79 protein-coding genes, 2 tRNA genes and 2 pseudogenes are annotated in these 99,762 nt (G+C 60.1%); 36 read left to right on the top strand and 47 right to left on the bottom strand.

The genetic code is table 11. The annotated features are described in order from the left end of the window. The 3 genes from TRM7557_RS20365 to TRM7557_RS06415 all read left to right on the top strand — a co-directional run. On the top strand, positions 1–147 hold a 147-nt coding region (locus tag TRM7557_RS20365; protein WP_207382631.1), incomplete at its 5' end, for a PAAR domain-containing protein. 587 nt (positions 148–734) lie between these two features. Then, entirely contained in the window at positions 735–1,046 is a 312-nt protein-coding gene (locus TRM7557_RS06420) for a hypothetical protein (RefSeq protein ID WP_058289388.1), read from the top strand. 241 nt (positions 1,047–1,287) lie between these two features. Next, complete coding sequence (locus TRM7557_RS06415) at positions 1,288–2,025, top strand: helix-turn-helix transcriptional regulator (RefSeq protein ID WP_165592418.1); 738 nt, start codon at positions 1,288–1,290, stop codon at positions 2,023–2,025. A 560-nt stretch (positions 2,026–2,585) separates the two neighbouring features. Here TRM7557_RS06415 and TRM7557_RS06410 read toward each other — a convergent pair. Beyond that, a complete protein-coding gene (locus TRM7557_RS06410; protein WP_082626530.1) occupies positions 2,586–3,443 on the bottom strand; it encodes a M48 family metalloprotease in 858 nt (285 codons plus the stop codon). A gap of 315 nt (positions 3,444–3,758) precedes the next feature. On the opposite strand from TRM7557_RS06410, the gene TRM7557_RS06405 reads away from it, so the two are divergent. The 3 genes from TRM7557_RS06405 to TRM7557_RS20360 all read left to right on the top strand — a co-directional run bounded on the left by TRM7557_RS06405 (position 3,759) and on the right by TRM7557_RS20360 (position 6,887). Further along, positions 3,759–5,642 (top strand): putative bifunctional diguanylate cyclase/phosphodiesterase, encoded by a 1,884-nt coding sequence (locus TRM7557_RS06405; protein WP_058289386.1) that lies wholly within the window; start codon positions 3,759–3,761, stop codon positions 5,640–5,642. Positions 5,643–5,752: 110 nt separating this feature from the next. After that, positions 5,753–6,628: a TIGR01459 family HAD-type hydrolase gene (locus TRM7557_RS06400; RefSeq protein WP_058289385.1), complete on the top strand. Its 876-nt coding sequence runs from the start codon at positions 5,753–5,755 to the stop codon at positions 6,626–6,628. Between the two features lie 136 nt (positions 6,629–6,764). Next, positions 6,765–6,887 carry a hypothetical protein gene (locus TRM7557_RS20360; RefSeq protein ID WP_268873712.1) on the top strand — a complete coding sequence of 41 codons (123 nt, stop codon included), beginning with the start codon at positions 6,765–6,767 and terminating at the stop codon, positions 6,885–6,887. Between the two features lie 353 nt (positions 6,888–7,240). Here TRM7557_RS20360 and TRM7557_RS06395 read toward each other — a convergent pair whose 3' ends face one another. The 4 genes and pseudogenes from TRM7557_RS06395 to TRM7557_RS06380 all read right to left on the bottom strand — a co-directional run bounded on the left by TRM7557_RS06395 (position 7,241) and on the right by TRM7557_RS06380 (position 9,602). Next, a complete protein-coding gene (locus TRM7557_RS06395) occupies positions 7,241–7,726 on the bottom strand; it encodes a hypothetical protein (RefSeq protein WP_058289384.1) in 486 nt (161 codons plus the stop codon). A 79-nt stretch (positions 7,727–7,805) separates the two neighbouring features. Continuing rightward, positions 7,806–8,468, bottom strand: a pseudogene (locus TRM7557_RS19545) (integrase core domain-containing protein). Positions 8,469–8,532: 64 nt separating this feature from the next. Continuing rightward, a complete protein-coding gene (locus tag TRM7557_RS19995; RefSeq protein WP_165592416.1) occupies positions 8,533–8,694 on the bottom strand; it encodes a hypothetical protein in 162 nt (53 codons plus the stop codon). 11 nt (positions 8,695–8,705) lie between these two features. Then, a complete protein-coding gene (locus TRM7557_RS06380) occupies positions 8,706–9,602 on the bottom strand; it encodes an alpha/beta hydrolase (protein ID WP_058289397.1) in 897 nt (298 codons plus the stop codon). A gap of 201 nt (positions 9,603–9,803) precedes the next feature. Between TRM7557_RS06380 and TRM7557_RS06375 the strand changes: the two genes are divergently transcribed. Then, positions 9,804–10,388 carry a TetR/AcrR family transcriptional regulator gene (locus tag TRM7557_RS06375; RefSeq protein ID WP_058289383.1) on the top strand — a complete coding sequence of 195 codons (585 nt, stop codon included), beginning with the start codon at positions 9,804–9,806 and terminating at the stop codon, positions 10,386–10,388. 46 nt (positions 10,389–10,434) lie between these two features. Here the strand turns inward: TRM7557_RS06375 and proC are convergent, their stop codons facing one another. The 6 genes from proC to TRM7557_RS06345 form a co-directional block, all read right to left on the bottom strand. After that, positions 10,435–11,247 carry a pyrroline-5-carboxylate reductase gene (proC, locus tag TRM7557_RS06370; protein ID WP_058289382.1) on the bottom strand — a complete coding sequence of 271 codons (813 nt, stop codon included), beginning with the start codon at positions 11,245–11,247 and terminating at the stop codon, positions 10,435–10,437. Then, positions 11,244–12,185, bottom strand: a complete 942-nt coding sequence (locus TRM7557_RS06365; protein ID WP_058289381.1) for an aminotransferase class IV — start codon at positions 12,183–12,185, stop codon at positions 11,244–11,246. Before TRM7557_RS06365 ends, proC begins: the two co-directional genes overlap by 4 nt. Before the next feature lies 1 nt (position 12,186). Continuing rightward, on the bottom strand, positions 12,187–12,930 hold the full coding sequence (locus TRM7557_RS06360) for an amino acid ABC transporter ATP-binding protein (protein ID WP_058289380.1): 744 nt from the start codon (positions 12,928–12,930) through the stop codon (positions 12,187–12,189). Between the two features lie 10 nt (positions 12,931–12,940). Next, positions 12,941–14,011, bottom strand: coding sequence for an amino acid ABC transporter permease (locus TRM7557_RS06355; protein ID WP_058289379.1), 1,071 nt, complete (start codon positions 14,009–14,011; stop codon positions 12,941–12,943). A 9-nt stretch (positions 14,012–14,020) separates the two neighbouring features. Next, the gene (locus TRM7557_RS06350) at positions 14,021–15,190 is read right to left on the bottom strand and encodes an amino acid ABC transporter permease (protein ID WP_058289378.1); all 1,170 of its coding nucleotides are present in this window, start codon (positions 15,188–15,190) and stop codon (positions 14,021–14,023) included. A 69-nt stretch (positions 15,191–15,259) separates the two neighbouring features. After that, positions 15,260–16,285 carry a transporter substrate-binding domain-containing protein gene (locus TRM7557_RS06345; RefSeq protein ID WP_058289377.1) on the bottom strand — a complete coding sequence of 342 codons (1,026 nt, stop codon included), beginning with the start codon at positions 16,283–16,285 and terminating at the stop codon, positions 15,260–15,262. Positions 16,286–16,456: 171 nt separating this feature from the next. On the opposite strand from TRM7557_RS06345, the gene TRM7557_RS06340 reads away from it, so the two are divergent. Continuing rightward, positions 16,457–17,182, top strand: coding sequence for a GntR family transcriptional regulator (locus TRM7557_RS06340; RefSeq protein ID WP_207382630.1), 726 nt, complete (start codon positions 16,457–16,459; stop codon positions 17,180–17,182). Positions 17,183–17,228: 46 nt separating this feature from the next. On the opposite strand, the pseudogene TRM7557_RS06335 reads toward TRM7557_RS06340, so the two are convergent. The 3 genes and pseudogenes from TRM7557_RS06335 to TRM7557_RS06325 form a co-directional block, all read right to left on the bottom strand. Further along, a pseudogene (locus TRM7557_RS06335) lies at positions 17,229–17,679 on the bottom strand (hypothetical protein); the annotation flags it as partial. 526 nt (positions 17,680–18,205) lie between these two features. After that, entirely contained in the window at positions 18,206–18,433 is a 228-nt protein-coding gene (locus TRM7557_RS06330) for a hypothetical protein (RefSeq protein WP_058289375.1), read from the bottom strand. Continuing rightward, positions 18,430–18,651 carry a hypothetical protein gene (locus TRM7557_RS06325; RefSeq protein WP_058289374.1) on the bottom strand — a complete coding sequence of 74 codons (222 nt, stop codon included), beginning with the start codon at positions 18,649–18,651 and terminating at the stop codon, positions 18,430–18,432. Before TRM7557_RS06325 ends, TRM7557_RS06330 begins: the two co-directional genes overlap by 4 nt. Before the next feature lie 886 nt (positions 18,652–19,537). Here TRM7557_RS06325 and TRM7557_RS06320 point away from each other — a divergent pair. The 5 genes from TRM7557_RS06320 (at position 19,538) to TRM7557_RS06300 (ending at position 25,664) form a co-directional block, all read left to right on the top strand. Further along, positions 19,538–21,370: a TniQ family protein gene (locus tag TRM7557_RS06320; protein ID WP_074942103.1), complete on the top strand. Its 1,833-nt coding sequence runs from the start codon at positions 19,538–19,540 to the stop codon at positions 21,368–21,370. Positions 21,371–21,708: 338 nt separating this feature from the next. Next, a complete protein-coding gene (locus tag TRM7557_RS06315) occupies positions 21,709–22,152 on the top strand; it encodes a MaoC family dehydratase (RefSeq protein ID WP_058289372.1) in 444 nt (147 codons plus the stop codon). A gap of 401 nt (positions 22,153–22,553) precedes the next feature. After that, entirely contained in the window at positions 22,554–23,486 is a 933-nt protein-coding gene (locus TRM7557_RS06310) for a bifunctional riboflavin kinase/FAD synthetase (protein WP_058289371.1), read from the top strand. A 25-nt stretch (positions 23,487–23,511) separates the two neighbouring features. Next, complete coding sequence (locus tag TRM7557_RS06305) at positions 23,512–23,985, top strand: YcgN family cysteine cluster protein (RefSeq protein WP_058289370.1); 474 nt, start codon at positions 23,512–23,514, stop codon at positions 23,983–23,985. A 653-nt stretch (positions 23,986–24,638) separates the two neighbouring features. Beyond that, positions 24,639–25,664: a ribose-phosphate pyrophosphokinase gene (locus TRM7557_RS06300; protein WP_058289369.1), complete on the top strand. Its 1,026-nt coding sequence runs from the start codon at positions 24,639–24,641 to the stop codon at positions 25,662–25,664. Positions 25,665–25,821: 157 nt separating this feature from the next. Here TRM7557_RS06300 and TRM7557_RS06295 read toward each other — a convergent pair whose 3' ends face one another. From TRM7557_RS06295 to TRM7557_RS06280, 4 genes are all read right to left on the bottom strand, one after another. Continuing rightward, the gene (locus tag TRM7557_RS06295) at positions 25,822–26,304 is read right to left on the bottom strand and encodes a hypothetical protein (protein WP_131727524.1); all 483 of its coding nucleotides are present in this window, start codon (positions 26,302–26,304) and stop codon (positions 25,822–25,824) included. 110 nt (positions 26,305–26,414) lie between these two features. Continuing rightward, positions 26,415–26,789 carry a GFA family protein gene (locus tag TRM7557_RS06290; RefSeq protein ID WP_058289367.1) on the bottom strand — a complete coding sequence of 125 codons (375 nt, stop codon included), beginning with the start codon at positions 26,787–26,789 and terminating at the stop codon, positions 26,415–26,417. An 83-nt stretch (positions 26,790–26,872) separates the two neighbouring features. Next, positions 26,873–27,661 (bottom strand): inositol monophosphatase family protein, encoded by a 789-nt coding sequence (locus TRM7557_RS06285; RefSeq protein WP_074942112.1) that lies wholly within the window; start codon positions 27,659–27,661, stop codon positions 26,873–26,875. Between the two features lie 93 nt (positions 27,662–27,754). Continuing rightward, a complete protein-coding gene (locus TRM7557_RS06280) occupies positions 27,755–28,108 on the bottom strand; it encodes an H-type lectin domain-containing protein (protein WP_110590857.1) in 354 nt (117 codons plus the stop codon). 311 nt (positions 28,109–28,419) lie between these two features. Between TRM7557_RS06280 and TRM7557_RS19825 the strand changes: the two genes are divergently transcribed. Next, entirely contained in the window at positions 28,420–29,412 is a 993-nt protein-coding gene (locus tag TRM7557_RS19825; RefSeq protein ID WP_131727523.1) for a phospholipase D family protein, read from the top strand. Between the two features lie 149 nt (positions 29,413–29,561). Here TRM7557_RS19825 and TRM7557_RS06275 read toward each other — a convergent pair whose 3' ends face one another. The 6 genes from TRM7557_RS06275 to TRM7557_RS06250 form a co-directional block, all read right to left on the bottom strand. Beyond that, the gene (locus TRM7557_RS06275; RefSeq protein ID WP_058289365.1) at positions 29,562–29,975 is read right to left on the bottom strand and encodes a F0F1 ATP synthase subunit epsilon; all 414 of its coding nucleotides are present in this window, start codon (positions 29,973–29,975) and stop codon (positions 29,562–29,564) included. An 11-nt stretch (positions 29,976–29,986) separates the two neighbouring features. Then, positions 29,987–31,411, bottom strand: a complete 1,425-nt coding sequence (gene atpD, locus TRM7557_RS06270) for a F0F1 ATP synthase subunit beta (protein WP_058289364.1) — start codon at positions 31,409–31,411, stop codon at positions 29,987–29,989. A 19-nt stretch (positions 31,412–31,430) separates the two neighbouring features. Beyond that, entirely contained in the window at positions 31,431–32,306 is an 876-nt protein-coding gene (locus tag TRM7557_RS06265) for a F0F1 ATP synthase subunit gamma (protein WP_058289363.1), read from the bottom strand. 14 nt (positions 32,307–32,320) lie between these two features. After that, entirely contained in the window at positions 32,321–33,862 is a 1,542-nt protein-coding gene (gene atpA / locus TRM7557_RS06260) for a F0F1 ATP synthase subunit alpha (RefSeq protein ID WP_058289362.1), read from the bottom strand. Then, positions 33,863–34,423: a F0F1 ATP synthase subunit delta gene (locus TRM7557_RS06255; protein WP_058289361.1), complete on the bottom strand. Its 561-nt coding sequence runs from the start codon at positions 34,421–34,423 to the stop codon at positions 33,863–33,865. It abuts the gene before it with no gap. A 538-nt stretch (positions 34,424–34,961) separates the two neighbouring features. Beyond that, on the bottom strand, positions 34,962–35,708 hold the full coding sequence (locus TRM7557_RS06250; RefSeq protein WP_058289360.1) for a methyltransferase domain-containing protein: 747 nt from the start codon (positions 35,706–35,708) through the stop codon (positions 34,962–34,964). 69 nt (positions 35,709–35,777) lie between these two features. On the opposite strand from TRM7557_RS06250, the gene gloB reads away from it, so the two are divergent. The 3 genes from gloB to TRM7557_RS06235 all read left to right on the top strand — a co-directional run bounded on the left by gloB (position 35,778) and on the right by TRM7557_RS06235 (position 40,156). Continuing rightward, positions 35,778–36,596, top strand: a complete 819-nt coding sequence (gene gloB / locus TRM7557_RS06245; protein WP_058289359.1) for a hydroxyacylglutathione hydrolase — start codon at positions 35,778–35,780, stop codon at positions 36,594–36,596. Positions 36,597–36,839: 243 nt separating this feature from the next. Then, on the top strand, positions 36,840–39,176 hold the full coding sequence (gene clpA / locus TRM7557_RS06240) for an ATP-dependent Clp protease ATP-binding subunit ClpA (RefSeq protein WP_058289358.1): 2,337 nt from the start codon (positions 36,840–36,842) through the stop codon (positions 39,174–39,176). An 80-nt stretch (positions 39,177–39,256) separates the two neighbouring features. After that, positions 39,257–40,156 (top strand): M23 family metallopeptidase, encoded by a 900-nt coding sequence (locus TRM7557_RS06235; RefSeq protein ID WP_207382628.1) that lies wholly within the window; start codon positions 39,257–39,259, stop codon positions 40,154–40,156. A 37-nt stretch (positions 40,157–40,193) separates the two neighbouring features. Here TRM7557_RS06235 and TRM7557_RS06230 read toward each other — a convergent pair whose 3' ends face one another. The 10 genes from TRM7557_RS06230 to TRM7557_RS06185 all read right to left on the bottom strand — a co-directional run bounded on the left by TRM7557_RS06230 (position 40,194) and on the right by TRM7557_RS06185 (position 50,866). Continuing rightward, a complete protein-coding gene (locus tag TRM7557_RS06230; protein ID WP_058289357.1) occupies positions 40,194–42,077 on the bottom strand; it encodes a peptidoglycan -binding protein in 1,884 nt (627 codons plus the stop codon). 3 nt (positions 42,078–42,080) lie between these two features. After that, complete coding sequence (locus tag TRM7557_RS06225) at positions 42,081–43,286, bottom strand: hypothetical protein (protein ID WP_058289356.1); 1,206 nt, start codon at positions 43,284–43,286, stop codon at positions 42,081–42,083. Positions 43,287–43,362: 76 nt separating this feature from the next. Then, positions 43,363–43,890: a gamma-glutamylcyclotransferase gene (locus TRM7557_RS06220; RefSeq protein ID WP_058289355.1), complete on the bottom strand. Its 528-nt coding sequence runs from the start codon at positions 43,888–43,890 to the stop codon at positions 43,363–43,365. A 119-nt stretch (positions 43,891–44,009) separates the two neighbouring features. Continuing rightward, positions 44,010–44,732, bottom strand: a complete 723-nt coding sequence (locus TRM7557_RS06215; RefSeq protein ID WP_082626528.1) for an extensin-like domain-containing protein — start codon at positions 44,730–44,732, stop codon at positions 44,010–44,012. Continuing rightward, complete coding sequence (locus TRM7557_RS06210) at positions 44,729–45,664, bottom strand: prephenate/arogenate dehydrogenase family protein (RefSeq protein ID WP_058289354.1); 936 nt, start codon at positions 45,662–45,664, stop codon at positions 44,729–44,731. Before TRM7557_RS06210 ends, TRM7557_RS06215 begins: the two co-directional genes overlap by 4 nt. Next, positions 45,661–46,749: a histidinol-phosphate transaminase gene (gene hisC, locus TRM7557_RS06205; RefSeq protein ID WP_058289353.1), complete on the bottom strand. Its 1,089-nt coding sequence runs from the start codon at positions 46,747–46,749 to the stop codon at positions 45,661–45,663. Before hisC ends, TRM7557_RS06210 begins: the two co-directional genes overlap by 4 nt. Positions 46,750–46,984: 235 nt before the next feature. Next, on the bottom strand, positions 46,985–47,554 hold the full coding sequence (locus TRM7557_RS06200) for a PA14 domain-containing protein (RefSeq protein WP_058289352.1): 570 nt from the start codon (positions 47,552–47,554) through the stop codon (positions 46,985–46,987). 153 nt (positions 47,555–47,707) lie between these two features. Then, positions 47,708–48,328 (bottom strand): 30S ribosomal protein S4, encoded by a 621-nt coding sequence (gene rpsD, locus TRM7557_RS06195; protein ID WP_058289351.1) that lies wholly within the window; start codon positions 48,326–48,328, stop codon positions 47,708–47,710. A gap of 339 nt (positions 48,329–48,667) precedes the next feature. Further along, on the bottom strand, positions 48,668–49,774 hold the full coding sequence (locus TRM7557_RS06190; protein ID WP_058289350.1) for a Hint domain-containing protein: 1,107 nt from the start codon (positions 49,772–49,774) through the stop codon (positions 48,668–48,670). 108 nt (positions 49,775–49,882) lie between these two features. After that, the gene (locus TRM7557_RS06185) at positions 49,883–50,866 is read right to left on the bottom strand and encodes a lipid A-modifier LpxR family protein (protein ID WP_058289349.1); all 984 of its coding nucleotides are present in this window, start codon (positions 50,864–50,866) and stop codon (positions 49,883–49,885) included. Between the two features lie 198 nt (positions 50,867–51,064). Here TRM7557_RS06185 and TRM7557_RS06180 point away from each other — a divergent pair, with 198 nt between their 5' ends. The 10 genes from TRM7557_RS06180 to cobA all read left to right on the top strand — a co-directional run bounded on the left by TRM7557_RS06180 (position 51,065) and on the right by cobA (position 64,102). Continuing rightward, positions 51,065–51,649: an ANTAR domain-containing response regulator gene (locus TRM7557_RS06180; protein ID WP_058289348.1), complete on the top strand. Its 585-nt coding sequence runs from the start codon at positions 51,065–51,067 to the stop codon at positions 51,647–51,649. Beyond that, entirely contained in the window at positions 51,646–52,821 is a 1,176-nt protein-coding gene (locus TRM7557_RS06175; RefSeq protein WP_058289347.1) for a CmpA/NrtA family ABC transporter substrate-binding protein, read from the top strand. The genes TRM7557_RS06180 and TRM7557_RS06175 overlap by 4 nt, the downstream gene beginning before the upstream one ends. Positions 52,822–53,122: 301 nt before the next feature. Beyond that, positions 53,123–54,487: a CmpA/NrtA family ABC transporter substrate-binding protein gene (locus TRM7557_RS06170; protein WP_058289346.1), complete on the top strand. Its 1,365-nt coding sequence runs from the start codon at positions 53,123–53,125 to the stop codon at positions 54,485–54,487. Positions 54,488–54,606: 119 nt separating this feature from the next. Further along, positions 54,607–55,680 (top strand): ABC transporter permease, encoded by a 1,074-nt coding sequence (locus TRM7557_RS06165; protein ID WP_058289345.1) that lies wholly within the window; start codon positions 54,607–54,609, stop codon positions 55,678–55,680. Positions 55,681–55,686: 6 nt separating this feature from the next. Beyond that, the gene (locus TRM7557_RS06160) at positions 55,687–57,366 is read left to right on the top strand and encodes an ABC transporter ATP-binding protein (RefSeq protein ID WP_058289344.1); all 1,680 of its coding nucleotides are present in this window, start codon (positions 55,687–55,689) and stop codon (positions 57,364–57,366) included. A gap of 5 nt (positions 57,367–57,371) precedes the next feature. Then, the gene (locus TRM7557_RS06155) at positions 57,372–57,791 is read left to right on the top strand and encodes a globin family protein (protein ID WP_058289343.1); all 420 of its coding nucleotides are present in this window, start codon (positions 57,372–57,374) and stop codon (positions 57,789–57,791) included. A 5-nt stretch (positions 57,792–57,796) separates the two neighbouring features. Continuing rightward, the gene (nirB, locus tag TRM7557_RS06150) at positions 57,797–60,238 is read left to right on the top strand and encodes a nitrite reductase large subunit NirB (RefSeq protein WP_058289342.1); all 2,442 of its coding nucleotides are present in this window, start codon (positions 57,797–57,799) and stop codon (positions 60,236–60,238) included. Continuing rightward, entirely contained in the window at positions 60,235–60,567 is a 333-nt protein-coding gene (gene nirD / locus TRM7557_RS06145) for a nitrite reductase small subunit NirD (RefSeq protein ID WP_058289341.1), read from the top strand. Before nirB ends, nirD begins: the two co-directional genes overlap by 4 nt. Further along, complete coding sequence (locus TRM7557_RS06140) at positions 60,564–63,209, top strand: nitrate reductase (RefSeq protein WP_058289340.1); 2,646 nt, start codon at positions 60,564–60,566, stop codon at positions 63,207–63,209. The genes nirD and TRM7557_RS06140 overlap by 4 nt, the downstream gene beginning before the upstream one ends. Then, the gene (cobA, locus tag TRM7557_RS06135) at positions 63,206–64,102 is read left to right on the top strand and encodes a uroporphyrinogen-III C-methyltransferase (protein WP_082626527.1); all 897 of its coding nucleotides are present in this window, start codon (positions 63,206–63,208) and stop codon (positions 64,100–64,102) included. The genes TRM7557_RS06140 and cobA overlap by 4 nt, the downstream gene beginning before the upstream one ends. A gap of 134 nt (positions 64,103–64,236) precedes the next feature. Here cobA and TRM7557_RS06130 read toward each other — a convergent pair whose 3' ends face one another. Next, entirely contained in the window at positions 64,237–65,406 is a 1,170-nt protein-coding gene (locus tag TRM7557_RS06130) for a S1C family serine protease (RefSeq protein ID WP_235811417.1), read from the bottom strand. Between the two features lie 205 nt (positions 65,407–65,611). On the opposite strand from TRM7557_RS06130, the gene TRM7557_RS06125 reads away from it, so the two are divergent. The 3 genes from TRM7557_RS06125 (at position 65,612) to TRM7557_RS06115 (ending at position 70,576) form a co-directional block, all read left to right on the top strand. After that, a complete protein-coding gene (locus TRM7557_RS06125; protein ID WP_058289339.1) occupies positions 65,612–66,283 on the top strand; it encodes a winged helix-turn-helix domain-containing protein in 672 nt (223 codons plus the stop codon). Positions 66,284–66,296: 13 nt separating this feature from the next. Then, positions 66,297–67,676 (top strand): sensor histidine kinase, encoded by a 1,380-nt coding sequence (locus tag TRM7557_RS06120; protein WP_058289338.1) that lies wholly within the window; start codon positions 66,297–66,299, stop codon positions 67,674–67,676. 194 nt (positions 67,677–67,870) lie between these two features. Next, positions 67,871–70,576 carry a M10 family metallopeptidase C-terminal domain-containing protein gene (locus tag TRM7557_RS06115; RefSeq protein ID WP_058289337.1) on the top strand — a complete coding sequence of 902 codons (2,706 nt, stop codon included), beginning with the start codon at positions 67,871–67,873 and terminating at the stop codon, positions 70,574–70,576. A gap of 62 nt (positions 70,577–70,638) precedes the next feature. Here TRM7557_RS06115 and TRM7557_RS06110 read toward each other — a convergent pair. The 5 genes from TRM7557_RS06110 to TRM7557_RS06090 all read right to left on the bottom strand — a co-directional run bounded on the left by TRM7557_RS06110 (position 70,639) and on the right by TRM7557_RS06090 (position 76,203). Further along, positions 70,639–70,713, bottom strand: a tRNA-Gln gene (locus TRM7557_RS06110). Positions 70,714–70,918: 205 nt separating this feature from the next. Further along, positions 70,919–70,993, bottom strand: a tRNA-Gln gene (locus tag TRM7557_RS06105). Between the two features lie 216 nt (positions 70,994–71,209). Beyond that, positions 71,210–72,868, bottom strand: a complete 1,659-nt coding sequence (locus tag TRM7557_RS06100; protein WP_058289336.1) for a tetratricopeptide repeat protein — start codon at positions 72,866–72,868, stop codon at positions 71,210–71,212. 470 nt (positions 72,869–73,338) lie between these two features. Continuing rightward, complete coding sequence (gene cueR, locus TRM7557_RS06095) at positions 73,339–73,734, bottom strand: Cu(I)-responsive transcriptional regulator (protein WP_058289335.1); 396 nt, start codon at positions 73,732–73,734, stop codon at positions 73,339–73,341. Between the two features lie 33 nt (positions 73,735–73,767). After that, on the bottom strand, positions 73,768–76,203 hold the full coding sequence (locus tag TRM7557_RS06090) for a heavy metal translocating P-type ATPase (protein ID WP_058289334.1): 2,436 nt from the start codon (positions 76,201–76,203) through the stop codon (positions 73,768–73,770). Positions 76,204–76,557: 354 nt separating this feature from the next. Between TRM7557_RS06090 and TRM7557_RS06085 the strand changes: the two genes are divergently transcribed. Beyond that, complete coding sequence (locus TRM7557_RS06085; protein WP_058289391.1) at positions 76,558–77,670, top strand: S-(hydroxymethyl)glutathione dehydrogenase/class III alcohol dehydrogenase; 1,113 nt, start codon at positions 76,558–76,560, stop codon at positions 77,668–77,670. Between the two features lie 70 nt (positions 77,671–77,740). On the opposite strand, the gene TRM7557_RS06080 is transcribed toward TRM7557_RS06085, so the two are convergent. The 3 genes from TRM7557_RS06080 to TRM7557_RS06070 are packed head-to-tail and all read right to left on the bottom strand — an operon-like array spanning position 77,741 to position 82,525. Continuing rightward, positions 77,741–79,252 (bottom strand): SpoVR family protein, encoded by a 1,512-nt coding sequence (locus TRM7557_RS06080; RefSeq protein WP_058289333.1) that lies wholly within the window; start codon positions 79,250–79,252, stop codon positions 77,741–77,743. A gap of 3 nt (positions 79,253–79,255) precedes the next feature. After that, positions 79,256–80,572, bottom strand: a complete 1,317-nt coding sequence (locus TRM7557_RS06075) for a YeaH/YhbH family protein (protein WP_058289332.1) — start codon at positions 80,570–80,572, stop codon at positions 79,256–79,258. A gap of 18 nt (positions 80,573–80,590) precedes the next feature. Then, positions 80,591–82,525, bottom strand: coding sequence for a PrkA family serine protein kinase (locus tag TRM7557_RS06070; RefSeq protein WP_058289331.1), 1,935 nt, complete (start codon positions 82,523–82,525; stop codon positions 80,591–80,593). 979 nt (positions 82,526–83,504) lie between these two features. Here TRM7557_RS06070 and TRM7557_RS06065 point away from each other — a divergent pair. From TRM7557_RS06065 to TRM7557_RS06050, 4 genes are all read left to right on the top strand, one after another. Beyond that, entirely contained in the window at positions 83,505–86,705 is a 3,201-nt protein-coding gene (locus TRM7557_RS06065) for an Ig-like domain-containing protein (protein WP_058289330.1), read from the top strand. A gap of 117 nt (positions 86,706–86,822) precedes the next feature. After that, the gene (locus tag TRM7557_RS06060) at positions 86,823–88,118 is read left to right on the top strand and encodes a TolC family protein (RefSeq protein ID WP_058289329.1); all 1,296 of its coding nucleotides are present in this window, start codon (positions 86,823–86,825) and stop codon (positions 88,116–88,118) included. Positions 88,119–88,696: 578 nt separating this feature from the next. Then, complete coding sequence (locus TRM7557_RS06055; protein ID WP_413081153.1) at positions 88,697–91,000, top strand: type I secretion system permease/ATPase; 2,304 nt, start codon at positions 88,697–88,699, stop codon at positions 90,998–91,000. Beyond that, positions 90,997–92,181 carry an HlyD family type I secretion periplasmic adaptor subunit gene (locus tag TRM7557_RS06050; protein WP_058289328.1) on the top strand — a complete coding sequence of 395 codons (1,185 nt, stop codon included), beginning with the start codon at positions 90,997–90,999 and terminating at the stop codon, positions 92,179–92,181. Before TRM7557_RS06055 ends, TRM7557_RS06050 begins: the two co-directional genes overlap by 4 nt. A gap of 108 nt (positions 92,182–92,289) precedes the next feature. Here TRM7557_RS06050 and TRM7557_RS06045 read toward each other — a convergent pair whose 3' ends face one another. The 4 genes from TRM7557_RS06045 to TRM7557_RS06030 all read right to left on the bottom strand — a co-directional run bounded on the left by TRM7557_RS06045 (position 92,290) and on the right by TRM7557_RS06030 (position 99,153). Then, positions 92,290–92,997 (bottom strand): trypsin-like serine peptidase, encoded by a 708-nt coding sequence (locus tag TRM7557_RS06045; protein WP_074942102.1) that lies wholly within the window; start codon positions 92,995–92,997, stop codon positions 92,290–92,292. 458 nt (positions 92,998–93,455) lie between these two features. Further along, positions 93,456–93,848 (bottom strand): response regulator, encoded by a 393-nt coding sequence (locus tag TRM7557_RS06040; RefSeq protein ID WP_058289327.1) that lies wholly within the window; start codon positions 93,846–93,848, stop codon positions 93,456–93,458. 176 nt (positions 93,849–94,024) lie between these two features. Next, positions 94,025–97,945, bottom strand: coding sequence for a DUF4347 domain-containing protein (locus TRM7557_RS06035; protein WP_058289326.1), 3,921 nt, complete (start codon positions 97,943–97,945; stop codon positions 94,025–94,027). Between the two features lie 254 nt (positions 97,946–98,199). Further along, a complete protein-coding gene (locus TRM7557_RS06030; protein ID WP_058289325.1) occupies positions 98,200–99,153 on the bottom strand; it encodes an MYG1 family protein in 954 nt (317 codons plus the stop codon). A 428-nt stretch (positions 99,154–99,581) separates the two neighbouring features. Here TRM7557_RS06030 and TRM7557_RS06020 point away from each other — a divergent pair. After that, positions 99,582–99,762, top strand: a 181-nt coding sequence (locus TRM7557_RS06020; protein ID WP_058289323.1) for a transposase, incomplete at its 3' end; no start/stop codon positions are given.

The following is a 99,762-nucleotide window of genomic DNA, read 5'->3' as shown; positions in this document are numbered from 1 at the left end:
CCCAAACACCCGCCGCATGGTCGGGCTTTGGCCGCAGGATCCAGCAGCGTGTTCATCAATGGTCAACCCGCTGGCCGCGTCGGCGATGCCATCGACTGTGGCGGTTCCATCTCCAATGGGTCTGGAGACGTGTTTATCGGCGGGTAATCCTATTTCCTGTGGTTTACAGATTGGGAGTTGTTTCAACTGACAACACATTGGAAGCCGCCATTGGTACATATGCAGCGAAATGGTGCTTTGTTAAGCTCCCCTTCCGCTCGATGATGGTTGGCGGCTGCATGCGCGGCGAAGGTCGGCTCCTTCCCTTGCCTTGCGGCATGCGACCGACGATTGACTGCCAGATCCGCCGACTTTGCAAATGTCGCTATCTGCGCAAAGCGGACGCACCACGTTACCTAAGCTGCTACCGCAGCGAATGGCGGCAAGGTCCGCAGAACGGCTTCCAAAAGGAGCGGCGATATGCGGCGGCTTCCGATCCTGTCAACGGCATCCCCACTGCGGCCTGTCTGGCAAACTCTTAATCAGCTGAAACTGGGTGTGGGCTGCCCTGCGCCCCCAAACCACCAGCGCCCTTTGTTGGGCGACAAACGGGCGCGCTCTGCCTTCAGGATTGGTATGTTAAAGAACGGCTAAAACTTGCGGCAATGTCCACAATGCTGCCACATCCGTCCAAGATTTAGGACATCTGCGCCACCTAGCTGTGTTTCCACGGAACAACGAAGGAGAGCGCAATTATGTCCCGACCCACATCTGTAGCCATCCCCAAAGCTCTGCGGTTTACGTTGGATCGTCTGGTCGGGTTTGTCCTGCGCAACCTCAATCTCATGGCCTTCAGCATTGGCCTGATGATGATCCTGCTTCTGGATCGCGAGGCATTGGCACCGGCCTATCTGGCGCTTGGCTTTGCGTGGTTGATGACCTGGCTGGTGGCCGGTCAGCACCAGGGCACCCGCCCTGCCCGTCGCCGCGTCCTGCTGACAGAGACACGCACATTGGGGGGCACATTGGGAGGCACACTAGAGGGCAGCGTCACCATGCTGGACTGAGCCGCCCCCGCCTGATCCTGCCCGCCGCGCGCTGATCCTGCCCGTACCCCGTCCGCCCTCTGGCGAATCACCCTGACCGGGGGCTGCGCAACCGCCGCGTGCCCCGAAGTCTGCCAACGCACGGCCCGGAGCAGCAAATCAGCGTCAACTGGCAATATTCATAGGATGTGAATATTCCCATGCGCAATCCAGCCCCCTAAAATCACGACAGTTTTAAATGTTTGTGATTTTAGAGGCACCGATGGCATCTGCAAAAAATGCTTTGATTGATGCGCTCGAACGGTTGGTAAACACCCCAAACCCCGAGGCCCGCTGGAAGGCCGCAACCGATTTGTCTTCGGAACTGGGTCTGGGCAGCATTCTTGTGGCCGAGCTGGCGTTTCAGACGCAGGACATCCACTGGGTGAACACCAATATGTCCGACGCCTGGATGGAAGAATACCTCGCCGAAGACTACCTGTCGGTGGACCCGCTGATCCCTGATCTGGCCGCCGGGCATCACATCAACCGTGTTGCCTTCGGCACCCTGCACAGGATGGATGCAGCCAGCCAGAAAGCCTGGTCGCTGAACCACGGGCTGCAAAGCGAAGGCTTCGGGCATATGATCTGTTCCCGCTATGGCGGCACTGATCTGGGCAAGACGGTCACCCTGGGCTTTACCCCCGACCTGCATGAGCAGGATCTGCCCTTCGACCACCATCTGTTTTCGGCCCTGCTGGCCAGCACCATTGGCGCCCCCGTGACCAGCGCGGCCAATACCCGACTGGGGGCTGCGCCGACCTCTCCGCTTACCCAGCGCCAACGCGAAGTGCTGTCGCTGCTGGCCGAGGGCAACCAGACCGCGCGGATCGCCGAACGGCTGGGGCTGTCAGAACCGGCGGTGTCGCAGCACTTCGCCAATGCCCGCAAGGCGCTCGGGGCGCAGACCCGTGAACATGCGCTGGCCATTGCCCTGCGCGATGGGCTGATCGACTTCTAAGCCTGCCCTCCGCGCAGCCCGGCCACCGGGCACAACAGCGCGGCTTGCAGCCCAAGGCTGTAGCGTCACTGCCTCGCCGCTTTACCACAACCACCACTTACGTAAGCGTAAGTGCAAAAGCATGCGCATCCCCTTTAAACGAATAAATAATTTTCACCTCAGGCGGTGAACCGTATAAATTTGCCATTGCTGGATATGCTAAAACCGGAATGATTGACCTATGGACATCCAGAAGGTTGACCCAAGATGAAACAGCCCAGCCTGCCCTGCAGGCCCCTGTTTTTCCGCACACCGCTGCGCTGCGAATGGGCCTCAGAGAATTTGTCCACTTTCAGGCAGACAGCATCAACCTCCGCGTCAAGGGCGTCGAGATTGACACGCTGTAGATTTCGCCCTGTGAAATGAAAGGCGGCAGGCGGACCGACCACAGCCTTGCCGGCGCTGTGGCTGTGGTGCGCACAGGTCTGCCCCCATCCGCTGCACGGCGCGCCGACAGTCGGTTCCTGTGCCGGGATTACTGGGCCTGGATTACTCGGCCGGGGGGTTACTGGGCCGGGGGGTTACTGGGCCGGCCGCAGCCCTTGCCCCCGGTCGATCTCCGCCTGGGTTGCCAGCACCAGCGCCAGACGCTTTTCATCCGGCGGATGGGTGCTCCAGAAGTTCAGGCCGCCGGACGGGCTTTGTGGTTTGCCGGGGCGGGCAAAGAACCGCGCGCCTTTGGGCGCGTCATAGCCTGCGGCATGGGCAATCCGGGTTCCCAGACTGTCGCTTTCCAGCTCGTAGGTCTGGGAATAAGCAATGCCCCCAACAGCCGCCCCGACGCCCAGACCGCGCGCCAGCGCGTCCTCGTCAAAATCGCCGCTGACGGCCGTGGCAAGCCCCGCCAGCGTGCCCGCGATCAGCGCGCCGGCTGCGACCTGCTGCTGTTTCTTTTCAATATGGCCGCCAATGAGATGGCCGTATTCATGCGCCATGACAAAAGCCGCCTCATCATCATTGCGGGTGACCTGCAACAGCGGCAGCGACATGCGGATCACCGGGCGGCCCTTCTCGTAGGTGAAATAGGCGTTGGCCTCTTTCATCTGGCGGTCAATTTCGATCTGGACCTGACAATCCACCTGTGGGCCGCGCAGCTGTTCGCAGGCGGACCGCCCGGCCGGGCGCACGCGGCGGGCGACGCGATCAAACCGCGCCTGTGCGGCGGCGGCTGAAATCGGTTTGGGCGGCGGCGTGCTGCGGGCTTCGGCAAAGATGCGACTGGCCTGCGCCTCGTAGGTGCCGGTGGTGCTGGGCAGATCATAAGCCGTGCCACAGGCGGTAAGCGCGGTCAAACCAGCAACCGCCAGCCCCAGAGCACGCGGTCGCAACCGGTTGCGGACCAAATCAGACCTGATCGGTGGAAACCAAGAGCGTGTCATAGGCGCCCCTTCCTAAAAACTTCGGATCACATGTGCAGCCTTACAGGGTGTCGGCGGCGACGCCGCTGAGTGTGACAAGACCAGAGAGCGCTGACAAGTCCCGGATTTTACGGCGTTGTTTATGGCGACTTTGCGCAAGGCTTGGAAAAAATTTACGGCTCGGACCTAGCCTGAAGGGGATGATGAGTGCCCTGTTACCCAACGCCCGACCGGCGCCCGCGCGCCTGCCCGTGTAGCTGCGGGCGTCGGTCAGCCACAGCGCCTTTGTTGTCGTACGCCGTTGTTTTTATGTGCCCTCAAAGCGGATGTGTTTTTGTGTTCAGCTCCCTGCCCCCGCTGCTTGTGCTGCCTGTCCTTCTGGCCGGTCTGGTGGCTATGGTGATCATGATCCGGCGCGGGGCGCTGTCGGTGCTGAAACAGATGCGCGACCTGCGCGCGTTCAAGATCGTCGCCGAACATGCCAATGACGGCATGTTGCTGCAAAGGATGGATGGCACCATCCTGTGGTGCAACCCCGCCTATGCGCGCCTGCTGGGGCGCCCCCGGGAATTCTGGATCGGGAAGAAGCCGCAGAAATGGGTCTTTCCACCAGAAATCTGCCCGTCAGACGCGGAAATCGCCGCCTTTCGCTATGATCCCGAGGGGGCTTATTTTCGCGAATTCACCATCTATGAAAACCTGCGCGGCGACGGCAGCCGGTTCCACAGCCAGTTTTCGTTGGCCGCCGTGGATGTCGCAGGCGAGCAGATGGTGGTGCTGTCCTGCCGCGATGTCTCCGAAGAGGTGGCGCAGACAAAAGCGCTCGAACGGGCCTTGTCGCAACTGGAACAGGCGGTCAACTTTGACGCGCTGACCGGATTGGCCAATCGCCGCAAGCTGCTCGACGTGCTGGAAACCGCCCTTGCCCAGACCGAAGCCAGCGGTGCCAAACTGGGGTTGATCCATGTGGATCTGGATAAGTTCAAGGCCATCAATGACACCCATGGCCATGCCGCAGGCGACGCGGTTCTGGTTCAGGCCGCCGCCGCCCTGCGGGCCTGTCTGCGCCCCTCAGATCTGGCGGCGCGGATCGGCGGAGACGAATTTATTGTTGTGCTCCCGCATCTTGGGGCCGTGCCGGACCAGTTGGAAATGATCGCGCGGCGGATCCTCGATCACATGACCACCCCGTTCCAATGGTGCGGGATAGAGCTGTCTTATGGCGCAAGCCTTGGCCTGGCCACCGCAGCCCCCGGCGATGATCCTGAAGAGCTGATCCAGAAAGCTGACTTTGCGCTTTACGAGGTCAAAGCCAGCGGTCGCGGCGATTTCCTGTATTTTGACGCGGCACTGGACGACAAGAAAACCGAACAGAAAGAACTGAGCGATGCGCTGACGCTGGCGATCCGCGACGGGCAGCTGCTGTTTCATTACCAGCCCGTTGTGTCCCTGAAAGACGCCCGCATCGTTGGGGTGGAAACGCTCGTCCGCTGGCACCACCCAGAGCGCGGCCTGGTGACACCGGCCAAATTCCTGCCCCTCGCAGCCGACATTGGTCTGTTGACGCAGCTGGATGAAACCGCGCTGGCCGCCGCGATCACCGCGCGCCAGACGCTGTCGCGGGCCGGGTTTGACCAGATGCACGTCAGCTTCAATGCCTCGCTGCAATCGCTGGCCGACCCGCAGTTGGTGGACCGGATGACCTGGGCTGCGGATGCCGCCGATCTGGATCAGCACCAGCTGATGGTCGAGATTCTGGAAACCGCCTTCCTGCCCACGAAGGGCAGTGAACGCCTGCTGGAAGGCGCGGATGTGCGCCAGCAGATCAGCCGCCTTTGCGCGGCCGGATTTGATGTGCTGCTGGATGATTTTGGCACCGGCTATGCGGGCCTGTCGCATCTGGCGCGACTGGATGTAACAGGCGTCAAGGTGGACCGCAGCCTGGTGGCAGAAATGGGCCACAGCACCAGTGCGGCCCAGGTCCTGTCAGCGGTTGTGGATCTGGCCTGCAAGCTCGAGATGATGGTGATCGCCGAAGGGGTCGAAGACGCAGGTCAGGCCCGCGTGTTGCATCAGGCAGGCTGCCATCTGGCGCAGGGCTATGCGTTCTCGCCGCCTCTGCCGTTGCCGGATCTGCTGGACTGGCTGCCGCAGTACGACCCGCAGGCGTTTTACGACCATCATATCGCCTTGCGAGCGGACAGCAGCCGCCGCGCCTGACGGGGCTGGCGCAAGCCGACGCCCCCACCGGACAGGCCACAGGGCCTAGCCAAACCCCATAGGCTCTGCCATAGCTGCGCGGGAAACCTTGCGGAACTCATGAGGCGCCTATGGCACAGATTATCTCCTCCCTCTCGGAAATCTCGCGCAACTACAAAGCGCTGTTCGTCGACCTTTGGGGCTGCGTGCACAATGGCATCACCGCCTATCCCGCCGCTGTCAAAGCCCTGCAGGACTACCGCGCGCAAGGGGGCATTGTGGTGCTGGTGACCAACTCCCCGAAACCGCGCGCAGGCGTCGCGGCGCAGCTCGGTCAATTTGGCGTGCCGGATGACGCTTATGACACCATCGCCACCTCGGGCGACAGCGCGCGCGCTGCAATGTTCACCGGCGCGGTCGGCAATAAGGTCTATTTCATGGGCGAATGGGAGCGCGACGAGGGCTTTTTTGAACCTTTGAAAGTCATCGACAACCCGACCGAGATCACCCGCGTCCCTCTGGCCGAGGCCGAGGGCATTGTCTGCTGCGGCCCCTTCGACACCATGGCCGATCTGGACGTGAACCGCCCCGACCTGCTGCTCGCGAAAACCAATGGTCTGAAGCTGTTGTGTGCCAACCCCGACATCGTCGTGGACCGCGGCGAAGTGCGCGAATGGTGCGCCGGTGCGATTGCCAAGATGTACACCGATATGGGCGGCGAGAGCCTTTATTTCGGCAAACCGCACCCGCCGATCTATGATCTGGCCCGCCGTCGCCTGGCCGAAATTGGCCATACGTTTGACGACAGCGAGATCCTGGCCATCGGCGACGGCCCGCACACCGACATCGAAGGCGCCATGGGCGAAGGCATCGACAGCCTGTTCATCACCGGCGGCCTAGCCGCAAGCGAGACCAAAACGACCGATCAGCCCGAAGCCGAAGCGCTCGCTGCCTATCTCGACAAAGAACAGCGCGCGCCCACCTATGCGATTGGTTTCCTGCGCTAATCTGCACGAATACATAGGAACGCGAAAAGAGCCGCCTCGGCATGGGGCGGCTTTTTATGTTTGCGCCACCCACAGCTGCAAAGACCAGCACACATCGTGCCGTTGAAGAAAGCGTTGCCGATGCCCTGTCGCGCGCATGATCCAGATGGGAGCTCCGGTTTTTCTGGTCGAAGACAGCGTGCTGTCGCCCCTGTGCCCAGCAGTTCACCCCATCAAGGGCGCGGAAGCTGCCAAAGCGGCAGGATTTGTAACCCATTGATTTTGCGTTCTTCAAACGACGTGGACCTCTGAAAACACACTACGATCAACGGCTTCTGATCTGATGGCATCCCTCTAAGGGACATGCACGAGAGAGTTTAGCCAGACAATTTAAAAGCCTGCGTGTTTGTAGGTTTTTCCAGCATCCCGAAGGCGATATTTTTCCCCTTAAAATCAAAAGCATAGCGGGCACTTGAAAATTACTTCAAACTTAAATCATGCAATAAAACCACAAAGCGTGCTCGTTCAAATTGTTGACGACCCGCCTTTTATTCAATCAATGGCATTTCGCACCGCTTGGCCACAAAAATAGCCCGCGCAAAGCGCGGGCTTTCTTATTGGAGCTATTGTTGATCAGCGACGTATAGTGACTTCAAATGGCCTGTCCTTCCGAATCATTGTCGCATAATCCGAATGCGTAAAAGGTGTTGCGATTGAGTTCATCCCCGTTTTCGTGACCCACACATCCACAAAATGTTCGCGCTTCAATTGATTGGATTTTTGCTTAACGGCTGAGCCCACAGCTTTCATGACCAATTCAAAAACCAGTCCCCAACGAAAGGCGCCGGCAGTCGTCAATCGGTGCAGAAAATCTCCCGAAGTCAAATCATCATCGACAGAAAGGTTCGCTTCTATTGCATAGCTGCCCACGATGCTGTTGACCTCCTCAATATCCACCTCGAGATCAATATCATCCAGGCGCACATGCGCGACTTTGCGAAAGAGCTGTTCAAGCTTGGGGATGCTGTCCGCAAGCTCTGGCACACCAGACAAGATGAGCATCATGGGCCAGTCAGGGCCTTTCACCAGCGTTTTGAAACAGTCGAGAACCTCTAGCAATGCAGCGTCATTCTTGTTCGCAAGGATGTGTTGCGCTTCATCATACCAAACCCCTGAGCTGCCCCCGATGGTCCCTCATTCATAACGAGAGTCTGCGGGTCTGGTTTTCATAATCTTGGGTTTCGGTTTGGGCAAGCGCGCCGGGCGCGGAGCCCTCAAATTGCTCAAGCGCTCGGCGCGCTTGCCGCGGTGTCTGGTTGGCCAAAGACGAGTGCGGGCGGACTGTATTGTAGTCGTAGCGCCAGACGGCCAGCTTCTTGCGCGCGTCATCCAGGCTGTCGAAGATTTCCTCGTTCAGCAGTTCATCCCTGAGGCTGCCGTTGAAGCTTTCGACGAAGGCGTTCTGCTGCGGCTTCCCCGGGTCGATGTAGTGCCACGGCACCTCGGTCTCATCGGCCCATTTCAGGATCGCTCGACTGGTGAACTCTGTGCCGTCGCCATTGTCGCTCGGACCAATGGCGGACAAGGTCTCGCTCCAACATCGTGTCGGCCAGCAGCCGCTTCAGCTTGGCGTTCTCATCCTCCAGCGCTTTCAGCCTGGCAGCCTCGGACACCTCCATCCCGCCATACTTGGCCTTCAGCTTGTAGAACGTGGCCGTACTCAAGCCATGTCTGCGGCAAACCTCGACCGTCGGCAGTCCGGCCTCTTGCTCTTTGATCATCCCCCCTCTCGGCAGATTGCTCCGCAATCGCCTGCCGGGCAGCGGATAATCTGCGCCTCGGTGAAACGGCTCTTTCGCATGTGTCTGCTCCTTCACAGTTGGCGCAGACTCTACATCACGGTGAGGGATTTCGCGGGGGGCAAGTCAGCGGTCGGTGCCGCCTTCGATCAGCCAGCCGCGCAGAGTTGTTCCGTCCTCGGCCTGAAAGGTGACGTTTTCATAGTCCCGCCCGTGGTTCTCTGGTGTGTCAAACAACGGCGACTGACCGGGTTTGACCATCATGTCCGAGATCAGTTTTCCAAACATTGCAACGATCCTCACAAATGCGCGTCATACCAGGCGATCATTTCGCCCGGGTTTTGGCTAAAGAAACGGTAGCCGTCGTAGCGAACGGATGTTCCATTGATCCACAAGAGCTTTTTGTCCGGGTTGGGCAGCTTGCCGTGGATGCCCTGTGCGTCCGATGGTTTTGTAGTCATGTCGTCTTTGACCTGGACCACCATCGTCGGGCATTTGACTTTGTCGGCACGGGCGATCGCATTGCTGTCGCCGTGACGGAAACTGGAGTAATAGCTGTAGCGCGCATCGAAACGTTCTACCGCATTTTCCACCCCGTTGTCCGTCAGCGCGCGTTCAATGAACGGGGCAGCTGACAAGGGCTGAAGCGCAATCATGCACGCAATGTCTTCAAATTCTTCGGGATGTTTTTCCATGGCGAGGAAGGTGGAATTGCAGCCCATGCACTGACTGTGTAGCGCAATTTTGGCACCCGGAAGTTTCGTGCGGGCATAGCGGACAGAGCCGATGACATCGCGCCATTCGATTGCGCCAACGCCGGTAATATTGCCCGCGCCTTCGGCGGAATGACCATGCCCCCGCAGGTCATAGGCGAGCACGTTGTAGCCGGCATCGTGCAGCGCTTTATAGGCCTCAATAAAGTTGACCTCAAACCCACCCTGGCCGGTCCAGGGCTCCAGATGACCGGGGTAGCCATAGCGGTTGGCGCCAATGAAATGGTTCACAATGATCAGTTTGTCGCTGTTGGCGGCAGGGATGAACCACCCTTCTAACATGACACCGTCAAGGGCCGGGAAAAACACGTCTTCATAGGCCAAGCCATAGTCAGAAGGGCGCCGCAGGATCGGGGTGCGGAACGCGTAGCTTACGCTTTTGGCGATTTGATCGATCAGGGCGTCTTCTTGCGATTTGTCCATTGTGTTTCCTTTCTGTGTGTCCGCGCGGGCAACCGTGGCCCAGGGCAGAACGCTGCTGGTGAGAGCTGCGGCTGTGCGGATCAATGCCTGCCGGCGTGAGATGGGCATTGGATGACCTTACAATCATTGTGCGGATGTACAGTTGTATTTTACATTCCTTCCCGACTTGTCAAGTCGTCGAAACAAACTTATTCGAAGGTGATGACCCAGCCTGACGCCAAACCTTTGACTGACACCGAGGAAAAGATCCTCGACGCCGCCATTCCAACCTTTGTCCGCTATGGTGCCCGTAAGACATCGATGAACGACATCGCCGCAGTGGCCGGTGTGTCGCGGCAGACGATCTACGATTCCTTTGGGGGCAAAGACGGTGTGATCCGGGCCTCGATCCGCAAAGTGACGGATGCGAACCTTGCCTGCGTTGAGGCGCGCCTGAAGCAAACATCCGGGCTCTCGGATCAATTGGATGCCTATTTTGCGGAAACCATAGTGAAGAGCTTTGAGCTCATTCAAACTGCGGGGGACGTAGAAGATCTGATTACGGGGCACAATGAAGCGGGCAAAGACGAGATCGCACGATCGCATGCCCGTCACGTGGCGTTGGTGGAACGCCTTCTCAACCCTTTTGCGACGCAGCTTGCAAAGCATGGGCTGTCGCCAAACCAGCAGGCCAGTTACATTGTCACTGTGGCGATGGGATTTAAATCGGGCATCAGCCAACGCGCGGAACTCGACATGATGCTGCATATATTGCGTGTCAACAGCTTGCGGGTCACAGGCCAGTAGGCCGTAAAAAGGAACGCAGCCCGGCGCAGGCCGGGCCACACAGTGCCTATGTGTCAGATAGTGCAACGCTTCGGCGCGCGGCCGCTTTTACGGTCGCCGTGAGCAGATACGTCAGCGCGTCTTTGCGTTGTAGCACGTCTAGCCCGGCAGCCGTGGTTCCTTTGGGAGAGGTGACCTGCTCTCTCAGCGTGGAAGGGCTGTCAGGGGTTTCTTCCAGCATCCGTCCCGCACCAGAAACTGTGGCGCAGGCCAGTTGTGATGCGATGGTTTCTGACAGCCCGGCGGCCACACCCGCTGCGGTCATCGCCTCGGCCAGGGCAAAGACATAGGCCGGGCCCGAACCGGATAGCGCCGTTACAGCATGCATCTGGTCTTCGGTCTCTAGCGTGATGGTCTTGCCAACGCTGGCCATCAGGCCCTCGGCCAGCTGCATCTGGTCGTCGGTGACATTATTGTTTGCAACCAAAGCTGTAATCCCTGCGCCGATCGCCGCTGGCGTATTGGGCATGGCGCGCACCACCGCGACGTTGGCCCCAAACCGGTCTTCGAACAAACGGATGGGCGAACCGGCCGCAATCGACAGCACCAGAGTGGACTGGCTGCCAAAGGGCTCGATAGAGGCAATTGCATCGCTCATGATTTGCGGTTTGGTTGCAAGAACCAGCACATCTGGCAGGGATTTTGGCAGGCAGTTCAACCTCAAGCCCTGTTGCGTCTGCTGCTGAAGCCACGCAGAGGGATAGGGTTCAAGAACGTGCACGTTGCCCGGTTCCAGCCCTTTGTCCAACCATCCTTTGAGGAGCGCGGAGCCCATTTTGCCGCAGCCCACCAGAAGCACGCTCAGGTCGGTCAGTTTCATGGGCGCGTGGCCTTTTGCTTGGCCACATCAGCGGCGACCAGTTCTTTGTAAAGCGCGCGGATACGCATCATCACCGGACGATCTCCGGTGCCAATGGATTTTCCGTCGATCTCCGCAACAGGGGTCTGCGCACCAAAGGTGCCGGACAGGAAGGCCTCATCCGCGCCGTATGCCTCGTAGAGCGAGTAGTTTTTCTCATGTACCGGAATGCCATTGGCGCGGCACAGGTCGATCACCTTCTGGCGCGTGACACCGTTCATGCAATAGTCGCCGGTGGAGGTCCAAACCTCGCCGCGGCGTACGATAAAGAAGTTGCAGGCGTTGGTGGTATTCACAAAGCCATGCGGGTCAAGCATCAGGGCCTCATCCGCACCGGCCTGTTCGGCCTGAAGGCAGGCGATCACACAGTTCAGCTTGGAGTGGCTGTTGTATTTCGCATCCTGGCTCATCGGCAGGCCACGTACCTGCGGGACGGTGGCAAGGCGGATGCCCTGACCTTGCAGGCTTTCTGCTGGTTTGGAATGCTCCATAATCGCCACAACAGTGGGGCCCCATTTGGACAGGCCCGGATGTTGAAACGGTTTGGATTTCTTGCCGCGTGTGATCATCAGACGCACATGGGCGTCGCTTGTCATCCCATTGGCTGCGGCGGTTTTATCCAGAATGTCGCGCACATCCGCAGGCGTCATGCCAAGATCGATGGATACGGTTTTCAACGAATTGAACATCCGGTCCATATGTTCGTCAAAGAAGGCCCATTCGCCGTCATAAAGACGCATGCCTTCCCACATGCCATCCCCCAGCATAAAGCCGGAATCGTAGACCGAGATCTTGGCTTCATCTTTGTGGACGAGGTCGCCGTTGACCCAGATTTTGATATTGTCATTGCGCGCATCGGCCTGCGCGTCATGGGTGGAGTGGCTGTGATTTTCAGACATGTCAGTGGCCCAGAATTTGGCTGAGGAAAGTTTTGGTGCGGTCGGCTTGGGGCGCGTTGAAGAAGGCCTCAGGCGCGGCTTCTTCGACAACTTCGCCATCCGCCATAAAGATCACCCGGTCGGCGACCTGGCGGGCAAACCCCATTTCATGGGTGACGCAGATCATTGTCATGCCTTCGTCGGCAAGGCTGACCATGACATCCAGCACCTCGGAGATCATTTCGGGATCCAACGCGGATGTGGGTTCGTCAAACAGCATGATCTTGGGTTTCATACACAGGGCGCGGGCAATGGCGACGCGCTGCTGCTGGCCTCCGGACAATTGGCCCGGGTATTTGTCGGCCTGTTCGGGAATGCGCACTTTGGTGAGATACTCCATCGCAACCGCTTCGGCCTCGGCCAGCGACTGTTTGCGCACCAGCATGGGTGCCAGCGTGCAGTTTTCCAGGATTGTCATATGCGGGAACAGGTTAAAGTGCTGGAACACCATCCCCGTCTCGCGGCGGATCTCATCAATATTGTCCAGGTTATCATCAAGTTCCGTGCCCAGCACATTGATGGAGCCGGCCTGATAATCTTCCAGCTTGTTCATGCAGCGGATCAGGGTGGATTTGCCAGAGCCCGAAGGGCCACAGATCACCACTTTCTCCCCTGCAGCAACATCGAGGTTGATACCTTTGAGGGCGTGGAAGGTGCCGTAGTATTTGTCCATGTTTTGGATACGGACCGCAAAGTCTTGGGTCATGAGAGGCTCCTTAACGCGCCGCGATGGCCGTGCGGCGTTCGAGGTAGGCGCCGTACCGGGACAGCGCGAAGACAAAGACGAAGTAGATCAGCGCGACAAAGGCATAGACTTCGACATGGGCGAAATTCCATTCCGAGGTCCCAAAGGCCGCGTGACCCGATGCGAGGATTTCGAAGAAACCAATGATCACCACCAGAGAGGTTTCTTTAAACGTGATCACGAACTGGTTGATGGTCGGCGGCAGGGCGTTGCGGAAGGCCTGCGGCAACACGATGTAGGCAATGCGGTGCACATAGGACATGCCAAGCGCCTTGGCGGCCTCTTCCTGACCGGCCGGCAGCGCCTGCATCCCACCGCGGATGATTTCTGCCTGATAGCAGGCAAAAAACAGCGCGTAGCCCACAATCACACGGTAGAGTTTGTCGCCGATCATCCAGCCCGGCAGCACGAAGGGCAGCACAATGGCAAAGGTGAACATGATCGACAGCAGCGGTAGCGACCGGATGGTGTCAATGATGACGCCCATGGTGCGGGCAATCCACGGCAGCTCAGACCGACGCAGCAAGGCAAAGACAATGGCCAGCGGCATGCCAAGCAGGGACACTGCCGCAAAGATAAACAGAGTCAGCGACAACCCGCCCCAGTTCTGTTCGAACACCGGTGTCAGACCAAAGACGCCGCCGCGCATCAGGACGTAGAAAGTCGCAAAGCCTGCCACCCAAAGGATTGAGATCCGGCGCGCGTTCCAGAACCACGGCACACAGGACAGGATCCCAACCAGCACCAGCGCACAGCAGGCAATCGCCGAACGCCATTGTTCCTCAAACGGGTAAAGCCCGAACATGATCAGCCGCCAGCGGGCGTCGATCACAGCCCAACAGGCGCCTTCGCCGCCGTGGCCGCAAAGATCGCGGTTTTCCGCGCTCCAGACCGCGTGGATCAGTCCCCAGTTGGCAAGGTTCCACAGCACCCAGATCACAAAAGCACCAAAGGTCAGCGTCAACGCGGTGTTCAGACGGCTGGAGAAGTAGTCTGCGCGGATCCGGTCCCACAGCGTGGGGGCGCGATAAGTCTTGGTCATGATGCCCTCTCAGCTGCGCAGTTGCGTGCCCTTGAGCTTGATCGCGTCATTCACGCGGTTCAGCACATAGGCGATGGAGTAGTTGATGATCAGGAAGCCGCCCATCAGGATGGCGATCAGCTCAAGCGTCTGACCGGACTGGTTGATCGAGGTCGAGATGATCATAAAGAAGTCGACAAACCCGATGGCGATGCCCACCGTGGTCGATTTGAACAGCCAGACATATTGATTGATCAACGTCGGCATGACGGCTCGGATCGCGAGTGGCAGTCGAATGCGGGTGAAGGTCTGCCACGGGGTCAGACCCAGCGCATGGCCTGCCTCGCCCTGGCCACTGGACACGGAGTTAAAGCCTGCGCGCACAATCTCACCGATATAAGCGGCGCCATAGATTGAGATGCCGATGATACAGGCCAGCAATTCAGGCGATACACGAATGCCTTCGCGGAAATTGAGCCCCTTGAGATAGGGCAGGTTCAACAGCGTGGTCTCGGGAAGCCGTCCCAGCCAGAACAGGGCAACAGTGACCAAAAGCCAGCCCAGCCAGATCAGGCGGTTGAAGGTCCGCTTTTGTGTGGGTTCCGTGTGGCGGAAGCGGCGCGACATGGCGATGAACAGCACTAGGGCAGTTGCCACAAGGAGGGCAAGGACCGACAGAAATACCGACATCCCGCTGACATTCAGCCCCGGCAGGTAAATCCCGCGACCAGAGACAAAGGCGACGCCAAGAATGTCATAGGCCTGTTTCGGTTTGGGCAGCGCTGTCAGCATGGCGTACCAGAAGAACACCTGCAGCAAGAGCGGCACATTGCGGAAAACTTCGACAAAAGTCGTGCCGATCAGCCCGGCCATTTTATTGCCGCTGACCCGCAGGATGCCCACCACAGTGCCAAACACCGTGGCCAGCACCAGCGAGATCGCGCCAAGGAAAAGAGAGTTCAGAATTCCGACCCAGATCACCTTCAGATAACTGTCCGAGGTGGAAAATTCGATCAGGGAAAAGTTGACACCCCAGCCGGTTGCCCGATCGAGAAAACCGAAACCGGATGTCATGCCCTGCGCTTGCAGATTGCTGCGCGCAGTGATTGCAAAGACCACAATCATCAACAGGATGCTGCCGACAAAGCCCACTTGGGCCAGTGTATCGCGCGAGGATTTGTTTTTCAGGAGTGCCTGCATGACTGGACGTCCCTTATTGGAAAAAGGCGGCCCAGATCAAAACTGGGCCGCAGGGGGACATGAGGTGGATCAATCCACCACAAGCGGGTAGAACACACCGCCATCTGTGTAGAGGTTGTTCATTGCACGCGGCAGGCCGTAGGGCTCTGCGATGTTGCGCGCAAAGATCTCGCCGTAGTTGCCGACCTCTTTGATCAGGTTATAGGCCCAGTCATCTGACAGACCCAGACGTTCGCCATAGCCCGGCGTCGCGCCGAGGAATTTGCCAATCTGTGCCGAAGGCGGGTTGGCTTTGAATTCATCCACATTGGCCTGGGTGATGCCGTTGAGTTCCGCAAACCACAGCGACGACAGCATCCAATTTTGAACGTCCAGCCATTTGCTGTCACCTTCAGGCACAATGATGGCCTCGGGCTCCAGCGCCAGAACGTCCGGCAGGATCACATGGGCATCCGGGTTTGCAGAGGTGGCTTTGGTTGCGGCCAGCGGCGGGGCAAACAGGATTAGACCATCGCAGCGGCCGTTGAAATAGGCAGTTTTGACCTCGTCGCCCTTTTCAAACACGATGACTTCCGCGTCGATACCGTTGTTTTCAAGATAAGATGCCAGAATGCGTTCGGTCGAGGTGCCGGCAGACACGCAGATGGACCCACCATCCAGATCCGCAACACTTTCTGCGCCTAGCTCGGCATGGGCCATGACGTGAAAAGCGCCAACGAAATAGGGCAGCGAATAGGCAAGGTTGAGTTCGGTGTCGCGGCTGTGAGTCCAGCCGGACAGTTTGATGACAACATCAATGTCGCCGGACTGAAGCGCTGGCCATCGCTGTGCCCAGGAAATCGGTACAATCTCCAGATTGCCGTCGGACGTGCCGAACATGGATGCGGCAAGGCCTTTGCACAGATCAATGTCCATGCCCTTCCATTCGCCTTTGTCGTCGACTTCGGCAAAGCCCAGGAACGAGCCATTGTGCCCAGAACACAGCAGCTTGCCCCGTTCCAGTGCTGCATCCAAGCGGCTGTCCGCTGCGGCGGCACCGCTTGCGGCAGCTATGGTTAGTCCCAATGCCGTGGTGGCAGTTTTTAGATGTTTCATGACAGACCTCTTCCGTTGGTGCCCCTTTGGTTTTTCTGCGGGGTTATCTTGTCGACGAATTGTCGACTTATGTTTCATTGATTCTTAGTCGACAATCTGTCGACCGGTCAATATTATTTGTTGCAAACGGGCATGAGCCGTTCTTAAGTGCCCGAAAAGATAGGTGAATAAGTGACTAAGCAACGTGCAGAGATCGAAACAAATGCCGCAAAAAAGCGCGGAAGCGGGTCTAAATTTGTCTATGAGACGTTGCGAGACGAGATTCTCGAGCTGACTCTCAAGCCCGGTTCATCTGTTGAAGAAAGCAATCTCGCAGAGCGTTTTGGGATGTCTCGATCCCCCATTCGCGAGGCCTTGGTCAAACTCGCGGCTGATGGGCTGGTTCGTACGCTCGCAAACCGGACGACCATTGTAACCCCCATCGACCTGCAGGAATTTCCGCGCTTTGTCGAAGCGCTGGATCAGGTTCAACGCACGGTGACACGCCTTGCTGCGCGACACCGGACAGATGAGGACCTGCACGCCATGGAACAGGCCGCCGCGCTGTATGATGCGGAATGCTCCGCCGGGCGCCCGTTGGACTTGTCCGAGGCGAATAAGTCCTTCCACATGGCGATCGCGAACGCGGGAAAAAACCCCTATTTTGCTGAGTTCTACTCAAAGATGCTGGATGAGGGGCGGCGGATCTTGCACATGCATTATGCCCATCGCCGTCAAAGCAAGGACCCTTTTCCGCTGAGCCCACAGCATCATGAAATGGTAGAGGCAATCCGCCAGCAAGATGAGCACAGGGCGGACCGGCTGGCTCATGACCATTCCCGCCTGTTCCACGACCGGCTTTTGGAGTTTATGAGTGTCGAATACATAGAAGACTTTGATATCGAAACTGCCGATTAATCCGCCAAGAACCACATCGCTCCTATCGGCATGGGACACGCCCAGTTGAATCCGTGATTGGTGTCCCGAGCACACAGACCTTAGGCCGATTGGAGCACAATGGGACAAGGCGCTCTGATGCCAAACAATTCTCTGATTGTTGCCCGTCGGCCCCCCGGTTTGGATCAGAGCAATTCCGGCGGAACTGTTTGAGTGCGTGACCCTCTGGGCAGATTAATTGATCATTCTCAGCATCCCATTCGAAGTCTGTGCGTGTCCAGGTGCCGTCGGGACGTCCAGCCTTGTCCCCTCCCGGCAGATTTGCTTTGCAAATCGCCTGCCGGGCTATGGATGACCGGGATGTAAGGATTGATCTTGCGATCCACGAGCCAGCCGAGCATCGGGCCGGAGCCGTAGGCGGTGTCGGCGATCATCCAGTCGGGGACCGGATCGAACTTGTCCTTCACCCGTGTCAGCATAGTCTGTGTCGATCCAACCTCAGCTTGCCTAGGTCGACGCATCCCATTCTTCCTTTGGTGTGGAGTTTTGTTTGTTGGCATCCCCGTGACCGACATCCGCAGGATCCAGCAGCACTGTGTCGAGCTGGACGATGAGATGCGCTAGCTGGTGGCCTTGGTCCTTGACCAGATTTCCCTCGAAGAAAAAGAGGGCAGACCAAGCTGACCTTGGTTCGGACGAACGATTTCAGACTGAAATAGAACAAAATCAAGAGCTGCGCGGGGACCGCAAAAGAGCTGCCCCCTCTTTGTTTCTTGGGTGGTCTTCAGCCTAAAGCCAGGTCACCAGTCATGCCTCTGTGCCAACGGCGCCTGCGGAAATCAGCCCCATGATAGAAGACAAATGTATCACCTGATCACCATCTTGCAGATATCGTCCAGATACGTGCTCTTATCTGACAAATGAGGCCACGACGGCCTCATAGGGGTATGTTGCCCCAAAGAGGTGGCCTTCCGTAAAATAGCGCAAGGCGCCGCGTATAATCTGCCGGAGATTAGGGGGAATGAAGATGACCCCTTCTGCGGTTCAGGACATCAGCACCTGCCCGCGCGCAATTTTGTGGTCTTCGATTAGATACTGCATACCGCCTTTGTACAGGAACCGCTTCTCGTCGGCATCAGAGAGCGTATTGAAGACCAGGTCCCGGAAGGTCAGGATCATGTCCCCTGCACGTGTATCTTGGCGGAATTCTCCATTCACGCGGGTCATAAGCCGTTCGTTCGCTACAAAGGCCTGCCAGTCATTCGGGATCACGAAAAGCCCGCCCGAAGGGAAATGGCCGGGGCCACTTTTTGCGTCGCGCGCATCTCGATTTTTAGCCTAATTTTGTTCTCGCTTGAAAAGCTCCCTGCGGAGCGCCCTCTTTTATCGCGCCATCTTTCCAGAAACAGCTTCAATCGGCACTCGACCTCAAGCTGTGTTAGATTCGGGGGCTCTGGAAATCGAATACGGGCAAAGGCGACTTTGGACATGTCATCTTTCCTCCAGCTCGGCACGATGTCATCGCGCTCAGGCGTCGGCTTCGCAACTGGTCGCCACAACAGGGGCTATCACAGACCCGCCGTGTCCTCTTTGCTCATGCGTTGATGTGTTCCGACTTCGGCAGACAAGACTGCACAAGGCACGAGAAGATTGTGTTGCAAACTACCTGCAAAATTGATGAACTTGATACCTGCCCCACCAACTCACTGAGGGGTGTTTCGTACAATGAGCATAGCATGAACAGCGCCAGAAACAAAGCGCCCGGCGGCACATGGTAAAACATAAGTATCTGACATAAATGCGAAAAACGGCTTTCGCAGCACTTCACCCGCAGCAAGAAACCCGAACAGCCCTTTAAATGCAGGCCAAAGGCCTTGAAACGACTGGCACAGTGCAGATCGCTTTGGAGTACGTTTGTGTTTTTCGCAAGCCCTTCGCCCGCCGAAGGGTCGCAAACAGCAGCAAGAACTAGGATTACTCGGCCCAGTTTCCGACGTTGCCCTCGGAGCTCATAAGCACCACAGACACCGCGGCCAAAGCCGAAAAATGGCCCGCTGAATTGCGCCTGAACGACAAAGGCGTACGAAGTGGGGCCCGCCGCAACACCGCCCGGACAAACGCCTGTATTCTCCAGTACGCCCCGAAGGAGTACCACGGCGCACCCGTTGCCTCAGCAACCAAGCCTACACTCGAAAGGACCGGACACAGGCCCGCTGCATCAGGCTCACTTCGCGAATAGGTGCTGAACAGGCATGCGGAATTGGCGCAGTTTGAAAAACCGCTTTCTATGACAGTGCAAAGATCAACACAGCATAAATGAAGATTTGCATTTCGAGTTTGGCGGTATAGGTGCGGAGAAACTGGCAAAGGCCGCAGATGCTCCAACAAACGCTTCCCATAACAGTCCCGCTCTCCCCGCGAGAGACCGCGCCCTCCTTCATGTCGCGCATCGCGCAGGCAAATGGTGTGGACGCCCATACTCTCGGCTTGGAACTTGATCTTCCTTTTAAAAAGGTCATCGACGGACAGCACGCAGAAATTCGGAAACTTGCCCGGTTGGGCGGCGTCGATCCCGCGGAACTGGTTGGCTGGACACCGGCTAAAACCGAAAACGGCACCTACGCGTTCCGTGGGGCCTTCTTTCATGGCCGAACATTGCGAAACCCAACCGTAAAAGGTTGCCCTTGCTGCCTGAAAGAGGATCTCGCAAAGGAGGAGACCATGTTCTTGCGCGGCGAATGGGCGCTCCCACACGTGCAGTCCTGCCCCATCCACGGACATCCGCTGGTGCCCCTCTGGAGAGACAGCAATATTCATCACCGTTTGGAGTCCGCCCCCCGGCTCGACGCGATTGAGGACGCTGTTGTGGCCGGAGAGCTGGAGCGCGACACAAGGGATGTCACGCCTTTTGAACACTGGCTCGACCAGAAACTGGCAGGCCACCCGGGGGGAAACTGGCTAGATGCGCACTCATTTCATGCCGCCGCCACATTTAGTTTCCTGCTGGGATATGCGCTGAGCCGCCACTTCACCTCCGCGCCGTCGCGTATCAAAAAGTCAGATCATTGGCACCTGTACCAAATGGGCTTTGTTGTTGCCTCCTGTGGCGAACCCGCCGTGCGCAGCGCACTGACGAGCCTCGAAGATCTGTCTTCCAGTCCATCAGACGGACCGTTGAAAGTCTTCCCGCGCCTTTATGCGGCGCTGGCCGACGACCACGCAGATGATCCGGATTTTGCTCCCTTCAGGTCCCTTCTCAGAGAGCACATTCTTAAAACATGGCCACTTGGGCCTGGTGATGAGCTGATGGGGGAACCCGTTCTGACGCGCGAGCTGCACTCCCTGCAAACCGCGTCGCGCACGACAGGTGTTGAGGCCCCCCGGCTTCGACGCGTGCTGGAGGCGGCTGGTGTCATTGGGGAAGCGTCCCAAAGCCGCGCGGATGAGTGGACTGTGTTCAGCGCAGCACAGGCTTCGCCTCTGCTGAGAGGACGAACAGAGCTGTTGGCACCTGAACGCTTTTGCAAATCTATGTCCATGGAGCCGGAGCTTTTTCAGGCGCTTGCAAAGTCAGGTATTTTGAAGCCCGCCCATGAGGACAAGACCACAGGAGCCATTTGGGATCCGCAGTCAGGCGCAATATTGCTGGATCGACTGCTATATGGGGCGACACCCCTGCGGCAGGCACAACACAGTTGGTTGCGGCTCACCGCCTCCGCCAAGGCACTTGGCATTTCGTCCTGTGACATCGTCCGTGCCATTCTTGACGGGCGTTTGCGGCGTATTGGCAACCACGCTGATTTCGACGGCTTCACAGCAGTCTATGTTGATCATGATGAGGTCACATATTTGTTCTCTGAAACGGCAGGGCAGACTGGGCCAAAGGTTGTCTCTTTGGATCGTTTTGCCAAATCTCTGGGGCTCAGCAATGCCACCGGACTCCAGCGTTTGGCACGGGCGGGCTTGGTGGCGACCATCGTCAAAACCAACCCCAAAACCCGGAAACCGCAGGTGTATATTCACGAGGCGGATGCCCGCGCTTTCCATGCCACATATTTCACCTTGCGAACCTTAAGTCTGCACTGCGGGATAGGCATGCGCAGTCTTTCCTCCCTTCTAGAGGCACGAGGTATTCAGCCCTTATCGCCAGGCGAACTGGATGTGGGACCCATCTATCTGCGCGCAGACATCCCCAAAGATCTGAGGTGATAGACGCCTAGGGCGCTCAAACCATACATGGTAGCTATTGGGCGTAAGCGCATGCAGTGCAGTCCCAAAAATGTCGCCTGCGAAGACCAGTCGAGGAGCGCTAGGCGCTCCTTTTTTCGTCTTATCAGACACATAAACAGAGAACAGCTCCTTGAACTGCCGCCTTTGCGCAGGCTTTTAGTTTTTATTTGCGCACGCTTTAAGTTTATCTGGCTCTAATTTTACACCTCGGGCACACCATTTCCTCTTGATTTTCTGCACTCGCAAAGTAATAAAGTTGCGTAACTTAATTTCGGCAACTTACAAAGTTGCGCCTGCGATTCCAGCCGGAGGGGACCATGTTGGACAATTTCGAACGCGGCACCATTTGCATCGAAGACATCGAGATGGGCATGGTCCGCTACCTGCGCAAACAGGTGACCGATGAGGACATTGAAATGTTCGCCAAGGTCTCGACCGACCGTAATCCGGTGCATCTGGACGAAGACTATGCCCGCGACACCCTGTTTCAGGGGCGCATTGCCCATGGCATGCTGACCGCCGGGCTGATTTCGGCGGTGATCGGTGAACAGCTGCCCGGTCATGGCACCATCTACATGAGCCAGAACCTGAAGTTCCTCGCGCCCGTGCGCCCCGGCGACATGGTGCTGGCCGAGGTCGAGGTCACCGGCATCGAGATCGACAAACGCCGGGTCAAACTGGATTGCCGCTGCGTGGTCGATGGCAAAAAAGTTCTGGTTGGCGAGGCCATGGTGATGGCGCCCTCGCGCAAATTCGACTGACACACCTCTCTTCTTCCCCGGGTCTTTTCCACGTATGTGGGCCCGCACTTTGGCCGCCCTCTCCCTGCTCGGGATGGGCGGTTTTTTCTGGTTCGAAGCTGTGCGCCCTGTTTGTCTGTAAAGGCGCAGAAAGGAAGGCGGCACCGCCTTTGGTCAGAGGGGGACATGCCTCGCAAGGCCTGTTCGTTCCTGCGGTCGCAAGACGATCCCCGTTTTGGCGGGGCGGTCTCTGAATATGCGCAACCCCGCCCACAGCGGAGGCCTGCGCCCTTCTGGTTGATCGATCCGGGCCAGTATGGCGGGTGGGGTTTGCGATTTCCCCAAGCGGGCGTGCGGTCAATGGGCAACGGAGGCATTGATCCACCTTGCATGCCCCTGCGCACGCGGCTAGGCATGCGATCATGCGCATCATTCGAGATTATCAATACGTGGAACCCGAAGATCGCGGTGCAACCGTGGCGATCGGCAATTTCGACGGGGTTCACCGGGGTCACCTGTCGGTGATCGAACTGGCACGTCAGGCGGCACCAGATGCGCCTTTGGGCGTGATGACCTTTGAGCCGCACCCGCGCGAATTTTTTGCCCCCGATGCGCCGGCCTTCCGGCTGATGTCGGCCGAGGCGCGCGCGCACCGGCTGGAGAAGGTCGGCGTTGAGAAGCTCTATCAGCTGAACTTCAATCAGGCGCTGTCGTCGCTCAGCCCACGTGACTTTGCCCAGCAGGTGATTGCCGATGGGCTGGGGCTGGCCCATGTGGTTGTGGGCGCGGATTTCTGTTTCGGCAAGGGGCGCGCGGGCACGGTTGAGGACCTGAAGGCGTTCGGCGCCGAGATGGGCTTTGGCGTCAGTGTCGCGCCTTTGATGGAGTATTCAGAGGACACTGTGTCTTCGACCGCCATTCGCCGCGCGCTGAGCGAAGGCCGCCCGCGCGATGCCGCCGCAATGCTGGGCCATTGGCACCGCATTGAGGGCGAGGTGATCGGCGGCGAACAACGCGGCCGCACCATGGGCTTTCCCACCGCGAACCAGTCGATTGACGGGCTGCATATGCCCGCCTTTGGCGTCTATGCGGTGCTTGTGGACGTGCTGGATGGCCCCCACACGGGCAGCTATCACGGCGCCGCATCCGTGGGCATCCGGCCCATGTTTGATGGCGACCACCCGAATATTGAAACCTTCCTGTTCGATTTCACCGGCAACCTTTATGGGGCGACCCTGTCGGTTGGGCTGGTGGATTATCTGCGCCCGGAGATGACATTCGACGGGCTCGACGCGCTGATGGCGCAGATGCAGGACGATTGTGACCGCGCGCGCGACATCCTCTCCCAGCTTTGAAAGCCAGGATGAAAGTCAGGACCCTATGACCAATAAAATCGACCGCAGCGGCCTCTCTCCGCGTTTCTGGGAAAAGAAACCTTTGGACAAACTGTCCGATAAGGAATGGGAAGCCCTGTGCGATGGCTGCGGCAAATGCTGCCTCAACAAGCTTGAAGATGAGGACACCGGCGAAGTCGCGCTGACCCGTGTCGCGTGTCGGCTGCTGGATGATCGCACCTGCCAATGCGCCCATTACGAGACGCGCCACAAATTCATTCCCGAATGTATCAGCCTGAAGCCGGAAAATCTGGACACCCATGCCTATTGGATGCCGCAGACCTGCGCCTATCGCCGTCTGTGGAAGGGAGAGCCCCTGCCCGACTGGCATCCGCTGCTGACTGGCGATCCCAACAGTGTGCACGCGGCCGGCGTCTCGGTCCAAGGTTGGACTGTTTCCGAATTCGACACACCCGAAGAAGATTGGGAAGATCATATCATCGAGGAGCCGCTCGGTTAACCATAAGCCATAGGGTTTTGCCGATTTTCCTTAGGTTTTTTCCGATCAACAGACTGTTTCCTGAATGGCGATTGCGAAAATTTTAGCGATCGCTTTACCTAAGGATAGCAGGACGCACTTTCGTATAGGTGACGAGTTGTTTGGTATAGGTCTCGAGGGTGCGGAACGCGCGACACTGCCCGTTGGGCAAAGAGGAGGCAGCCGGTTTTCAGGCTGTTGCCCTTCGGGATCCATATCAAGACAAGGCTATTCGCAGCCCAGAACGGGCTGACGGCAGATTGACTGGGCCAGGCTGGGGTTATGGCCCTGCTGCGCGCAGCCGTGAAAGGTATTGCCTGACACAGCGCACGCAGACCAAGGAATTTTCATGACGATGGGGCCCGCCTTCGGGCGGGTCCATATTTCCCGTTTGACCGGCCAATTGACGGATCGGGCAGAAGGGTCAAATTGTGAGCGCTATCAAAGCCGGACCTGAGGATCGCCCGATCTGGCGGCCCGTCTTCCCCGTGTTTTTCAGGCTGCAATGTCCACCCAAAACCCTTTGGAAATCGATTTTGATTTCCTGCAGCTCAGACCTATGCCTGCGTCAAATGCCATGTTAAGCGGTGCCTACATCACGAATCTGTCACATTGCTGCTCGGGGATTACAGCCAATGCCGACCTTGAACGAACCTAAGCTTATTGCTGGGAACGCAAACCTCCCTCTTGCCAAGACAATTGCCCGTCGCATGAGCCTGCACCGTGGGGTGGATCAGGACCTGGTGAACGCGCGTGTCGAACGTTTCAATGACGGCGAAATCTTCGTCGAAGTCTATGAAAACGTTCGTGGCGAGGACATGTTTATCATTCAGCCGACATCGAACCCGGCCAATGACAACCTGATGGAGCTTCTGATCATCGCCGATGCGCTGCGTCGCTCTTCGGCCCAGCGGATCACCGCCGTGATCCCCTATTTTGGCTACGCCCGCCAGGACCGCCGCACCAAGGCCCGGACGCCGATTTCCGCCAAGCTGGTGGCCAATATGCTGACCGGTGCCGGTGTAGAACGTATTTTGACCCTGGATTTGCACGCAGCGCAGATTCAGGGTTTTTTCGATATTCCGGTCGACAACCTCTATGCTTCGCCGATTTTCGCGCTGGACGTCAAAGACCAGTTCGAAGACCAGATGAGCGACATTATGGTGGTGTCCCCGGACGTCGGCGGCGTGGCGCGCGCCCGCGAGCTGGCCAAGCGCATCAATGCGCCGCTGTCGATCGTCGACAAACGCCGCGAAAAGCCCGGTGAAGTGGCCGAGATGACCGTGATTGGCGACGTCAAAGACAAGATCTGCCTGATCGTCGACGACATGTGCGACACGGCTGGCACCCTGTGCAAGGCGGCGCAAGTGCTGCTGGATAATGGGGCGCGTGAAGTGCACGCCTATATCAGCCACGGTGTTATGTCCGGCCCGGCGGTCGAACGTGTGACCAATTCGGTGATGAAGTCGCTGGTGCTGACCGACTCGATCCAGCCGACCGAGGCGATCCTGAACGCGCCCAACATCCGCATCCTGCCAACCGCGCCGCTGTTCACCCAGGCGATCCTGAACATCTGGCACGGCACCTCGGTTTCGTCTCTGTTTGAAGACAAGACCCTGACGCCGATCTACGAGAGCCTGTATCCGGGCGCTGGCGACTAAACCCGGTCTGGACGGACCAAGATCAAAGCCCTGCGCCCTGTCGCGGGGCTTTTTCTTTGGCGTAGAGGCTGGATCGAGGCTCCCGCCTCGAGCTCCGGGAGTATTTGGGGCCAAAAGAAGAATTGGGGGCGGGCAAAGAAGCGCGGGGCCTGCGCCCTCATTCTGTTATCACACCTGTTGCAAGCAGAATTGTGGAGATCAGCCCGATCGCGCCAAGCCAAGTGGTCCACAAAACGCCTGGAAACAGCAGCCCCCACCACCTGCTGTCCCAAATGTCAGAATAGCCAGAGATCTGGACCAAAAGCCCAGTCGCACACATAGCCCAGCAAAGCCCGGCCCCACGTGAATTGGAATGCACAATCGAGAAGCCCCCCCCGATCGTTTCTGTCTTGAAACCATTCTGGGCTCTGAGCCGGGTTTGAATTCTGGCGCGCTGCGCCGGGAGGAAATAGACGGTCGAAAACAACAAAGTTGGAAAGATCGCAAGAAAGAACGCCGCGTGGTGGGGGCCAATGGCGTAGAGCGCGGCGACGCGCGCCGACAGCCACTCGATGCCGACCACAGCCGCCAGCGCATTGGGGTCAAAAAACCGGAAAATCGCCAGCCCTGCAAACAGGTGGACGATGGGAATTGCGGACATGCGCATGGGAAATCACATCATCAAAAATCATGTGTGCCCCAGATGATGGGGCCGGAAATAAGATCAGACCTTAGGGAAAAGATGCGCAACCACAAGGGCCAACTTGGGCGCTAGGGATCTTTGTTACGGGGATACTGGCGCGCGCCGGGGACCGGGGACAGCCAGGGTTCGCGGCGGATGGTCCAGAGCTCGTATTCGGGGGTGAACTGGCCGGGGTCGTCCAATGCGCCGAGGTGGAGTTCGACCTCTCCGTCCGATCGTGCCAGCACCGAACTGCCGCAGGTGGGGCAGAAGGCGCGGCCTTCGTAGGCGCTGAGTTTGCCTGTGACCTCGACCGCCTCTTCTGGAAAGATGGCAGCGGCAAAAAACGCCGCCCCGTGGTGTTTGCGGCAGTCCAGGCAGTGGCAGATGCCGACCCGGCTGGGCGCGCCCTGCGCGGTGAAGCGCACCGCGCCGCAAAGACAGCCGCCTGTGATCTGTTTCATGTCATCCCCCGTCCCAGTGTTGAATCCCCCAGTGTTGAAGCACCCTGCAGGGCCTCGCGTCACAGGACAAGGGCACAGGCGTGTTACGGGGTCATTGCGCCCGCGATCTCCGTCAGCGCCGCGTCATGCAGCTGCGCCGTCGCGGAGGCCACAATGGCGCCACTGGAGGCCAAGGTCAGCGGCTCCCCCTGCCAGGAGGTCACAACGCCCCCTGCCCCCTCGACCACCGGCACCAGCGCGCAGATGTCATGCGCGTTCAGGTCCGGCCCATTCAGGCACAGGTCGATCTTGCCCGCCGCCAGCGCACCATAGGCCGGAGAGCCGCCATCAAAGGCCGTGGCGCGCAGACGGGCGCGCAGGGCGTCATAGGCGGCATCGGTGCCATCGGTGAAACTGTCGTGATTGGCCAGCATCCCATGGGCCTGCGACAGCTGCTTTGTGGCGCTGACCTGCAGTTTGCGCCCATTGAGCCACGTGCCCTGCCCCGCAATGCCAATGTAACGCACGTCCAGCAGCGGCAGGTCGATCATCCCCAAGATGGGCCGCCCGTGGTGGCAGAGCGCCGCAAGAGAGGCGAAATTTGGCAGCCCAAACCCATAGGGGCGCGTGCCGTCGATCGGATCAATGACCCAAGTGTAGTCCCGCTCGGCCGCGTCAGCGCCGTATTCTTCGCCCAAGAGGCCATGATCGGGAAACGCCGCGCGCAGCCCGTCGCGCAGCAGGCGTTCAACGGCCAGATCCGCCTGGGTCAGCAGGCTGCCGTCGGATTTATAATCCACCTGTTTCGGGCTGAGCCAATGGTCGCGGACAATGGGTCTCGCGGCATCACAGAGCCGCAGAAGCACCTCAGCGGCGGTGTCGATCTGGAACATGTCGGGCACCCCCATCTGGCAAAGTCAGGCGCAGATTGGGTAAGAGACCTGTGCCGGGCAATGCAGTTCTTGCCCTGTTACAGAAACTTCACATCAGTCGATGTTCCAGTCGTCCTCATAGGCCATTTCGCCCATCGCCATCCAAGCGGCGCGCACACGGGCAACGCGGCTGTCGGACCAGGTGCGGAAGACCACATCAAAGCCTGCGCAGGTGATGTCTTCGGCAACCAGTTCGGCGCGATAGGCCCCTTCATTGTGCATATCCATCAAAGAGGGCGACACAAACACGGCAGGCGGCGCGGAATAGGCATTGTCAAAGGTCACGTGAATGCGCCGTTCGCGCCCCCCCGCGCCCGTCCACATTTCGCCCCCTTCTTCAAATTCCGAGAATACCTCTACGTCGCCCTGAGAGATCGCGGTACGCGGGCCGCTCAATCGCATAAACATCTGAGGCTTTTCCTTTTCTTCCATATCTCACATCCTGTCGCGCTCAGATTACCTCTCCCATGGTTAACAAAAGGGAAACACCACCGTCAAAGCCCCTCTCCCGACAGCTGAGATTGTGGAGTGTCGCGAAAGCTTCAGCAGTTGTCCAATAAGAGCTGGGCTGAAACGACAAGAGGAGAAAATACTCTATGAGCGAGGAATGCCCGAGTGTTTCGCGCATATTTTGCCGTAGAGGTGAGATTTCTACAATCCACGGGTGAAAAAGCTAAAACTTCGAGATAGAATCGTTAAACTCAAAGAGGACTATTTAAGTGCCCAAAGCGATAACTGGCAAAGAGATATCAAAAAAAGCCTGCAAAGTCTGCGAGGCAAACGGCGAAATTTTTCTCGCTGTTTCCTATTGGGGGCGTGGTGCGACTGATGCGCTAAAACTTACTTCGCGAGCTGAGCAAGTGCATGTCGTTCTTAACGTTGCGCACGGTGGTACGAATCCTGAAGAACTTGAGGCATTAATGAAGATTCTTCCTGGCCGCGTTCGAGTTCACCCTACGCTCCACTCTAAGATCTACGCATCAGAAAAACGAGCTGTTCTAGGTTCAGCTAATGCGTCCGCTCCTGGCTTGTGCTGGAATGAAACTGGCCATGACGAAGCCGCAGCTATGATGAAAGGCGACGACGCAAGTTCGGCATTTGAATTGGCAAAAAAATTCTATCGTAAAGGCAAGAGTGCGTCCGAAGAGCACCTCCAAATGTGTCGCGAGCGGTTCGGTCGCCGAACGCTCGCTTCTACAGTGACCTGCACGTATAACGCAGATGGTGATGCTGGCAGAGAGAATCCAATAGACACGTTCCTCCGACGTGCCGACGTATTTGGCGCACTACCCGTGATAATTTCCGAAGGGAATGCCGATCCGAAAGTACTGGAGAAGGACTGGCAAGAACAGCGGGCTGAGTCGGAAGAACTACCAGAAAATGCGACCTTTAACGGCTTGGAGTGGAGTTATTTTCAATGGCCACTAGATAAGCGCTACCGAGGAAAAGCTTGCTTGGAAATCCATAAGGAAAGCAATGGTCACTTGTCTCTCCATGTCGTTCAGCCAATTTTTCACGAGGGTAGCGTAGGGACGTTTGCTCGTCGGCTTAGTTGGCCAGACGTCGGCGACTTAGGACAACATTGGCGTGCGAAAGTACGAAATATCGGCAGCGATGGCACACTTAATCGAGTACATAGGGCACTTAGAAAAAAAGCCTATTTAACCGGCTGGGATGTTTATGCGAAATATCGGGCCAAGAGTACGTCGTAAACTTTTCAGTGTTTCTGGTCCTGAATTGATCTTCTAGAGCTCGGGGTTAAACCAAGACAACCGGCAGCAAAAAACGGCCCGCGCGGGATGCGCGGGCCGTTCTCTATTTATCATGCGTTGCCCAGCCTCAAACCGGGCAACTGAGCCAATCAGAGGGCCATATGGGTGCCCAGGGCTTCCATGTCCGCGAGCAGTTTGGCGGCATCTTCCACCAGACCATGCGGGCCGTCGGCCTCTTGCGCGGTTTTGTACATCGCGCGGGCTTCCTCGATGAGCTCGTCCAGATGCGCACGGGTCACTTCGTCCATGGGCAGCGCCTTCTCGGCGAGGACGGAGAGGCCCTCAGCACCGATCTGGGCGAAACCGCCTGTGACGAGGTATTCCGCGTTGCCTTCGGGGCTTTCGACCTTCAGGACACCGGGACGCAGGGTGGTGAGCGCGGGCGCATGAAGCGGCATCGCCGTCATGTCACCCTCGGCACCGGGGATTTGGACCGCGGTGGCCTGGAGCGAAGCAAGGCTCCGCTCGGGGCTCACCAGGTCAAATTGCATCGTATCAGCCATCAGGGCCCTCCTTAGGCCGCGTCAGCAGCCATTTTCTCGGCTTTTTCGAGCACCTCGTCGATGCCGCCAACCATGTAGAAGGCGCCTTCGGGCAGGTGGTCGTATTCGCCAGCCACAACGGCTTTGAACGACGAGATGGTGTCTTCGAGCGCAACCTGAACACCGTCAGAGCCGGTGAAGACTTTTGCAACGTCGAACGGCTGGGAGAGGAAACGCTGGATCTTACGCGCACGCGCAACGGTCAGCTTATCTTCTTCAGACAGTTCGTCCATGCCGAGGATCGCGATGATGTCCTGCAGCGACTTGTAGCGCTGGAGGATCTGCTGAACGTCGGAGGCCACTTGGTAGTGCTCTTCGCCAACGATTGCAGGGTCCATCAGACGCGAGGACGAGTCGAGCGGGTCAACCGCCGGGTAGATGCCCAGCTCGGAGATCGCACGGTTCAGAACGGTGGTTGCGTCAAGGTGGGCAAAGGTGGTTGCCGGTGCAGGGTCGGTAAGGTCATCCGCCGGAACGTATACGGCCTGAATGGACGTAATGGAGCCGTTCTTGGTGGAGGTAATACGTTCCTGCATCGCACCCATGTCGGTTGCCAGTGTCGGCTGGTAGCCCACAGCAGATGGGATACGGCCGAGCAGAGCGGACACCTCGGAACCCGCTTGGGTAAAGCGGAAGATGTTGTCCACGAAGAACAGAACGTCGGTACCGGACTGGTCGCGGAACTGTTCTGCCAGGGTCAGACCGGTCAGCGCAACACGGGCACGCGCACCCGGAGGCTCGTTCATCTGGCCGTAAACCAGAGCCACCTGAGATTCTTCCAGGTTATCGGGTTTGATAACGTTGGATTCGATCATCTCGTGGTAGAGGTCGTTGCCTTCACGGGTCCGCTCACCAACACCGGCGAACACGGAGTAGCCCGAGTGCACTTTTGCGATGTTGTTGATGAGTTCCATGATGAGAACGGTTTTACCAACGCCCGCACCGCCGAACAGACCAATTTTACCACCTTTGGCGTAGGGCGCCAGAAGGTCGATAACTTTGATGCCGGTCACGAGGACTTCGGATTCGGTGGACTGGTCGCTGAATTCCGGCGCTTCCTGGTGGATCGCGCGGGTTTCAGTTGCAACGATGGGTGCACCTTCGTCGACGGGCTCGCCGACAACGTTCAGGATGCGGCCCAGGGTCGCGTTACCAACGGGGATGGTGATCGGGCCACCGGTGTCGGCCACGGCCTGACCGCGCACGAGACCTTCGGTCGCGTCCATCGCGATGGTGCGAACGGTGTTTTCGCCGAGGTGCTGAGCAACTTCCAGAACCAGGGTTTTACCATTGTTGTCGGTGGTGAGGGAGTTCAGGATCGTCGGCAGATCGCCGTCGAACTGGACGTCCACAACGGCGCCGATGATCTGAGTCACCTTGCCTTTTGCATTTGCCATTTGTTCGTCTCCGGTTTCTTTACAGCGCTTCGGCGCCCGAAATGATTTCAATAAGCTCGCTGGTGATCACGGCCTGACGTGAGCGGTTGAACTCGATAGTCAGCTTGTCGATCATGTCGCCCGCGTTGCGGGTCGCATTGTCCATTGCGCTCATCCGGGCACCCTGTTCGGATGCCGCATTTTCCAAGAGGCCCGAGAAGATCTGGGTTGCCACACCACGCGGCAGCAGATCGGCCAGGATTGCCTCTTCGCTCGGCTCGTATTCCACCACGGCAGAAACCGCCTCGGCGTCGTCCTGATCGAACTTGGCCGGGATGATCTGCTGCGCGGTCGGGATCTGGGTCACAACGTTCTGGAACTTCGAATAGAAGAGCGTCGCAACGTCGAATTCCCCAGCGTCAAAACGAGCAAGAACATCACGGGCGACGTCCTGCGCATTGCCATAGGCAAGGCGTTTGACTGCGCTCATGTCCACGTGGCCGATGAAGTGGTCCCCGAAATCGCGCTTCAGCGATTCCCGGCCCTTCTTACCAACCGTCAGGATCTTGACCGTTTTGCCTTCCGCCAGAAGCGCTTCGGCTTTCTGACGGGCGAGCTTGGCGATGTTGGAGTTGAAGCCACCGCACAGGCCGCGCTCGGCGGTGAGAACCACCAAGAGCTGAACCTGATCGCTACCGGTGCCCGCAATGAGCTTTGGTGCGGTTGCGCTGTCGCCGACGGCAGCCGCCAGCCCGGCCATAACGGCATTGAACCGTTCGGCGTAGGGACGGCTGTCTTCAGCAGCTTCCTGGGCGCGGCGAAGTTTCGCCGCGGCCACCATTTGCATGGCTTTTGTGATCTTCCGAGTGTTTTTCACACTCTGGATCCGGTTTTTTAGGTCCTTAAGGGATGGCATCTATGCGCGCTCCCTTAAGCGAAGTCAGCTGCGAATTCGTCGAGCACTGCCTTCATTTTCTCAACCGGTTCACCCTTTTTGAATTTCGGGTCTTCGTCGGTGATCCACTGCAGGAAGTCTGCCTTCTTGCCACGCAGGAAGGACAGCAGCTCAGCCTCGTAGCGGCCAACGTCTTTCAGCTCGATTTTGTCGAGGTAACCGTTGGTGCCTGCGAAGATGATGCAGACGATTTCAGAGTTGGTCAGCGGCGAGTACTGCGGCTGTTTCATCAGCTCGGTCAGGCGCGCGCCACGGGCCAGCAGCTGCTGGGTTGCGGCGTCAAGGTCAGAGCCGAACTGCGCGAACGCAGCCATTTCGCGGTACTGAGCGAGGGACAGCTTAACCGGGCCAGCGACAGAAGACATCGCGTCGGTCTGAGCAGAGGAGCCCACACGGGAAACGGACAGACCGGTGTTCACAGCAGGACGGATGCCTTGGTAGAACAGTTCGGTTTCCAGGAAGATCTGACCGTCGGTGATGGAGATCACGTTGGTCGGAATAAACGCGGAAACGTCGCCACCTTGGGTTTCAATGATCGGCAGAGCGGTCAGAGAGCCAGCACCGAAGTCTTCGTTCAGTTTCGCGGAACGCTCGAGCAGACGGGAGTGCAGGTAGAAAACGTCACCCGGATACGCTTCACGGCCCGGCGGACGGCGCAGCAGCAGGGACATCTGGCGATAGGCAACCGCTTGCTTGGAGAGGTCATCATAGATGATCAGCGCGTGACGGCCGTTGTCGCGGAACGCTTCTGCCATTGCAGTCGCGGCGTAGGGCGCCAGGAACTGCATCGGCGCCGGGTCGGACGCGGTTGCAGCCACAACGATGGAGTATTCCATCGCGCCGTTTTCTTCCAGTTTCTTCACCAGCTGCGCAACGGTGGAGCGCTTTTGGCCAACAGCCACGTAGATGCAGTAGAGCTTCTTGTGCTCGTCGTCGCCTGCGGCTTCGTTGTAGGATTTCTGGTTCAGGATCGCGTCCAGAGCAACGGCAGTTTTACCGGTCTGACGGTCACCAATGATCAGCTCGCGCTGGCCACGGCCGATCGGGATCATCGCGTCAACGGACTTCAGGCCGGTTGCCATCGGTTCGTGAACGGATTTACGCGGGATGATGCCCGGCGCTTTGACGTCTGCGACCTTACGCTCGGTGGTCTCGATCGGACCTTTGCCGTCGAGCGGGTTACCCAGCGCGTCCACAACGCGACCCAGCAGGGCGTCACCGGCAGGAACGTCCACGATGGAGTTCGTGCGCTTAACGGTGTCGCCTTCTTTAATGTCACGGTCAGACCCGAAGATAACAACACCAACGTTGTCGTTTTCGAGGTTCAGCGCCATGCCCATGATGCCGCCGGGGAACTCGACCATTTCGCCCGCTTGGACGTTGTCGAGGCCGTGCACACGGGCGATACCGTCACCAACGGACAGAACGCGGCCGATCTCGGCCACTTCGGCTTCTTGACCAAAATTCTTGATCTGGTCTTTAAGGATCGCGGAAATTTCCGCAGCTTGGATACCCATTTATCCGACCTCTTTCATTGCATTCTGTAGGGAGTTGAGCTTGGAGCGGATCGAGCTATCGATCATCTTCGAGCCCACTTTGACAATCAGACCACCGATGATGCTCTCATCGACGGTTGCATTGATGGAAACTTTCTTACCCACACGCGCGGCCAGAGTTTTGGCCAGCTTTTCGCTTTGGGTCTTGGTCAGCGCCTTGGCAGAGGTGACCTCGGCGGTCACTTCGCCGCGGGCTTCCGCGATACGGGCGCGCAGGGCGTCGATCAGGGCAGGCACGGCGAAGAGGCGGCGTTTGGTCGCCATCAGCGCCAAGGTATTGCGCAGGGTCGCATCAATACCCATCTTGTCTGCGACCGCAGCAATTGCGGCGCCCTGCTCTTCGCGGGAAATCACCGGCGAGGTGATCAGCGCTTGCAGGTCCTCGCTGTCCGCCAGGGCGGCGGCCAGATCGTTCATGCTGGATTCGAGAGAGTCGAGAGAATTACCCTCGGAGGCGATCTCGAAGATCGCAGTGGCATAGCGGTCAGCAATGCCTGCGGAAATCGAAGCTGGTTCGGACACGTCCACCCTTCCGATATTATTTTGGCCCCGGTTTATATGCCTTGCTTGCGGTAGGCATCCGGGGGCGTGAGCATTGCCCAGGTTGCCCCGGACACGGAAATCAGCGTGGATGTAGCAGAGCCTTGCTCACCTAGCAACTACCTCTGTTTTCAGCGCCAAAATCACTTTTCGTGATAATTCAACACCTTAACAAATCTGTGACGCTTTGACGTAGGTCTTTTCGGAAAAAAAAATGAATTTCTGAGCAAGGTTTTTTCGCTGCAGGCTTGGCGGTTACGCTTTGGACGACCTCCACGGTACACAAATGTACACAATGATAGCGTTCCCAGTTGCCCAAAGGAATCACTGACGGAAAACGCCGTTTGGCGTTCTGGACCCGTCATTGGCCTGCCCTTCGCGTCCGCCTCCCGCCCTCGGAACCGGGCCTCTCCTCCTGCACAGCAGGATGCCACAGGCAGCGCCCCTGCCCCTAGCGCGCCGTTGGGGCAGTCGACGTCGCGACGCTGCGTGAGATGTGGGTACATGTGGGTTCTGGCGCTCAGACCGGCTCTGGCAGCGGGTTGGACAGGCCTTCAAGCACCCGGATCGGGCTGCGCACACGGTTTTTGATCATGTGCCCCTTTTGCGGATGGGTCTGTTTTGACACCTCGACCATAAAGACACCGGCGGCCAGCATGGCGGGCAGCTTGTGGCCCATCCGTTCGACCATGGGGCCGGTTTTGGCCCAAAAGCGTTTGTGCGACGGCGGGCGATAGAGCGCCGGGGCGTGATGTTCGATGGTGAACTGATGGCTGCGCAGCTGATCTTCGACCTGAGACAGGGTAAAGGGGCGGCCATAGCCAAAAGGCGTTTTGTCGGACCGCGCCCAGAGACCGGCCCGGTTGGGGACAATAAAGATCGCCCGCCCGCCGGGGCCAAGGCAGCGCCAGCATTCCTCGAGCAGACGTGCGGGGCGTTCCGAGGTCTCGAGCCCATGCAGGACCACCAGACGATCAATATGCCCGGTTTCCACCGGCCAGTTGGTTTCCTCACACAGCACCGAGACATTGGGCAGGCCCGCAGGCCATTGCATCACTCCCTGCGGCCCCGGCATCAGCGCAATGACCCGGCGCGCTTCGCGCAGGTAAGGGCGCATCAGGGGCGCGGCAAAGCCAAAGCCTGCCATCGTCTCCCCCTGTGCCGAGGGCCAGAAGCGCAGCAACTGGCTGCGGATCGACGCCTGCGCGGCGCGGCCCAGCTGGCTGCGGTAATAGAAATTCCTCAGATCCTGCACGTCGAGATGCATTGCGGTCGCCTGCGCCTTGGGTCACTCTTGAGTTGGTGTCTGACCGACACCCTAGCAAAATGGAGCGAGATGACCATGCCCCTTGAGACTGTGCCCCTTGATAAAGATACTCAATCGCTTGAGATCATCACCGTTCCCTGTCTGAGTGACAACTACGCCTATTTGGTCAATGGCCCCGACGGGGTTGCCGTCATCGACGCCCCCGAAGCCGCACCGCTGATCGCCGCGCTTGAGGCGCGCGGCTGGGAGCCCGGCGTGCTGATGATCACCCACCACCACCCGGACCACCATGGCGGCACCGCAGCCCTGCGCGCGCGCTTCCCCAAGATGATGGTGATGGGCCCCAAGGACGAAGCCGACCGCCTGCCCGATCTCGACATGGCGCTGACACCCGGTTTTGAAGGCGGCACGGGCGCGGGGCGCTGCCAGGTGCTGCATGTTCCGGGCCATACGCTGGGCCATATTGCCTATTATTACCCCGATGCCTCAGCCGAAGGTGGTGCGCTGTTTTCCGCCGACAGCCTGATGGTCATGGGCTGTGGCCGCCTGTTTGAAGGCACGCCGGGCCAGATGTGGGCGACGCTGCAACAGCTGATGGCCCTGCCCGACGACACGCTTGTTTACTCGGGCCATGAATACACCCAATCAAACGCGCGCTTTGCCCTGAGTGTGGAGCCCGAAAATGCAGCCCTTGTGGCCCGTGCCGCCGAAATTGACGCCCTGCGCGCTGCAGGCACCCCGACCGTGCCCGCCCAACTGGGGCTGGAAAAGGCCACAAACCCCTTCCTGCGCGCCCATCTGGAGCCGCTAAAAACGGCACTTGATATGGCAGGGGTTGCAGATGCAGAGGTCTTTGCCCATATCCGCGGATTGAAAGACCGCTTCTGATAGCGGTGCCCGGACAACCTGCCCAATACCTAGCCAAAGGTGGTAGAGCGGTCGAAAATGGGGCTGCTCCGCCACAAGATCGCGCACATTCGCGCGAAAAGTGCACAGGAAATAGCAAAAAGCCCTTGAAGCCCGCGCTCTATCAACCAAACTCTAACAGTATGAGGACATGGTTGTCGGAAGGGACAGAATTTGCCCTGCAGGCTTACCCGCCCGCACAACCCAAGACAGAGGAGCACGCCCGTGCCTTCATTCTCGAGCACTTTGGAACAGGCCATTCATGCCGCGCTTGCGCTGGCCAATGAACGGCGCCACGAATTTGCAACGCTTGAACACCTGCTCTTGGCCCTGATCGACGAGCCCGACGCGGCCCGGGTCATGCGCGCTTGCAGCGTTAACCTGGACGAGCTGCGCGCAACCCTACTTGAATTTGTCGACGAGGATCTTGCGAACCTTGTGACCGACATTGACGGCTCTGAAGCGGTGCCAACGGCTGCTTTCCAACGCGTCATCCAGCGCGCCGCCATTCACGTGCAGTCATCGGGCCGCACGGAAGTCACCGGCGCCAATGTTCTGGTTGCGATCTTTGCCGAACGCGAAAGCGATGCCGCGTTCTTCCTGCAAGATCAGGACATGACCCGCTATGACGCGGTGAACTTTATCGCCCATGGTGTGGCGAAAGACCCCGCCTTTGGCGAGGCGCGCCCGGTCTCTGGCGCCGATGAAGGCGAAGAAGACATGACCGCCATGCCCGGCGGTGCCGCCCCTGAAAGCGAACAGAAAGAATCCGCGCTGGCCAAATACACCGTGGATCTGAACGCCAAATCCCGCGAAGGCGACATTGACCCGCTGATCGGCCGCGACCACGAGGTCGAGCGCTGCATTCAAGTGCTGTGCCGCCGCCGCAAGAACAACCCGCTGCTGGTCGGCGATCCCGGTGTTGGCAAAACCGCCATTGCCGAAGGTCTGGCCCGCAAAATCGTTCAGGGCGAAGTCCCCGAGGTTCTGTCGGAAACCACCATCTATTCCCTTGATATGGGCGCGCTTTTGGCGGGCACCCGCTACCGCGGTGATTTCGAGGAACGCCTGAAGGCGGTTGTGACGGAACTGGAAGAACACCCCGACGCGGTGCTGTTCATTGATGAAATCCACACCGTGATTGGTGCGGGCGCGACCTCGGGTGGTGCCATGGATGCGTCGAACCTGCTGAAACCTGCCCTGCAGGGCGGCAAGCTGCGCACCATGGGCTCCACCACCTATAAAGAGTTCCGCCAGCACTTTGAAAAAGACCGCGCCCTGTCGCGTCGTTTCCAGAAGATCGACGTGAACGAGCCGTCGGTGGAAGATTCCATTGCCATCCTCAAGGGTCTGAAACCCTATTTCGAGGAGCACCACGGCATCAAATTCACCTCGGATGCGATCAAAACCGCGGTGGAGCTGTCGGCCCGTTACATCAACGACCGCAAGCTGCCGGACAAAGCCATCGACGTGATCGACGAGGCCGGTGCCGCGCAGCATCTGGTGGTCGAAAGCAAACGTCGCAAAACCATTGGCGTGAAGGAAGTCGAGGCCGTGGTGGCCAAGATTGCCCGCATCCCGCCAAAAAGCGTGTCGAAAGACGATACAACGCTGCTGAAGGATCTGGAAACCACCCTGAAACGCGTGGTCTTTGGTCAGGATCCGGCCATTGAGGCGCTGGCAAGCGCGATCAAACTGGCCCGTGCCGGTCTGCGCGAACCGGAAAAGCCCATCGGCAACTATCTGTTTGCGGGCCCCACCGGCGTCGGCAAAACCGAGGTCGCCAAGCAGCTGGCGGATCAGCTGGGTGTGGAACTGTTGCGGTTTGACATGTCCGAATACATGGAGAAACACGCGGTGTCCCGCCTGATCGGCGCGCCTCCGGGCTATGTTGGGTTTGATCAGGGCGGTCTTCTGACCGATGGCGTCGACCAGCATCCGCATTGTGTGCTGCTGCTCGACGAGATCGAAAAGGCGCACCCGGATGTGTTCAACATCCTGCTGCAGGTGATGGACAATGGTCAGCTGACCGATCACAACGGCCGCACGGTGAACTTCCGCAATGTGGTGCTGATCATGACCTCCAACGCCGGTGCTGCGGATATGGCAAAGGCCGCGATCGGCTTTGGCCGCGACCGCCGCGAAGGCGAGGACACGGCCGCGATCGAACGGACCTTCACGCCGGAATTCCGCAACCGTCTGGATGCGGTGATCTCCTTCGGGCCGCTGCCCAAAGAGGTCATCCTGCAAGTGGTCGAGAAGTTCGTGCTGCAGCTGGAAGCCCAGCTTATGGACCGCAATGTGTCGATCGAACTGACCCGCAAGGCCGCCGAATGGCTGGCCGACAAGGGGTATGACGAAAAGATGGGCGCACGTCCCTTGGGCCGTGTCATCCAAGAGCACATCAAGAAGCCGCTGGCCGAAGAGCTGCTGTTTGGCAAGCTGTCCAAAGGCGGGCTGGTCAAGGTGGGCATCAAGGATGGCAAGCTGGACCTGCGTCTGGAAGGCCCCGGCAAGCCGCGCATCTCTGGCGACAAGCCGCCGCTGCTGCCTGCGGACTGACGCCCGTGCTGCGAGGACTTCCTCTGATTTTATCGCTCGCCACCCCCACGGTGGCGAGCGAACTCGTTTTGGACTGGCCGATGGACTGCACCCTCGGCGAGGACTGCTATATTCAACAATATGTCGACCACGACCCCGGCCCCGGCGCCCATGACTTCACCTGTGGCAGCCTCAGCTATGATGGCCACAGCGGCACTGACATTGCCCTGCCCACCTTGGCCGCGATGGAGGAAGGTGTCCGCGTGCTGGCCGCCGCGGCAGGCACCGTGGTCGGCGTGCGCGACGAGATGCCGGATCAGATCCTGACGGCCGAGAACCGCGCCAGCATCCAAGGGCGCGAGTGCGGCAACCGCGTGGCGATCCGCCATGGCGACGGTTGGATCACCCAGTATTGCCACCTCAAACGCGGCTCTGTGCTGGTGCAGGATGGCACCTATGTGGAGGCCGGGACGCCTTTGGCGCTGGTTGGCCTGTCGGGCGCAACGCAGTTCCCGCATCTGCATATCTCGCTGCGCAAGGGCAAAGAACTCCGCGACCCTTTCACCCCGGATCTGGATCCCAATGCCGCCGACAGTTGCGGCGCGGCGGGTTCTGAAACCCATTGGGCGCACCCGGTGCCCTATGAGGCCGGGGATTTTCTGACCGCAGGCTTTGCCGATCACGTGCCGGACTATGGCGCTGTGACCGCCGGGACCGCCGACCAAAGCCCCCTGCCCGCAGATGCCCCGGCGCTGGTGTTCTGGGCCATGGCCTATGGCGCGCGGGCGGGCGACCGGATGGAACTGTCGATCCTTGGCCCCAAAAGCGCGCCGGTGTTCCACACCGAAGTCCCGCTGGAAAAAACGCAGGCGCGCCTGTTCCGTGCCGGTGGCATTCGCCTGAAAGACCCGTTGAAACCGGGCCAATATTCCGGTCAGGCCCGTTTGATCCGAAAGGGCAAGGTTGTGGGCGAAATCACCCACGATATGACCGTCAACTGACGCAGCTTAACCCGCTGACGGGGCTGACCGGGCGGTATTACCGTTCGGTCAGCTTGAGTTCGATCCGCCGGTTCTGGGCGCGGGCCGCTTCGGTGTCGTCGGGGTTGATCGGCTGGAACTCTCCGAACCCATTGGCGGCCAGACGGTTCGGCGGAATGCCCAGGTTGTCGATCATATAGCGTACAACGGACAGGGCGCGGCCCTGGCTGAGTTCCCAGTTGTCGGCATATTTGCCGGTGCCAAAAAAGGCCTGATTGTCGGTGTGGCCGTCGACCCGAATGATCCAGTTCAGCTCTGCCGGGATTTCGCTGGCGACCGAGGTCAGAATGGCCGCGACCTTGGCGATCTCGGTCTGACCTGCAGGGGACAGTTCTGCGCTGCCCAGACCAAACAGCACCTCGGAGGCAAAGACAAAGCGGTCGCCGACAATACGCACGCCTTCCTGATCGCCCAGAACCTCGCGCAGGCGACCAAAGAAATCAGAGCGGTAGCGCTCCAGATCCTCGGCCTGAGTAGAGAGCTGGTCGCGTTCAGCGCGCAGCCGTTCCTGCTCTTCTTCCAGACGCTTGCGCTCTGCCTCTTCGAGCAGGCGAGCGCGGCGTTCTTCGGCGGCGGCGCGGGCCAATGCAGCGTTCAGATCCTGCCCCAAGGACTGCAACTGCACCGACTGGGCCGCGTCACGTTCCTTGAAATCATCCAGCAAGGCCTGCAGACCGCCCAGTTGTTCCCGCAGCGCCGCAACCTGTTGGTTCAGCAGGGCGGTTTCACGGCGGGCGGCTTCTGAAATCTGTTGTTCTTCGCTGAGCGCTTCGCGCGCCTGTGCCAGCAGATCGCCCCGTTCCGCCGCCTGCCCCTCGGCCTGTTCCTGCGCGCCAAGAGCAGCCAGCAGCCGCGCCTGCAGATCGGCCTGATCCCCGGCGGCGGCGCGCAGTTGTTCGAGTTCCGCAAGCGCGGCGGTCAGGCGTTCCTTGTCGCTGGCGGTGCCTTCCTCCAGCGCGGCGCGGGCGGCGCGGGCTTCTTCGATCGTGGCCAGCGCCTCTGTCAGCTTTTCGTCCAGCTGCGATTGCGCGGCCTCGGCGGCGGCCAGCAGGGTCAGCGTGTCCTCGGCCCGTTGGCGTTCGGCTTCCAGCGACAGGGTCATTGCGGTGAGTTCGGCGTCGGCGTTCTGAAGACGGTCGCGCAGGGCTTCGGCGGCGGCGGCCTCTGTCAGACGGGCGGCTTCTTCATCCGTGAGCTGGGTTTCGAGTTCCGTCAGACGGGTCGCCTGCGCCGCGCCTTTGGCTTCGAGATCCGCCACCAGCGCCTCGAGCGCCTCGCGGCGGGCAGCGGCCAGACGGGCGGCCTCGGCCTGCGCGTCAATTTCGGTTCGGGTCTGGGCCAGCGCGAGGTTCAGCGCCTCGCGTTCATCAATCAGCGCAGCCTCGGAGGCGGCAAGCGCATCACGGGCCGTGGTCAGATCCGCAATCCGCGCCTCTGCCGCGTCGCGCCCGGCAATCAGGGCAGCGACCTGCGCCTCGAACCCGGTGATACGGGTTTGGGCCGCATCCAGTTCTGCCTGCGTCTGGTCCCGTTCCCCGGTCAGCGCGGCAATACGGGCGGCCTGCTGGCTGAGCTGGTTCTGGGCGGTTGCAAGGGCGCTTTGGGTGTCCGAAAGCGTCGCGCCGAGCGTGCCAAGGCGGGTCTCCAGATCTGACGCCTCGCGTTCCTTGACACCAAGCGCACGCGCCAGCGCCGAAACCTCGGCCGAGAGCGCATCCAGTTCACTTTCCTGCCCTGAAATCGTGTCGCGCAGCACGGATTGAACGACCATAAAGATGGTCAGCACAAACATCAGAACCAGCAACAGCCCGGTCATGGCATCCACAAAGCCGGGCCAGATCGAACCCTGGAACCGTTGGCCGGTGCGGCGCGACAGGGCCATGGCTTAGCCCTCCTGTGTGGGCGGCGGTGTCGGTGAGCCGCGCGTGGTGCGCACCAGCCCGCGCGGCGTGGCAAAGGCTTTGACCAGCATGTCGATGTCTTTGCGCAGCTCGGCGAGGCTTTCTTGACGGCCGGCGGAGATTTCTTCGAGAATGCGCAGCATCTGCACGTCAATCGAACGCAGGCGCATCCGGCTTTCGGCGTCGATCCCCACGTCGCCTTGGGCGCGCAGCAGTTCGGTCAGGGTTTCCTGACCGATGGCCACCCGTTCAATCGCGGCCGAGACGGCAGAGGTTTCATCCTGCCGCTGATTCATTTCCTCGATGGTGGTCACAAGGCGCGAGATCTGACCCTCGACCTCGGCGCGGCCCTGCGCGGTTTCCACAAACATCGCCTGTAGCGCGTCCATCTGTTCAACCATCGTGTCGAGCACCTGGCTGACCGCGCTGCCCTCGCCTGTGCCGCTGTCTTCGCCGGACGAGAAGCTGACGCGGGTGAAGGACGACAGCCATTCTTCCAGTTCGCGGTAGAACCGGTTCTGTCCGTGGCCCGCAAACAGTTCCAAAAGACCCACAATCAGCGATCCCGCCAGGCCCAGCAGGGACGACGCAAAGGCAACGCCCATGCCATCCAGCTGCGTCTCAAGCCCGGTCATCAGACGGTTGAAGATGGCGATCCCTGCCTCCCCTTCCTTCGGAGCCAAGGCGCGGATGGTTTCCACAAGCGCGGGCACAGTGGTGGCCAGACCATAGAAGGTGCCCAGCAGGCCCAGAAAGATCAACAGATTGACAATATAGCGGGTGATTTCGCGTTCTTCGTCGATCCGTTCCGCAACCGAGTCCAGGATCGACCGGGTCGAGGCCGAGCCGAGCTGCATCCGCGCCCCGCGCGACCGCAGGAGCGAGGCCAGCGGTGCCAGCATTGACGGCGGGCGATCCTGCGCATTGGCAATACCGCCCGCAAAGCGTTCAATCCAGCGCACCGAATTGATCAGCTGGAAGGCCTGCCAGAAGGTGGCCAGCACGCCGATGCCGAACACAAACAGGATAAACCCATTCAGGTAAGGGTTCGCCAGAAACACCGGCAGCACGCGGGGCAGCGCCACAAAGACACCACCGCCCGCCAGCCCCAGCGCAATCAACATCAGCACCACTTGCCGCACAGGCTGTGAAAACTGTGGTCGGGTTTCCCGCTGGGGTTGCTGCGCCATTCTGCTCGGCTCCTGACACGAAATTTCGTAAGGTTCGAATGGAACCTAGACCGAAAGTGTCTGTTGAGCCAAGGATTTACTGTGAAAGTTCTCTGACGCGGGCAGACAGCCAGTCCAGATCTGCATCGCCCAAGCCGATCTCGCTCAGATGGGAGGCGGTGTTGAACAGATAGTCCCGATTGGGCCCCCGCCCGCCGGTGGCGCGGGCGATAATCTGCGCCTGTTCTTCCAGCGGCAGATCGCAGTATTGCACATGGTCCGGGTCGATCACATAGGCGACGGCTTCGACCACCTCACCGCTGGTGAACTCCACATCCAAGAAGCGTTCGAGATAGGCCGAGGACACCAGTTCGCGCTCGCGCAGGGCGGCCAGCGTCACCTCTTCGTGGCCCGGTTCGACCTGCAGCGCCAGACCGGTGCAATTGCCGTCCATCACCGCGTCCAGGGCCAGCACAAGACCGGGGTTTTCCTCCGTGCCGCGGTGGTGGATCGAGCGCATGCAGAACGAGCGGGAATAACCTTTTAGGGTTGCGACCTCGCGGCGGGCCACCGGGAATTCCGGGTTCCACAGAAGCGATCCATAGCCAAAGACCCACATGCTCATATCGTCACTCATCCTTTTGCCTGTAGCAGGGGATACATGGCGGTGATGGGCGTGCGGGGCAAGAAAAAATGCCGTCGCGCATGGCAGGGTCGCCCAAAACGCTGCGGCTTGCGCCCGGATCAGCGGCAGTAAGACCCGCCCCGGTGGCGCGCGGTGTCAAAGTGGAAATGGTCGCGGTGGTAGCGGTCGGCATTGGGGCCCAGAACGGTGCCAAACGGGCCACAGGCAGCGCGCCACATCTTGCGCAGGGCCTTGCGGGTGCGGCGTTGTTCCCAACCTTTCAGGACGGTGACCAATGTGCCATTGGCCAGACGAAACCCCGAAATATCAATGGCTTTGCCCCGTCCATGTTCCGAAATCTTGGCGCCGGGGCGATTGTTGCGGGTGCGGCAGCTGTAATGCGCCGCAACGCGCAGCTCGACCACCTGCTTGTTGCCGCGCCCAAAGGCTTTGACCACATCGCGGTCGACCCATTTTTGCAGCGCCTGCGCGGTCTCACAAGTCATCAGCGAGGCCTGGCTGAGCTTGACGCCCGCAACCGAGGTCACGCGCACCCCGTTTGTCAGGCCGCAGCCCTTCAGTTTGGGCGGAATATCCGCAGCCGGCGCGCCCTGAATTTCGCGGTCGCCGCAGACATAGCCGCGGTTGCGTTTTCTGTTTTTGCCAAGGCCAAACAGCACCGGCGTGACCTCTGCCGCCTTGGGGATCGGGGTAAAGCTGTCCGGCACAGAAGCCGCCGCCAGTTGAACGGCGGGGATATCCGCAGTCGCCTGCAGGGGCGCTGACGCCAGACAGAGGGCCAGCCCGAAACGGGATGCTATATGTCTGGCGCGCCCGATCATTCCGCAGGCTCGCCCGAGGCCGTCTGGCGGCCAAAGTTCGGCGCGGCGGTGTCCTGACCGGCATCAATAATGCCACGACGGATCGCGCGCGTGCGGGTGAAATAATCATGCAGCTGCTGTCCGTCGCCGGTGCGGATCGCCCGCTGCAGCGCAAAGAGCTCTTCGGTGAAGCGGCCAAGGATTTCCAGCGTTGCGTCCTTATTGGTCAGGAACACATCGCGCCACATGGTCGGATCTGACGCCGCAATGCGGGTAAAATCGCGGAAACCGGCGGCAGAGTATTTGATCACCTCGCTATCCGTCACCCGGCGCAGGTCATCGGCCACACCGACCATCGTATAGGCAATCAGGTGCGGGGTATGGGAGGTCACCGCCAGCACCAGATCATGGTGGTCAGCGTCCATCTCGTCGACATTGGCGCCCATCCCTTCCCACAGGGCACGCAGGCGGGCCGTGGCCTCTGGGTCTGTGCCCTCGACCGGCACAAGCAGGCACCAGCGATTGTCGTAAAGCTCGGCAAAACCGGATTCAGGGCCGGAATGTTCGGTGCCTGCCAGCGGGTGGGCGGGGACAAAATGCACGCCTTCGGGGATATGTGGGGCAACCGCATCGATCACCGCGCGTTTCACAGAGCCCACATCCGACACCGTCGCGCCGGGTTTCAGGAAAGGGGCAATGTCTTCGGCCACCGCGCCCATGGCGCCGACGGGCACACAAAGGACCACCAGATCCGCGCCTTTCACGGCCTCGGCAGCCGTGTCGCAGATGCGATCACACAGGCCGATTTTGCGGGCGGTGTCACGGGTCTCTGCGCTGCGGGCAAAGCCTGTGACCTCGCCTGCGAGGCCTGCGCGCTTCATCGCCCAGAACATCGAGGAGGCAATCAGGCCAAGACCAATGAGGGCCACACGGCCATAGATTTGTTTACTCATGTTGCCGGGCCTTCTTTGAATGCGCGGATGGCGGCGGCAATCGCGCGGGTGCTGTCCTCATCCCCGATGGTGATGCGCAGACCGTTCGGGATGCCATAGCCCGCCACTTTGCGCACGATCAGACCCTGGGATTGCAGATGGGCATCACAGGCCTCGGCCTCGTCTTGATCGGCAAAGCGCGCCAGGATGAAATTGGTGTGACTGGGGTCGCAAGGAATGCCCACGGCGGCCAGTTCCTCGACCAGATAGGCGCGCCATTTGGCGTTCTGTTCGCGGCAGAAGACGACGTAATCCTGATCGCGCACCGCCGCCTCGGCCGTGGCCAGCGCAAGCGTCGACAGGTTAAAGGGCTGGCGCACCCGGTTCAGCACGTCGATGATCGCGCGGGATGCATAGCCCCAGCCGACACGCAGCCCGCCCAGACCATAGATCTTGGAGAACGTGCGGGTCATGATCGCGTTCGGGTGCGCATCCACAACAGCGGCACCACCGTCGAAGCCTTCGTTAAACTCGGCATAGGCCCCATCGACCACCAGCAGCACGTGATCGGGCAGCCCCGCCGCCAGACGCATGACTTCGGCTTCTTCCAGCATGGTGCTGGTGGGGTTGCCGGGGTTGGTCAGGAACACCACCCGGGTGCGGTCGTTCACAGCAGCCAGCAGCGCGTCCACATCGACGCGGCGCGCGGCCTCGGCCACCACCACAGGGGTGGCCCCTGCCATCCGCGCAAGGATCGGATACATGGAAAACCCGTGTTCGGTATAAAGCACCTCATCGCCGGGGCCTGCATAAGCGTGGACAATGAATTGCAGCACCTCGTCGCTGCCGACACCACAGATCAGCCGGTCGGGGTCGAGGCCGTGGACCTCGCCAATGGCGGCGCGCAGGGACGCGTGATCGGTGCTGGGGTATCGATGGAGACCGGGCGCCGCAGCGGTGGCAGCCGCAATCGCCTTGGGGCTGGGCCCAAAGGGGTTTTCATTGGCGCTGAGCTTGATGACCTTTTCCACGCCCGCCACATGGGATTTGCCGCTCTGATAGAGGGCGATGTCCATAATACCGGGCTGCGGTGTGAGTTGCGTCATGATCGGGACTCCTTCGAGATCCCAATCCTAATAACGCCCACAGCTGCAATGGAAAAGCCGCATCTGCGCCCGATGCCAAGGATGCCCTGCGAAAGGGGCCGGAACGGCCCCTGAAACGCGTCACGCGCCTTGCGCGCTCCGCTTGTTACGGGGGCCGCCGCGCGCGCCCCGCAGGGGCGCGCGCGGCGGCGGTCGCTTCGGGCGCAGCCCGAAGCGAAACCCCGCATCGCAGGTGTCAGTGGCCAAACGCCGTGTCGGGCATCCAGTTCGGGCGTTTGCCCGCAGGCCCGGCCCGCATGTGCAGACAGGCGGTTTTGGTGCGCTGGAAATACAGCGCCTCAAGCGGATACCAACCGGCCGCGGGCACCTCGACCTCTACCGCGTAGGTTTCTTCGCAGGGCTGGCGACCATCATATTCGCCGACAACCTGCCCGCCCACCTGCGCGCGCAACCCGTCATTGGTCAGGAAATCAATTGTGTAGATGCCCGGCGCGTCAAATTTCACAAAGCCGCGAATGTCTGCGGCAACGTTTTCGTCCCGTTTCGAGGTCAGCACTTTCTGACCAATATCGGTGTCGCGGTAATCCAGCCCCGCGAGCGGCGGGCCAGCCTCGCTTTTACGCTCCAGCGCGCGCTCTGCCCCGCGCAGGTTTTTCACATCCGATGGATAGGCATAGCGCACCGACAACCCCGGTTTCAGGCCAGAGGGCTGTGGATCAGCCGGGGTCAGTTTAAGCGGCGCCGCCAAGCTGGCGCCTGCGCAGATCACCCCGAAGATGGCCGTGGCAAAGGTCTTGCGAAACATTCTTGTTACTCCCGTTTGTCCCCGGTCTTTTGCCGGGTGAATGGAAGCAGTTTAGCGCAAAACCTGTTTCACGGAAGTAACAGCGCCACCAGAACGCAAAAAGGGCAGCCCGAGGGCCGCCCTTTCGCAAAGATCTTGGTCGATCGGCGAAAATTAGTTTTTCGCGTAGAATTCGACGACCAGGTTCGGTTCCATAACAACCGGGTACGGCACGTCGGCCAGGCCGGGGGTGCGCACGAAGGTTGCGGTCATTTTGGAGTGGTCAGCTTCGACGTAATCCGGAACGTCACGCTCGGCCAGCTGAACAGCTTCCAGCAGAACGGTCATTTGCTTGGACTTCTCGCGGACCTCGATCACGTCGCCTTCTTTGACGCGGTAGGAGGGGATGTTCACGCGCTTGCCGTTGACCAGAACGTGGCCGTGGTTCACGAACTGACGTGCAGCAAAGACGGTCGGCACGAACTTGGCGCGGTACACAACCGCGTCCAGGCGGCGCTCCAGCAGACCGATGAGGTTTTCACCGGTGTCGCCTTTAACACGCTCTGCTTCGCCGTAGATGCGACGGAATTGTTTCTCGGTCAGGTCGCCGTAGTAGCCTTTCAGCTTCTGTTTGGCGCGCAGCTGGATACCGAAGTCGGACAGTTTGCCCTTGCGGCGCTGACCGTGCTGGCCGGGGCCATATTCACGACGGTTCAGCGGGGACTTCGGACGGCCCCAGATGTTTTCGCCCATGCGGCGGTCAATTTTATACTTGGCAGCTGTACGTTTAGTCATACGCTGATCTCCTTTAAGTAGGCTCCGCAATTCAACCCGAAGACCGGTTCCCACTTTTCAGCTTGCGGACGCGTGGTCCCGCAAGCCAGATCAGCCAGAACGCAGCCGGAAAGAACGGCGGCTATAAAGGGCGTTGTCCTCTTGAGTGCGATCTGCGATCCCGACCCATGACAGGCATCCCCTTGCGGGGGCCACCAACACCAATGAAGCCGCGCGTATAAAGGAACCTGTGGCAGAGTCAACAGCCCCGCCCGAGATTTATCCGCAGGCCCACGCGCGCCCAGACCTCAGATCCTACGCCCTCAGACCATAGGGCCTCAGACCATAGGGCCTCAGACCTCAGGCCACCTGCCCGCGCAAACCGCGCACGTCCCGGGCGCTCAGCCTGCGGGTGCCTCGCGGCAACGCTGGGCGCGCTGTGGCAGCTGCCACCTGCGGAAAGGCCGCAAAAAGCGCCTCGCGTCCCGTCGGGTCCAGCAGCGCCAATGCGTCACTGTCGGCAGGCTGCGTCGCACTGTCCAGACCATTCACACGAAACACCTGTGGCTGAGCCAGAAGCAAATGCACATAGTGCAGCTCGCGGCCCGCTGACGGCACCTCCTGCGGTGCATCATAAAGCACCTCCGCCACATCGCCCGCTTCGAGCAGCACCTCGGGCAGACCAAACAGCGCCTCGGCCCGTGTGCCGCTGATCAAAATCAGATGATCCATTGGCAGGGTGACCTCGGTTGCGGGTTGGCCCGCCAGCACATCCGACCCCAGACGCACCGGGCGCAGATCGGGCATTGCAAACAGCCGCGCACCGCTGAGCCGGCTGCGACCGGACCATTGCACGGGAACCGGTCCATTGCGGGTCGAAATCAGATCCCCCGCGCGCAGGCTTTCCACCGGCAGAGGCCCACGCGGGGTATCGACCATAGAGCCCGGCGGCAGGCTGGTCAGCCCCGGCAGCGCCTCGACCGTGCCGGGCAGCGTGCCATCTGTCTGTCTGGGATCTGCGGCACCGGCGCTGAGCGCTTCGATCCAGAGATCGCAATTGGGATCCGGGCGCGCGCCACAGATCAGCAAGAGCGGAAACTGCCCCTGCCCCAGTTCGATCAAGGTAATGTCGTGGCTTTGGGCGCCATTGCAGACGCGGAACTGATGCATGGGCTGGCGCAGGCGATCTTCGGCGCGCGGTTGCGACAGCGTGTCCTGCAGGGCCGCGCTGACCATACGGTAGGCCTCCTGCGCGCAGCGTTGTCGATGAGATTGCGCGGCCTCGCCCGGCAAGGGCATGGGCGCCTCCAGCGTCAGCACCTCGCCCCACCAGCACCAGGACGCGCCAATAGAAAGCGCCTCGCGCGGTGCGGCCACCAAACCATCCACCTCTGTCTGTGCCCATGCAATCAAATGCATGACCTGACGCGCGGTCGCGCCGCCCGCCGCTGTCTGCTCCAGCGTCATTTGCCTGCCTGCTTTGTTTTTTATCTTTTAACGATTGGTTAACAAAGCCACCCCCAGCAGCGCAAATGTTTCCTTAGGGCGCAAGGGGCTAGAAGGCAAAGTTGTGGCTTAGAAAGCCCATTTCCAGCGGATTGCGCCGACCAGCTGGCCTTCGTCCTGACCTTTGAATTCCTCGCTCAGATAGGTGAGGCCAAAGAAAACAGCGTCGCTTTCGCCCTGCCAGTGCACCCCAGCCCGCAGCCGCGCGCGCGAAGGCTCCAGTTCAACAGAGCCGCCATCCGGCAGGTAAACCGAGCTGTCGACATAGGCGACATCGCCGCCCACCACAAAGCCAAGCCCGCGGTTTTCATACATGCCACGGTAGCGATGGCCAGTGACGGGATCACGCAGCCACAGCTCGTCCGTTCCGGTCTGGCCGACCATCAGATCAAAGCCCGCGCGCAGCAGGGTTTCATCGCCCAGGCGCGCCTCGGCAAAGGGGCGCAGGGTGCTGCGCGCGGACAAGGCGATATTGCGGCCCACCTCGCCCACCGCAGTGGCACGGATTTTATTGCCGATCTGGCCATCGCGCGCGGCATCCGACACGGCGGGTCCATCAAAGATGTCGTGCAGCCCGTCCTGCAGGTCATCCAGATTGGTCTGCGGGCCAATCACCACGAGATCCCCACCAAGGCTGATCTCCCACTCCTGGCGGGCCACATGGGTGTGCAACCCCAGCGACAGCGCCCCGGCCTGGCGGCGATCATCGGCAGCCGGATTGGTCAGGTTTGAAGGCGAAATCACCTGCCCCAGAAAGCGCAGCTCCCACAATTCGCCAAACTGCGCCGGGGCCTGTCCGCGCCAGGCGCGTTCTCCACCCCGCATATATAGTCGTGAGGACGCAACCGAGCCCGTGCGCCAGCGGTCTTCGCCATCGCCAATCAGATCGTTGACGATCAGGCGGCCATAGCCAATGCGCGACCAGCCGGTCTCTGGCACAATAAGCTCTTCAATGATGACCGGTTCGGCGAGCCCGTCGGCCTGAACGGGGCTGGTCAGCCCACAGGCCAAAACAAGCGCGGCAAGGGCGGAGGTCCGGAAGGTGGCGGTCATGGCAAGGGTCCTGCATTTGGGCATTGGTCTTTCCGACTGGGTAGCTCAGCCCGCCTGCCCTGCACTAGTGCTTGTGGGCCACATCGGCAGAGAATAGCCCTCGCAAACGCCTAAACTTTGAGCATTCGCACCGCAGCGCGCCCGTGCTTTCGACGCTGCGCCTTTACTTCGGGGGGCAGGCACTTTGTATCTGAACCCATGCCTCGCCCTCTTTCCATTGTCCTTGTCGAACCCGACGCCGACCGCGCCGCCGAAGTGGGCGATGCGCTGCGCGCCGCCGGCGAGTTTGAGCTGCACCTGATCCATGACACCAATCGGCTGGCGCGCCAAATTCAGGCGCTGAACCCCGATGTGGTGCTGATCGACCTTGAAAACCCCTCGCGTGATACGCTGGAAGAGCTGACGCTGGCCTCGGGCGCGCTAGAGCGTCCCGTCGCCATGTTTGTCGACCGCGCAGGCGAAGGGCTGTCCGCGGCGGCGATTGAGGCAGGCGTGTCTGCCTATGTGGTCGATGGCATGCAGCCCAACCGGCTGAAACCCATTCTGGATGCGGCCATTGCCCGCTTTGCCCTGTTTCAGCGCATGCGCACCGAATTGGCAGAAACCAAACGCGCGCTGGAAGAACGCAAGGTGATCGACCGCGCCAAAGGCATGATTATGAAGGCACGCGGCATTAATGAAGAACAGGCCTATGCGCTGATGCGCAAAACGGCGATGAACAAGAACCAACGCATGGCCGATGTGGCCCAGTCGCTGGTCACCGCAGCGGAACTGTTGTCATGAAGGGCGCGCGTATTCCTGTGGGGTTCATCCCGCTTGTTGATGCGGCCCCGCTGATCGTGGCGCAGGAAATGGGTTTTGCCGCTGAGGAAGGTCTGGATCTGGACCTGCAGCGCGCGCCCAGCTGGTCAAGCTTGCGGGACATGCTGTGTTTTGGCCGCGTGGATGCGGCCCATATGTTGTCGCCCCTGCCCGTGGCTTCGGCCCTTGGGCTGGGGAATGTGGGCACCGGGCTGGCCGCGATATCTGTGCTGTCGATCAATGGCAATGTCATTGGCGTCAGCGCCGAGATGGCGGACCGCCTACGCGCGCAGGGCCATGACTTTGCCTTCAATGACGCCCATGCCGCAGGCCATGCGCTGATCGAGGCCGCCCAAGGCCCGCTGCGCATTGCCGTGCCCTTCCCGTTCTCCATGCATGCAGAGCTGTTGTATTACTGGCTGAACGCGCTGGGATATCCTGCACCGCAGGGCATCGACATTCGCACCGTGCCGCCGCCCCTGATGGCCGAGGCCATTCGCGCAGGCGATGTGGATGCGTTCTGCGTGGGCGAACCTTGGGGGTCGATTGTGGTGGAAGAGGCCCTGGGGTCACTGCTCCTGCCGACCTCGGCGATCTGGTCTTTTGCTCCGGAAAAGGTGCTGGCCGTGCGCGAGGACTGGGCCGCAAATGAAACCGAACTGTCGGGGCGGCTGATCCGCGCGGTCTGGAAATCCGGGCGCTGGCTGTCAGATCCCGACAGCCGGGTGCTGGCGGCCGAAATCCTGTCCCGCGCGCCCTATCTGAATATGCCGCCCGAAATGATCGACCGCGCGCTTTCGGGCAATCTGACCGTCACGCCGCAGGGCCTGCAGCGCGAGGTCAAAGGCTTCCTGCGCTTTCACAAGGGGCATGCAACCTATCCGTGGGACAGTCAGGCCCAGTGGATTGCCACCCAATTGGCATCGCGTATGGGGCTGGAGCGGGCGAATGCCCAGACCCGCGCCGCGCAGGTGTTCCGCGGGGAACTCTACCGCAGCGCGCTCGAGGGTCTGAAGGTGGATGTGCCGGAAGAATGCAGCCGCGCCGAGGGGGCAATTGCGGCACCGCAGCGTGATTCTGCGACTCACTCTGTTAAGGATTCGGTCGAAAACCGGTTCTTTGACGGCCAAATCTTTGACCCCAGCCAAAAGTGACGCACAAAAAACGGGCAGAATTCCTGACCCACCTGCTGCAACGCGGCGGAAACTTGTCAGTTTTGTGTAAAACCCGTTCCGCCACGCCAGACCCTTTGGCAGAGTGAAATCAGGCTAGCAACGACGCCAGCCACGAGATCAATCCACAACCACGACTGGTGGTGGTACCCATACTGAGCAAAGCCGCTCAACCCCGAGACCGCCATCCTCCTCCCGGCGTGTCTCTTGGTTGAGCGGCTCTTTTTTTGTCCTGCTCTGCTCTCCGCTAACGGGCAGGACACAACAACAGGGGGATGACCTGATGAAGAAACTGATCGCCGCAATGGCTGCTACGACCGCTCTGGTGAGCCCGGCTTTTGCCGAGCTGGAACTGGAAAAAGACGAGCTGACTTTTGGCTTTATCAAACTCACTGACATGGCACCGCTGGCGGTGGCCTATGAGCAGGGTTTCTTTGATGACGAAGGCCTGTTTGTGACCCTCGAGGCGCAGGCGAACTGGAAAGTTCTCTTGGACGGCGTGATCGACGGCACCCTTGATGGGGCGCATATGCTGGCCGGTCAGCCGCTGGCCGCGACCATCGGTTATGGCACCGAGGCACATATCATCACCCCCTTCTCCATGGACCTGAACGGCAACGGCATCACCCTGTCCAATGAGGTCTGGGAAATGATCAAGCCGAACCTGCCCACCGATGCGGATGGCAAAATCGCACACCCGATCTCAGCTTCGCACCTGAAACCGGTGATCGAGGAGTTCAACGCCAAGGGCAAGCCCTTCAACATGGGCATGGTTTTCCCGGTCTCCACCCACAACTACGAACTGCGGTACTGGCTGGCCGCCGGCGGCATTCAGCCGGGTTTCTATTCGCCTGAAAACGTCACCGGTCAGATCGGCGCCGAGGCGTTCCTGTCCGTGACCCCGCCGCCGCAGATGCCTGCAACGCTCGAAGCGGGCACCATCTCTGGCTACTGCGTCGGTGAGCCGTGGAACCAGCAGGCCGTGTTCAAAGGCATCGGCGTTCCGGTGATCACCGACTATGAGCTGTGGAAGAACAACCCCGAGAAGGTCTTTGGCATCACGGCTGAATTCGCCGAAGAAAACCCGAACACCACCCTGGCCGTTGTCAAAGCGCTGATCCGTGCCGCCCAGTGGCTGGATGAAAACGACAACGCCAACCGCCCGGAAGCGGTGGAGATCCTGTCCCGCCCGGATTATGTGGGCGCCGACTATGACGTGATCGCGGCCTCCATGACCGGCACGTTTGAATATGAGAAAGGCGACAAGCGCGAAGTGCCCGACTTCAACGTGTTCTTCCGCTACAACGCGACCTACCCGTTCTATTCTGATGCTGTCTGGTACCTGACCCAGATGCGCCGCTGGGGTCAGATTGCTGAGGCGAAGCCTGACAGCTGGTACGATGAAGTCGCCAAATCCGTCTACAAGCCGGAAATCTACCTCGAAGCAGCCCGTATGCTGGTCGACGAAGGTCTGGCCAATGAAGCGGACTTCCCCTGGGACAGCGATGGCTACAAAGCCCCGACCCCGGCGGAAGACATCATTGACGGCATTGCCTACGACGGCAAAGCACCAAACGCCTATCTGGAAAGCCTGCCGATTGGCCTGAAAGGCGAACAGACCGTCGTTGGCAGCGGCGTCCAAGGATAATTCTCCCCTGAACTTCCGGCTCGCCTTCGGGCGGGTCGGCTTTTGCCCAAACTCCGCCCCTTTCCCTCTCTGACGACCTCTCGGCGCGGTCCTCGCGCCCTCTATCTAGGATCCTGTCCATGACGACCGTCGACCCTGATACGCTTTCTTCTGAAGCCCGCCGCGAGCGGCTCTTCACCCGCATCAATAAAATGGACGCCTGGTTTCAGGTGCTTGGCCTCGCGTGGATCACCCCCGTGCTGAAGGCCGCAGCTGGCGACAACCCCAAGGCGCAGATGAAAGAAATCTGGCGCCTTCTGGCGGTGCCGCTCTTGGCGATTGCCGGTTTCCTGATCGTTTGGGGCACATTGGCCCCCAAAGTGCAGACCTCGCTTGGCGCGATCCCCGGCCCTGCCGCCGTGTGGACCGAAGCGGTGAACCTGCACCACGACGCGCAGGCCAAGGCTGAGAAGCGCGAAAAGCACTATGAGAAAGTCGAAAAACGCAACCAGCGTTACATCGACAAAGGCCAGCCCGAGAAAGTGAAAGACATCCCCTTCACCGGCGCGCCGAGCTACTACGCGCAGATCTGGACCTCGATCAAAACCGTATTCTTCGGCTTCCTGATCGCCTCTGCCGTGGCGATCCCGCTGGGCATTCTTGCTGGCCTGTCGCCGATTGCCAATGCCGCCATCAACCCGCTGGTGCAGATTTTCAAGCCCGTGTCCCCGCTCGCGTGGCTGCCGATTGTGACCATGGTTGTGTCGGCGATGTATGCCACCAATGACGGGTTGTTCTCCAAATCCTTCCTCGTGTCGGCGATCACTGTGACGCTGTGTTCGCTGTGGCCGACGCTGATCAACACCGCGCTGGGTGTGGCCTCGATCGACAAGGATCTGGTCAACGTCTCCAAAGTTCTGAAAATGAACACCTACACCAAGATCACCAAGCTGGTCCTGCCCTCGGCGCTGCCGCTGATCTTTACCGGTCTGCGTCTGAGCTTGGGTGTGGGCTGGATGGTTCTGATCGCGGCAGAGATGCTGGCGCAGAATCCCGGTCTTGGCAAATTTGTCTGGGATGAATTCCAGAACGGCTCCTCCCAGTCCCTTGCGAAAATTATCGTCGCGGTTCTGACCATCGGCATCATCGGCTTCCTGCTCGATCGTGTGATGTACGCGCTGCAGTCGCTCTTTACCTTCACGAACAACCGGTGATCGCCCATGTCTGTTCTTGAATTCAACAATGTCTCCAAGAGCTTTGGTGAGGGCACAAACCGCACCGATGTTCTGAAAAACATCAACCTCAGCGTTGAGGAGGGCGAATTCCTCGTGCTCCTCGGCTTCTCCGGCACGGGTAAGACCACGCTCATCAATCTGATGGCGGGTCTGGAGATGCCGACCAAGGGCTCTGTCACCTATCGTGGCAAGGACATCACCGGTCCCGGCCCCGAACGCGGCGTGATTTTCCAAAGCTATTCGCTGATGCCCTGGCTGACCGTGGATGGAAACGTGAGCCTTGCGGTCGACACGATCTTTCCCGGCATGCCCAAGGCTGAGAAAGCCGCCAAGGTCGATCATTACGTCAAAATGGTGGGGCTGGGCCATGCCAAGACCCGCCGCCCAGCGGAGCTGTCGGGGGGCATGCGCCAACGGGTGAACGTGGCCCGCGCCCTCGCGATGGACCCCGAAGTTCTGCTGCTGGACGAACCCCTGTCGGCGCTGGACGCGCTGACCCGTGCGAACCTGGCCGATGAGATCGAGGCGATCTGGGACGCGGACAAAAAGACCTGTGTGCTGATCACCAATGACGTGGACGAAGCCATCCTGCTGGCCGACCGCATTATTGCACTGAACCCCGATGGCACCCTGGGCGAGGAGTTCAAAGTCGCTATCCCCCGTCCCCGCGAGCGGTCTGCCATGAACAATGACGACACCTTCAAGCGTCTGCGTGCGGATGTGACGGCTTACCTCATGGATGTGGGCATCAAGGGCAAGATCGAAGGCAGCAAGCTGCTGCCCGATGTGACCCCGATCCACGGCGTGCCCTCTGCTGTGGCCGAGGCGTCCAAATCGCTGACCGAAGAACGGTTCCTCGACTTCTCGCAGCTGCACAAGATCTACCCGACGCCCAAGGGGCCGCTGACTGTGGTTGAGGATTTCAACCTCAAGATCAACAAGGGAGAGTTCATCTCCCTGATCGGGCACTCGGGCTGCGGCAAATCCACCGTTCTGACCATGGCTGCCGGTCTGAACCCGATCTCCAAAGGCGCGATCAAGCTGGACAAGAAACACGTCGAAGGCGCGGACCCGGAACGTGCGGTGGTGTTCCAGTCGCCGAACCTGTTCCCTTGGCTGTCAGCGCGCGAAAACTGCGCCATTGGTGTGGACAAAGTGTACCCCAAAGCCAGCCAGGCCGAGCGTCAGGACGTGGTGGAATACTACCTCGAACGCGTCGGTCTGGCGGATGCGATGGACAAGCCCGCGTCCGAGATGTCGAACGGCATGCAGCAGCGTGTGGGCATTGCCCGCGCCTTTGCCCTGTCGCCGAAACTGCTGCTGTTGGACGAACCCTTCGGGATGCTCGACAGCCTGACCCGCTGGGAGCTGCAGGAGGTTCTGATGGAGGTCTGGTCCCGCACCAAGGTGACCGCGATCTGTGTGACCCATGACGTTGACGAAGCCATCCTGCTCGCCGACCGTGTGGTGATGATGACCAACGGCCCGCAGGCGACCATCGGCAAAATCACCAATGTCGACCTGCCCCGCCCCCGCACCCGCAAGGCGCTGCTGGAGCACCCGGATTACTACACCTACCGCCAGGAGGTCCTCGACTTCCTTGAGGAATATGAGCACGGCGCAAAGCCGAAACCGAAACCGACCAAGGCACTGGCAGCGGAGTAATCGATATGCACGAGAGTGAGATTCAACTGGTTCAGGCAAGCTTTGCCAAAGTGGCACCGATCGCCGATCAAGCTGCAGGTATCTTCTATGATCGCCTGTTCGAGATCGCGCCGCATGTGAAGCCCTATTTCAAGGGCGACATGAAGGTGCAGGGGGCCAAGTTGATGACCACCCTCGGCGTTGTGGTGAAGGGGCTGCGTGATCTGGACAAGATCGTGCCGGTCGCCCAGCAGCTGGCCATTGGCCATGTTGCCTATGGCGTCACGCCCGAAGACTACGCCCCGGTCGGCGAAGCGCTGATCTACGCGCTGAAGACCGGTCTGGGCGATGACTTCACGCCGGACACAGCGAACGCTTGGATCCGGGCTTATGAAACGCTCTCTTCCGCCATGATCGAAGCCGCCTATTCGAAGGCCGCAGAGTGAACACTATGACAAAACAAAAACTGATCGTAATCGGGGCCGGCATGGCCTCTGGCCGGGCGCTGGAGCAGCTGTTTGCGGCCAACCCGGATGCCTATGACGTCACCCTCTTCAACGCAGAGCCGCGCGGCAACTATGACCGCATTATGCTGTCCCCTGTGCTGGCGGGTGACAAAACCTATGAAGAGATCGTGATCCACGACTCCGCCTGGTATGAAGACAACACTGTCACCTGCCGCTTTGGCGAAAAGATCGTGTCGATCGACCGCGCCGCCAAGACTGTGACAGCGGAGAATGGCGACGTGCTGGCCTATGACAAGCTGCTGTTTGGCACAGGCTCGAACCCCTTCATTATCCCCCTGCCCGGCCATGATCTGGACGGGGTGATTGCCTACCGCGATCTGGAAGACACCCAAGCCATGATGGCCAAGCGCGCAGGCGACAAGGTTGTTGTCATTGGCGGCGGCCTTCTGGGGCTGGAAGCCGCGGCTGGCATGGCCGCGCATGGTGTGGATGTCACCGTCGTGCACATCATGGGCCACCTCATGGAACGTCAGCTGGATGAGGCCGCCGGCTATCTGCTGAAGAAATCGCTGGAAGACAAAGGCATCACCGTCCTTTGCAATGCAAACTCCAAAGAGATCAAAGGCGTCGACGGCAAAGTCAGCGCGCTGATGCTGGATGATGGCACCGAGCTGCCCTGTGATCTGTTGGTCATGGCCGTTGGGATCCGCCCGAACATCGCGCTTGGCGCAGAATCCGGTCTGGCGACCGGGCGCGGCATCCATGTGGATGATCAGATGATCACCTCGGATGAAAACATCCTCGCCGTGGGCGAATGTGTCGAACATGACGGGATGGTCTTTGGTCTGGTCGCGCCGCTGTACGATCAGGCAAAAGTGGTCGCCAAGACCCTGCTGGGCGAAGAGGCGAAATACGAGCAGAAGACCCTGTCCACCAAGCTGAAGGTCACTGGTTGTGACCTGTTCAGCGCAGGCGATTTCGCAGAGGCCGAGGGCCGCGAGGATATTCTGTTCCGTGATCCCGCGCGCGGCGTCTACAAGCGTCTGGTCATTGAGGACAACAAGATCATCGGCGCCGTGATGTATGGCGACACCGCAGATGGCAGCTGGTTCTTTGGCATGATCAAGGACGGCACAGATATTTCCGAGATGCGCGATACGCTGATCTTTGGCCCGGCCTATCAGGGGGGCGCCACTGCGGACCCTCTCTCAGCCGTTGCAGCATTGCCGCTTGATGCGGAGATCTGTGGCTGTAACGGCGTTTCCAAAGGCGATATTGTGGCGGCCATTGAGGCGGGCGCTGGCGATCTGGGCGCGATCCGTGGCACCACCAAGGCCTCGGCCTCTTGTGGCACCTGCACCGGTCTTGTCGAGCAGCTTTTGCAGGTCGAACTGGGCGATGATTTCAAGATGCCGGTGGCCGCGCCCATGTGTGGCTGTACCGATCTGACCCACGAAGATGTGCGTCGCCTGATCAAGTCGAAAGAGCTGAAATCCCAAGAGGCGGTCTGGCAGGAGTTGGGCTGGAAGACCCGCAACGGCTGTCACAGCTGCCGCCCGGCGATCAACTACTATCTGCTCGCGGATTGGCCGGTGGAATATCAGGACGACCCGCAGTCCCGTTTTGTAAACGAACGCAAGCACGCCAATATCCAGAAAGACGGCACCTATAGCGTTGTGCCGCGCATGTGGGGCGGGATCACCACCCCGGACGAGCTGCGCGCCATTGCGGATGCGGCGGACAAATATAAAGTGCCGACCGTGAAGGTCACCGGCGGTCAGCGCATTGACCTGTTGGGCGTCAAAGGCGAAGACCTGCCCTCAATCTGGTACGATCTGGGTCAGGCCGGTTTGGTGTCGGGGCACGCCTACTCCAAAGGTCTGCGCACGGTGAAAACCTGTGTCGGCACCGACCACTGCCGTTTTGGCACGCAGGACTCCACGGGTCTGGGCATCAAGCTTGAAAAGCACCTCTGGGGGTCTTGGACGCCGCATAAACTGAAGCTCGCCGTGTCCGGCTGCCCGCGCAATTGTGCCGAAGCGACCTGCAAGGACATTGGCGTGATCTGTGTCGACAGCGGTTATGAAATCCACGTTGGCGGCGCGGCCGGCATGGAGATCAAAGGCACCGAAGTCCTGTGCAAGGTCGAAACCGAGGAAGAGGCGATGGAGGTGATCTCGGCGATGACGCAGATCTACCGCGAGAACGCCAAATACCTCGACCGGATTTACAAATGGATGGCCAAGGTGGGGCTGGATTGGATCAAGGAACAGATCGTTGACGACCTAGGCAATCGCAAGGCGCTGGCTGATCGGTTCGAGCTGTCGCAATCCATCTACCGCAAAGACCCCTGGGCGGAACATGCCAAGGAAAAAGCGGAAGATTATCAACCTCTTGCAGATCTGACCCTGGAGGCCGCGGAATGAGCTGGATCGACGTAGGTGCCCTGAACGATATCCCGGTGCGCGGCGCGCGCATCGTGAAAACCCCGCTGGGCTGTGTGGCGCTGTTCCGCACCGACGAGGAAGAGGTCTTTGCGACCTCGGATCGGTGCCCCCACAAAGGCGGCCCCCTCTCTGAGGGCATCGTGCACGGCAAATCCGTGACCTGCCCGCTGCACAATTGGGTGTTTTCCCTGGAAAGCGGCGAAGCCCAGGGCGCGGACGACGGCCAGATCGCCACCTTTTCTGTCAAAGTGGAAGACGGCCGTATCCTGATGGACGGCGAAGAGCTGGGCAAGCGGAGCGCCGCATGAGCCGCGAAGACCAATTCTCTGACGACCAGACATGGACCCGCTCCACCTGCCCTTATTGCGGTGTGGGATGCGGTGTCCTGCTGCGGCGGGATGCGGAGGGGGGCGTTGAGGTCAAGGGAGACCCCTCCCATCCCGCCAACTTGGGGCGGCTCTGTTCCAAAGGGTCCGCACTTGGGGAAACCGTGGGTCTGGAGGGGCGTCTGCTCGCGCCCCGCATCCACGGCATTAACGCGTCCTGGGACAATGCGCTGGATCTGGTGGCCGAAAAATTCAGCACAACGATTGCCGAACACGGCCCCGACAGTGTGGCCTTCTATGTCTCGGGCCAGCTGCTGACCGAAGACTATTATGTGGCCAATAAGCTGATGAAAGGCTTCATCGGGTCGGCCAATATCGACACCAATTCGCGTCTGTGCATGGCGTCCTCGGTTGCGGGACACAAGCGCGCTTTTGGCACCGACACGGTGCCCGGCACTTATGAGGATCTGGAACAGGCTGACCTTGTGGTGCTGGTGGGCTCGAACCTCGCGTGGTGTCACCCGGTTCTGTACCAACGCCTGATGGTCGCACGCGCGGAACGGGGCACAAAGATCGTTGTCATCGACCCGCGCCGCACCGCCTCCTGTGACGGGGCCGACCTGCATCTGCCGCTGCGGTCCGGGTCTGATGTAGCGCTGTTTAACCACCTGCTGGCACAGATCGACGCGCAAGGCGCGGTGGAGGCAGATTTCCTCAACAATGTCGACGGTTTTGACGCCGCGTTGTCGACGGCCAAGGACGCAAGCCTCGACCCCACCGGGCTGGACGCCGATCTGGTGCAGGCCTTCTGCGATATGTGGATCGGCAACCCAAAGGTGGTGACGATCTACAGCCAGGGCGTGAACCAGTCGTCGTCGGGCGCGGATAAGGTCAACGCGATCCTGAACTGTCATCTGGCGACGGGCCGGATTGGTCTGCCGGGCTGCGGTCCGTTTTCCGTCACCGGTCAGCCCAATGCGATGGGCGGCCGCGAGGTTGGCGGTCTGGCAAATATGCTGGCCAATCACCTTGATATTGAAAACGAAGCGCACCGCGATCTGGTGCAGTCCCATTGGAATGCGCCGACAATCGCCACGACCCAAGGCCTGAAAGCTGTCGATATGTTCGAGGCCATTCATGCGGGAAAGATCAAGGCACTGTGGGTGATCCACACCAACCCGGCCGTCACCCTGCCCGACGCAGGCCGCGTGGCCGAGGCGATCCAGAATTGCGACTTTACCGTTGTCAGCGATATTACCGCCACCACCGACACTGCGCGTCTGGCCGATGTGATCCTGCCCGCCAGTGCCTGGGGTGAAAAATCCGGTACTGTCACCAATTCTGACCGAACGATCAGTCGTCAACGGTCATTGATGCCTGCCCCCGGTCAGGCCCGCGCAGACTGGAAGATCCTCTGTGATGTGGCCAAACGGATGGGCTGGGCTGAGGCGTTTGATTACGAGACCGAGGCCGACATTTTCCGCGAATACACGGCGTTGTCCACTGCCGCCCGCGTGTTTGGTAAGGATTTGGATCTGTCGGGTTGGGACGGGATGTCCAACGCGGATTATGACGCGCTTCGCCCCACCCGCTGGCCAATCTCTGACACCCGACAGGGCGGTCGTTTCTTTGCCGATGGGCAGTTCTTTCACGCCGGCGGCAAAGCCAAGATGCTGGCGGTAACGCATCGTGCGCCGGCAACCAAACGCGCGCCGAAATACCCCTTCCGCCTGAACACAGGCCGCATTCGCGACCAGTGGCACACGATGACGCGCACCGGCCTCAGCCCGCGCTTGTCAAGCCACCTTGCCGAACCCTTTGTCGACATCCACCCGCAGGACGCCGAAGGTTTGGGGATCACTGCGGCCGATCTGGTGCAGCTCACCAGCCCGCAGGGGCAGTCCATTCTGCGCGCCCGCATCACCACAGACGTGCGCCGCGGCGATGTCTTTGCCCCGATCCACTGGACCGGTGAAACCGCCCCCTCCGCACGTATCGACCAGCTGGTGGCGCCTTTTGTCGATCCGGTCTCTGGTCAGCCCGAAAGCAAAGCCTCTGTCGTGGCGCTCGCGCCCTACAAAGCTGCTTGGTACGGCTTTGCGATCTGCGCCGAGGATCTGGACCCGGCCTGCGAATACTGGGCCCGTGCGCGGACGCAGCAGGGCTGGCGGGCAGAGCTTGCAGGCCTGAACGCCCCCGCGGATTGGGAGGTCGAAGCCCGCAAGATCTTCAACCTGCCGGAGGCCACCGCCCAAGTGATGCGCGACCCGGCCAAGGGCACCGCGCGGATCGCCTTCCACGACGAAGGCCGCCTGCTGGCGGCGCTGTTTGTCGCGCCCGAGCCCGTGGCCGTGATGCGCGATTACCTTGCGCGCCTGCCCGGCAGCGAGGCCGCAGGCGTGCTGACCGGCCGTGCGCCGCTGGATCTGCCGGATCCCGGCCCCGTGCTGTGTTCCTGTTTCTCGGTCGGGATCAATACGATCTTGGACGCCATTGAAACCCGCGGGTTGATGACCGTGGACGCCATTGGCGAGGCATTGGACGCGGGCACCAACTGTGGCTCCTGCCGTCCCGAGATCGCAGATCTGCTGGCGCGCGTGCACATGGCGGAGGCGGCGGAATGATTGCCCGGCTGCGCCAGACCGTCTGGTCCGGGATCACGGCGCGGGTGCGCGGTACATGGGACAGCGTGGCGGATGCCATACGCCCTGCGGTGCCCGGCTTTGGCACGGTGCGCCGGGGGCATGTGGCCCTTGTGGGCGTTGGCCCCGGTGCCATAGATCTGCTGACCCTGCGCGCCCTCCGCTGCATCGAGGCGGCGGATGTGATCCTCTATGACCGGCTTGTTGAACCCGAAGTGGTGGCCCTGGCCCCGCGCAAGGCGCGGCGGATCTATGTCGGCAAAGAGGTCGGGGCCCACGCCTGGCCGCAGCCACGCATTGATGCCAAGATCGTCGAAGAAGCGCAGAAGGGCCTGCGCGTGGTGCGCCTGAAATCTGGCGATCCCAGTATATTTGGCCGAGTGACCGAAGAGCTGACCGCAGTGCGCGCGGCCGGTCTTGCGGTCGAGGTGGTGCCCGGTGTCACCGCCGCCTGTGCCGCCGCTGCCCATATGCAGCTGTCGCTGACGGAACGCGGGGTTTCAGACACATTGATCCTGACCACCGGCACCTGCCGCGAAGGCGACCCGCTGCCCGAAAGCGCACTGCATGCGCGCCCCGGCACCAATACGGTGTTCTATATGTCGGTACGGCAGGCCGCCCGCATCCGCGACGGGCTGATCGCACGGGGCGTGCCCGACGGCGCGCGCCTGCGGATCGCGGCCGACGTGGCCAAACCCGGCGAACAGCTCTTGCACTGCGCCCTGCGGGATCTGCCGGACACGCTGGCGTCATCTTCGATTTCAGGCTGCGCCATTCTGATGCTGACCTGGCCGAAAGAGGTCGAAGCCCTCTCGGACCCAACAGTCGCAACTGAAACAGTGGCACCCGTATCCGCCGCAAACGCACCTAGCTGATCGCAACAGATGCCCCGGACGCAACCGCGCCGCGCGACAGCGCGGCGCGTGGCCCAACGGCGCGCGTGGCCCTTCCCGCAGGAAGGGCCTGCCGCGCAGGCGGGAGCCCCCCTCGCGCAGCTGGCCTGCCGCGCTCAGGTTTCCTGTTCGGCGCGACGGCCCAAAGTCACCGCAATCTCCTGACGTTCCCCGGCCCGCAGGATCTGCAGCGTGACATCCTTGCCCGGCCCTTGGGTCGCAATCATCCGGGTCAGATCGCGCGGCGAGGTGACCGTTTCACCGTCCACTTCCAGCACAATATCCCCTTTGCGCAAACCTGCCTTGGCGGCGGCGGTGTCTTTGCTGACCTCTGAAATCATGGCCCCTTCCTGATCGTCGAACCCCAGCACAGCGGCCACCTCTTCGCTCAGCGGCGCGATCATCACGCCAAGGTAACCGCGCTCCACCTGACCATCATCGCGCAGATCGGCGACAATATCCTGCGCCAGCGCGCTTGGCACCGCAAAGCCCAATCCAACGGACCCACCACTGGGGCTGAAGATCGCGGTATTGATGCCCACGACCTCGCCTGCGTTATTCAACAGCGGCCCGCCCGAGTTGCCCCGGTTGATCGCCGCATCGGTCTGGATAAAGTCGTCAAAAGGCCCCGCTTTGATGTCGCGCCCCAGCGCCGAAACGATGCCAGTTGTCACGGTTTGACCCAGCCCAAAGGGGTTGCCCACTGCCACCACCGGCTGGCCCACCATCAGCGCATCGGACGCCCCGAATTTCAGGCTTGGCAGGTCGGTGGCCTCAACTTTCAGGACGGCAATATCAGTCGCCCGATCCAGCCCCGTGACCTCTGCCTCAAAGCTGCGGCCGTCCTTCAGGTTGACGGTGACCTTATCGGCCCCTTCGACCACATGTGCATTGGTGACAATCACGCCATCGGCTTCGATCACAAAGCCACTGCCTACGCCGCGCTGGACACCGCCTTTGGGCGCCTGCGGTTTGGCATGCGGCATGGGCATGCCGAAACGTTTGGAAAACTCTTCAAACGGAAAGGCACCTTCGGCACCGGATTTCTGCACCGGATTTGCGGTTTTCTCGACCTCAATGGTCACCACAGCCGGGCTGACGGTCTGGACCAGATCCACATAGCCGCCCTGTGGCAGCGGCGCATTGGCCTGCGCCGCGCCAACGGGCATCAGCGCACCCGCACCAAGAGCCGCAGCCAGAGCCAGGGCAAAAGCAGCGTTGCGCGGGATCGCACGCGGGGCCGAAGGGTGCACTGCGCGCAGGCGGTTGGAATTCATCTGTGTCATGGAGCAGTCTCCTGTTTCGCCCAGGCCCAGCGCCCGGGGTCGTTCTGTCTATGCCCCAGAGATTGCCGTGGCTTGATTGCAGGACCATCCGGTTATGGGTTGCAAATTTGTAATCTTGCGCCCCCTTGCAAACCGTCCCCGCGCGCCCGACATTTGCGGTTAACGTTCTATCCCGGTTTCCAACGCTCTGCCTCCTGATAGCCCCATGCATGTCCTGCTTGTCGAAGACGACGCCACAACTGCCGATTACCTCTGCCGCGGCCTGCGCGAAGAGGGCCACACCGTCGATCACCTGAACGACGGGCGCGACGCGCTGGCTGCGGCCACGGCCACGGCGTTTGATGTTATGGTGCTGGACCGCATGGTGCCGGGGCTGGATGGGCTGTCGCTGCTGAAAGCTCTGCGCGCCGCCCAGATCACCACGCCCGCGCTGTTTCTGACAGCAATGGATGGCTTGCAGGACCGCATCGAAGGGCTGCGCGCAGGCGGTGACGATTATCTGGTCAAACCCTTTGCCTTTGGGGAACTGTCGGCGCGGCTCGACGCGCTCGCGCGGCGCCCCGAGATCAAGGCGCAGGACACCGTTCTGCGGGTGGCCGATGCGGAAATGGACCTGCTGCGACGCCGGGTGCAGCGACAGGGTCAGGAAATCGATCTGCTGCCGCGCGAATTTGCCCTGCTCGAGGCGCTGATCCGTGCCAAGGGACGGGTCCTGACCCGCACCATGCTGCTGGAAACCGTCTGGGGCCTGACCTTTGATCCGCAGACCAATGTGGTCGAAACCCACATGAGCCGTCTGCGGGCCAAATTCGACAAACCCTTTGAGCGCGCACTGATTACAACCGTGCGCGGCGCAGGCTACCGCCTTGACGACTGAGCGCCCCGCTCGCTTGCCCTCTGCGCGCCTGCGGCAGCTGTTGCGCGCCACCCCTGTGCGACAGGCGCTGGGGCTGACGGCCCTGTTTGCGGTGATCAATATGACCGCGCTTGGCGGCACCTATCTGAAAATGCGGCAAGACAGCCTGCGCGCGCTGGAAAGCCAGCTGACCCGGCATATGGAAGAGCTCGAGGTCTCGGCCACCCCCCGCGCAATGGCCGCAATTGTTGCTGCCAAGGCCGAAGCCGCAGATCCCGCAGAGACGGTGATTGCGTTTCTTGGCCGCGATGGCAGCCGCAGCGGCAATGCGCGGGTGAAACGCCACGGCGGCGGCGCTGATCTCTTTCCGCTCGACGGGCGGCCACTGGCCAAGGAGTATATTCAAGAGGTCCGCCAGTTCGACAGTGGGCTGGTGATCCTGGGGGCCAGCCTTGCCCCGCTCGAGGATCTGCGGCGGACCTTTAGCGAACTGCTTTTACTGACCCTTGGGCCAACGGTGCTGCTGTCGTTGCTTCTGGGCAGCTGGAGCGCGCGGCGCAATGCGCATCGGCTGGCCGCGATCGAGACCATGCTGGCGCAGTTGTCGCGTGGGGAGCTTGGCAGCCGCCTGCCAGAACGCCCGGCGGATCTGGAGACCATGGATGATCTGGACCGTGTGGCTTTTCGATTGAACCGCATGGCCGCGCGCCTGCAGGACACCGTTGGCGCGCTTCAGCAGGTGTCCGCAGATATTGCGCATGATCTGCGCACGCCGCTGCAACGCATGTCCGCCCATCTGGAAACCCTGCGCCAACAGATGCCCACGCCAGATGTGCCGCCCGCGGCCTTGGACGCACTGGAACAGGAAATCACCCGTGCCAGTGCCATTTTCTCGGGCCTTTTGCAGATTGCCCGCATTGAAGGCGGGCTGAGTGCCGACGACCTGCAACCGGTCGACCTTTGCGAAGTGGCCAGGCAGGTGCACGAGCTGTACCTGCCTGTGGCCGAGGATCAGCAGGCAGACCTGCGTCTACGCACACCGGTTTCGCCCTGCCTGCAGTCGGGACAACGCGACCTGCTGATGCAGGCGATGATCAACCTGGTAGAAAACGCCCTGCGGCACGCGGGATCACAGGCCGAGATTGAGATCGCGGTCACCCCGGACGGGTTTGAAATCTCTGACACCGGGCCGGGCATCCCAGAAGCTGACCGCAAAAGCGTAACCCGGCGACTGTACCGGCTGGAGCGCAGCCGCAGCACCCCTGGCAATGGTTTGGGCCTCGCTTTGGTTGAAGCCATCGCCAGCGCGCATGGTGGGACATTTACCTTAAAAAACAACCCAAAAGCCGATAACTCCACAGCAAACCACGCAGGCCTATGCGCCCGTGTCCTGTTGCCAAAAAGTGGGTCTTAAAAACCGATCATCCCCAGACCCGCCACCTGATTGTTTCTAAAAATAGATCAATCCGCATTTCACACACCGTATTATTAACATCTATCCGCCACACTCTCATTCACCATTTGGGACGGCGGGCAGAACAGCACGCGCAATCTCCCAATCTTTAACCAGTGCCACAGGCGTTTTCTCAGGAATGAAGGTTCCGGGTGATGCCTTTGTTAAACGCGGCGGTGCTGTACTGGCCACCGCACTGCCGCTTTGTGACCACGCTCGAAGGGGCAGCCATGTGTGAAATTTGCGGAGATCGAAGCCACCATCTGTTTGTTAGCGCCGGGACGGACAATACGCCGGCGCCCACGACCTATTCAACACTGCCAACCTATACGCTGGATCAGATTGCCGACTACCTGTCCGACGGGTTCTGGGAAGATCAGGACTTTCGCAGACACAGCTATGATGTGGCGCCCGGCGGGTCACTGGTGGTGGACCTCAGCACACTGACCGCCCAGGGGCAGACCACAGCGCGTCAGGCCCTGGACGCCTGGACTGCGGTGACCGGCATCGCTTTTGTCGAGGGGCGGTCGGGTGTTGATATCCGCTTTGACGACAGTGATCCCGGCGCCTGGGCGCAGGCAACGTCTGTGCGAGGCAATACAACCCTTGAAACCCACATCAACATTGCAGCTGATTGGTATGACCGGTCACCAGACTACTATCTTCAGACGTATATCCATGAAATCGGCCACGCGCTCGGGCTTGGGCACACCGGAGATTACAACGGCTCGGCCAGCTATGCCACAGATGCCCACTTCGCCAATGACAGCTGGCAACTGTCGATCATGTCCTATTTCACCCAGACACAGAACACGACGACGGACGCGTCTTATGTGTTTCTGGCAAGCCCGCAGCTGGCGGATATTCTCGCTGTTCAGAACCTCTATGGCACCCCCACAAACGTTGAAAGCGGGAACACAGTTTATGGCGATGGCGACACCACCGGGCGGATTGGCATGGATCTGGGTGCCCTTGCCGTTACCCTTTTTGACAGCGGCGGGTATGACACGATCAATCTGGCCTCGCGCAGCTACAATCAGACGCTCGACCTGCGGGCAGAGCAGATTTCGGACATAAACGGCTATCGCGGCAACTTCGCCATTGCGCGCGGTGTGGTGATTGAAGAGGCCTTGACCGGATCAGGCCAGGACAGCGTAACTGGCAATGCGGCGAGTAATTTTATCGACACTGGCGCAGGACAGGACCACCTCGCGGGCGGCGGCGGCGCGGACACATTGGTTGGGGGCAGCGGGCAGGACACGTTGACAGGCGGCAGCGGCGGCGATGTGTTCCGCTACCACGCAGTTGATGAGGCCGGAGACCGTATTACCGACTTTAGCGCGGCAGCAGGCGATCAACTGGACCTCGCAGTACTTTTGACGGCTATTGGCTATCGCCCTGCCACCAGCGCGGCAACGCCGTTTTCGGATGGAACCCTGCTGTTGGAGGCCAGCGCAGGCGGGGCTTGGCTTGTGGTCACCTGGAACAGCCAGCGGCACAATCTGGTGTTCCTGAGCGGCCTCTCTGCCACGGCTGATCTTCAGGACATGGTCTATGTCGGGGATCTGCCCGATCCACCCAACGAACCAGATCCGGACCCAATTCCAGTGCCGGATCCCGATCCAGAACCAACCCCCGAACGGGACACAATTTATACCATTACGGACAGCTTTGTAACGAACTGGACCCCGGCCAACAGCTTGATCCGCGACACCGATGGGGGGACCGATACGCTTGACCTCAGTGCGGTGACTTATGACGCCCGGATCAGCCTGATCAATGGTACGCCCAGTCAGATAGACCTCAAGACGCTCACGATTGGCGCATCTGCCGATATTGAAAACCTGAACCTCGGCAGCGGCAATGACGAAGGGCGCGGCAATGACGGGAACAACGATATCCGTGGCAATGGCGGCGATGACCACCTTGTCGGTGCGGCTGGCGATGACGTGCTGACGGCGGGGACAGGAAATGACACGCTGGAAGGCGGTGCTGGCCAAGACAGCCTGAATGCATCCAGCGGGTTCAATAGGCTTGATGGTGGTGCAGGGGATGACCACATCCGCACCCAAGACGGGGTCCAGACGATCACCGCCGGTGCCGGTGACGATACCATTCGGGCCGCCGCAGGCATGCAGACCATTGCGCTGGATGACGGCAACAATCGTCTTGTAGTGGCGGGCACCTACACCTTGGCCAGTGGTGGTGATGGGGACAATTGGATCTTTGCCACCGGGAGCCACCTATCGCTGACCCTTGGGCATGGCAACAATCTGATCCACACACGTAGTGGCGGCCGTGGCCAAATCGAAGAGAGCCCTGAAAGTTTCGGTCATGGCACCCTGACGCTTGCCGCGGGTGATGGTGCGAATGTGGTACGGACGCAAATGGGCCATAACCACATCACATTGGGAGATGGTGGCAATACCGTCTCCACCGGTCAGGGAAAGGATACGGTCACCTCGGGCGATGGCGCGGACATTATTTGGGGCGGGGCTGGTGCTGATCTTCTGTCCGCTGGCGGCGGAGATGATGAGCTGACAGGCGGCGCAGGTCAGGACATTTTGACCGGAGGCAGAGGTGCCGACAGTTTTGTGTTTATCGCGAAACAGGATGCCGGAGATCTGATCACGGATTTCACCCTCACCGAGGGTGATCGACTGGTACTATCGGGCTTTTTACAGGCCTTTGGCACCACAGCGCGGGATGCGATCGATAACGGTCGCCTGTATCTGGAACATAGGGCCGATGGCGCAGGGCTTTGGTTTGATGAATTTTCCGACACAGGGGACAGACGCCTCATTGCACAGCTTGAGGGGGTGAGCGACGCCACCGCGCTGACAGGCGACTGGATCCTGTGACACAGCACATCGAAAGAGCGCCGCAAGGCCCTTGGTTCAGAGGCTCGATTTTAGAGAGGAAATGGCTGGGATGGTAGGATTCGAACCTACGGTACACTGTACCAAAAACAGTTGCCTTACCACTTGGCTACATCCCAACGCTGTGAGGGAGCTTCTACCCAGAGTCTCTGGAGGGTGCAAGAGCATCCGAGACGAGAATTTGCAAAAAATCCGCATGTCAGCCGCAGAAAACGGAACATAAATCGGCCTGCCCGCGTGCCACGCCAAAGCAACAACCGCAAACATCCAACACGACCGGCCAGAGCCTGTGCTGCGCGGATCAAATCAACTGTCAGAGGAAGGTGGCTGGGATGGTAGGATTCGAACCTACGGTACACTGTACCAAAAACAGTTGCCTTACCACTTGGCTACATCCCAACGCTGTGAGGGGGCTTCTACCCAGAGTCTCTGAAGGGTGCAAGAGGTTTTTCGCAAAAAAGTTGCCTTTGACGGCCAAAGTCGAAATTCCCCAATGTTAATAAAAGACTAACGCCTGTCTGCCGGTCGCAAAGCCATCGCCCTGCCCGCAATTGCAAAGCCCCCGCAGCCAGGGCTGCAGGGGCCAACCCTGAAAGCGTTTTGCCGCACAGGACCCTAGTCTGGCACACCTGCTTCCCGCAGGGCGGTTGCATGGTCCAAGGTCGAGATCGGGTCCGCGCCGGTGTTTTCTTCGACATAGCGGGCGATACAGAAGTCCGGCATCACCTTCATCAAAGAGGCCACGACATCGCGGGCTTCTTCGTTGCGACCAGACATCTGAAGCGCAATGGCTTTGGTCCGCAGGCTGGCTGGGAATTGCGCGTTTTCCGACAGCGACTGGTCGGCCAGTTCGATCGCGCGATCAAACTTGCGTGCCACAAGGTTCACAGAGGCTGCCAGCGAGTCAAAGTAATAGCGCTGCGGCCCCAGCGGGGTCAGGCGGCGGGCCGCCTCGGTCAGCTGGATCGCCTCGTCCGGGTTGTTCTGCATGGCAAGGGTTGCCCCTTTCATCAGCAGGGCCAATGCCTCGTTTGGATTGTCGCGCAGGGCCATGTCATAGGCGCTTTCTGCGGTGTCATAATCATGGGTCAACTGGCTGCAGATCATCCCCTTGAGCGTATGCGCCAAGGAAAACGCCGCGTCTTGGGCCAGTGCGGCTTCGGCCAGGTTTTCCGCCATCATCCGGTCCCGGGCCCGGTCATCCGACAGGCCTTTTTCCACCCGCATCACATGCCAGATCCCTGCCCATGTCAGCACAACGGGATGCTGCATTTCGCGGTCGATCAGAGTTTTCAGAATGTCATAGGATTTGTTGAACTGATCGACTTCCATGTTTTGCATCATGACGATCGCCGCCATCAGCAAAGTATGGTTCGCAAGATTGGTGAGCGGTTTGAAATTCACCAGGCGCACGGCTTCGCCGACCACGGTCTGTCCGATCTGGCCAGTGGCATTGCGCAGGGCCGAACTGTCCCCCATCAGCAGTACCGATAGATCATCCCGGAACTCGCGCGACCAGATCACCCTTTCGCGTTCTGTGTCATGCAGGTCCACCTGCGCAATGAACTCATGACCGCTGACAAACACAGATCCAGACACCAGATAGCTGACACCGGCGACCTGAGAGACCTCGGAGGGGCGCACCTGTTCCGTCGAGAACTGGCGCGCGGCCAAATAAGAGGTCACCGAAAACGCCTGACTGCGGGACAGCTGGCGCGACAGCTCTTCTGACAGGATCGCGCCCAAGGGTGCCGTCGACGGCCCCGGCGACCGATGCGTGAACGGCAAAACCGCAATAGAGGGCAGCAGCTCGTCCAGCACCACCCGGTTGCGTGTCCCGGTGGGCATTGTCCCCATGTCGGCGGTCGGGCCGCTCATTTCATCGCGGGTCTGTGCCAGCCATTCGGCGAAGACCGCTTCATGCGGAAGCTCAAACCCTTCCATGAACACCCCGCGTGTCGGGCCATCCATCATTTCAATGCTGCTCAGATCCAGGGTGACCCGTTCGCGATTGGCCACCAGTCCAGAGGATGCGGCCACGCCAATATGTTTTCTAAGGGTTGAAAGCGCGGTGCGCAGGCTGGCTTTGGCCTGTTCGGGCTGGGCAAAGCTCCAGAGCGTGTTTTCCAGAAAAGCCCGCGTTCTGATGCCGTTTTCCGCGGTAATCAAAAGCGCCATCAAGGCCTGATGTTTTGCGCCCAAGGGGATTTCTTCGCCGTTCTCGTGGAAAACTCCGAAAGCCCCAAACCGTCTTACTTTCAACACTACAGCCATATGATCTACTCGCCCCTAACTTTAAACATCCTGAAGGGTGGTCACCCTCACTTTTCACAACCGGTAGTTATTTTAGCCATGAAAGCAAAAAACTTGATCGCAAACAAACAAAAAATTTCCAGTTAACCAATTGTAAATAAGTGTTAACTCATCGCGTTAAAAATTCGTGGATCGTTAACCACCCAAAATCAAGTAAACCATAGGTTGTTCGTTGCTGGCAAGCATTAAGCGGGATTACGCCAGCACATTGGGTAAAACCAAAAATTAAAGACTATAAATTGTATATTATCCGCATTCGCGACACCCGTGGCGTGCAACCGGACATCAATCCTCCACCATTTTCCGAAACACCGTCCAATCAGCGGAATCGATTCGCGGCTTCCTTTCCGGTCTCAAATAATGAAACCGATTTCTTGCCAGGAATTGACGAAAGACACACTTGGATTGCGAGACCTGAGGGATTTTTGGAATTACGCGTCGGGCGCGCGGGCGAGCCCCTGCAAAATCGGGCAATCCGGCCGCGTATCCCCGGCGCAGGCTTGGACCAGATCCCCCAAGGTGGCCCGCATCGCCTCAAGGGCGGCGATTTTGGCCTCAATGGCCCGCAGGTGATCCAGAGCCAGGGCTTTGACGTCTGAACTGGCGCGCGCATCATCCTCGTAGAGACCCAGAAGCAGGCGGCAGTCCTCAATCGAAAACCCCAGTTCCCGCGCACGGGCCAGGAAGGTCAGCTTGTGCAGATCCGTTTCCTGAAAACAGCGATAGCCATTGGCACTGCGCGCCGGGCGGATAAGGCCAATGTCTTCGTAATAGCGAATGGTCTTGGGCGGCAAACCGGACCGCGTTGCGACGTCTCCGATGTTCATGGCTTGCCCTCCTCTTGCAATTGCCTGTGTATCTTAGGTGGGGGCAAAGCGAGCCAAGCGCAAGGCGTTGGAAACAACGAAAACGCTGGAAAGCGCCATTGCCGTGCCCCCCAGTGTCGGCGACAACAAAGGCCCGCCAAAGGGCACCAGCACACCCGCCGCGACCGGCAGCAGGGCAACGTTGTAGCCAAAGGCCCAGCCCAGGTTCTGACGGATATTGCGCATCGCGGCCCGGCTGATCTGGCGCGCCACCGGCAGCCCCCGCAGCCCGCCCTTTGACAGCACCACATCTGCAGCCTCGATCGCCACATCCGTGCCCGACCCGACCGTGATCCCCACGTCCGAGGCAGCAAGCGCCGGGGCATCATTGATGCCATCGCCCACAAACCCAAGGCGCGCCCCTTTCGCCTTGAGCGCGGCGATCTTGGCATGTTTGTCTTCGGGCAGGCATTCGGCATGGACCTCTGTGATGCCGAGCTCTTGTGCCACTTGCTGGGCCGTGCTGGTGCCGTCCCCGGTCAACATTACCAAACGCAGGCCTTCGGCGCGCAGGTCCGACAGCGCCGCCTTTGCCTCTGCGCGGATGGGGTCGCGGACGGCGATGACAGCCGCCAACGCGCCATCACAGGCCACATACATCACGCCAGCCCCCTGCCCGGCCCAGCCTGCGGCCAGTTCAGCCACCGGCGCGCAGCTTATGCCCGCGTCCTGTAACAGTCGCGCAGAGCCAACCCGCAGGTCCTGCCCCGCCACGCGCCCACGCAGCCCCTGCCCCGCCAGAACCTCGAGGGCCTCGACCTTTAGATCCGCAGTGACATCCTCAAAGGCATGGGCCAGCGGGTGCTCAGACCGTGCTTCGAGACTGGCAACCTGAGTCAAAAGCATGTCTTGGTCAAACCCCGGCAGAACCGTGATCTCGCTCAGGGTTGGGCGGCCTTCGGTCAGGGTTCCTGTCTTGTCAAAGACCAGACAATCAACCTCTCCCAACCGTTGCAGCGCATCGCCGCGCCGGAACAGAACGCCCAGCTGCGCCGCCCGTCCCAGCGCCACCATGACCGAGGTCGGCGTGGCCAATCCCATGGCGCAGGGACAGGCAATAATCAGCACGCAGACGGCCGCCACCAAAGCGTGCGGCAAGTCCGGGCCAAACAGCAGCCAGCCCAGCGCGGTCAGCGCCGCCAGCCCCATGACCGCCGGGACAAACCACAGGGTCACCCGGTCGACCAAAGCCTGCACAGGCAGTTTGCCCCCCTGCGCGGCCCGCACCATCGCAATGATCTGCGCCAGCCGGGTGTCCGCGCCGACAGCTTCGGCGCGCATATCAAGAACGCCTGCGCCGTTGACGCACCCTGCAGTCAGGCGCGCGCCAATGGTTTTGGCCACTGGCAGCGGTTCTCCGGTCATCATGCTCTCGTTCACATGGCTTTCGCCGTCAATCACCACACCATCCACAGGCACCTTTGCGCCGGGACGCAGCCGCAGCACCATGCCGGTTTGCACCTCGCTCAGCGCGCAAAAAGACGAAGATCCATCCGCCGCGATGACCTCGGCCTCGGGCGGTTGCAGGTCCAGAAGCGCCCGAATGGCCGCACCGGTGCGGCCCTTGGCGCGGGCCTCAAGCCAGCGGCCCAGCAGCACAAGCGCGGTCACCACCCCCGCGGCCTCGAAATAAACCTGCGCGCTGCCCGGCGGGAACAGCCCCGGCAGGAAAACCGCAAGCGTCGAATAAGCCCAGGCGGCAAAGGTGCCTGTCGCAACAAGCGAATTCATATCCGGCGCGCCGCGCAACAGGGCGGGCACACCGCGCAGGAAAAACTGCCGCCCCGGCCCGATCAGAAGCAGGGTACAGAGGAGGAATTGCACCAGCAGGATCTCCTGATGCCCCAACAGCCGCATCAATGCATGGTGCAAGGGCGGGTAGATGTGCCCGCCCATTTCCATCAGGAACAGCGGCAGGGCAAGGGCCAGCGCCAGAAGCAGGGTGCGCCGCTCGCGGAGGTCTTCGGCCCCCTGCGCCTGGGCGAGGTCTGCGGCCGGGTCGGCCAGAAGCTGCGCCGGATAGCCTGCCTCGGTCGCGGCCTGCGCCAGCCCCTGCCCCGCCACGGGGCCGATCAAATGGCGAATGCGGGCGGTGCCTTCGGCCAAATTCACCTGCGCCTCGATCACGCCGGGCTGGGTCTGAAACAGCTGTTCCAGCCGACCCACGCAGGAGGCGCAGTTCATCCCCTCGAGCTTCAGTTCGCTCACCGCTTCGGCGGCTGGGTAACCTGCGCGTTTCAGCGCGGATCTGAGATCACCAAGGGTCGCAGAGCCCGGCTCGACCATCGCCTGTTTCGAGGCAATATTCACCGAAGCGGAAACCACCCCCGGCGCTGCCGCCAAAGCACGCTCTGCCCGCCCGGCGCATCCTGCGCAATTTAGCCCCGTGACCCCAAAGGAGAGATTCGCCTGTCTGACTGCCTGCGCCATTCTCTAAGCCGTTATAAGTGTTATACTATTTCATTATTCTAGCCCCTCCAGCAGCTGGAAGGTCAAGCGTTGAGATAAAGTTTTTCCCGATGCCGGGAACAAGGGGTCAATTGTCGCATTTGAGCATTAAGACCTGAAAATCCCGCCGCTATAGCTGGGTCAAGCCAAGCCGAGCCATACCCCAAAAGCCGACAGCCTCAACCCCTGCAGTTGCCCCTTCGTTAAGATAATGCAAACCTGTGTGGATCGTTGAAGTCAGCTAATCCGGGGCACCCCCGGCCAACAGCCACTCCCGTGGTCTCGTCCGTGACGCAACCTTCGCGCCGAGGCCCGCAGCTAAAGGACGAAGCAATGATGAGAACGCGCGCCGCCGTCGCCATGGGCCCCGGCAAACCCCTCGAAGTGATGGAAGTGAACCTCGAAGGCCCCCGCAAGGGTGAGGTTCTGGTCGAGATCAAAGCCACTGGCCTGTGCCATACGGATGAATTCACCCGGTCTGGCGACGACCCCGAAGGCATTTTCCCGGCGATCCTGGGCCACGAGGGCGCAGGCGTTGTGATCGAAGTGGGTGAAGGGGTGACCAGCCTTGAAGTTGGCGATCACGTGATCCCGCTCTACACGCCCGAGTGCCGCGAATGCGAATACTGCCTGAACCCGAAAACCAACCTGTGTCAGTCGATCCGCTCGACCCAGGGTGCGGGGCTGCTGCCCGATGGCTCCACCCGGTTCTCCATGCTGGATGGCACCCCGATCCACCATTACATGGGCTGTTCGACCTTTGCCAACCACACCGTGGTGCCGGAGATTGCACTGGCGAAGATCCGCAAGGACGCGCCGTTTGACAAGGTCTGCTACATCGGTTGCGGCGTCACCACCGGCATTGGTGCAGTGATCAACACCGCCAAGGTCGAGATCGGCTCTACCGCGATTGTCTTTGGTCTGGGCGGCATTGGCCTCAATGTGATCCAGGGCCTGCGCATGGCCGGTGCCGATCAGATCGTTGGCGTTGACCTGAACGCTGGCAAGGTCGAGATGGCCGAGAAATTCGGCATGACCCATTTTGTGAACCCCTCCGAGATCGAAGGCGATCTGGTTGCCCATCTGGTCGAGCTGACCGGCGGTGGCGCAGACTACACCTTTGACGCAACCGGCAATGTCAGCGTTATGCGCACCGCGCTGGAAGCGGCGCACAAAGGCTGGGGCGAAAGCATCATCATCGGCGTGGCCCCTGCAGGCGCTGAAATCTCCACCCGTCCCTTCCAGCTGGTCACCGGCCGCAGCTGGCGCGGCACCGCCTTTGGCGGCGCATCGGGCCGTACAGATGTGCCCAAGATCGTCGACTGGTACATGGACGGCAAGATCGAGATCGACCCGATGATCACGCACAAGCTGTCGCTGGACGAAATCAACGACGGCTTCCACCTGATGCACGAAGGCAAATCCATCCGCGCGGTGGTCGAATACTGATCTTCGCATCCGCTGTGCACACAAAAACGCAGGCCTTTCGGCCTGCGTTTTCTTTTGCAGTCGCGGTTCCTTAACCGGGAATTTCCGCCTCGACCGCCGCAAGGGTCACATCATAGCCCCACAGACGCCGCAGGTGGTTCATCACCTCGATCCGGTCATCCTCGGACAGGTGCACCCCTTCCCGCACCGTATGGGTGAGTTTCAGCACCCGATCCCCCTTAAGATCCGCATCCGTCACCTGAATATCCGGTTCAATATAAGCCAGATCATATTGCCGGGCGAGATCACGGCGGATCGCCTTATAGCCCGCGCGATTGTGAATCTGGCTGATCACCAGCTTGGGGTGATCCTCATCATCGGTGAGGGTGAACAGTTTGAACTTGCGGATCAGATGCGGCGACAGGAACTGCTGAATAAAGCTTTCGTCGCGGTAATTGGCCCAGGCATCGCGCATCACACCGCGCCAGTCCGGATTGCCCGCGAACTCCGGGAACCATTCCTTGTCCTCATCCGTGGGGGTTTCACAGATCCGGCGGATGTCCTCCATCATCGCAAAGCCCAGCGCGTAAGGGTTGATGCCGCCAAACCGCGGGTCATCAAATTCCGGCTGCATGACCACATTGGTATGGCTGTGCAGCATCTCCATCAGCGAGCCTTGGGTGATCAGCCCCTGATCGTAAAGTTCATTGATGATGTAGTAATGCACAAAGGTCGCGCAGCCTTCGTTCATCACCTTGGTCTGTTTCTGCGGATACAGATACTGCGCCAGCATCCGCACAATGCGCAGGATTTCGCGCTGCCAGGGCTCCAGAACGGGGCTGTGTTTTTCCAGGAAATACAGCAGGTTCTCTTGTGGCAGATTCATGGTGCGACGGCGCGCAGCCTCGGCCCCGTCACGGGGATCATCCGGGTCACGCTTCAGATCCATCACCGCATCTGTCCAGATATCAAGCGCGCTTTGCCCGCTTTCATAGGCCTCGCGCATGGCGATCATCGCTTTGCGCTCCTCGGCAGATGGTTTGGGGGGGCGGCCATAGCGGAACACCCCCTGCGACTGCAGCGCATGGGCGGCATCCAGAACCCATTCGACCTCGTCCAGGCCATAGCGTTCTTCGCAGGCCGCGATGTAGTTCTTGGCAAAGGCCAGATAGTCGTGAATGCCTTCGGCGTCGGTCCATTGCTGGAACAAATAGTTGTTTTTGAAGAAGTGGTTATGCCCAAAGGCCGCATGCGCCATGACCAGCGTCTGCATGGACATGGTGTTTTCTTCCATATTGTAGCTGATACAGGGATTGGAGTTGATCACGATCTCATAGGCCAGCCCCTGTCGGCCTGTGCGATACAGCGCCTCGTCCCGGGCAAAATGTTTGCCAAAGGACCAATGGTGATACATCAGCGGCAGGCCAACGCAGGAATAGGCGTCCAGCATCTGCTCGGCCGAGATGATCTCGATCTGGTTCGGATAGACATCCAGGCCCAGATCATTGAGCGCGATTTTTTCAATCGCGTCACGGGCCTTTTCCAACAGTTCAAACGTCCATTCAGGACCATCAAACAGCGGAGCCGTTTGGGCGTGCTGCATCTGTTATCCTTTCTCCTTGGGCAGGAAAAACTCGCGGAAGATCGGGTAGATATGGCTGGGTTCCGCCACGCGCTGCATTTCAAAATGCCGCGCCGCGTCCTTGACCTGCCGGTAGTTCTGCCACAGATCCTCGCCGACTTCGGTGTTGTCCAGAAGCATGGTCGCGTCTTCCTGAACGATCTCCACATAGGCAAAAAACTGGCTCACCGGCAGCAGATGTTCGATCAGCACCTGACGACAGCGATTGGAGTCATTGCCAAAGTTTTCCCCATCCGACGCCTGCGCGCCATAGATGTTCCATTCATCCGGCGGGAAGCGTTCGTCGATGATTTCCTTCATCTTTTCCAGCGCCGTTGACACAATGGTGCCGCCGGTTTCGCGGGCATAGAAGAACGTCTCTTCGTCCACCTCCTGCGCATAATGCGTATGGCGGATAAAGACGATTTCCGTGTGCTCGTAGGACCGCGTCAGGAACAGATGCAACAGCAGGAAGAAGCGTTTTGCCAGATCTTTCTCGCGCTCTTGCATAGAGCCCGAGACATCCATCAGACAGAAGACCACCGCGCGGGAATTGCGGATCTTTTCTGGCACATAAGTATCGTACCGCAGGTCGAGCGGGTCGATATAGCCGACCACTCGGCGCTTGCGGCGGATGCCTTCCAGTTTGGCCGTCAGGGCCTCCAGCATTTCTTCCTGACTTGGCGAACGCGCCTCGATCTCCTCAAGGTCGGCCACCTGCGCCTCGAGCTCTTTCTGCTCGGCTGTGGATGGTCGCTGCAGCGCAATCCGGCGCCCCAGCGAATTGCGCATGGTGCGCACAAGATTGAGGTTATTGGGCGTCCCCGCCGTGGTCAGCCCCGCACGACGCGTTCCAACGGTTTCTGTCTCTACCGTGGTTTTTTCAACAAGATCAGGAAGTTCCAGCCCGTCGAACAGGATTTCAAGGTATTCGTCCCGCGTCAGCGTAAAGGAAAAGGCATCATCGCCTTCGCCATCCTCGCTGCCCTTGCGGCCGCCCTCGCCCTGCCCGCTTTTGGGCCGGTCGAGCGTGTCGCCGACAACAAAATCCTTGTTGCCCGGCAACACATGCCGACGATTGCCGCCCTGGCCGTGAAAAAACCGCGGCTCTTTCAGACCCTTGCCCGGAATGGTGACCTTTTCACCATTCTCGGGCACGCTGTCGCCCTTGCCGATGGATTTCTCCCGGACCGAACGGTCAACGCGTTCTTTGATGTTTTCGCGCGCGCGTCGCAGGAACCGCTGGCGGTTCCCAAGACTTTTTCCTTTCGGATTGGCGCGCCTGTCGATGAAATGGTGCATATAACACCTCCCCGTCCATTAGCCCGCCTTGTTCACCCGCATGTACCATTCCACGAGGCGCCTTACCTGTCGGTCTGTGTAGCCATGCTCGCGCATGCGCTGGACGAACTCCAGGTGTTTGCCTTCGGTCTGGCTGTCTTTCTTGGAGCCAAAGGAGATCACCGGCAACAGTTCCTCGACCTGAGAGAACATATGCTTTTCAATCACATCGCGCAGCTTCTCGTAGGAGTTCCAGGCCGGGTTTGCCCCATTGTTGGCCCGATGCCGCAGGGCGAATTTCACCACCTCATTGCGGAAATCCTTCGGGTTGGCGATGCCGACAGGTTTCTCGATTTTCGAGAGCTCTGCATCCAGCACTTCGCGGTCATAAAGCTGCCCGGTGTCGGGGTCCTTATAGTCCTGCTCCTCGATCCAGGCGTCGGCATAAGCGATATAGCGGTCAAAGACGTTCTGGCCGTATTCCGTATAGCTTTCGAGATAGGCTTTCTGGATCTCGTTTCCAATGAACTCCTCATAACGGGGGGCGAGCTCGGTTTTGATGAACTCCAGATACTGCGCCTCGGTTTCTGTCGGAAACTGCTCGCGCTTGATCATCTGTTCCAGCACATACATCAGATGCACCGGATCCGCCGCCACCTCTTCGGTGTCGTAGTTGAATACCGACGACAGCACCTTGAAGGCAAAGCGGGTCGAAACCCCGTTCATGCCCTCGTCCACACCGGCGCGGTCTTGGTATTCCTGCACCGTTTTGGCCTTGGGATCCGTGTCTTTCAGACTTTCGCCGTCATAGACCCGCATTTTACTGTAAAGATTGGAGTTTTCATGTGTTTTCAGACGCGTGAGAACCGAGAACCGGCTGAGGATTTTCAGCGTTTCCGGCGCGCAGGGCGCTTCGCGCAGTTCAGAGTTCTGGATCAGCTTGTCGTAGATCTGCGCCTCATCCGAGACCCGCAGGCAATAGGGCACCTTAACGATCGAGACCCGGTCAATGAAGGCCTCATTGTTTTTGTTGTTCTTGAAGGCCTGCCATTCTGACTCATTGGAATGGGCAAGGATAAGGCCGGAGAATGGGATCGCACCGAAGCTTTCGGTGCCCATATAGTTGCCTTCCTGCGTCGCCGTCAGCAGCGGGTGCAGCATTTTGATCGGCGCTTTGAACATTTCCACAAACTCAAGCACACCTTGAGTTGCCCGGTTCAGACCGCCCGAGAAGGAATAGGCATCCGGGTTGTCCTGGCTGAAATGTTCCAGCTGGCGGATGTCGACCTTGCCGACGAGGGTCGAGATGTCCTGATTGTTCTCGTCACCCGGCTCCACCTTGGCCACACAGATGCGGCGCAGGCGCGACGGGTACAGGCGCACAACCGAGAACTTGTTGATATCGCCTTCAAATTCATCAAGACGCTGCACCGCCCAAGGCGACATCAGCCCCGGCAGGCGATGGGTGGGGATGTGGAATTCCTTCTCCAGCAGATTACCCATGCGGATCGGATCAAACAGCCCCAGAGGGCTTTCAAAAATCGGAGAGATTTGGTCGCCTGCCTTCAGCACATAGATCGGCTGATCCTCGACCAGGCGTTTCAGCCGCTCTGCCAGCGAGGACTTACCGCCCCCCACCGGACCAAGGAGATAGAGGATCTGTTTGCGTTCCTCCAAACCCTGGGCTGCGTGGCGGAAATAGCCGACGATCCGTTCGACCGTATCCTCCATCCCGTAGAAATCCTTGAAGGCGGAATAGCGTTTGATCGTCCGGTTCTGGAAGATGGGTCCAAGACGGCTGTCTCGTGACGTATCTACCAATTCCTCCTCACCGATGGCCTTTAGCATGCGTTCCGCGACATTCGCGTACATGCTGGGGTCTTCGCGGCAGGCAATCAGATAGTCCTGCAAGGACATCTCCTGCTCGCGCGTCTGACCATATTGTTCGGCAAAAAGTTCTGCGACTTTACTCATGTGGCTTCGCCTCCTGGTATATATCCTAGGTATTTCTCCTGGGTGTGTTGTCAGTCTTGCTCCTGGTCTGGCCTTCGAGGGGGTTTGCACGACGAGACGGCAAACGCGAAGGCAGGTCTTGATCCGGGTCGGATCACGGCGAAGGTTCTGAAAGGGATTGCGTGCCTCGAACCTTCGAGGGCCATGTCCGTTTGTTCTGCGCGCGCCCCACAGCAGGCGGGGCGACGGTTCAGGTCGGGTCACGCGGGCGCAGCTTGGGTCATGCAGGTTCGCTGTCGTCGGCCGTCGATGCGGCGTCCGCGAGGGGTGTCTCTGGGTTCTGCTCGGCGCCGACGGCGTTTTATGTGCGTTCTGCACGGCCTGCCCTTGTCACCTGCTGGGTCTATGGCCACCGCCGATAAGCTCGGCTCCGCGTAGATCGGATTCCTGTCCGCTAAGGTTAGGGTACACTATATATATGTCTAAACCTAACCAAGATTGGTATATTTTCTATTAACTGTGGTAAATTTTTATACGAATTGTAATCACACGTGCGCGATTGCCTGACAATTCACCACCCCTGATGGCCGCCCTGCCCAGCCCCGGACGGCAGCAAAACACTGCGTTTAGCCCCCGGGATTGCGCGATTGCCACACCTGCCGATGCCCCAAACGCCCCCTCGTTGTACAGAATCTCACAGAGGGGATTCCTACCTCAAAAGGGGTAGCGCCTTGAAGGTTAACAAATATTGCGATTCTCCGCCGATCGACTGCCTACAGAATCTTCAAATGTAAGCAAAATATGCGCTTTTTGGATCACGCCCACCCCCAAAAAGGATTAACAAACGCCATTCTTCCCCTAGACAGTTGAACCGCAATAACCGCATATTCGACACAAATATGCCGCAAAGGCGGTACGCAGGCAGAACTACAGGCAACCGAATTCCAAAACACGCTGCGCTCGAGCGCACGCGTGTATTCGCATAGAGTGAGCAGTTAAGATGAGCATCGTAGCTTTTATTACCCGTGACACCACCGGTACGAATTCCCACGGCACGGCCACCGAAGGTAACCCGTCGGTGATCGACGCCGCCCGCGCTAAGGACATTTCCCTAAACCTCTCCCCTGCTGAGGTTGAAAGCTATGCACGCCACGGCCAAGACTTGCATGTTGTGATGAACGACGGCACCACGCTGGTTGTACGCGACTTCTATAATGAGGCCGCAACCGGCGCAAAAAACCTGTTCCTGTCAGACAACGGCAGCTTCATCGAAGTGGTTCTGGAAGACAAAGCCGAAGGCATGCTCTTTGCCTCTTATGAGCCGCTGGATCTGGCGGGCAAGTGGAGCGCCTATGACGACATGGTGTTCCTTGGCGTGGATCGTATCGAACCGGTGGTTGCGCCGCTGGCAGGCCCTGCGCTGGGTGGCCTTGGCCTGATTGGAGCAGCGGGCGCGGGCGCGGCGGCCTTGGTTGGCGGAGTTGGCGGCGATGGAGACGACGGCGGCAGCGGTGATGACGGCAGCCCGACCGTAAACGACGCAGATGGCACCTATGTGGTGCCCGAAGGCGACCCGGATGGGGTCACCATCAGCGGCACCGGCGAACCGGGCTCTGAGGTCAGCGTTGTCATCGGCGACACCTCTGGCACAACCACCGTTGGCGAAGACGGCACCTGGGTTGTGGATTTCCCCACCGACGACCTGCCCGGTGATGGCGACTATGAAACCGTCGTGACCGTTGTTGACCCTGCTGGCACCACCTTCGAGCTGGACGGCCCCACCATCGACATCGACATGACCCCGCCCGAGGTGGAAATCACCGCAGGCACCCAGTCTGTTGGCGATGTGGTCAATGCCGAAGAACAAAGCACGGGCACCGTGATCTCTGGCACCGGTGAAGCAGGCGCAACCGTTGCGCTGACCATCGGCGGCGAGACCCAAACCACCACCGTGGGCGAGGATGGCAGCTGGACTGTTACCTTCAACTCGACCCAGATTGGCACCGGTGAGTACTCTTCCGAGATCACCATTGTCACCACCGACCCGCATGGCAACAGCACCACAACCACCGACACGCTGGTTGTGGACACCCTGACCAGTGTCACCATCGACGGCGGTCTGGGCGGTGCAGATGGCGTGCTGAACGCCTCTGAAGCTGCGGCTGGCTTTGACATCACCGGCACCGCAGAAGCAGGCGCAACCGTTGTGGTGACCGTTGCAACCGCATCCGGCGACATCACCCGCACCGTGACCGCAGACGGCTCTGGCAACTGGAGCGCAGCCATTGCAGGGGGCGAACTGTCCGGTGATTACACCGCGACCGTCTCTGTCGCTGCAACCGACCTTGCAGGCAATACCGCAACCTCGAGCACCGATCTGGTCATCGACACTGTGGCGCCCGAATTCACCGTGACCAGCGGCACGCAGGCCACCGGCGACATCGTCAATGAATCCACCCAGGCCGCAGGCACCGTGATTTCCGGCACCGGCGAAGCAGGTGCAACCCTGAGTGTTGAAATCGCGGGCGAAACCCAGACCACCACGGTGGGCTCGGACGGCAACTGGAGCGTCACCTTCTCTGCCGATCAGATCGCGCCGGGCACGCGCACCGACGAAATCACCATCACCTCGACCGACGCCTACGGCAACTCCAGCTCGGATGCGACGCAGGTGCTGGCGGTCGACACCGAAACATCCGCAGCCTTTGATGACACCCAAGCTGGCGACAATATTGTGGCTGGCGGCGAAATGGCGGCGGGCATCACCATTACCGGCACCGCCGAAGCGGGCTCTGCTGTGACTGTGACCCTCATCCAAGACGGGGGCGCGTCTTCTGTAACGCGCACCGCTGTGGCGGATGCAGATGGCAACTGGAACGTCACCTATGAGGCAGGCAGCCTGCCCGAGGGTGAATACAACAGCACCCTGATGCTGACCTCCACAGACGCGGCAGGCAATGAGGCCACCGACACGCATGACCTGCGCATCGACACCTATGCCGGCACGGTTGAGATTTCGGACGTTGCTGTTACCAACAGCGATGATGCAGAGCGCACAGATGGCGTGATCAACGACGCAGAACGCGACGGCGGCGTGACCGTCACCGGCACCGCAACTGCGGGCGAAGAGGTCCTTGTGACCCTCGGCACTGCGTCCGGCACCGCGACCGCAGATGGATCGGGCAATTGGTCCTACACCTTTGACGCAGCTGAGATTCCCGAAGGCACCGACACCCTGGATGTCACCGCAACCATCACTGACGATGTGGGCAACACCGCCTCTGACGCCGACACTGTGGGCCTTGACACTGAAGTCACCGACTTTGCGACTGACGGCGTGAGCGGCGGCAACACCGTCAACCGCGCAGAGCTGGAACAGGGCTTTGACCTGACCGGCACCGTTGAGGCAGGGTCTTCCGTCACGGTGGAAATCAATGGTGTCAGCCGCGCCGCAACTGTGGCCGCTGACGGCAGCTGGACCGTGAACTTTGACGCAGATGTGCTGACCGGCACAGATGCCGACCGCGACGCCTACGGCGAATACAGCGTGACCCCGACCATCACCGCCACCGACGCGGCGGGCAACACCACGATCCTTTCCCCGGACACGCCGCTGGCGATCACCATCGACACCGAAGTTGACACCCCGGCGGTCACCGGCACCGGCACTGACGGCGACGACAACCTGACCAGCATCAGCGTGGATGAGGCCTCGGGGGAGAACTTCACCGTCAATACCCTGGAAGCAGACGGCACCGCCCCAGAAGCAACCGCCACAGCTTTCGACATTGGCTCGAACACCATGCTGGCCTTTGACGATGCGGTTGCGGACGGCACCAACCTTCTGGTCAGCAGCGAAGACGACGCAGGCAACCAGTCGTCGGTCATGGTGATGTTTGAAGACAACGCAACCGAAACCAGCGTGCTGAGCCACGCAGGCGCGGCAGAGTTCAACATCGACAGCCTGAACCTGGAGTTTGCCGATCAGGTCAACCTGACCCTGACAGAAGCCGATATCAACGCGCTGTCCGGCAACTCTGACACCCTGACAATCCGCGGAAACTCGGATGATACGGTGACCGTCACAGGGGCCACACAAAATGGCACCCGAGACGTGGATGGCGAGACCTACGATGTCTATACCATCGGCGACGATGGGACCACGCTCTTGGTCGAAGAAGACGTCAACGTCGTCATCTAAAGAACAAGGCAGCGCCGGGGCGATATCGCTTCCGGCGCTTCCCAACAGAATTGATCCGTTCGGCGCGGTGGGGCGACGGAATGGACATACGGCATATGGGGCACGAGGACGTTGGTTATGATCCGGTTTCGGGGGTTTTCTGTTGTGGCACTTTTCTGCGGGCTGTCTGCCTGCAATCTTGGCTTGCCCGACGGCCAAGGCGCCTCCCCTGCCCCGGGGTCTCAGCAACAGAGCTTTGCCCAGGCCGAAGACGCCCCGCAATCCGAAGTCATCACCACCCTGATGAACCGCCACAGCCTGCTGGCCCCGCATAGTTCCTATGACGCTGTGGCCGCTGCGGCCCTGAGCGGACAGGCCCGCGCCAGCCAGGCGGCGTTGACCTCGGCCAAGCTGCGGGCGCAGGCGAAATCCAAAAACTGGCTGCCCACCCTGACCCCTTCGGTTCGCTTGACCGATCTGGGCGAAATGGTTGCGGGCATGCTGATCGATCAGGTTCTGTTCGACAATGGCCGTCGCAAGGCCGAACGCGCCTTTGCTGCCGCAGATGTGGAAGTGGCCGCGGTGACCCTGTCCGAGGACATGAACGACCGGGTTGAAACCGCACTGGGTCTTTACGTGGCGGGGCTGCGCGGGGATGAGAAAGCGGCTTATGCCTACCGCGCAATCCAGACCATGGCGGATTTTGAACGCGTCGTGGTGGGGCGCGTCAACGGCGGTGTCTCGGATCGATCTGACATCAATGTGGTGCAAAGCAAGATTTCCGGTATGGAAAGCACCATGGCCACTGCAAATGACGCAGCCGCCACATCCCGCGCGGAACTGCGCGCAATGACCGGTCAGGACTTTGACGCGGCCCCCGGCCGTCTGGAGCTGGCCCTGCCGCCCGATGGCAGCCAGTATCTGTCCGTTCTGCGCGCCGAAGCCGAAGCAGAGCGCGCCACCCAACAGGCGATCATGGAGCGCGCGGGCTACCTGCCGCAGGTCTCTGTTGGCGGCGAGATCAACACCGAAGGCTCTGGCGTCGGCGCCTTGGTCAACCTGGCTGAACCACTTGGCCTTGGCACCCCTGCCGCCATTCAGGCGATCGAGGCCAGCAAGGAAGCGGCCCAGCGTCAGGTGGGCGAAGCCGAAGAAACCGCACGCCGCGATTATGCCCGGCAGATCCAGCGACTGAAGTCTTTCCGCCGACAGGAACAGGAAGCCCTGAAACTGTCGCGCGCCAGCCGCGAAACCTATCGCCTGTTCCGAGCGCAGTTCGAAGCGGGTCAGCGTCCGGTCATGGATGTGATCCCGATCTACGAAGAACTCGTAAAACGCGAACAAGCCTATATCGATGCGAAATACGAAGTGGTACTGATCCAGCTTTCGCTGGCCGCCTCTCTGGGGCTACTGGCTGACGGAGACAAGATTTGACCGACGACCCAAAACACACCGACCCCAAACACCCCGACGCCAACGCTGGCGATGCCTCTCACAAGGGGCGCAAGCGCAAGCCAAGCCTGAGCGCCCTGTCCGCAATGGGCCGCAGCAGCCAGGATCTGGCCGCGCTGGAACGTGACGCCAAGGCACAGGATGCCTCGCCTGTTCTGGCGCTTGAAGAACCGGAACAGACCACAACCGATTTCACCGCAGGTGCCGAGGTCTCTCCGCCTGACACACAGGATGCGCCGCAGCCGGTGGCAGACGATCTGCCTGAAACACCAGAAGACGCGAGCGGTGAAGACAGCCGTTTTCCCGATGGGGTCGTGACCGCATCGGAAGCCGCCCCCTCTGTCGCCGACACAAACACCGCCCCCGAAGATGCCGCCCCCGAAGATGCCACCACAGCGGACCTTTCCCAAGCGGCGGTCGAAGAACTCAAGGCCCACTCCGCCGCGGAGCCGGCCCCCGAGGAGCCCGCGGAAGAGCCTGCTGAGGCATCTGCCCCCGCGCCCTCAGCCCGCGCCAACGCAGATAACATCCCCGAAGCGCCGACAGCGACCGTTACGGCGCTGGACACGCAATCCGACACCCCTACGGCGGGTCCGAAGATCACGCTGAACGCGCCGAAAAAGGCTTCTGTTAAAGCGCGCCGCAAGTCCAAGCCGACCGCTGTGAAAGCCGTCGCCAAAGCGCCGCATCTGGCACCGGTGCCGGATACCCCCGCCAAGGGCGACACCGCTGAGGGCACAGAGACCCCTGCCCTGACACCGGAGCAGGAGCGGATCCGCGCGCGGGCACAAATGCTGACCACGCTGGCGTCGCTTGCCGGGGTCAATCTGGTCGCCCATGATGTGGCAGAGCGGCTACAAACCGCAGGCGATGCGGCGCTGCGCCCAGAAACCATGGTGGATGCGCTTGCCGCGTCTGGGCTGAAGGCGCAGCTGTCGCCCAATGCCAAACCCAATGCCCGCACCTGGCCCGCGATTGCGATGATGCAGGGTGGCCAGCCTGTTCTGGTGCTGGAACAGACCAAGGCCGGTCTGGTGCTGTTTGACACCACCTGCCCCGACAACCGCGCCGAAGTGCCGGTTCACGAATTCATGCCCTATTTCGAGGGCTACATCCTGTCCGCGCGCCCCTCGCTGGCGCAGCTGGCACAGCGGCACACGCCGCAACTGGATGGCTCGCACTGGTTCTGGGGCGAGTTTTCGCGTTTCCGTCGCCAGATTGCAGAAATCATGCTGGGATCCTTGGTGGCGAACCTGCTGGCGGTGTCGGTCGCGCTGTTTTCCTTGCAGGTCTATGACCGCGTGGTGCCGCATCAGTCGACCGCGACGCTATGGGTGCTGGCGCTTGGCGCGTTGTTGGCAATCGGCCTAGAGGGGCTGTTGAAAATCGCCCGCGCCCAGATCACCGATGCGGCCGGCCGTCAGATCGACATGATGGTCCAGCGCAAGCTGATGCAGCGCCTGATTGGCCTGCGCGCTGACAAGAAACCGCTGCCGCCGTCGGGGCTGTTTTCCGCGATGCGGGATTTTTCGTCCGTGCGGGAGTTCTTTACCTCTTCGACGCTGTCGACACTGGCGGATGTGCCGTTCATTGCCGTCTTCCTGCTGCTGGTCGCCTCGATCGGTGGGCCGGTGGTCTGGGTGATCGTGCTGGGCGGCCTGTTGATGCTGCTGCCGGGGTATTTCCTGCAGAAACGCATGATCGCGCTGACACGTCAGACGCAGGGCGCTTCGACCAAAAGCGCGCGGTTGCTGCAGGAAGTGGTGACCGAGCTGGAAACCATCAAAACCCAGCGCGGCGAAGAACGTGTTCTGCGCCTGTGGGACGAGCTGAACCTGTTGTCCTCGCAGGCCTCTAACGGCCAGCGCAAACTGGCCTCTGCCCTCACCTACTGGTCGCAGGCTGTGCAGCAGGCCACCTATATTTGCGCTGTGATCCTTGGGACTTACATGGTTTTCGCCGGTGAGTTCACCGTGGGTACGATCATTGCCACAGGCATCCTGACCTCGCGCACGCTGGCGCCGCTGACACAGTTTGCAGGCACGCTGGCCCGCTGGAGCAACGTCCGCGCCGCGCTGGAAGCGCTGGATCAGCTGGCCGCCGCCCCACAGGAGCGCGAAGCTGGTCGTGCGTATCTGCGCCGCGAAAGGATCGAAGGCCGGTTCGAGCTGCGCGAAGTTGTCTTCCGCTATGACGACGAAGGCGCGCCGATTGTGGATGTGCCTGCCGTCGCCGTGGTGCCGGGCCAGCGCATTGCTGTGCTGGGCATGAACGGGTCGGGCAAATCCACCCTGCTGAAGCTGCTTGCGGGGATCTACACCCCCGAAAAGGGCCGTGTCATGCTGGACGGCACCGACATCAGCCAGATCGAACCCCGCGACCTGCGCCGCCATATCGGCTATCTGGGTCAAGAGGTGCGGCTGTTTGCAGGCACCCTGCGTGACAACCTGAACCTGACTATGCTGGAACGCGACGACGCGCGCCTGCTGGAAGCGCTGGATTTTGCGGGTCTTGGCGCTTTCGTCCGCAGCCACCCGCGCGGGCTCGACCTGCCGATTGGTGACGGCGGCGCGGGCCTGTCCATTGGTCAGCGCCAGTCCATTGGCTGGGCGCGTCTCTGGCTACAGGATCCCTCTGTTGTGCTGCTGGATGAACCCACGGCCGCGCTGGACCAGACGCTTGAACGCACATTGGTCAGCCGTCTGGAAGGCTGGCTGGGGGATCGGACTGCGGTGATTGCCACCCACCGTATGCCCATTTTGTCGCTGACCAACCGCACCCTGATCCTGCAGGCCGGCCGTATGGTTGTTGACGGCCCGCGCGACGAGGTGCTGGCCCATCTGAATGCGGGGAACAAGCCATGACCGACGCGCTGTCCCAAACCGGAGAGATCGATTTTACCGAAACCACCAAAGCGTCGAGCCGGATGATCTATTTGATCGCCCTGGCGCTTTTGGTGTTTCTGGGCTGGGCCGGTTGGGCTTCAGTGGATGAGATCGTCCGCGGCGACGGCCAAGTCGTGTCGTCGTCCCGCGCGCAGATCGTGCAAAACCTTGAAGGCGGCATCCTGGCCGAATTGCACGTGCGTCAGGGTGACGTGGTACAAAAGGGTCAGATCCTGGCCAAGCTGCAGGACACCAAATTCCGCGCCGCGTCAGACGATCTACAGGACCAGATCGACGCGCTGGAGATCAAACAATACCGGGTCGAGGCCGAGATCAACGGCGAATATGATTTCACCGTCCCCGACGATCTGGCAGGCCGCTCGCCCAGCATTCTGGCATCGGAACGGGCGCTGCTGAAGGCCCGTCAGACCGATTACCAATCCCGCCGCGCCTCTGCGCTGGATATTCTGCGCCAGCTGAAGAACGAACACTCGAACCTGCGATCGCTGCACGAACAGAAGATCGTCGCCCTTCTTGAAGTGAATGAAGCCAAGAAACGCGTCAGTGACGCGCAGGCAAAATATGACGAGATCGGCACTCAGGCGGAACTGGAACTGGCCGAGGATTATTCGGAAACCCTGCGCCAGCTGACCTCACTGCGTCAGGAACAGCGTGGCGCGCGGGACCAGCTGGAACGCACCGTGATCACCTCGCCCATGGCAGGCATTGTGAACAGCCTTGCCGTGACCACCATTGGCGGCGTGATCCGCCCCGGTGACGAAATCGTAGAGATCATCCCGCTGGGCGAAGAGCTGTTCGTGGAAGCCCGCGTGCGTCCTGAAGACATTGCCAATGTGCAGCCCGGTCAGGATGTGACCATCAAGCTGTCGGCCTATGACTACACCATCTATGGCTCGTTGCGGGGCAAAGTGGATTTTGTCTCCGCCGATACCTTTGAGGACGAACGCGATGCCAATGCTCCGCCCTTTTACAAGGTGACAGTGCGCGTGGATCGCGCGGGCTTTTCCGAACGTCAGCGCCAGATCGAGATCCGCCCCGGCATGCGCGCCACCGCCGAATTGCAGACCGGCTCCAAAACGATCCTGAGCTACCTGCTGAAGCCGCTTTATAAATCACGCGAAGCCCTGCGCGAACGCTGATGCCAGCCGCCCTCAACCACAAAGCCCCGCCTGAAACAGGCGGGGCTTTTGTTTTTGCAAGTGACGCTTTCCCAAAGTGGCAGCTTTGGGCAGCGCAGCCTCATCGGCCTAGATCGCGCTGCGCATCATATGCTGCAGCTTGCTGTCCAATGTGGTGCCAATCGACACCCTTTGCTGTCCCATCGCCGCCTTGGACGAGATCACCGAAATGATCTTGGGCGGGCGCCCCGGCTGCACATAAAGCACCGGCGCACCAGAGGCTCCGAACTCCACCCGACAGGTCATCACCAAGGTCCGTGTCTGCCGCGACAGCACCTCGCAGCCCACTTCCCGATTGGGGCGGGTGGCATTGGTGTAGCTGTATGACAGCACATCCACAGCATCCCCCTGCGACGCACGCGCCGACATCGAGAAGGGTTTGATATGGCTGCTGCTGATCGGGCGGTCCAATCGCAGCACCGCAATGTCATGGCCCAATTGAGCCTGACCTTTCAGGCGATGCACGTAATCCGGATGGATCACCGCCTTGGCCGCCATTCGGGCTGCCTTGGCCTGTCGGCCATCTAGTCCTGCTTCAAACCGAATGCTTTGTGCGCGGATCCGTTGACCGGTCCTGGCATCAAACATGCAGTGTGCTGCAGTCAGCACAAGGTTCGGCGCTATTAAAGCGCCCGTGCACATGTATTTGCCTGATATGTTCAGGCGCCCTACTGCTTCCCACCCAGGCAGCGATTGTGCATGGCGGTCTCCCGCCAGCGCGCCGCCGGACATGCCGAGGGAAAGGCATGCCGCGGCAACCGCAAGCAACTTTCTCATAATCCACTCCATTTTCCCACGGACCTAAATTCTTTCAGGGGTGCGGCTGGAATATGACCTTGAGCGAACGGGCTTGGACGAAATCGTGGATTGATTGTGACGTAGTAAACATGCCTTAACCCCCCAGTTAGACAGGAACCAGAATGCCCTAAAATTCGTTAATTGCAGGGGTAAACGTTAACAATCGACGCAAATTTTAACTAAAGTCCTGTCAAATATGAGGAATTGTCGCGTTTTCAGGGACGAAAACCGCCTCTGAAGCAGCCCCAAAGGGGGGCGAATCTAAAAAAATCCTGAACGAAGAAGGCGGTTTCGCCACATTTGGGCAGGTTTTGATTCCACTAATTGCGGCGGCCGCCATTAATATTTGCCTCCACTAGGGGGAAACTGCAGCGCCCTATGCGCAATTTCAGCGTCAGCACAAAGTGATTCACGCGTGTATTTTACGTCACGCGCGGCTAGGACGCCGCGCACCGCAGGGTCGTGCACATATGCTGAACCGTGCTGCGGAAATCCTGGATGCTGACCGGTTTGCGCAGCACACAGGAGATATTCGGGCTCAGCGCGAAAAGCTCCCCATGGGCAAACATTCCACAGCCGGTCACGCACAGCACAGGCAGCTGCGGATAACGCAGTGCGGCATAATCCGCGACGGACAGGGACAGTTCAGAACCGATCTTCAGATCCAGCACAACCAACGATGGGCACACGCAGCGCAAATAGGCGATCGCCTCTGCGCAGGACCCGACCGCGTCCACGCGATCCCCCTGTCGCCGCAGGGCCTCGGCAAAGACCAAACGCAGACCGGGATCATCTTCCAATACTAAGACATGCGCCACACGCGCCCTCACTCATACCGAGGCCCCCACCTCACCTATGATTTTAGATCAGGGCCAAAACACACGGGGCGAGGATGTCCCTAAGATTTTAAGGATCGCCGGAATACAGAAGGGATCAGCAAGATATTGCCATTCTGCCGCGGGGTTTGCCTGCCTTGTGACCAAAATCAGGACAGGTTGACGCAGGGTCAGCGGAGCAGACCGCAGGCACGCAGGTCTTTGCGCGCGAGATCGGCGCGCGCCAATGCGCCATAGCCTTGGACGCGAAGTTCGGGGAACAGGTGCAAAAGCTCCCGACGATCTTCAGCGCTGAGCGACTGCAGGGCCTGTGGCCCCGGAAAGAAGGTTTCGGTCGCGACCCCTTCGGCAAAGATGACCTCGTGGCGCGGGGTCATCAGGTGGACATAGGTGACCTGCCGTGTCCCACGCGCCTGACGCACGCCCGACCAGGGCAACGCGGGCATCAGCGTGGCGCGCAAGAACTGCTCCTCCCCACCGACAAGCGCCGGGGGCAACAAAAACCGATGCTGCGGCGAAACCAAAATCGGGGAGGTGTTCCCCAGCAGGCTACCGGGCTGCACCAGAACAGGGCATAGATGCGGATGCGCCGCCAGTTCAGCGCTGTTCATATGACGCTGCCCGCGCCAGATCACCGGCTGATAGCCATTGTCCGCGGTTTGCACCAGATCGCCGATACGGATGTCTGCGGCCGGAACCAGCCCACGGGCGGTCTGGATGCGCACGCAGGGGGTAAAACAGGGAATGCCTGCTGCATACAGATTCGGCCCACCGCTGATGGACGCAGGTGCAACCCCCTGCAACAGCAGGGCTTCCCCGTTTGGGAAGGTCAGGATCGCATTGCCGGAGCCATCGTCGGTGACCACAACGTCCTGCGCCCGGATGGCCCCGGCCGGGCCCGTGCCGCCGCTGAGGCCCGAAACATCAAGCTGGTCGTTGAAAAACCCATTGAGGTCATCGTCGGCAATGTCGAAATCGGTGATCGTGTCACGCCCATCCCAACCGGTGAGCTCAAACACGTCTTCGCCGTCGCCACCGGTCAGCGTGTCGCTGCCCATGCCGCCAATAATCGTGTCATCCCCAGTGCCGCCGTCGATGCTGTCGTCTTCTGTCTGACCATCCAGATAGTCATTGTCCGCGCCGCCATCGATGGTGTCATTGTGCTGGCCGCCATAGACGGTGTCCGCCCCACTGCCCGCATCCACCGAGTCTGCCTGGCTTTGGGTATTGATATAATCGGCCCCGTCGCCGCCAAGAACCGTGTCATCCCCCTGACCGGTGTTAATGGAATCCGCGCCAGCCCCCCCTTCGACATAGTCCGTGCCGCCTTGGGTGGTGATGGTGTCATCGCCGCCCATACCATAGACGCTTTCGGAGCCGGTGATCCCATTGCTGTTGAACGTGTCCGCCTGATTGCTGAGCTCGAAAGCTTCGATGCCGGTAAAGCTGCCGCTGTCACCATCGCTGTCGGTATAGGTCCCTGCCTCAGCTCCACCGCTGAGCGTAATGTCCACGGCGTCATTCGCCGCCAGGAACGAGATCGTGTCCGCATCAGTGCCGCCTTCGCCGCCGATGACGTTCGCCGTGCCATAGCCGAGCTGAAAGAAGTCCGCGTCGTCGCCGCCATCAAGGGTCGCATTCCAATAGCTGTCGACCAGCGTGTCATTGCCGCTGCCCCCTTCGAGCGTGTCGCCAACGCCTGAATTGTTGCCTGCGACCAGGCTGTCATTGCCTGCGCCACCAATCAGGCTGTCGTCGCCCGCGCCGCCGGACAGAACATCATCGTCGTCGCCACCGTCCAGCACATCATTGTCGGACCCGCCGGTAATGGTGTCGTCGCCTGCCCCCCCCTGCACATACATGTCATTGTCAGCAGCACTGCCGTTGACGCTATCGTCATGTCCGGTCAGCACAAATTCTTCGATATTGTCAAAGCTCAGCGTGTCAGACCCATCGGTCAGCGTGCCGTCTTCGCCATCGGTGAAGGTGACGGTGACACCGCTGGACAGAGCAGAGGCATCCAGCACATCCCCGGACCCATCTTCGCCATAGATCGTGTCACTGCCAAAATTGTCAGAGATCGCGATGGTGTCATCACCATAGCCGCCATAAATTTCGTCGCCGTCTTCGCCGCCGTCGATCAGGTCACCGCCGCTTTCGCCAAAGATCGTGTCCGACCCCGCGCCGCCGGCGATTGTATCGCCAAGGTCAACCCCATCATAGGTGACGGTTGTTGCGCCCGTGATTTCCACCACTTCGCGGAAAACGCCGCTTGAATCCGCAATAATCCAGTTGTGGTTGACGTAGGTGGAGGATGTGAAAATCCCGCCATCCGAAATCACGCCATAGAGAGATGTGGTCCCGCTGCCATCAATCCAATAGATATTGATGGTTTCGCCGGAGTCGTTGTTGATGGTCAGTGAGGTGGAACTTCCGCTGCCCGACGCGTAATCGGATGTGTCAATCCAAAGCGCGTCGCCACGAATCCGATCCGCACCGTCACCACCATCCAGGCTGTCCTGACCAGATCCGCCAAGAACGGTATCTGCCCCGTCTTGACCATAGAGCGTATCGTCGCCCTGATCGCCCGACAGCGTGTCCATACCCGTACCAGCATAGAAAACGTTGTCACTGTCGTTGCCCAGAAGCTCATCATCGCCGCCACCCGTGGTGATGTTCTCAATCCCGGAAATCACGGCAGAGTTGCCATTGCCATAGGTCTGAGAACCGCTGTCCATCAAATCAATGGTAATGTCATAAGCGGTATTGGACGTGATCAGGGTATCCGTGCCGGTGCCACCGTCGATCGTCGATGCGGAAAACCCCCAGAGGACATCGTCATCCGCGCCACCATACAGCGCGCCGCCGAAGTTTACCCCAATATTGTCATTCCCATCGCCGCCATAGACCGTGCCGCTCCCGATGTAGAGCGTATCGGAGGACCCATACCCATAAACTGATGAGTAAGCCCCAAAGCTGTCACTGAGAAAATCACTGCCAGCCGTCCCGTACCAGTTGGACATGACATGAGTCCAACCCTCGATCTCGAGCGTCTCGGTCTCAATCGTGCCTTGGGCTTCTTCCAATTCCCAATCGCCGCCCAGTTCGGCCGCACCGGTCAGGTCGTCCGAGGCCGCGATGTCGCCCAATGTGGCCTCCGCCAGGGCGAGCATCGCCTCTTCGCCTGCTTCACCTGCCCCAAAGTTACAGCCGTAGATGAGGATATCGCCGTCCTCGGACAGCGCAGCGCCAATCTCTGCAAGAGCAGCAGCATGTTCGCCATGGATGCTGTCGGCATCCAGCACCGCATCGCCGAGCGAAAGGTGCCCTTCTGCACCATGTGCCAGAATGTGGAGCCCCGTGATATCGCTCTGCCCCTCAAGCGCGGCAGCGATCTGTTCAATGCCGTCGCTGTTGGGGTCAAGCATGATCACTTGAACGTCAGGACCAAAAGACGCAGCCAACGCTTCCGCTTCGTCGATCGCGGCGTCAATGACCACAACCTGCGTGCCGCTTGCGTCCGCCACAATCTCGATCGCCTGCGCGGGCGATGCAGATCCGCTGTCTTCGGAAGCGGTCACCGCCGCCGGCTGCGCTGAGAGAGCGCCGGAGGAGGTCACGTCCGGTCCAGCATCCGGATCATTGTCCCCCTCCGCCTCTGTGGTCGCACCGTTCGGGGCGGGTACGCCAGCGTCCGCAATCTGTTCTGCCTGTTGATCTGCCTCGGGGTTGGTCGCCGGTCCCGCAGACGCATCCGCGTCTGGATCTGCCGCGATGCCAAATTCATCGTCGCCTTCCGCAGGCAGCCCCTCAATCTCTGGCCCCGCGTCCGAGGTCTCGAAAAAGGTGAAATCTTCAAACGCCCCTTCGCCCAAAGTGGCATCGGCATCATCCGGTCCAACCGAGAAGGTCTTGAGACCATTGGACATCACCAGCGTCGCCCCAGCGGCGCTGCCAAATCCAACCATGGATACCGAATATAATCCGCCCAAGGCACTGAAGCTGAGCCCGCCATCTTCGCTTCCGGCGCGCACGAGGGCCCAGAAGTCGTCATCATCCCAATTGTCGGGCGTCACATTATAGACTGTCATCGCCGCCCCCGCGCCAAGGAGACAAGGGGCGTCACCTGTATCGCATCAAGACGTGCAAAAGCCCCCCAAGCAAACACCGGGGCGCACATCACAAACAAGCAGATTACAAAAGACGTCAACACCACAAGCCTCAGACACATCGAAACGATCACAAGACATGACCGCGATGGTTAGGCTGGCAAAGAAAAATTCACAAAATTAAAACGTTGGGGGGAAAAATGGGGCGGATTTTATGGATCTCCGCCCCCTTCTGTTCAGCGTGCCTTGGCGTCTGCCACCGCCAGCTCCGCCAGGGCCACAATCGCCTCGCGCGAGCTGGCCACCGCAATAAAGCGGCCGTTGTGGCAGAATTTTGCGCCTTTGACACCGCTGGCGTCTTCCAGCGCGGCATCGGTCAATCCGGCCCAGGCTTCGGGCAGATCCGCCCGGTTTTCAAAGGTATCGCCACCTTTGCGGATGCAGTTCAGCGCCCAGTCCCCCCCGCGCGGGTGAATGACATAGAGCAGATGATCCGCGCCCGTTGCTTCAACCGCAGAGCGAAACGGCATGCCCTGTGGCAGTTCAAGAACAGCGCTGTCGCCAGCCGCCGTGATCGCATCACGCACCAACGTATCCGCCCGGCGTTTGGCGCATTTCTTTTTGATCGACCCTTCCACAAAGGCCTTTGCAATCGGCAAAGCGGCGAGAAACGCCTGATCATCTGCATCGTCTGCGGTCTCATCAAAGACGGGCTTCAAAAGGTCAATCAGCGCCGGAAGGGTCAGCGACGCCAGCATTGGCCCCGCCTGCGAGGCATTCATCGCCCCATTGTCCATCAGGTCGATCGGCAGGACAAACCCACGATCAAAGCTGCCCCAGACCTCGTCCAGGTACAGCTCAGGCACTTCCAGCGCACGCAGGTAGTCGCGGCCAAAGTGATGCCAGATCAGACCAAAAGAACTGTAGGGATGCGCCTCTTCGCCCTCTTCCGCATCCGCATGCAGCGGACGCAGGGGCACCGGGCGCTGGTGGTGGTCAAAAATCATCTGCTCGGCGTCATAAGCCCGACCAACGTCATAGATCACCTTGCCCGAGCCAGGGGTGATCATGGCGGTGTCACGGGTGCGGACAAGCGTCGCCTCGGGAAACAGGCGGGTCAGAATGACAGACGACAGAAGCTCGTCCGCGTGAAAGCCACCGGAGTGTGTGACAAGATGTGTGATCGTCATGCGTATTCACTTTCTGAGAAATCTCTGCTGCGCCGCAGCACCTTTGTGCCTGCTTTAGACGGAACAGCAGACCACGAAAAGACGAAAGCTTGGTTGAACGCCCGTTTGTCGGTGCCCCCCCCGATTTCCCGCCTATGCGAGCCCTTCGGCGGCGGCACATTTCCCCACTCGCGACGCCGGCCTCATCCAGCCAAAAGCGCGGGCAACCCTGTGATTTCTCCGTCGCGGAGCACTTGCGGGTCAAAGGCCTTGCGAGCGAAAACCGCATTGACCATCGGCTCGAAAGTGTCCAGCGGCTCCGTCGGGTAGTCGGGGTCAAAACTGGCCTGGTCCCAATGTTCACAAAACGCCGCACAGGTCTCAAATGACCTGCCACGGGATTTTTCCTCCACCTGCGATTAGAGTCCGGCCCAACCTGAGGACGGACAATGAAGCGAACGAGATTCACGGACGAGCAGATTATTGGCATCCTGGCGGAGCATGAGGCAGGCGCGAAGTGCGCAGACCTGTGCCGAAAGCACGGCATGTCGGAAGGCACCTTCTATAATTGGAAGGCCAAGTTCGGCGGCATGACGGTGTCGGAAGCAAAGCGGCTGAAGATGCTCGAGG

Origin of the sequence: Tritonibacter multivorans, assembly GCF_001458415.1 — a bacterium.
Classification (GTDB): Bacteria; Pseudomonadota; Alphaproteobacteria; order Rhodobacterales; family Rhodobacteraceae; genus Epibacterium; species Epibacterium multivorans.
The sequence above is the reverse complement of the archived record's forward strand: the minus strand, read 5'-3'. Positions and strand labels throughout refer to the sequence as shown.

What these genes read in the sequence shown, in the direction of transcription:
- TRM7557_RS06420 (WP_058289388.1), top strand. Translation starts at nt 735, where the DNA reads ATGTCCCGACCCACATCTGTAGCCATCCCCAAAGCTCTGCGGTTTACG.
- TRM7557_RS06415 (WP_165592418.1), top strand. Translation starts at nt 1,288, where the DNA reads ATGGCATCTGCAAAAAATGCTTTGATTGATGCGCTCGAACGGTTGGTA.
- TRM7557_RS06410 (WP_082626530.1), bottom strand. Translation starts at nt 3,443, where the DNA reads ATGACACGCTCTTGGTTTCCACCGATCAGGTCTGATTTGGTCCGCAAC.
- TRM7557_RS06400 (WP_058289385.1), top strand. Translation starts at nt 5,753, where the DNA reads ATGGCACAGATTATCTCCTCCCTCTCGGAAATCTCGCGCAACTACAAA.
- TRM7557_RS20360 (WP_268873712.1), top strand. Translation starts at nt 6,765, where the DNA reads ATGATCCAGATGGGAGCTCCGGTTTTTCTGGTCGAAGACAGCGTGCTG.
- TRM7557_RS19995 (WP_165592416.1), bottom strand. Translation starts at nt 8,694, where the DNA reads ATGTTTGGAAAACTGATCTCGGACATGATGGTCAAACCCGGTCAGTCG.
- TRM7557_RS06380 (WP_058289397.1), bottom strand. Translation starts at nt 9,602, where the DNA reads ATGGACAAATCGCAAGAAGACGCCCTGATCGATCAAATCGCCAAAAGC.
- TRM7557_RS06375 (WP_058289383.1), top strand. Translation starts at nt 9,804, where the DNA reads ATGACCCAGCCTGACGCCAAACCTTTGACTGACACCGAGGAAAAGATC.
- proC (WP_058289382.1), bottom strand. Translation starts at nt 11,247, where the DNA reads ATGAAACTGACCGACCTGAGCGTGCTTCTGGTGGGCTGCGGCAAAATG.
- TRM7557_RS06365 (WP_058289381.1), bottom strand. Translation starts at nt 12,185, where the DNA reads ATGTCTGAAAATCACAGCCACTCCACCCATGACGCGCAGGCCGATGCG.
- TRM7557_RS06360 (WP_058289380.1), bottom strand. Translation starts at nt 12,930, where the DNA reads ATGACCCAAGACTTTGCGGTCCGTATCCAAAACATGGACAAATACTAC.
- TRM7557_RS06355 (WP_058289379.1), bottom strand. Translation starts at nt 14,011, where the DNA reads ATGACCAAGACTTATCGCGCCCCCACGCTGTGGGACCGGATCCGCGCA.
- TRM7557_RS06350 (WP_058289378.1), bottom strand. Translation starts at nt 15,190, where the DNA reads ATGCAGGCACTCCTGAAAAACAAATCCTCGCGCGATACACTGGCCCAA.
- TRM7557_RS06345 (WP_058289377.1), bottom strand. Translation starts at nt 16,285, where the DNA reads ATGAAACATCTAAAAACTGCCACCACGGCATTGGGACTAACCATAGCT.
- TRM7557_RS06325 (WP_058289374.1), bottom strand. Translation starts at nt 18,651, where the DNA reads ATGTCCAAAGTCGCCTTTGCCCGTATTCGATTTCCAGAGCCCCCGAAT.
- TRM7557_RS06320 (WP_074942103.1), top strand. Translation starts at nt 19,538, where the DNA reads ATGCTCCAACAAACGCTTCCCATAACAGTCCCGCTCTCCCCGCGAGAG.
- TRM7557_RS06315 (WP_058289372.1), top strand. Translation starts at nt 21,709, where the DNA reads ATGTTGGACAATTTCGAACGCGGCACCATTTGCATCGAAGACATCGAG.
- TRM7557_RS06310 (WP_058289371.1), top strand. Translation starts at nt 22,554, where the DNA reads ATGCGCATCATTCGAGATTATCAATACGTGGAACCCGAAGATCGCGGT.
- TRM7557_RS06305 (WP_058289370.1), top strand. Translation starts at nt 23,512, where the DNA reads ATGACCAATAAAATCGACCGCAGCGGCCTCTCTCCGCGTTTCTGGGAA.
- TRM7557_RS06300 (WP_058289369.1), top strand. Translation starts at nt 24,639, where the DNA reads ATGCCGACCTTGAACGAACCTAAGCTTATTGCTGGGAACGCAAACCTC.
- TRM7557_RS06295 (WP_131727524.1), bottom strand. Translation starts at nt 26,304, where the DNA reads ATGTCCGCAATTCCCATCGTCCACCTGTTTGCAGGGCTGGCGATTTTC.
- TRM7557_RS06290 (WP_058289367.1), bottom strand. Translation starts at nt 26,789, where the DNA reads ATGAAACAGATCACAGGCGGCTGTCTTTGCGGCGCGGTGCGCTTCACC.
- TRM7557_RS06285 (WP_074942112.1), bottom strand. Translation starts at nt 27,661, where the DNA reads ATGTTCCAGATCGACACCGCCGCTGAGGTGCTTCTGCGGCTCTGTGAT.
- TRM7557_RS06280 (WP_110590857.1), bottom strand. Translation starts at nt 28,108, where the DNA reads ATGTTTATGCGATTGAGCGGCCCGCGTACCGCGATCTCTCAGGGCGAC.
- TRM7557_RS06275 (WP_058289365.1), bottom strand. Translation starts at nt 29,975, where the DNA reads ATGGCTGATACGATGCAATTTGACCTGGTGAGCCCCGAGCGGAGCCTT.
- atpD (WP_058289364.1), bottom strand. Translation starts at nt 31,411, where the DNA reads ATGGCAAATGCAAAAGGCAAGGTGACTCAGATCATCGGCGCCGTTGTG.
- TRM7557_RS06265 (WP_058289363.1), bottom strand. Translation starts at nt 32,306, where the DNA reads ATGCCATCCCTTAAGGACCTAAAAAACCGGATCCAGAGTGTGAAAAAC.
- atpA (WP_058289362.1), bottom strand. Translation starts at nt 33,862, where the DNA reads ATGGGTATCCAAGCTGCGGAAATTTCCGCGATCCTTAAAGACCAGATC.
- TRM7557_RS06250 (WP_058289360.1), bottom strand. Translation starts at nt 35,708, where the DNA reads ATGCATCTCGACGTGCAGGATCTGAGGAATTTCTATTACCGCAGCCAG.
- gloB (WP_058289359.1), top strand. Translation starts at nt 35,778, where the DNA reads ATGACCATGCCCCTTGAGACTGTGCCCCTTGATAAAGATACTCAATCG.
- TRM7557_RS06235 (WP_207382628.1), top strand. Translation starts at nt 39,257, where the DNA reads ATGGACTGCACCCTCGGCGAGGACTGCTATATTCAACAATATGTCGAC.
- TRM7557_RS06230 (WP_058289357.1), bottom strand. Translation starts at nt 42,077, where the DNA reads ATGGCCCTGTCGCGCCGCACCGGCCAACGGTTCCAGGGTTCGATCTGG.
- TRM7557_RS06225 (WP_058289356.1), bottom strand. Translation starts at nt 43,286, where the DNA reads ATGGCGCAGCAACCCCAGCGGGAAACCCGACCACAGTTTTCACAGCCT.
- TRM7557_RS06220 (WP_058289355.1), bottom strand. Translation starts at nt 43,890, where the DNA reads ATGAGCATGTGGGTCTTTGGCTATGGATCGCTTCTGTGGAACCCGGAA.
- TRM7557_RS06215 (WP_082626528.1), bottom strand. Translation starts at nt 44,732, where the DNA reads ATGATCGGGCGCGCCAGACATATAGCATCCCGTTTCGGGCTGGCCCTC.
- TRM7557_RS06210 (WP_058289354.1), bottom strand. Translation starts at nt 45,664, where the DNA reads ATGAGTAAACAAATCTATGGCCGTGTGGCCCTCATTGGTCTTGGCCTG.
- hisC (WP_058289353.1), bottom strand. Translation starts at nt 46,749, where the DNA reads ATGACGCAACTCACACCGCAGCCCGGTATTATGGACATCGCCCTCTAT.
- TRM7557_RS06200 (WP_058289352.1), bottom strand. Translation starts at nt 47,554, where the DNA reads ATGTTTCGCAAGACCTTTGCCACGGCCATCTTCGGGGTGATCTGCGCA.
- rpsD (WP_058289351.1), bottom strand. Translation starts at nt 48,328, where the DNA reads ATGACTAAACGTACAGCTGCCAAGTATAAAATTGACCGCCGCATGGGC.
- TRM7557_RS06190 (WP_058289350.1), bottom strand. Translation starts at nt 49,774, where the DNA reads ATGACGCTGGAGCAGACAGCGGCGGGCGGCGCGACCGCGCGTCAGGTC.
- TRM7557_RS06185 (WP_058289349.1), bottom strand. Translation starts at nt 50,866, where the DNA reads ATGACCGCCACCTTCCGGACCTCCGCCCTTGCCGCGCTTGTTTTGGCC.
- TRM7557_RS06180 (WP_058289348.1), top strand. Translation starts at nt 51,065, where the DNA reads ATGCCTCGCCCTCTTTCCATTGTCCTTGTCGAACCCGACGCCGACCGC.
- TRM7557_RS06175 (WP_058289347.1), top strand. Translation starts at nt 51,646, where the DNA reads ATGAAGGGCGCGCGTATTCCTGTGGGGTTCATCCCGCTTGTTGATGCG.
- TRM7557_RS06170 (WP_058289346.1), top strand. Translation starts at nt 53,123, where the DNA reads ATGAAGAAACTGATCGCCGCAATGGCTGCTACGACCGCTCTGGTGAGC.
- TRM7557_RS06165 (WP_058289345.1), top strand. Translation starts at nt 54,607, where the DNA reads ATGACGACCGTCGACCCTGATACGCTTTCTTCTGAAGCCCGCCGCGAG.
- TRM7557_RS06160 (WP_058289344.1), top strand. Translation starts at nt 55,687, where the DNA reads ATGTCTGTTCTTGAATTCAACAATGTCTCCAAGAGCTTTGGTGAGGGC.
- TRM7557_RS06155 (WP_058289343.1), top strand. Translation starts at nt 57,372, where the DNA reads ATGCACGAGAGTGAGATTCAACTGGTTCAGGCAAGCTTTGCCAAAGTG.
- nirB (WP_058289342.1), top strand. Translation starts at nt 57,797, where the DNA reads ATGACAAAACAAAAACTGATCGTAATCGGGGCCGGCATGGCCTCTGGC.
- nirD (WP_058289341.1), top strand. Translation starts at nt 60,235, where the DNA reads ATGAGCTGGATCGACGTAGGTGCCCTGAACGATATCCCGGTGCGCGGC.
- TRM7557_RS06140 (WP_058289340.1), top strand. Translation starts at nt 60,564, where the DNA reads ATGAGCCGCGAAGACCAATTCTCTGACGACCAGACATGGACCCGCTCC.
- cobA (WP_082626527.1), top strand. Translation starts at nt 63,206, where the DNA reads ATGATTGCCCGGCTGCGCCAGACCGTCTGGTCCGGGATCACGGCGCGG.
- TRM7557_RS06130 (WP_235811417.1), bottom strand. Translation starts at nt 65,406, where the DNA reads ATGACACAGATGAATTCCAACCGCCTGCGCGCAGTGCACCCTTCGGCC.
- TRM7557_RS06125 (WP_058289339.1), top strand. Translation starts at nt 65,612, where the DNA reads ATGCATGTCCTGCTTGTCGAAGACGACGCCACAACTGCCGATTACCTC.
- TRM7557_RS06115 (WP_058289337.1), top strand. Translation starts at nt 67,871, where the DNA reads ATGCCTTTGTTAAACGCGGCGGTGCTGTACTGGCCACCGCACTGCCGC.
- TRM7557_RS06100 (WP_058289336.1), bottom strand. Translation starts at nt 72,868, where the DNA reads ATGGCTGTAGTGTTGAAAGTAAGACGGTTTGGGGCTTTCGGAGTTTTC.
- cueR (WP_058289335.1), bottom strand. Translation starts at nt 73,734, where the DNA reads ATGAACATCGGAGACGTCGCAACGCGGTCCGGTTTGCCGCCCAAGACC.
- TRM7557_RS06090 (WP_058289334.1), bottom strand. Translation starts at nt 76,203, where the DNA reads ATGGCGCAGGCAGTCAGACAGGCGAATCTCTCCTTTGGGGTCACGGGG.
- TRM7557_RS06085 (WP_058289391.1), top strand. Translation starts at nt 76,558, where the DNA reads ATGAGAACGCGCGCCGCCGTCGCCATGGGCCCCGGCAAACCCCTCGAA.
- TRM7557_RS06080 (WP_058289333.1), bottom strand. Translation starts at nt 79,252, where the DNA reads ATGCAGCACGCCCAAACGGCTCCGCTGTTTGATGGTCCTGAATGGACG.
- TRM7557_RS06075 (WP_058289332.1), bottom strand. Translation starts at nt 80,572, where the DNA reads ATGCACCATTTCATCGACAGGCGCGCCAATCCGAAAGGAAAAAGTCTT.
- TRM7557_RS06070 (WP_058289331.1), bottom strand. Translation starts at nt 82,525, where the DNA reads ATGAGTAAAGTCGCAGAACTTTTTGCCGAACAATATGGTCAGACGCGC.
- TRM7557_RS06065 (WP_058289330.1), top strand. Translation starts at nt 83,505, where the DNA reads ATGAGCATCGTAGCTTTTATTACCCGTGACACCACCGGTACGAATTCC.
- TRM7557_RS06060 (WP_058289329.1), top strand. Translation starts at nt 86,823, where the DNA reads ATGATCCGGTTTCGGGGGTTTTCTGTTGTGGCACTTTTCTGCGGGCTG.
- TRM7557_RS06050 (WP_058289328.1), top strand. Translation starts at nt 90,997, where the DNA reads ATGACCGACGCGCTGTCCCAAACCGGAGAGATCGATTTTACCGAAACC.
- TRM7557_RS06045 (WP_074942102.1), bottom strand. Translation starts at nt 92,997, where the DNA reads ATGAGAAAGTTGCTTGCGGTTGCCGCGGCATGCCTTTCCCTCGGCATG.
- TRM7557_RS06035 (WP_058289326.1), bottom strand. Translation starts at nt 97,945, where the DNA reads ATGACAGTCTATAATGTGACGCCCGACAATTGGGATGATGACGACTTC.
- TRM7557_RS06030 (WP_058289325.1), bottom strand. Translation starts at nt 99,153, where the DNA reads ATGACGATCACACATCTTGTCACACACTCCGGTGGCTTTCACGCGGAC.